Annotated in this window: 102 protein-coding genes, 1 tRNA gene and 3 pseudogenes (2 of these 106 running past the window's edge); 56 read left to right on the top strand and 50 right to left on the bottom strand. The window is 65.1% G+C overall.

Features of this window, described 5'->3' with window-relative positions; all coding sequences use genetic code 11:
- Window positions 1-705, bottom strand: the 5' portion of a protein-coding gene (locus tag AAFG50_RS07750; RefSeq protein WP_011089986.1) for an SDR family oxidoreductase. The gene continues 90 nt to the left of window position 1, outside the view; the window shows 705 of its 795 coding nt (coding positions 1-705); the start codon lies at window positions 703-705; its stop codon lies off the left edge, out of view.
- A gap of 85 nt (window positions 706-790) precedes the next feature.
- Window positions 791-1486 carry a hemolysin III family protein gene (locus AAFG50_RS07745; protein WP_011089987.1) on the bottom strand — a complete coding sequence of 232 codons (696 nt, stop codon included), beginning with the start codon at window positions 1484-1486 and terminating at the stop codon, window positions 791-793.
- A 179-nt stretch (window positions 1487-1665) separates the two neighbouring features.
- Here AAFG50_RS07745 and AAFG50_RS07740 point away from each other — a divergent pair, with 179 nt between their 5' ends.
- Both AAFG50_RS07740 and AAFG50_RS07735 read left to right on the top strand, forming a co-directional pair.
- The gene (locus AAFG50_RS07740) at window positions 1666-3135 is read left to right on the top strand and encodes a YcjX family protein (protein WP_028172939.1); all 1470 of its coding nucleotides are present in this window, start codon (window positions 1666-1668) and stop codon (window positions 3133-3135) included.
- Window positions 3132-4163, top strand: coding sequence for a TIGR01620 family protein (locus AAFG50_RS07735; protein WP_028172938.1), 1032 nt, complete (start codon window positions 3132-3134; stop codon window positions 4161-4163). Before AAFG50_RS07740 ends, AAFG50_RS07735 begins: the two co-directional genes overlap by 4 nt.
- Before the next feature lie 114 nt (window positions 4164-4277).
- Here the strand turns inward: AAFG50_RS07735 and AAFG50_RS07730 are convergent, their stop codons facing one another.
- The gene (locus tag AAFG50_RS07730) at window positions 4278-5843 is read right to left on the bottom strand and encodes a glycosyltransferase family 39 protein (RefSeq protein WP_231166711.1); all 1566 of its coding nucleotides are present in this window, start codon (window positions 5841-5843) and stop codon (window positions 4278-4280) included.
- Window positions 5844-6317: 474 nt separating this feature from the next.
- On the opposite strand from AAFG50_RS07730, the gene AAFG50_RS07725 reads away from it, so the two are divergent.
- The 4 genes from AAFG50_RS07725 to AAFG50_RS07710 all read left to right on the top strand — a co-directional run bounded on the left by AAFG50_RS07725 (window position 6318) and on the right by AAFG50_RS07710 (window position 10293).
- On the top strand, window positions 6318-8048 hold the full coding sequence (locus tag AAFG50_RS07725; protein ID WP_028172937.1) for an adenylate/guanylate cyclase domain-containing protein: 1731 nt from the start codon (window positions 6318-6320) through the stop codon (window positions 8046-8048).
- A gap of 326 nt (window positions 8049-8374) precedes the next feature.
- Window positions 8375-9574 carry a molybdopterin-dependent oxidoreductase gene (locus tag AAFG50_RS07720; RefSeq protein WP_028172936.1) on the top strand — a complete coding sequence of 400 codons (1200 nt, stop codon included), beginning with the start codon at window positions 8375-8377 and terminating at the stop codon, window positions 9572-9574.
- A 12-nt stretch (window positions 9575-9586) separates the two neighbouring features.
- Window positions 9587-9895, top strand: a complete 309-nt coding sequence (locus AAFG50_RS07715; RefSeq protein WP_028172935.1) for a sulfite:cytochrome C oxidoreductase subunit B — start codon at window positions 9587-9589, stop codon at window positions 9893-9895.
- A gap of 197 nt (window positions 9896-10092) precedes the next feature.
- Window positions 10093-10293, top strand: a complete 201-nt coding sequence (locus AAFG50_RS07710; RefSeq protein WP_008563500.1) for a cold-shock protein — start codon at window positions 10093-10095, stop codon at window positions 10291-10293.
- A 172-nt stretch (window positions 10294-10465) separates the two neighbouring features.
- Here AAFG50_RS07710 and AAFG50_RS07705 read toward each other — a convergent pair whose 3' ends face one another.
- Entirely contained in the window at window positions 10466-10927 is a 462-nt protein-coding gene (locus tag AAFG50_RS07705; RefSeq protein ID WP_011089995.1) for an Lrp/AsnC ligand binding domain-containing protein, read from the bottom strand.
- 114 nt (window positions 10928-11041) lie between these two features.
- On the opposite strand from AAFG50_RS07705, the gene putA reads away from it, so the two are divergent.
- Complete coding sequence (putA, locus tag AAFG50_RS07700) at window positions 11042-14041, top strand: bifunctional proline dehydrogenase/L-glutamate gamma-semialdehyde dehydrogenase PutA (RefSeq protein WP_028172934.1); 3000 nt, start codon at window positions 11042-11044, stop codon at window positions 14039-14041.
- 112 nt (window positions 14042-14153) lie between these two features.
- Window positions 14154-15359: a CoA transferase gene (locus AAFG50_RS07695; RefSeq protein WP_028172933.1), complete on the top strand. Its 1206-nt coding sequence runs from the start codon at window positions 14154-14156 to the stop codon at window positions 15357-15359.
- A gap of 6 nt (window positions 15360-15365) precedes the next feature.
- Here the strand turns inward: AAFG50_RS07695 and AAFG50_RS07690 are convergent, their stop codons facing one another.
- The 5 genes from AAFG50_RS07690 to AAFG50_RS07670 form a co-directional block, all read right to left on the bottom strand.
- Window positions 15366-16901, bottom strand: a complete 1536-nt coding sequence (locus AAFG50_RS07690) for a hypothetical protein (protein ID WP_028172932.1) — start codon at window positions 16899-16901, stop codon at window positions 15366-15368.
- Between the two features lie 93 nt (window positions 16902-16994).
- Complete coding sequence (locus tag AAFG50_RS07685; RefSeq protein ID WP_028172931.1) at window positions 16995-17999, bottom strand: hypothetical protein; 1005 nt, start codon at window positions 17997-17999, stop codon at window positions 16995-16997.
- A 360-nt stretch (window positions 18000-18359) separates the two neighbouring features.
- A complete protein-coding gene (locus AAFG50_RS07680) occupies window positions 18360-18857 on the bottom strand; it encodes a TPM domain-containing protein (RefSeq protein WP_028172930.1) in 498 nt (165 codons plus the stop codon).
- Window positions 18858-18862: 5 nt separating this feature from the next.
- On the bottom strand, window positions 18863-19750 hold the full coding sequence (locus tag AAFG50_RS07675) for a YgcG family protein (RefSeq protein ID WP_028172929.1): 888 nt from the start codon (window positions 19748-19750) through the stop codon (window positions 18863-18865).
- 132 nt (window positions 19751-19882) lie between these two features.
- The gene (locus tag AAFG50_RS07670; protein ID WP_028172928.1) at window positions 19883-20491 is read right to left on the bottom strand and encodes a LemA family protein; all 609 of its coding nucleotides are present in this window, start codon (window positions 20489-20491) and stop codon (window positions 19883-19885) included.
- 178 nt (window positions 20492-20669) lie between these two features.
- Between AAFG50_RS07670 and AAFG50_RS07665 the strand changes: the two genes are divergently transcribed.
- From AAFG50_RS07665 to AAFG50_RS07655, 3 genes are read left to right on the top strand one after another with little or no spacing between them, the layout of a single operon-like run.
- Window positions 20670-21524, top strand: coding sequence for an enoyl-CoA hydratase (locus AAFG50_RS07665; RefSeq protein ID WP_028172927.1), 855 nt, complete (start codon window positions 20670-20672; stop codon window positions 21522-21524).
- Window positions 21525-21529: 5 nt separating this feature from the next.
- Window positions 21530-22678 carry an acyl-CoA dehydrogenase gene (locus tag AAFG50_RS07660; protein ID WP_028172926.1) on the top strand — a complete coding sequence of 383 codons (1149 nt, stop codon included), beginning with the start codon at window positions 21530-21532 and terminating at the stop codon, window positions 22676-22678.
- Between the two features lie 17 nt (window positions 22679-22695).
- The gene (locus tag AAFG50_RS07655; protein ID WP_028172925.1) at window positions 22696-23892 is read left to right on the top strand and encodes an acyl-CoA dehydrogenase family protein; all 1197 of its coding nucleotides are present in this window, start codon (window positions 22696-22698) and stop codon (window positions 23890-23892) included.
- Between the two features lie 245 nt (window positions 23893-24137).
- Here AAFG50_RS07655 and AAFG50_RS07650 read toward each other — a convergent pair whose 3' ends face one another.
- The 3 genes from AAFG50_RS07650 to AAFG50_RS07640 form a co-directional block, all read right to left on the bottom strand.
- Window positions 24138-26459 carry a xanthine dehydrogenase family protein molybdopterin-binding subunit gene (locus AAFG50_RS07650; protein ID WP_028172924.1) on the bottom strand — a complete coding sequence of 774 codons (2322 nt, stop codon included), beginning with the start codon at window positions 26457-26459 and terminating at the stop codon, window positions 24138-24140.
- 249 nt (window positions 26460-26708) lie between these two features.
- On the bottom strand, window positions 26709-27584 hold the full coding sequence (locus tag AAFG50_RS07645; RefSeq protein WP_028172923.1) for a dihydrodipicolinate synthase family protein: 876 nt from the start codon (window positions 27582-27584) through the stop codon (window positions 26709-26711).
- A 56-nt stretch (window positions 27585-27640) separates the two neighbouring features.
- A complete protein-coding gene (locus AAFG50_RS07640) occupies window positions 27641-28606 on the bottom strand; it encodes a VOC family protein (protein WP_011090008.1) in 966 nt (321 codons plus the stop codon).
- A gap of 183 nt (window positions 28607-28789) precedes the next feature.
- Here AAFG50_RS07640 and AAFG50_RS07635 point away from each other — a divergent pair, with 183 nt between their 5' ends.
- Entirely contained in the window at window positions 28790-29656 is an 867-nt protein-coding gene (locus AAFG50_RS07635; protein ID WP_028172922.1) for a S1C family serine protease, read from the top strand.
- The gene (locus AAFG50_RS07630; RefSeq protein WP_028172921.1) at window positions 29653-30024 is read left to right on the top strand and encodes a helix-turn-helix transcriptional regulator; all 372 of its coding nucleotides are present in this window, start codon (window positions 29653-29655) and stop codon (window positions 30022-30024) included. Before AAFG50_RS07635 ends, AAFG50_RS07630 begins: the two co-directional genes overlap by 4 nt.
- Window positions 30025-30034: 10 nt before the next feature.
- Here AAFG50_RS07630 and AAFG50_RS07625 read toward each other — a convergent pair whose 3' ends face one another.
- From AAFG50_RS07625 to AAFG50_RS07605, 5 genes are all read right to left on the bottom strand, one after another.
- Window positions 30035-31276 (bottom strand): amidohydrolase family protein, encoded by a 1242-nt coding sequence (locus AAFG50_RS07625; RefSeq protein WP_039187018.1) that lies wholly within the window; start codon window positions 31274-31276, stop codon window positions 30035-30037.
- 29 nt (window positions 31277-31305) lie between these two features.
- A complete protein-coding gene (locus AAFG50_RS07620; protein WP_028172919.1) occupies window positions 31306-32397 on the bottom strand; it encodes a HAMP domain-containing sensor histidine kinase in 1092 nt (363 codons plus the stop codon).
- A complete protein-coding gene (locus AAFG50_RS07615) occupies window positions 32384-33076 on the bottom strand; it encodes a response regulator transcription factor (protein ID WP_011090013.1) in 693 nt (230 codons plus the stop codon). The genes AAFG50_RS07620 and AAFG50_RS07615 overlap by 14 nt, the downstream gene beginning before the upstream one ends.
- Before the next feature lie 100 nt (window positions 33077-33176).
- Entirely contained in the window at window positions 33177-33722 is a 546-nt protein-coding gene (locus tag AAFG50_RS07610) for a hypothetical protein (RefSeq protein ID WP_028172918.1), read from the bottom strand.
- A gap of 166 nt (window positions 33723-33888) precedes the next feature.
- A complete protein-coding gene (locus tag AAFG50_RS07605) occupies window positions 33889-36225 on the bottom strand; it encodes a Tex family protein (protein WP_028172917.1) in 2337 nt (778 codons plus the stop codon).
- A gap of 398 nt (window positions 36226-36623) precedes the next feature.
- Between AAFG50_RS07605 and AAFG50_RS07600 the strand changes: the two genes are divergently transcribed.
- Window positions 36624-37736, top strand: a complete 1113-nt coding sequence (locus tag AAFG50_RS07600) for a ring-opening amidohydrolase (protein WP_028172916.1) — start codon at window positions 36624-36626, stop codon at window positions 37734-37736.
- Between the two features lie 127 nt (window positions 37737-37863).
- The gene (locus AAFG50_RS07595) at window positions 37864-39333 is read left to right on the top strand and encodes an amidase (RefSeq protein WP_028172915.1); all 1470 of its coding nucleotides are present in this window, start codon (window positions 37864-37866) and stop codon (window positions 39331-39333) included.
- A gap of 39 nt (window positions 39334-39372) precedes the next feature.
- Here the strand turns inward: AAFG50_RS07595 and AAFG50_RS07590 are convergent, their stop codons facing one another.
- On the bottom strand, window positions 39373-39690 hold the full coding sequence (locus AAFG50_RS07590) for a hypothetical protein (RefSeq protein ID WP_028172914.1): 318 nt from the start codon (window positions 39688-39690) through the stop codon (window positions 39373-39375).
- A 147-nt stretch (window positions 39691-39837) separates the two neighbouring features.
- On the opposite strand from AAFG50_RS07590, the gene AAFG50_RS07585 reads away from it, so the two are divergent.
- Window positions 39838-40761 (top strand): PaaI family thioesterase, encoded by a 924-nt coding sequence (locus tag AAFG50_RS07585; RefSeq protein ID WP_028172913.1) that lies wholly within the window; start codon window positions 39838-39840, stop codon window positions 40759-40761.
- 68 nt (window positions 40762-40829) lie between these two features.
- Complete coding sequence (locus AAFG50_RS07580; RefSeq protein WP_028172912.1) at window positions 40830-41195, top strand: hypothetical protein; 366 nt, start codon at window positions 40830-40832, stop codon at window positions 41193-41195.
- On the opposite strand, the gene poxB is transcribed toward AAFG50_RS07580, so the two are convergent.
- The 3 genes from poxB to AAFG50_RS07565 all read right to left on the bottom strand — a co-directional run bounded on the left by poxB (window position 41192) and on the right by AAFG50_RS07565 (window position 44571).
- Entirely contained in the window at window positions 41192-42928 is a 1737-nt protein-coding gene (gene poxB / locus AAFG50_RS07575; protein WP_028172911.1) for a ubiquinone-dependent pyruvate dehydrogenase, read from the bottom strand. The genes AAFG50_RS07580 and poxB overlap by 4 nt on opposite strands.
- Before the next feature lie 80 nt (window positions 42929-43008).
- The gene (locus AAFG50_RS07570) at window positions 43009-43641 is read right to left on the bottom strand and encodes a 2-dehydro-3-deoxy-6-phosphogalactonate aldolase (protein WP_028172910.1); all 633 of its coding nucleotides are present in this window, start codon (window positions 43639-43641) and stop codon (window positions 43009-43011) included.
- A 15-nt stretch (window positions 43642-43656) separates the two neighbouring features.
- Window positions 43657-44571: a 2-dehydro-3-deoxygalactonokinase gene (locus AAFG50_RS07565; protein WP_028172909.1), complete on the bottom strand. Its 915-nt coding sequence runs from the start codon at window positions 44569-44571 to the stop codon at window positions 43657-43659.
- Window positions 44572-44787: 216 nt separating this feature from the next.
- On the opposite strand from AAFG50_RS07565, the gene AAFG50_RS07560 reads away from it, so the two are divergent.
- Both AAFG50_RS07560 and AAFG50_RS07555 read left to right on the top strand, forming a co-directional pair.
- Complete coding sequence (locus AAFG50_RS07560; RefSeq protein WP_028172908.1) at window positions 44788-45885, top strand: LLM class flavin-dependent oxidoreductase; 1098 nt, start codon at window positions 44788-44790, stop codon at window positions 45883-45885.
- Window positions 45886-45942: 57 nt separating this feature from the next.
- Window positions 45943-46497 carry a flavin reductase family protein gene (locus AAFG50_RS07555; RefSeq protein ID WP_028172907.1) on the top strand — a complete coding sequence of 185 codons (555 nt, stop codon included), beginning with the start codon at window positions 45943-45945 and terminating at the stop codon, window positions 46495-46497.
- 184 nt (window positions 46498-46681) lie between these two features.
- Here AAFG50_RS07555 and AAFG50_RS07550 read toward each other — a convergent pair whose 3' ends face one another.
- The 5 genes and pseudogenes from AAFG50_RS07550 to AAFG50_RS07530 form a co-directional block, all read right to left on the bottom strand.
- A complete protein-coding gene (locus tag AAFG50_RS07550) occupies window positions 46682-48550 on the bottom strand; it encodes a sigma-54-dependent Fis family transcriptional regulator (protein ID WP_028172906.1) in 1869 nt (622 codons plus the stop codon).
- A 252-nt stretch (window positions 48551-48802) separates the two neighbouring features.
- The gene (locus tag AAFG50_RS07545; protein WP_028172905.1) at window positions 48803-52108 is read right to left on the bottom strand and encodes a carboxyl transferase domain-containing protein; all 3306 of its coding nucleotides are present in this window, start codon (window positions 52106-52108) and stop codon (window positions 48803-48805) included.
- A gap of 12 nt (window positions 52109-52120) precedes the next feature.
- Window positions 52121-53842: an AMP-binding protein gene (locus AAFG50_RS07540; protein ID WP_028172904.1), complete on the bottom strand. Its 1722-nt coding sequence runs from the start codon at window positions 53840-53842 to the stop codon at window positions 52121-52123.
- 146 nt (window positions 53843-53988) lie between these two features.
- Window positions 53989-54660: an aspartate/glutamate racemase family protein gene (locus AAFG50_RS07535; RefSeq protein ID WP_028172903.1), complete on the bottom strand. Its 672-nt coding sequence runs from the start codon at window positions 54658-54660 to the stop codon at window positions 53989-53991.
- A 12-nt stretch (window positions 54661-54672) separates the two neighbouring features.
- A pseudogene (locus tag AAFG50_RS07530) lies at window positions 54673-56354 on the bottom strand (cache domain-containing protein).
- A gap of 295 nt (window positions 56355-56649) precedes the next feature.
- On the opposite strand from AAFG50_RS07530, the gene AAFG50_RS07525 reads away from it, so the two are divergent.
- Window positions 56650-57150 (top strand): hypothetical protein, encoded by a 501-nt coding sequence (locus tag AAFG50_RS07525; RefSeq protein ID WP_028172902.1) that lies wholly within the window; start codon window positions 56650-56652, stop codon window positions 57148-57150.
- 11 nt (window positions 57151-57161) lie between these two features.
- The gene (locus tag AAFG50_RS07520) at window positions 57162-57635 is read left to right on the top strand and encodes a hypothetical protein (RefSeq protein ID WP_028172901.1); all 474 of its coding nucleotides are present in this window, start codon (window positions 57162-57164) and stop codon (window positions 57633-57635) included.
- 3 nt (window positions 57636-57638) lie between these two features.
- Here the strand turns inward: AAFG50_RS07520 and AAFG50_RS07515 are convergent, their stop codons facing one another.
- The gene (locus tag AAFG50_RS07515) at window positions 57639-58238 is read right to left on the bottom strand and encodes a TetR/AcrR family transcriptional regulator (RefSeq protein ID WP_028172900.1); all 600 of its coding nucleotides are present in this window, start codon (window positions 58236-58238) and stop codon (window positions 57639-57641) included.
- A 166-nt stretch (window positions 58239-58404) separates the two neighbouring features.
- Between AAFG50_RS07515 and AAFG50_RS07510 the strand changes: the two genes are divergently transcribed.
- The 3 genes from AAFG50_RS07510 (at window position 58405) to AAFG50_RS07500 (ending at window position 59659) form a co-directional block, all read left to right on the top strand.
- On the top strand, window positions 58405-58782 hold the full coding sequence (locus AAFG50_RS07510; protein ID WP_011090034.1) for a tautomerase family protein: 378 nt from the start codon (window positions 58405-58407) through the stop codon (window positions 58780-58782).
- A 108-nt stretch (window positions 58783-58890) separates the two neighbouring features.
- A complete protein-coding gene (locus AAFG50_RS07505; protein ID WP_011090035.1) occupies window positions 58891-59262 on the top strand; it encodes a hypothetical protein in 372 nt (123 codons plus the stop codon).
- Between the two features lies 1 nt (window position 59263).
- A complete protein-coding gene (locus AAFG50_RS07500; RefSeq protein WP_028172899.1) occupies window positions 59264-59659 on the top strand; it encodes a GFA family protein in 396 nt (131 codons plus the stop codon).
- A 3-nt stretch (window positions 59660-59662) separates the two neighbouring features.
- On the opposite strand, the gene AAFG50_RS07495 is transcribed toward AAFG50_RS07500, so the two are convergent.
- From AAFG50_RS07495 to AAFG50_RS07485, 3 genes are read right to left on the bottom strand one after another with little or no spacing between them, the layout of a single operon-like run.
- The gene (locus AAFG50_RS07495) at window positions 59663-60526 is read right to left on the bottom strand and encodes a DUF1989 domain-containing protein (RefSeq protein WP_039187026.1); all 864 of its coding nucleotides are present in this window, start codon (window positions 60524-60526) and stop codon (window positions 59663-59665) included.
- A gap of 44 nt (window positions 60527-60570) precedes the next feature.
- Entirely contained in the window at window positions 60571-61500 is a 930-nt protein-coding gene (locus AAFG50_RS07490; protein ID WP_028172897.1) for a GTP-binding protein, read from the bottom strand.
- A gap of 3 nt (window positions 61501-61503) precedes the next feature.
- Window positions 61504-63009 (bottom strand): amidohydrolase family protein, encoded by a 1506-nt coding sequence (locus tag AAFG50_RS07485; protein ID WP_231166634.1) that lies wholly within the window; start codon window positions 63007-63009, stop codon window positions 61504-61506.
- Window positions 63010-63172: 163 nt separating this feature from the next.
- Between AAFG50_RS07485 and AAFG50_RS07480 the strand changes: the two genes are divergently transcribed.
- Window positions 63173-64504 carry a PcfJ domain-containing protein gene (locus AAFG50_RS07480; RefSeq protein WP_231166633.1) on the top strand — a complete coding sequence of 444 codons (1332 nt, stop codon included), beginning with the start codon at window positions 63173-63175 and terminating at the stop codon, window positions 64502-64504.
- Window positions 64505-65273: 769 nt separating this feature from the next.
- Here the strand turns inward: AAFG50_RS07480 and AAFG50_RS07475 are convergent.
- Window positions 65274-65438: pseudogene (locus AAFG50_RS07475) on the bottom strand (IS5/IS1182 family transposase); the annotation flags it as partial.
- Between AAFG50_RS07475 and AAFG50_RS07470 the strand changes: the two are divergent.
- Together AAFG50_RS07470 and AAFG50_RS07465 are read left to right on the top strand one after the other, a co-directional pair.
- The gene (locus AAFG50_RS07470) at window positions 65382-66335 is read left to right on the top strand and encodes a hypothetical protein (protein WP_049832447.1); all 954 of its coding nucleotides are present in this window, start codon (window positions 65382-65384) and stop codon (window positions 66333-66335) included. The pseudogene AAFG50_RS07475 and the gene AAFG50_RS07470 sit on opposite strands and share 57 nt — an antisense overlap.
- Before the next feature lie 115 nt (window positions 66336-66450).
- Window positions 66451-66537, top strand: a pseudogene (locus tag AAFG50_RS07465) (SEC-C metal-binding domain-containing protein); the annotation flags it as partial.
- A gap of 559 nt (window positions 66538-67096) precedes the next feature.
- Here AAFG50_RS07465 and AAFG50_RS07460 read toward each other — a convergent pair.
- From AAFG50_RS07460 to AAFG50_RS07425, 8 genes are all read right to left on the bottom strand, one after another.
- A complete protein-coding gene (locus AAFG50_RS07460; protein ID WP_011090041.1) occupies window positions 67097-67732 on the bottom strand; it encodes a response regulator transcription factor in 636 nt (211 codons plus the stop codon).
- 168 nt (window positions 67733-67900) lie between these two features.
- Window positions 67901-68530, bottom strand: coding sequence for a response regulator transcription factor (locus AAFG50_RS07455; protein ID WP_028172893.1), 630 nt, complete (start codon window positions 68528-68530; stop codon window positions 67901-67903).
- A gap of 70 nt (window positions 68531-68600) precedes the next feature.
- Complete coding sequence (locus tag AAFG50_RS07450) at window positions 68601-69794, bottom strand: ATP-binding protein (protein ID WP_011090043.1); 1194 nt, start codon at window positions 69792-69794, stop codon at window positions 68601-68603.
- A gap of 656 nt (window positions 69795-70450) precedes the next feature.
- Entirely contained in the window at window positions 70451-71269 is an 819-nt protein-coding gene (locus tag AAFG50_RS07445) for an outer membrane beta-barrel protein (RefSeq protein ID WP_028172892.1), read from the bottom strand.
- A gap of 262 nt (window positions 71270-71531) precedes the next feature.
- Entirely contained in the window at window positions 71532-72794 is a 1263-nt protein-coding gene (gene arcA / locus AAFG50_RS07440) for an arginine deiminase (RefSeq protein WP_028172891.1), read from the bottom strand.
- A 26-nt stretch (window positions 72795-72820) separates the two neighbouring features.
- Window positions 72821-74254 carry a basic amino acid/polyamine antiporter gene (locus tag AAFG50_RS07435; RefSeq protein WP_028172890.1) on the bottom strand — a complete coding sequence of 478 codons (1434 nt, stop codon included), beginning with the start codon at window positions 74252-74254 and terminating at the stop codon, window positions 72821-72823.
- A gap of 143 nt (window positions 74255-74397) precedes the next feature.
- Window positions 74398-77460 (bottom strand): efflux RND transporter permease subunit, encoded by a 3063-nt coding sequence (locus tag AAFG50_RS07430; RefSeq protein WP_028172889.1) that lies wholly within the window; start codon window positions 77458-77460, stop codon window positions 74398-74400.
- Window positions 77457-78560 (bottom strand): efflux RND transporter periplasmic adaptor subunit, encoded by a 1104-nt coding sequence (locus tag AAFG50_RS07425; RefSeq protein ID WP_028172888.1) that lies wholly within the window; start codon window positions 78558-78560, stop codon window positions 77457-77459. Before AAFG50_RS07425 ends, AAFG50_RS07430 begins: the two co-directional genes overlap by 4 nt.
- Before the next feature lie 328 nt (window positions 78561-78888).
- Between AAFG50_RS07425 and AAFG50_RS07420 the strand changes: the two genes are divergently transcribed.
- The 9 genes from AAFG50_RS07420 (at window position 78889) to AAFG50_RS07380 (ending at window position 84209) form a co-directional block, all read left to right on the top strand.
- Window positions 78889-79092, top strand: coding sequence for a DUF3551 domain-containing protein (locus AAFG50_RS07420; RefSeq protein ID WP_028172887.1), 204 nt, complete (start codon window positions 78889-78891; stop codon window positions 79090-79092).
- Window positions 79093-79127: 35 nt separating this feature from the next.
- Window positions 79128-79316, top strand: coding sequence for a hypothetical protein (locus tag AAFG50_RS07415; RefSeq protein WP_131234198.1), 189 nt, complete (start codon window positions 79128-79130; stop codon window positions 79314-79316).
- 124 nt (window positions 79317-79440) lie between these two features.
- The gene (locus AAFG50_RS07410; RefSeq protein ID WP_039187035.1) at window positions 79441-79857 is read left to right on the top strand and encodes a Na+/H+ antiporter subunit E; all 417 of its coding nucleotides are present in this window, start codon (window positions 79441-79443) and stop codon (window positions 79855-79857) included.
- Window positions 79850-80140 (top strand): monovalent cation/H+ antiporter complex subunit F, encoded by a 291-nt coding sequence (locus tag AAFG50_RS07405; RefSeq protein ID WP_028172886.1) that lies wholly within the window; start codon window positions 79850-79852, stop codon window positions 80138-80140. Before AAFG50_RS07410 ends, AAFG50_RS07405 begins: the two co-directional genes overlap by 8 nt.
- On the top strand, window positions 80137-80430 hold the full coding sequence (locus AAFG50_RS07400) for a monovalent cation/H(+) antiporter subunit G (protein WP_011090052.1): 294 nt from the start codon (window positions 80137-80139) through the stop codon (window positions 80428-80430). Before AAFG50_RS07405 ends, AAFG50_RS07400 begins: the two co-directional genes overlap by 4 nt.
- Window positions 80427-81371, top strand: coding sequence for an MnhB domain-containing protein (locus AAFG50_RS07395; RefSeq protein ID WP_011090053.1), 945 nt, complete (start codon window positions 80427-80429; stop codon window positions 81369-81371). Before AAFG50_RS07400 ends, AAFG50_RS07395 begins: the two co-directional genes overlap by 4 nt.
- The gene (locus tag AAFG50_RS07390) at window positions 81368-81709 is read left to right on the top strand and encodes an NADH-quinone oxidoreductase subunit K (protein WP_011090054.1); all 342 of its coding nucleotides are present in this window, start codon (window positions 81368-81370) and stop codon (window positions 81707-81709) included. Before AAFG50_RS07395 ends, AAFG50_RS07390 begins: the two co-directional genes overlap by 4 nt.
- Window positions 81709-83487 (top strand): proton-conducting transporter membrane subunit, encoded by a 1779-nt coding sequence (locus tag AAFG50_RS07385; protein ID WP_028172885.1) that lies wholly within the window; start codon window positions 81709-81711, stop codon window positions 83485-83487. Before AAFG50_RS07390 ends, AAFG50_RS07385 begins: the two co-directional genes overlap by 1 nt.
- Before the next feature lie 218 nt (window positions 83488-83705).
- Window positions 83706-84209, top strand: coding sequence for a DUF1269 domain-containing protein (locus AAFG50_RS07380; protein WP_011090056.1), 504 nt, complete (start codon window positions 83706-83708; stop codon window positions 84207-84209).
- Window positions 84210-84224: 15 nt separating this feature from the next.
- On the opposite strand, the gene AAFG50_RS07375 is transcribed toward AAFG50_RS07380, so the two are convergent.
- Window positions 84225-84923 carry a Bax inhibitor-1/YccA family protein gene (locus tag AAFG50_RS07375; RefSeq protein WP_028172884.1) on the bottom strand — a complete coding sequence of 233 codons (699 nt, stop codon included), beginning with the start codon at window positions 84921-84923 and terminating at the stop codon, window positions 84225-84227.
- A gap of 260 nt (window positions 84924-85183) precedes the next feature.
- On the opposite strand from AAFG50_RS07375, the gene AAFG50_RS07370 reads away from it, so the two are divergent.
- From AAFG50_RS07370 to AAFG50_RS07315, 12 genes are all read left to right on the top strand, one after another.
- Window positions 85184-85381: a hypothetical protein gene (locus AAFG50_RS07370; RefSeq protein WP_039187040.1), complete on the top strand. Its 198-nt coding sequence runs from the start codon at window positions 85184-85186 to the stop codon at window positions 85379-85381.
- Between the two features lie 186 nt (window positions 85382-85567).
- The gene (locus AAFG50_RS07365; RefSeq protein WP_028172883.1) at window positions 85568-87007 is read left to right on the top strand and encodes a basic amino acid/polyamine antiporter; all 1440 of its coding nucleotides are present in this window, start codon (window positions 85568-85570) and stop codon (window positions 87005-87007) included.
- A gap of 30 nt (window positions 87008-87037) precedes the next feature.
- Window positions 87038-87277 (top strand): hypothetical protein, encoded by a 240-nt coding sequence (locus AAFG50_RS07360; protein ID WP_028172882.1) that lies wholly within the window; start codon window positions 87038-87040, stop codon window positions 87275-87277.
- A gap of 41 nt (window positions 87278-87318) precedes the next feature.
- Window positions 87319-88437: an AI-2E family transporter gene (locus AAFG50_RS07355; RefSeq protein ID WP_028172881.1), complete on the top strand. Its 1119-nt coding sequence runs from the start codon at window positions 87319-87321 to the stop codon at window positions 88435-88437.
- A gap of 11 nt (window positions 88438-88448) precedes the next feature.
- Window positions 88449-89048, top strand: coding sequence for a hypothetical protein (locus tag AAFG50_RS07350; protein WP_028172880.1), 600 nt, complete (start codon window positions 88449-88451; stop codon window positions 89046-89048).
- Complete coding sequence (locus AAFG50_RS07345) at window positions 89049-89534, top strand: DUF992 domain-containing protein (RefSeq protein ID WP_011090061.1); 486 nt, start codon at window positions 89049-89051, stop codon at window positions 89532-89534. It abuts the gene before it with no gap.
- 154 nt (window positions 89535-89688) lie between these two features.
- Window positions 89689-90246 carry an HdeD family acid-resistance protein gene (locus AAFG50_RS07340; protein WP_028172879.1) on the top strand — a complete coding sequence of 186 codons (558 nt, stop codon included), beginning with the start codon at window positions 89689-89691 and terminating at the stop codon, window positions 90244-90246.
- A gap of 379 nt (window positions 90247-90625) precedes the next feature.
- Window positions 90626-90868, top strand: a complete 243-nt coding sequence (locus tag AAFG50_RS07335; RefSeq protein ID WP_231166631.1) for a hypothetical protein — start codon at window positions 90626-90628, stop codon at window positions 90866-90868.
- Window positions 90869-90928: 60 nt separating this feature from the next.
- Window positions 90929-92173, top strand: a complete 1245-nt coding sequence (locus AAFG50_RS07330; protein ID WP_039187045.1) for an efflux RND transporter periplasmic adaptor subunit — start codon at window positions 90929-90931, stop codon at window positions 92171-92173.
- Window positions 92170-95292 (top strand): multidrug efflux RND transporter permease subunit, encoded by a 3123-nt coding sequence (locus AAFG50_RS07325; RefSeq protein WP_028172876.1) that lies wholly within the window; start codon window positions 92170-92172, stop codon window positions 95290-95292. Before AAFG50_RS07330 ends, AAFG50_RS07325 begins: the two co-directional genes overlap by 4 nt.
- Before the next feature lie 335 nt (window positions 95293-95627).
- A complete protein-coding gene (locus AAFG50_RS07320; RefSeq protein ID WP_028172875.1) occupies window positions 95628-96098 on the top strand; it encodes a YbaK/EbsC family protein in 471 nt (156 codons plus the stop codon).
- Between the two features lie 199 nt (window positions 96099-96297).
- The gene (locus AAFG50_RS07315) at window positions 96298-96717 is read left to right on the top strand and encodes a CBS domain-containing protein (protein ID WP_028172874.1); all 420 of its coding nucleotides are present in this window, start codon (window positions 96298-96300) and stop codon (window positions 96715-96717) included.
- Window positions 96718-96868: 151 nt separating this feature from the next.
- On the opposite strand, the gene AAFG50_RS07310 is transcribed toward AAFG50_RS07315, so the two are convergent.
- The 4 genes from AAFG50_RS07310 to AAFG50_RS07295 form a co-directional block, all read right to left on the bottom strand.
- Entirely contained in the window at window positions 96869-99652 is a 2784-nt protein-coding gene (locus AAFG50_RS07310; RefSeq protein WP_011090068.1) for a UPF0182 family protein, read from the bottom strand.
- 242 nt (window positions 99653-99894) lie between these two features.
- Window positions 99895-99969, bottom strand: a tRNA-Glu gene (locus AAFG50_RS07305).
- A gap of 149 nt (window positions 99970-100118) precedes the next feature.
- Window positions 100119-100298, bottom strand: a complete 180-nt coding sequence (locus AAFG50_RS07300; protein ID WP_028172872.1) for a hypothetical protein — start codon at window positions 100296-100298, stop codon at window positions 100119-100121.
- Window positions 100282-100626 carry a hypothetical protein gene (locus AAFG50_RS07295; protein WP_011090070.1) on the bottom strand — a complete coding sequence of 115 codons (345 nt, stop codon included), beginning with the start codon at window positions 100624-100626 and terminating at the stop codon, window positions 100282-100284. The genes AAFG50_RS07300 and AAFG50_RS07295 overlap by 17 nt, the downstream gene beginning before the upstream one ends.
- On the opposite strand from AAFG50_RS07295, the gene AAFG50_RS07290 reads away from it, so the two are divergent.
- From AAFG50_RS07290 to AAFG50_RS07280, 3 genes are all read left to right on the top strand, one after another.
- Window positions 100625-101632, top strand: a complete 1008-nt coding sequence (locus AAFG50_RS07290; protein ID WP_028172871.1) for an RluA family pseudouridine synthase — start codon at window positions 100625-100627, stop codon at window positions 101630-101632. The two genes, AAFG50_RS07295 and AAFG50_RS07290, sit on opposite strands and share 2 nt — an antisense overlap.
- A 219-nt stretch (window positions 101633-101851) precedes the next feature.
- Window positions 101852-102751, top strand: coding sequence for an RNA polymerase sigma factor RpoH (gene rpoH, locus AAFG50_RS07285; protein WP_011090072.1), 900 nt, complete (start codon window positions 101852-101854; stop codon window positions 102749-102751).
- Window positions 102752-102939: 188 nt separating this feature from the next.
- The gene (locus tag AAFG50_RS07280) at window positions 102940-103281 is read left to right on the top strand and encodes a hypothetical protein (RefSeq protein ID WP_028172870.1); all 342 of its coding nucleotides are present in this window, start codon (window positions 102940-102942) and stop codon (window positions 103279-103281) included.
- A gap of 53 nt (window positions 103282-103334) precedes the next feature.
- Here AAFG50_RS07280 and AAFG50_RS07275 read toward each other — a convergent pair whose 3' ends face one another.
- The 4 genes from AAFG50_RS07275 to AAFG50_RS07260 form a co-directional block, all read right to left on the bottom strand.
- Entirely contained in the window at window positions 103335-103958 is a 624-nt protein-coding gene (locus AAFG50_RS07275) for a peptidoglycan recognition family protein (protein WP_028172869.1), read from the bottom strand.
- A gap of 35 nt (window positions 103959-103993) precedes the next feature.
- Entirely contained in the window at window positions 103994-105205 is a 1212-nt protein-coding gene (locus tag AAFG50_RS07270; RefSeq protein WP_028172868.1) for a GGDEF domain-containing protein, read from the bottom strand.
- 596 nt (window positions 105206-105801) lie between these two features.
- The gene (locus AAFG50_RS07265) at window positions 105802-106413 is read right to left on the bottom strand and encodes a LysE family translocator (protein WP_011090076.1); all 612 of its coding nucleotides are present in this window, start codon (window positions 106411-106413) and stop codon (window positions 105802-105804) included.
- A 283-nt stretch (window positions 106414-106696) separates the two neighbouring features.
- Complete coding sequence (locus tag AAFG50_RS07260; RefSeq protein WP_011090077.1) at window positions 106697-107071, bottom strand: response regulator; 375 nt, start codon at window positions 107069-107071, stop codon at window positions 106697-106699.
- A 127-nt stretch (window positions 107072-107198) separates the two neighbouring features.
- Between AAFG50_RS07260 and AAFG50_RS07255 the strand changes: the two genes are divergently transcribed.
- The gene (locus AAFG50_RS07255; RefSeq protein ID WP_028172867.1) at window positions 107199-108044 is read left to right on the top strand and encodes an SDR family NAD(P)-dependent oxidoreductase; all 846 of its coding nucleotides are present in this window, start codon (window positions 107199-107201) and stop codon (window positions 108042-108044) included.
- A 209-nt stretch (window positions 108045-108253) separates the two neighbouring features.
- On the opposite strand, the gene AAFG50_RS07250 is transcribed toward AAFG50_RS07255, so the two are convergent.
- On the bottom strand, window positions 108254-109060 hold the full coding sequence (locus tag AAFG50_RS07250; RefSeq protein ID WP_028172866.1) for a lytic murein transglycosylase: 807 nt from the start codon (window positions 109058-109060) through the stop codon (window positions 108254-108256).
- Window positions 109061-109216: 156 nt separating this feature from the next.
- Between AAFG50_RS07250 and AAFG50_RS07245 the strand changes: the two genes are divergently transcribed.
- From AAFG50_RS07245 to AAFG50_RS07230, 4 genes are all read left to right on the top strand, one after another.
- On the top strand, window positions 109217-109744 hold the full coding sequence (locus AAFG50_RS07245; protein WP_028172865.1) for a hypothetical protein: 528 nt from the start codon (window positions 109217-109219) through the stop codon (window positions 109742-109744).
- Between the two features lie 114 nt (window positions 109745-109858).
- The gene (locus AAFG50_RS07240; RefSeq protein WP_028172864.1) at window positions 109859-110803 is read left to right on the top strand and encodes an OmpA family protein; all 945 of its coding nucleotides are present in this window, start codon (window positions 109859-109861) and stop codon (window positions 110801-110803) included.
- A 258-nt stretch (window positions 110804-111061) separates the two neighbouring features.
- Window positions 111062-111409 carry a hypothetical protein gene (locus tag AAFG50_RS07235; protein WP_028172863.1) on the top strand — a complete coding sequence of 116 codons (348 nt, stop codon included), beginning with the start codon at window positions 111062-111064 and terminating at the stop codon, window positions 111407-111409.
- Between the two features lie 517 nt (window positions 111410-111926).
- Window positions 111927-112163 (top strand): hypothetical protein, encoded by a 237-nt coding sequence (locus AAFG50_RS07230; RefSeq protein WP_011090083.1) that lies wholly within the window; start codon window positions 111927-111929, stop codon window positions 112161-112163.
- A 108-nt stretch (window positions 112164-112271) separates the two neighbouring features.
- Here AAFG50_RS07230 and rpoD read toward each other — a convergent pair whose 3' ends face one another.
- Window positions 112272-114247, bottom strand: partial view of an RNA polymerase sigma factor RpoD gene (rpoD, locus tag AAFG50_RS07225; RefSeq protein WP_011090084.1) — the 3' portion only. It continues 184 nt past the right edge of the window; the window shows 1976 of its 2160 coding nt (coding positions 185-2160); the start codon falls outside the window, past its right edge; it ends in the stop codon at window positions 112272-112274.

Genomic DNA, 114247 nt, shown 5'->3' with positions numbered 1-114247 from the left:
GCCGAGCACCTGGGGGTGTGGCAGGATCAGGAAGGTCTCCTGCGCCAGGCCCGCGAGCACGTCACTTGCGACCTGCTCGGGCGTAAGATCGCCGTCGCCGGATTGCGGGCCCTTCGGGATCGAGCGCAGCATGTTGGTGTCGACGCCCTGCGGGCAGAGGATCGAGACCTTGATGTTGTCGGCCTTGTGCGAGATCGCGAGGTTCTCGGCAAAGCCGACCGCGGCGTGCTTGGTGGTGGAATAGGCGGGGCTGCCGACCTGCGACAGCAGGCCCGCGGCCGAGATGGTGTTGAGGAAATAGCCGCCGCCCCGCGCCTTCATCCGCGGGACCAGATGCCGGGCCGCGTAGACATGCGCCATGACGTGGATCGCCCAGCTCCGCTGCCAAGGCTCGTCGGAGGCGCCGCCGGCATTGACCGACATCGGATCGAAGCCGCCGCCGATGCCGGCATTGGAGCAGAACAATTCGATCGGTCCGAACTGCCGCTCGGTCTCCTCGATGACGTGGGCGATCTCTTTTTCCTGCGCGACGTCGCATCTGAAGGCTGCGCCATCGACCATGGCAGCGACTGCCCTGGCGTTGGCGGCGTCCATGTCCGCGACGACGACCTTGGCTGCGCCCGCCTTGTGAAACGCCTCGCACAGCGCCTTGCCGATGCCATTTGCGCCGCCCGTGACGACCACGACCTTGCCGGTCACCTGCATGCGACGTCTCCTCTTTTCTTATAGCGCTTCGCTTGTCTTATACCGCTCTTATACCGCTTGGCTTATTCCGCGTCGCGGGTCCTGCTCAGCTCAACACGAGGTCGAGCACCGCGGTATAATGGCACGCCGCACCGGCCAAGACAAAGCCGTGCCAGATCGCATTCTGGAAGCGCAGCCGCCGCCAGGCATGGAAGATCACGCCGAAGCTGTAGAGCAGCCCGCCCGCAAGTATGAAGCCCAGCACCAGCGCAGGCAGCGCCTTGACCACGGCGTCGTAGAGCATCACGCCGCTCCAGCCCATCGCGAGGTAGATGCCGACCGCGACGCGGTCGAACCGGCCGGGATAGCGCAGCTTCAGCACGATACCGACGATCGCCACGCACCAGACGCAGACGAGCAGCGCCAGCGCGAAGACGCTGGCTTTCAGCTCCAGGATGAACGGCGTGTAGGTCGCGGCGATCAGGAGATAGATCGCCGAATGGTCGAAGCGCCGCAGCAGCCATTTGACCGGCGAGACCGGCCAGAGATTATAGGTCGCCGACAGCACCAGCATCGAGAGCAGGCCGGCGACATAGATCGAGACCCCGACGATGTCGGTGGCGTCGGCATAAAGCACCGCAAGCACCACCAGAACGGTCGCGGCGACGGTACCGGAGAACACACCAACCGCATGGATGATCCCGTCGGCGATCAGCTCGGCCCGGTCGTAGTTCCAGCCGATCGCGTCGGCTGCAGCATGGACGGAGGTGGATGCAAACTGTTTCAATTGGAAGACGGTCATGGCAATCCGCAAGGCAAGACAATGCCCTTGTTGTATGGGTCTTTCGGGATCGGCGCGTCGTTCAAACGGCTGATTTACCGACAAAGGCGGTGGAAGTATGAAGCTTGATTTTCCTCATGCAATTGCCACCTTTGTGAACAGCTTCACTTTTCCGCCCGCCGAGATCCCCTAACGTTCACATGGCATTCAGTTTCCAGGATATGGTCGAAGAGGCGCGCCTGTCGGCCCGGGCGCTGATCGACTATGGCGAGCACTTCTTCAATCCGACGGTGCGGCTCGGGGTCACCGGCCTGTCGCGGGCCGGCAAGACGGTGTTCATCACCGCGCTGATCCATGGGCTGACGCGCGGCGGCCGGTTTCCGGTATTCGAAGCCTATGCCTCGGGCCGGATCGCGCGGGCGCATCTCGCGCCGCAGCCGGACGATGCCGTGCCGCGCTTTGCCTATGAGACCCATCTGCGCGCGCTGGTCGAGGAACGGCACTGGCCGAATTCGACCGTCGACATCAGCGAGCTTCGCCTCGTCGTCGACTACCAGCGCCACAACGGCGCCGATCGCACCCTGACGCTCGATATCGTCGACTATCCCGGCGAGTGGCTGCTCGACCTGCCGCTGCTGCAAAAGAGCTACGAGCAATGGTCGACGGAGAGTCTTGCGCTCTCGCGCGAGGCGCCACGCGCTCATCTTGCCGCCGGCTGGCACGCGCATCTTGCCACGCTCAAGCCTGACGCGCGCGAGGACGAGCAGGCGACACTGACAGCCGCAAAGCTCTTCACCGATTATTTGCGCGCGTGCCGCGAAGAACGCTTTGCCATGAGCCTGCTGCCGCCCGGCCGCTTCCTGATGCCCGGCAATCTCGCAGGCTCCCCGGCGCTGACCTTCGCGCCGCTCGACGTGCCCGTCGGCGGCCAGGCGCCGGACGGCTCGCTGTGGGCGATGATGGTGCGCCGCTTCGAAGCCTACAAAGACGTCGTGGTGCGTCCTTTCTTCCGCGATCACTTTGCGCGCCTCGATCGCCAGATCGTGCTGGCCGATGCGCTCGCCGCGTTCAACTCCGGACCCGAGGCGCTGCACGATCTCGAAGCCGCGCTCGCCGGCATTCTCGACTGCTTCAACATTGGCCGCAGCACCTTCCTCACCAGCCTGTTTCGGCCGCGCATCGACCGCATCCTGTTCGCGGCGACCAAGGCGGACCACCTGCATCATTCCAGCCACGACCGTCTCGAGGCCGTGCTCCGCCGCGCCGTGACGCAGGCGGTGGCGCGCGCGGAAAATACCGGCGCGCAGATCGACGTGGTGGCGCTCGCCGCGGTGCGCGCCACGCGCGAGGCGCAGGTCGCCCACGGCCGCGACAAATTGCCGTCGATCCTGGGAACACCGGCGGCGGGCGAAAGCGCCGGCGGCGAGTTCTTCGACGGCAACACGGAGGTTGCGACCTTTCCCGGCGACCTGCCCCTGGATCCCGAGCCGCTGTTCAACGGCACGGATGCCTTCCGCGGCCTCTCGACCGAGGCCGCCGAGAAGAGCGACTTCCGCTTTCTGCGCTTCCGCCCGCCAAAGCTCGCGCGAGAGAGTGACGGCGAGCCGGCGCTGCCACACATCCGCCTCGACCGTGCCTTGCAGTTCCTGATCGGAGACAAGCTCTCATGAACGAGCGATCCCCGCCGCGGCGGCCGGCGACGTTCCGGCTCGACGATCCCGGCGTCGTCGTCACCGAAGCCGACGAGACGGCGCGGCTCGGCCGCGGCACCATCCAGATCACGCCGGAGCACGATCCGGCGACATTGCCGGTGCCGATTGAAGCCGTGCTGCCCGCACGACGCGGCCTCCCCTGGGGCGCGCTGTTCTGGTCCGGCCTTGCCGGGCTGACGCTGCTCGGCGTCGGGCTCGGCGTGGTTCATCTGATCGAGGATTTGTTTGCGCGCAGCGAAAGCCTCGGCTTCGTCGGGCTCGCCTTCGCATTCGTCACCGCGCTTGCGCTCGCGGTGGTGATCGGGCGCGAGGCGTATGGACTGGCGCGCCTCGCGACGATCGAGAAACTGCATCAGCGCGCGGCCGCCGTCCTTGCCAGCGACGACCGCAAGGAGAGCCGCGTCATCGTGCAGGACCTCCTGAAGATCGCGCACCAGAATCCGCAGCTCGCACGCGCCCGCGCCACGCTGGAGAGCCACACCGGCGAGATCATCGACGGCGCCGACATGATCCGCCTCGCCGAGCGTGAATTGATGTCGCCGCTCGATGCGGAGGCGCGACGGCTGGTGTCGTCAGCGGCGCAAAAGGTCTCGATCGTCACGGCCGTTTCGCCCCGCGCGGCGATCGACGTGATGTTCGTGTTCGTCGCCGCGCTGCGTCTGATCCGCCAGCTTGCGTACCTGTATGGCGGACGGCCCGGCGCGCTCGGCATGATCCGCCTGCTCCGCCACGTCATCGCCCATCTCGCCATCACCGGCGGCATGGCCGCGAGCGACAGCCTGGTGCAGCAGATGCTGGGCCACGGGATTGCAGCGAAGCTGTCGCAACGGCTGGGCGAAGGCGTGCTCAACGGATTGCTGACGGCGCGGCTCGGATTGGCCGCGATCGAGGTGACACGCCCGCTGCCCTTCGCGGCGCTGCCGCCGCCGAAGCTGTCGGATCTCGCGACGGATCTGCTGCGGAAGAAGGAGGGCGAGGAGGAGTAGCTTCTTCGCCTCTCCCCGCTTGCGGGGAGAGGCCGGAGCGCATCGCCAGATGCGATCCGGGGGAGGGGGACTCTCCGCGAGTCCAACTGTCACCTCCCCCGCGGAGACTCCCCCTCACCCCAACCCTCTCAGCGCGAGCGAAGCTCGTCGCGCATCGGCCTTCGCCAAGGCTTCGGCGGACAAGAGCGGGGAGAGGGAGAGGAAAGCCAGCACGCGCCACTGGAACAGCGGCGAATCCTTCGGCGGGGACAGCTCCGGGGTCCAGCCGGTGAGCTTTTCAAGCACGTAGGTATCGGTCAGAACACCGCGCCAGCGGCGTTCGACCCGACCGAGCTGCTCGCGCTTCGCGGGAATGTCCTCCCACAGCGATAAACGATTGTCGGGCTCGCGCCCGACATAGATGCCGGCGCGGCCCTTGATCCGATCGATGCCGGGATCGCGGAAATCCTGGAAGCGGCCGCGCTCGTTGATCTCGATGACAGGCACGCGGCCCCTGAACAGCCAGCGCATCATGGCATAGGTGCGGTAGTCCGTGGTCGCGATCCAGGTCGCGCCGGTCTCGTCCAGCGCAGCCTGCGCGCGCGCTGCAACCTGCTCGTAGCCGGCTTCGGCGCCGATCGGATCGATCTTGCCGAGGAAATTCCAGGGCGCGGCGACGTAGTAGAGGAACACGATGACGACGAAGGCGATGCCCGAGACGATCGCCGTATTCGCCCAGAACAGGCTCGACCGGATCATCCGCGCCGACCATTTTTCACGCGGCAGCATGACGAGGTTCACCGCGGCCGCGGCGAAGCCGACCGGCCACATGAACATCGGCCAGGTGTCGCCGACCCGGAGCGTCAGCGATTTCGCGAGGAAATAGAGGAACGGCACCAGCACCGCGGTGGACAGCAGGATCGCGACCGGCTCGCGCGAGCGATAGCCGCGCCATGCCGTGATCACGAGGCCCGACAGTACCACCGGGAACATGACGAAGCCGACGAGACCGAATTGCAGGCCGATGTAGTCACCGACGGTGCGGAGCGAGATGCCGTAATTGGCGGTGGCGCGCACGCCCTGGAACCGGAACGAGGCCCAGTCATGCTGCGCATTCCAGATCAGCACCGGCGAGAACACGGCGATCGCAACCAGCACGGCCAGATAAGGGTAAGGACTGCGCAGCCAGCGCCAGCGCCAATCCGGCACGAGAAGAAAAGCGGCCACCGCCGGCGCGAACATGATCACGGTGAATTTCGACAGCATCGCCAGCCCGGCGAACAGGCCGGCCGCCAGCCACCAGCGTCCATCATGGCTCTGCGCCAGCCGCACCAGCGACCACATCATCGCCACCGCGAACGGGATCATCGCGACGTCGGGGGCGACCTTGGCCATCAAGAGGCCGTAGTAGAGCGCAGCCTCCGGCATCAGCACCGCCAACACGACCGCACGCGCATCATGGGTGAGGCGGCGGACGATGTCGGCGAGCAGGAGTTGCGTCACCAACATCGCGACGATGCCGCCGAAACGAACGCCGAGCGCAGTGTCACCGAAGATCGCGGTGCCGAAACGGATGAGCCAGGCGATGCCCGGGGGATGATCGAGGAAGCTGAGCGCCGCCTCCTTCGACCAGGTCCAGTAGTAGGCCTCGTCGGTGCGCAGCTCGATCGCGGAGGCGTAGACGATGCGCAGCAGCGTCATCGCGGCGATGACGAGCACGGCAGCAAGGATGAGACGGCGTTCGGCGCCGTCTGGCTTCGCGGAGATGTCGGGAGCGATCGTCACGGCCGCGCTTTTCCCCGACTTGGGAGGGGGAGTCAATGTGGGGGATATTGCCGCCATCTGCTGTCGTCCCGGACCAACGAGCGAAGCGAGTGCAGATCCGGGACCCATACCCACAGGGAGGGGTTTGGCGAAGACTCGGAGTTACCAGCCTGCCCGCAACTACTCCCTGTGGTATCGCGACGAGCGCAAGCGCTCGCGCGGGGGTCCCGGATCGGCGCGCGCCTGTGGGCGCGCTTGTCCGGGACGACAGCGGAGGCTGACCGCGGCAGCGCGCCTTTGCCCACCCTACGGTTTCGTAACCTTGCCGCGCATGTGATCCCGAAAACTGTCCACCGCTGGAATTAAACGCTAGGCTGGCTGTTCTCCTTCATGAACTGATACAACCGAATCATGGCCACCGCTCCTGTCCACATGCCCGAACTCGTCCGCGCGACCAGCGTGCGGCAGGTGCGGCTTGTCTGCGGCGTCATCCTGTTCTCCTATGTGATCAGCCATTTCCTCAACCATGCGCTCGGCAACGTCTCGGTCGATGCCATGGAGGTCGGGGTCTACTACCACACCGCATTCTGGCAGTTCCTGCCGGTCGCGATCGTGTTCTACGCCGCCGCGCTCACCCATATGGGGCTCGGCATCTATGCGCTGTATCAGCGGCGGCAGTTCCGCTGGCGAACGATCGAGCCGCTCCAGCTCGTGCTGGGCTTGAGCATCCCCGCCCTGGTCATGGCGCACGTGATCGGTGTGCGGCTCGGCCAGACGCTGTACGGACACCAAAAACTCTATCCGCAGGAACTCTACCTGTTCTTCGTCGCGTCGAACCGCATCTGGACCATGACGATCCTGCTGATCATCGCCTGGATCCACGGCTGCATCGGCATTTATTTCTGGCTCCGCCTCAAGCCATTCTTCACGCGCGCCGCGCCCTATCTGCTCGCGGCCGCAGTGCTGATCCCGACGCTGGCGCTGCTCGGCGTCTATCAGGGCGGCCGCAGCGTCGCGATCGAAGCCGACGACGGGGAATGGCGCACGCACAATCTCACCCGCCGCCAGGTCGGCACCGTCGCGGAAGCCGACACGCTCGACCGCATCACCGGCGGCCTCACCATCGGCTATGTCGGCCTGCTCGGACTGGCGCTGGCCGCACGCGGCGTGCGCGCCTTGCGCGAGCGGCGCGGCGGCATGATCGCGCTGTCCTACGGCAACGGCAAGACCGTGCGGGTCCCCAAGGGCCTCTCCGTGCTGGAAGCGAGCCTGCGCCACAATGTGCCGCATGCCAGCGTCTGCGGCGGCCGCGCCCGCTGCTCGACCTGCCGCATCCGCATCATCGGCGATCATGGCGCCCTGCCCGAGCCGTCACAGCGCGAGGCCTTCGTGCTCACCCGTGTCGGTGCCACCGACCCTTCGATCCGCCTCGCCTGCCAGCTGCGGCCGACGTCGGATCTCTCCTTCTTCCAGCTCTTCACGGCCCATACGCTCTCAGCGAGCGGGCAGGCCTCGACGCCCGCCAGGATCGGCCAGGAGCGCTATCTCGTCAGCCTGTTCGTGGACATGCGCGGCTCGACGCAGCTGGCCGAAAAGCGGCTGCCATTCGACACCGTCTTCATCGTCAACCGTTTCCTCGGCGCGGTCTCGCAGGCCGTGGTCGAGAACGGCGGCCAGCCGAACCAGTTCATCGGCGACGGCATGCTGGCGCTGTTCGGGCTGTCAGCCGATCCGCAAGAGGCCTGCCGGCAGGCGCTGAAAGCCGCCGCAGGCATCGCCACGCATATCGACGAACTCAACGAGCTCCTGAGCCACGATCTGCGCCAGCCGATCCGCTTCGGCATCGGCATTCACGGCGGCGAGGTCATCATCGGCGACATCGGCTATCGCGATCACATCGTTTTCACGGCGCTGGGCGATGCCGTCAACGTCGCCGCCCGCCTCCAGGACATGACCAAGACGCTGGCCTGCGAGGCCATCGTCTCGGAGGAGGTCCGCCGCACCGCGGGCCTCGCCGACGACGTGCTGCCGCAGCAGGAGGTCGCGATCCGCGGCCGCGACGAGCCGATGGCCGTGCGCGTGGTTGCGGACGCCAGGGAGCTGGCGATGCTGGTCGATCGCGGCGCGCGGGTGGCGGCGTAAGACAACAACGAGCGCGGTGCGCTCCCTCTCCCGCTTGCGGGAGAGGGTTGGGGAGAGGGTGTCTCCGCAACGGGACAGTCCCCTAGAGGAAAGAGCCCTCACCCGCGCCTTCGGCGCGACCTCTCCCGCAAGCGGGAGAGGTGGAGCGCACCACCGTCGCGGCGACAGCTCGACTCTCATTACGAACGCAACACCGGCTTGCTGCAACGCAGCGGCATGGGCCTGCTGCGAAAGCACGAATTGACTTCATCGGCATCGTTGCGACAGATGAATGCAGGATCGCGGTGATGACCGCGAGCCAACGAAAAGCTCCGGGAGGGGACCAGATGTTCGATCGACGCGACCTGCTCAAGGGAGCGGGGCTTGCCGCCATGGCGGCCACACTGAATTCAACCAAAGCGCTGGCGCTGGACACCGTCACCCTGCCCTTCGCCAACGGCGAACGGCCGCTGGTGAAATATCCGCAGAAGCGGCCGATGATCGGCCTGACCAGCCGGCCGCCGCAACTCGAGACCCCGTTCGCGGTGTTCAACGACGGCCCGATCACGCCGAACAACGCATTCTTCGTGCGCTATCATCTCTCCGACCTGCCCTACAATCTCGACCCCGACAAGTTCACGCTCGAGATCAAGGGCAAGGTCGACAAGCCGCTCAAGCTGTCGCTCAAGGACATCCGCAAAATGAAGGCGACCGAGATCGTCGCCGTCAACCAGTGCTCCGGCAACAGCCGCGGCTTCTTCGAGCCGCGTGTCGCCGGCGGCCAGCTCGCCAACGGCGCGATGGGGAATGCACGCTGGCGCGGCGTGCCGCTGAAGACCGTGCTCGATATGGCAGGCGTGCAGAGCGGCGCCAAGCAGGTCACGTTCAACGGCATGGACGGCCCGGCCAGCGACAAGACGCCTGACTTCGTCAAGGCGCTCGACATCGATCACGCCAGCGACGGCGAGGTGATGCTGGCCTACGGCATGAACGGCGAGGATCTGCCGTTCCTCAACGGCTTTCCGCTGCGCCTGATCGTGCCCGGCTATTACGGCACCTACTGGGTCAAGCACCTCAACGAGATCACCGTCATCGACAATGTCTATGACGGCTTCTGGATGAAGTCGGCCTATCGCATTCCCGATACGCCGAACAACGCCGTCGAGCCGGGCACCACGCCGAAGGCGACGATCCCGATCAACCGTTTCACCATCCGCTCCTTCATTACCAGCGTGCCTGACGGCGCCAAGCTGAAGGCGGGAGCTACGACGCTGCGCGGCATCGCCTTCGACGGCGGCAAGGGCATCAAGGACGTTGCGGTCTCCACCGACGGCGGCAAGACCTGGACGAGCGCGAAGCTCGGCAAGGATCTCGGCAAATACTCCTTCCGCGAATGGAAGCTGCCGGTGAAGCTCGCGGCCGGCACCGTTGAGCTCAAGGTCCGCGCCACCGGCAATGGCGGCGAGACCCAACCGGATCAGCCGCGCTGGAACCCGGCGGGTTATTTGCGCAACGTCGTCGAAACCGTCCGCGTCAGCGTGGCCTGAGGGAGCATGATCATGCAGCGCACCGTTCTCCTCGCCATCTCGCTCGCTCTCGCCGCCGGCATCACTGCCGCGACTGCGGCGCCCGTCAATTACCAGCTGCCGGACGAGGTCGCCGCCTTCAAGCCCGGCCCCAATCTCGAGGTCGTGCAAGGCAATTGCAGCGCCTGCCACTCGGCCGACTACATCAACACGCAGCCGCCGATGAAGGACAAGAAGGGCTTCTGGCAGGCCGAGGTGACCAAGATGATCAAGGTCTATGGCGCACCGATCGACGATGCCGATGTCGGCAAGATCGTCGATTACCTGGCCGCGACGTATTGACAGAGCGCGGGCCAATTGACCGCGAAACGGGCAAAACCGGCAAAAACGCCGCGAAGTTGAGCGGAATTCGGCAAAAGGCTGATGTGGTTTGAGCTACCAAGCCTGCCACAATCCGCGTATCCTGTTAGGACCGAACCGGCCGGTTGGCGGGGACTGGCGGTTCGAGATCTCGGAGGAAGACCCGCGGAGAAGTCGTGATGGCTAAAGGTACGGTCAAGTGGTTCAACCCGACGAAGGGTTATGGATTTATCCAGCCTGCGTCGGGTGGCAAGGATGTGTTCGTGCATATCTCGGCAGTGCAGAAAGCCGGTCTGTCGACCCTCAACGAGGGACAGACGGTTGAATACGAAGAGATCGCAAACCGGGGCAAGACCTCCGCAGAAAACCTCAAAGTATAAGCCCGCCAGCGTTTCGCTGCCTCCCGGATCAAATCCGGGAGCGAGGCCAAGAAAATTTAGAAGACGGCCAGTGCATTCGACGACGGGCGTTGCGACTGCACACGGATAGCTATTTTTCCCGCGAAGACCGCTCATTCAACGCCACGGCAATGACAATCGCGACGGCACTTCCCTAGCCCACCGGCAACGGTGCGTCGCGCTTGATCTCCTCCATCACCGCATAGGTCCGCGTCTCGCGCACGCCCGGCATCGACAGCAGGGTCTCGCCGAGGAAACGCCGATACGCTGTCATGTCCGCAAGCCGCGCCTTCACAAGATAGTCGAAGCCGCCGGCAACCATGTGACACTCCAGGACTTCCGGCGCGAGTTTCACCGCGCGCGCAAAGCGCTCGAAATTGTCGGGCGTCGTCTTGTCGAGCAGCACCTCGACGAACACCAGTAGCCCGAGGCCGAGCCGGTGCGGATTGAGTCGCGCGCCGTAGCCTTCGACAAAACCCTCGCGCTGCAAGCGCTTCAGCCGCTCGCCGATCGATGTCGGCGACAAGCCGATGCGTTCGGCGAGCTCGACATTGGCGATTCGCCCATCCTCCTGCAAAATCGAGAGGATTCTCCGGTCTAATCGATCAAGTTCCATATTTTATCTGGCTATAGTGGCATCTATCTTCATTTTCTAAGGCAAATCGGCTAACTTGTCTATCGAACTCCGGTAACGCGGGCCTTATCCTGGATTTGAGCCACAGGACACGCCATGCCGAACATCCCGCCCCCCTTCACCGCCCCCTACGCGCCCGATGATGCCGAGATCGCCGCGCGCCTGTTACCGGCGTCGCATCTCAGCCCGCCGCAGGAGGCGCGGATCGACCGCACCGCGACACGGCTGATCGAGGCGATCCGCAAGCGCGACGACCGGCTCGGCGGGGTCGAGGACATGCTGCGGGAGTTCGCGCTCTCGACCAAGGAAGGCCTCGCACTGATGGTGCTGGCGGAGGCGCTGTTGCGCGTGCCGGACGCGCGCACCGCCGACCAGTTCATCGAGGACAAGCTCGGCGAGGGCGACTTCATCCATCACGAGACCAAGTCCACCGCCTTCCTGGTCAACGCCTCGGCCTGGGCGCTCGGCCTGTCGGCGCGGGTGATCCAGCCCGGCGAGACGCCTGACGGCACCATCGGCCGGCTGGTGAAGCGGCTCGGCGCGCCGGCGGTGCGCACCGCCACGCGCCAGGCGATGCGGCTGATGGGCAATCATTTCGTGCTGGGTGAGACCATCGAGCAGGCGCTGGAGCGGGGTAAGCCGCGCTCTGGCCAGAAGACGCGCTACTCCTTCGACATGCTCGGCGAAGGCGCGCGCACCGCGGCGGACGCCAGGCGTTATTTCGACGCCTATGCCAGCGCGATCGAGACGATCGGCAAGGCGGCCGGCAACCATGCCCTGCCCGACCGGCCCGGCATCTCCGTCAAGCTCTCGGCGCTGCATCCGCGCTTCGAGGCGATCAGCCGCGCGCGCGTGATGGTCGAGCTGGTGCCGCAGCTGCTCGATCTGGCGCAGCGCGCCAAGGCGCATGATCTCAACTTCACCGTCGATGCCGAAGAAGCGGACCGGCTGGAATTGTCGCTCGACGTGATCGCAGCAACGCTGGCCGATCCCTCGCTCAAGGGCTGGGACGGTTTTGGGCTCGCGATCCAGGCCTATCAGAAGCGCGCCAGCGCAGTGATCGACTATGTCGACGCGCTCGCCCGCGCCCATGACCGCAAGCTGATGGTGCGGCTGGTCAAGGGCGCCTATTGGGACACCGAGATCAAGCGCGCGCAGGAGCGCGGGCTCGACGGCTATCCCGTGTTCACGCGCAAGGCGATGACGGATCTGAACTACGTCGCCTGCGCCTCGAAGCTGCTGGCCCTGCGGCCACGCATCTTCCCGCAATTCGCCACCCACAACGCGCTGACGGTCGCGACCGTGCTGGAGATGGCCGAGGGCAGCAGCGGCTTCGAATTCCAGCGCCTGCACGGCATGGGCGAGGCGCTCTACGAGCAGCTCGCCAAGGATCACGCAGACATCGCCTACCGCACCTACGCCCCGGTCGGCAGCCATCGCGACCTGCTCGCCTATCTGGTGCGGCGCCTGCTGGAGAATGGCGCCAACTCCTCCTTCGTGGCGCAGGCAGCCGATTATCGCGTCCCGGTCCCGGCGCTGTTGCAGCGTCCGGCGGATGCGATCGTCCGGCCGCAGGCGGCGGCGCATCCCAGGATTCCGCTCCCCTGCGATCTGTTTGCGCCGGAGCGGCGCAATTCGCGCGGCGTCGAGTTCGGCGCGCGCACCGCGCTCGACCAGCTGCTGACCGACGTCAAGGCCGAGACAGCCGACCTCAAGCCGATCGCCGACGCAACGCTGGACCATGCCAATGCAGCGGTGGCCGCAGGGCGCGCGGGTTTCGCCGGCTGGAGCCGGACGCCCGCGGGCACACGCGCGGCGGCGCTGGAGCAGGCCGCGCACCTGTTGGAGAGCCGTAGCGCCCATTTCATCGCGCTATTGCAGCGGGAGGGCGACAAGACGCTCGACGATGCGCTCTCGGAGCTGCGCGAGGCCACCGACTTCTGCCGCTACTATGCCGCGCAGGGCCGCAAGCTGTTCGGCAGCGAGACGGCGATGCCAGGCCCGACCGGCGAGAGCAACGCGCTCACCATGCGCGGCCGCGGCGTCTTCGTGGCGATCTCGCCGTGGAATTTCCCGCTGGCGATCTTCCTCGGCCAGGTCACGGCGGCGCTGATGGCCGGCAACAGCGTTGTCGCAAAACCCGCCGAGCAGACGCCGCGCATCGCGCGCGAGGCCGTAGCCCTGCTGCACGAGGCCGGCATCCCCAAGAGCGCGCTGCATCTCGTCACCGGCGACGGCCGCATCGGCGCGGCGCTGACCGCGCATCCCGACATCGCCGGCGTCGTCTTCACCGGCTCGACCGAGGTCGCCCGCAGCATCAACCGGGCGCTCGCGGCCAAGGATGGGCCGATCGTGCCGCTGATCGCGGAGACCGGCGGCATCAACGCCATGATCGCCGATGCCACCGCGCTGCCGGAGCAGGTCGCCGACGACGTTGTCACCTCCGCGTTCCGTTCCGCCGGCCAGCGCTGCTCGGCACTGCGGCTGCTGTTCGTGCAGGAGGACGTCGCCGACCGCATGATCGAGATGGTCGCGGGTGCCGCGCGGGAACTGAAGATCGGCGACCCCAGTGATGTCGCAACCCATGTCGGGCCGGTGATCGACGTTGAGGCCAAGCAGCGCCTCGATGCGCATATCGCGCGGATGAAGACGGAGGCGCGGCTGCACTTTGCCGGTCCCGCGCCGGAGGGCTGCTTCGTCGCGCCGCACATCTTCGAGCTCACGGAGGCCGGCCAGCTCACCGAGGAAGTGTTCGGCCCAATCCTGCATGTCGTGCGCTATCGGCCCGAGAACCTCGAACGCGTGTTGCGGGCGATCGAGCGCACCGGCTACGGGCTCACGCTCGGCGTCCACTCCCGCATCGACGACAGCATCGAGGCGATCATCGACCGCGTCCAGGTCGGCAACATCTACGTCAACCGCAACATGATCGGCGCCGTGGTCGGCGTGCAGCCGTTCGGCGGCAACGGCCTGTCCGGAACCGGCCCGAAGGCCGGCGGCCCGCACTACCTCGCGCGCTTTGCCACCGAGCAGACCGTGACGATCAACACGGCTGCGGCCGGCGGCAATGCTGCCCTGCTGGCTGGGGAGGAGTGAGTCCCGGAAGGAGCGTTGCATCCCGCCGAAACATCGGTCTAATGCAGCCTTGATCCGGCCCGCGCCAATTCCAGCGCGCGGGAAACAACAAGAGCGAGGGAGCAACGCCGCGATGGACAAGGGCATTTTTGCGGGGCTGAAGGTTCTGGACTGCGCGAGCTTCATCGCAGCGCCCGCGGCCGCGACCGTGCTGTCGGATTTCGGTGCCGACGTCATCAAGATCGAGCCGCCCGGCGCCGGCGACCCCTACCGCAACCTGCCCAACCTGCCGGGCTACCCGACCGGCGAGCACAATTTCGCCTGGCTGCTGGAGGCCCGCAACAAGAAGAGCCTCGCGCTCGATCTCTCCAAGCCGGAGGCGCAGGCGGTGCTCTACAAGCTGGTCGAAGAGACCGACGTCTTCATCACCAACATGCCGCCGCCGGTGCGCACCAAGCTCGGCATCACCTATGACCACCTCGCCCATCTCAACGACCGGCTGATCTACGCCTCGTTCACCGGCTATGGCGAGAAGGGCGAGGAAGCCAACAAGCCCGGCTTCGACAGCAACGCCTATTGGGCGCGCTCCGGCCTGATGGACCTCGTTCGCGCCGATACCGATACGACGCCGGCCCGCTCGGTCGCCGGCATGGGCGACCACCCCTGCGCGATGGCGTTGTACAGCGCGATCGTCACCGCGCTCTATCAGCGCGAGAAGACCGGCAGGGGCTCGCATGTCGCTTCCAACCTGATGGCGAACGGGGTGTGGGCGGCGAGCGTGCTGGCGCAGGCAAAACTCTGCGGCGCCAAGTTCGGCGAGCGGCGCCCGCGCGAGCGCGCGCTGAATGCGGTCGCCAACCACTACCAATGCAAGGACGGCCGCTGGCTGATCCTGTCGCTGCTGAGCGAGGAGAAGCAGTTTCCGACGCTGGCCAAGTGCCTTGGCCGCGAAGACCTGATCACCGATCCACGTTTTGCCACCAAACCCGACCGCCACGCCCGCTCGGTCGAGCTGATCAAGATTTTCGACGAGACTTTCGCCACCAAGGACCTTGCCGAATGGCGCAAGATCCTCGACGGCAACGGCCTCGTGTTCGGCATCGTCGGCATTCTGGACGACATCCCGAACGACAAGCAGATGCTGGACAACGAAGTGCTGGTGCCGTTCGAGAACGACACCATGCTCACCATCTCCAGCCCGATCTGGGTCGACGGCACCAAGAAGGTGCAGCCGCGCAAGCCGCCCGGCGTCGGCGAGCACAGTGACGAGATCTTGCGCGGAGCGGGATACGACGAGGCAGCGATCAAGCAGCTGCGGTCAAACGGGGCGGTGGGCTAGGACGCGCTAACGTGTCTTGATGAAGCACATGCCGATGCGGCGCGAGGCCGCGGCGGCCTGACAGGTCAGACCTTTGGCACAGCTCCATGACGTAAAACTCTTGTCGAGCGTTCCCGATCCCGCATCTTGCAAGGAACAATGCGCTCCCCAGCCGTCCTGATATTCGGTGCCGGCCAGTTCCTGGCTGCCGCGGGTCTGCGGCCGGCTGGCGAATCCGCGTGAGAAATCAGGCCGCTGTCCGGCCGCGAACGCGGTCAGGATGTCGCGACGGCGAAGCTGGTCGCCAAGGAAATGCGGCGAGGCCGGCACGATGGTGGCATTGGACGGCTTGTCCGCCAGCCAATCCACGCCCGGAAAATGGAAGCCGCCGATGCCGCGGGTCTGGTGACAGCCGGCGCAAGTGACGTCGTTGAGACGGCGCTGGAAGCCCGCGACCGAGCGGATGTTCTGCATGTCACCGCGCGCGGTCGCTTGCTTCAACGCGCTAACCACATCGCTGTCCGTGAAGACGGGATTGTCCTTGCCCTCGCCTTGCATCATGCCGAACTCCGGCTGCAACGCGGAGGCATCGAGGCCGGCCGGTGTCGGCACCACCGCGGCCTTGGCCAAAAACTTCTCGGGGATCAGCACCGTGCCGCGATCGAACTCGCGCAGATGGTCGGGCGCGAGCAGCCACTCTTTGAAGTCGCGCCGGAGATCATTGTCCGCAAAAATCCGGTCGCGATCGATCTGGTTCTCCAGCGTCGATTCCTCGAACGTCTTCGTCGCGGCGTCGTACTTGAACACCTTGAGCAAATAGTCCGAGCGGAAGTCGTGCAGCGCCGATTTCGGCGCGATCGAGACCTGGATGTTGGTCTCGATGCGATCGAGCATGGCATCGTAAGGATAGAAGCTGCCGCCGATCAGCCCCTGCCAGTCGCCATTGTCGAGCCAGCGCCGCGCGACATCGGCGCAGGTGACCGGCTTGCCGTTCGAGGCGATCTGGCGGGCATCGCGCGCCTTCAGCACCAGGTTGAACGTCATCGGCAGGCGCGTCGCAGTCTTGCTCCCGTCCGGTGCGGCGTCGAAACGGGTGAGCCGATAGATCAGGCGGATCTCGCCGCAGGAATCCTCCGCGACATAGGCGCGGTCCATGCGGTTGACGATGCCGGCCAGCACGAAACGCGTGTTGGGGGATTTCAGCGCGGCCCGATCGAACAGCTGCACGTCAAGGCCCTCGCCGACGCCGATGGTCTCGCTCGACCATGTCGCCTTATGCCCCGCGATGTAGCGATCGAACTCCGCGTCGATTGCCGGCGGAATTGGCGCAAGCTGCGGCAGCAACGAGAACAGGAGATCGTTCGTGAGCGGAAAGTTCGCGTTGCGCTCCGGCCATAGCAGGCGCGAGATCGTGAGCGCATCGTTCTGGTCGAGCTTGCGCAGGACATCCGGATCGGTGATCGCCGTGCCGCGCGCCAGCTGTGCATTCTCCGCTGCCGATAGCGACATGGCGCCACCAAGAAGCACGACGACAGCAAGGAGAATTCGCAACACGCGGCTCATGCCTTCAGTAACACCGCGCAAGGACCCCTATTCAAGCAAAAAGGCGCTTCACATGGTGGTGAAGCGCCTCTTCGAAAGTCGAATTCCGACAGCTTAGCGCGCGACGATCAGGCCCTTGCTGGTGACAACCACCCAGCGGCCGTCCTGGCGGCGGATCGCATCGACGCGGCCAACGCCGGGAATGGGATCGCCGGCATAAACCTCGTAAAGGCCGCCCCGGCCCTCGATCAGCGCGCCGCCATTGGCGACGTCGCGCAGGACCCAGCCCTCGATCGTCGGGAGCCGGCCGACCTCGGTCTTGGGCGCGGCGGGCACCGGAGCCGGTGCGGCGGCAGCGGTCGCAACCTGGGTCGGCGCGATCGAGCCGGTGGTCTCCCTGGCGGGTGCGGCGGCAGCCTGCGCGGGGGCTGCGGGCGGCGTGGCACGGAGCTTGTCCACGGTCTCGGACAGTTTTGCGATCCTGGCCATCGGCTCGGCCTGCGCCTTCTCGAGCTTGTCGAGACGGTCGTTGGCCCGGTTGAACTGGTTGAGACCGGTCTTGGAGGTGTGCTCGACATTCGCCTTGAGCGCGACGAGGTCGGCATCGATCCGCGCTACGGAGGCATCGAGCGCGCTGGTGCCGGCGACGTGCGCTGGCGCCGGAACCGGAGCTGCAAAGTGCATCATGCCGGCGGTCGCGAGCGCGCCGCTGATCGCGCCGACGCTGGCGGCAATCGCCACCACCGCGGCCATCGCTGAAAGGCGGCGCTTGCCGCCGGCCTCGCGCGGCTCGTCGGCCTTCATGTGCGGGGCGAAATCCTCGCGGTCCCAGGCGCGATCCGAGGGGGGCATGACGATGAGCTTGCCGGGCTTCGGCTCGGGCCTGGATTCAGCCTGCGGCGTGGCGCTGAACTTCGGCACCTCGATCCGCGAGGCTTCGATCCTGGGCGGTTCGACCCTGGGGGCGTCCGGCGTGACTGGATCAGGCTTGGGCGGCGCCTCGTGGTCGGGCGCGATCGAGGGGGCGTCGATGCCGGCAGCCTCGACGGCCTGCGGCGCGGTCGCGGCGGCTTCGACGCTCGTCTGTTCGCCGGTCTCTTGGGCAGCCTGCTCAACCATTGGTTCGCTCACGGCTCAAATACTCCACGCTGGATTGACCTTTTGGTAACTTTCATTGCTTGCGAAATCCTTACCTTCGGACCCGCTTACCGAAATTTTAGGAAGTCATCAGGGGCCGAATTTGGCCGGGAAAGTGGAACCGGTGTGGCGGGCGTGAAACAATTTGTAACCAGGGGAAGATGAACGGCAGGGCAACGGTCGGGCCGCCGCCCTTCGAGGACAGCCGAAGAAGCGGCCGCCTCGAGCGACAACCGCTTCGCGGTTGCGCGGGGGTGACGGTGAGAGAGTTGGGCGCGCAATCTCGACCTCGTCATTGCGAGCGTAGCTCGCAATGACGGCGTGCGGATTACTGGCAGGCGCTCACATCGTCACGGGCGCATCCGGCAGCTCGTTGCGATGCGGGCCCTGCGGAGGAAAATGCTCTGCCAGCTCGCGCGACACGGCTGCGATGCCTTCGATCACGCCGCGCTCGAACTGGCCGGACCTGAACTCCGCCTCCATCGCGCGGCAGATGGTCTCCCAGCCCGTCGCCCCCACCTTCGCGTCGATGCCGCGGTCGGCGATGATCTCGACGTCGCGATCGGCGAGCAGGAGATAGATGAGGACGCCGTTGTTGTGCGCGGTGTCCCAGATGCGCAAATGCGAGAACACGTCGAGCGCGCGCTCGCGCGCCGGCTGGTTGCGGAACAGGGGGCCGCCGTCGAGCGCGCCTTCGACGACGAAGCGGACCTGGCCGGAATGGGTGGTCTCACCCTGCTTGATCGCCTGCTCGATGCGGGTGAGCACCTTTGGCGGAAAAATCCGCTTTGCCCGCCAATGATGCTGCACCAGATGTCTGGCAATGCGCTTGATGCTCATGACCGCTACCAGCTCCCCGAGGCGCCGCCGCCGCCAAAACTGCCACCACCGCCGCTGAAGCTGCCGCTGTCGCTGGACGACGAGCCGCTGCTCCAGCCGCCTCCCGAGGATCCGCTCGACCACGAGCCCCGACGCGACGACCCCGTACTTGGTCCCATCGCGGAAACCACATCGGCGATGAATCCGATGATGAAGCCGGCGACGCCGAGCACCATGGCAAGCCCGAAAGAACCGAGAATGAGCCAGGTCAATGCTGCGATGATGCCCCCGGTCGCCAATGATCCGAGCAGCCGCCCCAGCATGGCCCGGAAGAACCCGCCGACCCCGATCGAGGCGAACACCGTCACGAAGAAGAGCGGCCCGATATCGTCCAGATTGCCGAAATTCACGCTGGGCGAGGGAACCGGCAGCGGCTCGCCGTCGATGACGCGGATCATGCGATCAACGCCATCCGAGATGCCGCCGCTGAAATCGCCCGTTCTGAATTTCGGTGTGATGATCTCGTCGATGATCCGCCGCGAGGTGACGTCGGTGAGCGCGCCTTCGAGGCCGTAACCGACCTCGATGCGCAAATGCCGGTCGTTCTTGGCAACGACGAGGATCGCGCCATCGTCGACCTTCTTGCGGCCGACCTTCCAGGCCTCCGCAACCCGGATCGAGAACTGCTCGATCGTTTCCGGCTGCGTGGACGGCACGATCAGGACGGCGACCTGGCTGCCTTTGCGCGTCTCGAAGTTGCGCAGTTTTTGCGTGAGCGCAGCAATGTCGCCGCTGGAGAGCGTGCCGGTCTGGTCGACCACGCGGCCGGTCAGCTGCGGCACCGCGACGTCGGCGAAGGCGGGAAACGCTGAGGTGAGGAGGAGTGCGAAGACGAACCACACACTCAGTGTCATCGCCCGGCTTGACCGGGCGATCCAGTATTCCAGAGACGGCAGCGAGATACGGAAAGGCCGCGGCGTACTGGATTCCCCGCTTCCGCGGGGAATGACAGTGATGGGCGTGGCGCGCATGAGAGGCGAACGCACTTACTTCGATGGCGCGGGCGCAGGATTGAAATCGACCTTCGGCGCGGTCGAGATTTCCTTCTCGTTCTCGACCGAGAAGTTCGGCTTCTCCTTGTAGCCGAACGTCATCGCGGTGAGGTTGGTCGGGAACGAGCGGATGGTGACGTTGTAATCCTGCACCGCCTTGATGTAGCGGTTGCGCGCCACCGTGATGCGGTTCTCGGTGCCCTCGAGCTGGGACATCAGATCTTTAAACAGCGCGTCCGACTTGAGCTGCGGGTAGTTCTCGGTGACGACCAGGAGGCGCGACAGCGCGCTGGAGAGTTCGCCCTGGGCGGCCTGGAACTTCTGGAAGGCCGCGGGGTCGTTCAGCACCTCCGGCGTTGCCTGGATGCTGCCGACCTTGGCGCGGGCATTGGTCACGCCGAGCAGCACGTCCTTCTCCTGCTGGGCAAAGCCCTTCACCGAGTTGACGAGGTTGGGCACGAGATCGGCGCGGCGCTGATACTGGTTCACGACCTCGGACCAGTTGGCCTTGATCTGCTCGTCCTCGCTCTGGATCGCGTTGTAGCCACAATTGGTGAGGCTGAGCGAGGCCAGCGCCGCCAGCACGGTCAGGATCTTGCGCATCAAAATTTCTCCCGGTGGAATCCGGCGCAAACTATCAGATTGAACGCGCGCGGTGCCAGACATCTTGTGCTGGCGGCGCGAAAAGCAGCCGATTGACGCAAGCCCCTTGCCTATCACCGGCCAACATAGTCAACTCAACGAAACAATAAGACCAAACGGAAACGCCAGGGGGAACGCGATGTCCTCGTTCGAGACCATCCTCGTGGAGCGGCCGGAGCCGGCGATTGCCCGGGTCGTCATGAACCGGCCCGATGCGCGCAACGCGCAGAACCTGCAAATGACCTACGACCTCAACGCTGCCTTCGATGCCGCGGTGCAGGACGACACGGTCAAGGTGATCATCCTTGCCGGCAACGGGCCGCATTTCTCCTCGGGCCACGATTTGCGCCCGGGCGGCAAGAATGAAGCGGGCGTCGATTTTCCGCCGATCGGAAATTGGGGCGGCTTCGCCGAAGCCAACGCGCACGGCCGCTTCGCGCGCGAGCAGGAAATATATCTCCAGATCACGCGCCGTTGGCGCAATCTGGCAAAGCCTGTTATCGCCGAGGTGCACGGCAAGTGCATCGCCGGCGGCTTGATGCTGGCCTGGGCCTGCGACCTCATCGTCGCCAGCGACGATGCGCAGTTCTGCGATCCCGTGGTCGCCATGGGCGTCTGCGGCGTCGAATGGTTCGTGCATCCTTGGGAGCTCGGGCCGCGCAAGGCCAAGGAATTCCTGTTCACGGCCGACAGCTGGAGCGCGCAGGAGGCGCATCAGCTCGGCATGGTCAATCAGGTCGTGCCACGCGCGGAGTTGTCATCGCGCGTGCTGGAGCTGGCGCGCCGGATCGCATCAAAGCCGTCCTTCGCGCTGAAGCTGACCAAGGAGGCGGTCAATCGTTCGGTCGATGTGATGGGCCAGCCGGCTGCAATCGACCAGGCCTTTGCCCTGCATCAGCTCTGTCACGCCCATAACCTTCAGGAGTTCGGCATGATCGTCGATCCATCGGGCCTGCATCCCTCCGTGCGCAAGCCGCCGGCGGCCGCGGAGTAGACGCGATGGACCTCAATCTGAGCGACGAGCAACGGCTGCTGCGCGAAAGCGCGGAACGCTTCGTGGCCGAGAGCTACGATGCCGATCATCGCCGCAAGATGGTGAACGATCCGCTCGGCTTCAGCCCGGCGGTATGGACGCAGTTTGCTGAGCTCGGCTGGTTGGCGTTGCCGATCCCGGAGCAGTTTGATGGGCTCGGCGGTGGTGCGGTCGAGATCGGCATCTTGATGGAAGCCTTCGGCCGCGGGCTGGTGTCGGAGCCTTATGTCGCGACGGTCGTGCTCGGAGCCGCGCTGATCGACAGATGCGGCAGCACGGCGCAGAAGCAGGCGAGCCTGCCGAAGATCGCGGACGGGTCGTTGAAGCTGGCGCTTGCGCATTCCGAACGCGCAGCGCGGTTCGATCTCGCCAAAGTTGCGACCGCAGCCAACAAGACCGCGCAGGGCTGGCGTCTTGCCGGCAGCAAGATCGCCGTGCTCGACGGTCATGCCGCCGACGAGATCATCGTCTCCGCGCATATTCACGATCATCGGGGGCCATCGGGGCGGATCGGCCTGTTCCTGGTGCCGGCAACGGCGCCAAGCCTTTCAATCTCCGACTATCCGCGGCTTGGCGGCGGGCGCGCCTGCAATATCGAGCTGCCCGACGTGCATCTTCCTGAGGACGCCCTGCTCGGCGACGGCAAGGATGCGCTGCCCGCAATCGAATGGGCCGTCGATCGCGCCATGGCCGCGCTCGGCGCGGAAGCCGTCGGCATCATGCAGATGCTGCTGGAGACGACGCTGGAATACACCAAGATCCGGAAGCAGTTCGGCCGGCCGCTGTCCGCCAACCAGGTGATCCGCCACCGCCTCGCCGACATGGCGATGCAGGTGGACGAGGCGCGCTCGATGGCGCTGCGCGCCGCGCTGAAGGCAGACAGCACGCCGACCGAGCGCGCACGGGCCGCGTCGGGCGCAAAGGCGAAGATCGGCAAATGTGCGCGCTTCGTCGGCGAGCAGTCGATCCAGCTTCACGGCGGCATGGGCGTCACCGAGGAGCTCGAGGTCGGCGCCTATTTCAAGCGGCTGGTCGCCTTCGACACGCTGTTCGGCGGCAGCGCGCACCACTATGCCCGCCACGCCCGGCTTGGCCGCGCCGGCGTGCCGGCCTGAACCGAAAGGAGCGCATCATGGACCTGTCGTTCAATGCCGAGGAGCGCGCCTTCCAGGACGAGGTGCGCGGCTTCATCGCCAAAAATCTCACCGAGGAGATGAAGCGCGCGACCGCGCTGACGCCCTCGGTATTCTCCGATCCTGATATCGGCATGGCCTGGCAGCGCGCGCTGCACAGGCAGGGCTGGGGCGCACCGGGCTGGCCGGTCGAATTTGGCGGGCCGGACTGGACGCCGGCACAGCGCTGGATTTTCGAGACCGAATCCGCGCGCGCCGGCGTGCCCAATGTGAATGTCATGGGCGTAAAGATGGTCGGGCCCGTCATCATCGGCTTCGGCAGCCCTGAGCAGAAGAACTTCTATTTGCCGCGGATTCTCTCCGGCGAGGATTATTGGTGCCAGGGCTACTCCGAGCCGGGCTCCGGCTCCGACCTGTCTTCGCTGAAGACGCGCGCGGTGCGCGACGGCGACCACTACATCATCAACGGCACCAAGATCTGGACCACGCATGCCCACCACGCCAACCGCATGTTCGCGCTGGTGCGCACCAGCGACGGGCCGCGGCAGCAGGACGGCATCAGCTTCATCCTGATCGACATGAAGACGCCGGGCATCACGACGCGCCCGATCCTCACCATCGGCGGCGACCACGAGGTCAACCAGGTGTTCTTTGACGACGTGCGCGTGCCCATGGCCAATCGGGTCGGCGAGGAAGGCAAGGGCTGGACCTACGGCAAGTACCTGCTCGAATTCGAGCGCGGCTCGGGCATCGCCTCCGCCAAGCTGCGCGAAGGGCTGAAGGCGATCGCGGACCTTGCCGAGTCGGACCTGACCGGCCGCGCGATCGACAGTCCTGACATCGCGACGCGCATTTCGGAGGTCGAGGTCGACATCGACGCGCTGGAGATGACCGAGCTGCGCGTGCTCTCGGCGCTCCAGACCGGACAGAATCCCGGCGCGGTGTCGTCGATCCTGAAGCTGCGCAACAGCGAGATCCGCCAGGCCGTGACACGGCTGGGCGCCGACGTGATCGGCCACGACGCCCTCGCCGTCGAGCCGATGCGCCCGCTCTACAAGCTCAACCACGAGCCGGCGATACCCGAGGACATGCTGACGGTGGTGCCGGAATATCTCAACGGCCGGGCCTACACGATCTTCGGCGGCACGTCCGAGATTCAGCGCGACATCATCGCGAAGATGATGCTGGGGATTTGAGGATTCGAGGCACGCCGGGCGCCACACTCTCCGCTGTCGTCCCGGACAAGCGCAGCGAAGCGGAGCGCTGATTCGGGACCCATAACCACAGGTGAATGTGGTTACGGGGACTCGGAGTTACCTGCTTCGCGCCACAACCATTCCCTGTGGTTATAGGTCCCGGATCGGCGCGCGCTTATGGCGCGCTTGTCCGGGACGACAGTTGAGTGTGCGGCGACAGCCAGCGCAACGATTCGGCGTTGCGCTTACCCGCCCGCCTTCGCGTCCCTGATCGCCTGCCAGATCTTCTGCGGCGTCAGGGGCGTGTTGAGCTGGGTGATGCCGAGCTCGGCGAGTGCGTCCATCACGCCGTTGGTGACGCAGGGCGGGCCGCCGATGGCGCCGGATTCGCCGCAGCCCTTGGCGCCGAGCGGGTTGGTGCGGCAGGGCGCGGAATCGTCCAGTGTCACCTCGATCGGCGGCACGTCGCCGGCGCGCGGGATGCAGTAGTCCTGATAGCTCGCGGTCAGGAGCTGGCCGTCGGCATCGTAGGAGACGCCCTCATAGAGCGCCTGGCCGATGCCTTGCGCGACGCCGCCATGGATCTGGCCCGTCACCAGCATCGGGTTCACGGCGACACCGACGTCGTCAACGGTGGTGTAGCGCACGACGCGGGAGACGCCGGTTTCGGGGTCGATCTCGACCTCGCAGATATGCGTGCCGTTCGGCCAGCTCGGACCGTCAACCTCCCCTTCCGAATCGACGCTGAGTTTTGCGCCGCTCTCCTTCTCGGCAAGGTCAAACAGGCTGATGCGGCGGTCGGTGCCGACCACGGTGAGCATGCCGCCCTGATATTCGATGTCCTCGACCGAGGTCTCCAGCACGTTCGCCGCCTTCTCGCGCGCCTTCTGGATCAGGTCATTCGACGAGACGGCCACGGCCGTGCCGCCGACGAACAGCGAGCGCGAGCCGACGCTGCCAAAGCCCATCGCCAGATCGGTGTCGCCCTGGACGACATCGATCTTGTCCATGGCAATGCCGAGCGTGTCGGCGATCATCTGGGTGTAGGTGGTCTGAAGCCCCTGCCCCATCGCCATGGTGCCGGAATGCAGGACGACGCGGCCCTGCGAGGTCGCGTGCAGGCTGACCTTCTCGGTATGGGCGCGGCCGCCGGTCCATTCGATGTACGAAGTGAGCCCGCGGCCGTAGAGCAGGCCCTTCTTCTTCGCCGCCTTCTTGCGCGCGGCAAAGCCGTCCCAGTCGGCGAGCTTCACGGCACGGTCGAGCATGTGGGCGAAGGCACCGGAATCGTAAACCTGGCCCGCAGCATTGGTGTAGGGCAGCTGCGCCGGCTTGATGTAGTTGGCCTTGCGGATCGCGCGCGGATCCATGCCGATTTTTCGCGCGGCGGCGTCGAAGAGGCGCTCGACGATGAAGACGGCCTCGGGCCGGCCCGCACCGCGATAGGCACCGACCGGCGCGGTGTGGGTCATCACCGACTTCACCTCGAAATGCACCAGCGGAAGATCGTAGACGCCGGTCTGCACGAACGGCCCGAGCACCAGCGGAATGATGTTGGCGGCCCCCGAAGAATAGGCGCCGGTGCAGCCGATCGACTTGACCCGATAGGCCAACACCTTGCCCTTCTCGTCCAGCGCGAAGGACGCGGTCGAGGTGAGGTCGCGGCCGTGGGTGCCGCCGACGAACTCGTCGGTGCGGTCGCCGCGCCAGCGGATCTTCTTGTTCAGCTTGGTCGCGGCGTAGGCGACGATGCCGTCCTCGGGATAGAGATTGGTCTTCTGGCCGAAGCCGCCGCCGATGTCGCCGACCAGCACGCGGACGCTGTCCTTGGGACGCTTGAGCACGGCTTCCGCCACGTCGCGGGTCGAGGCCGGGGTCTGCGACTGCACGTGCAGGAGGAGACGTCCGGTCTTCTTGTCGATCTCGGCGATGGTCGAGCGCGGCTCCATCGCGGAGGGCACGAGGCGCTGGCTGATGATGTCTAGCTCGACCGTGTGCGCGGCCTTGGCAAAGGCCTCGTCCACCTTGGCGGCATCGCCGTAAGCCATCGCGCCGACGATGTTGTCGGGCGCCTCCGACCACACCACAGGCGCGCCGGGCTTCACCGCCTCGACCGGGTCGACCACCGCGGGCTGCACGTCATATTCGACCACGATCGCTTCGGCAGCGCTCTGCGCCTCCGCGCGGGAGGCCGCCACCACCGCCGCCACCGCCTCGCCGGTGTAACGCACGATCTCATGGGCGAGCAGCCGGCGCGGCGGCACCGTCATCGGCTTGCCGTCGGGGCGCTTGAAGATGCTCAGCGTCGGGATGCTGCCGATATCGTCCTTGACGAGATCCGCACCGGTGTAGACCGCGGTGACGCCGGGCATTCCGGCCGCGGCGCTGGTGTCGATCGAGACGATCTTCGCGTGCGCATGCGGCGAGCGCAGCACGTGCAACCACAGCGCGCCGTCCTGCGGCTTGTCGTCGATGAATTGCCCCTTCCCGGTCAGCAGCCGCTGGTCTTCCAAACGCTTGACGGGCTGGCCCGCTCCGAAACGCAAATTGCCGGGAAGAATGTTCATTCCGTGGGGTCCTCGAGGTCTTTTCGAAACTGCGGGCAGCCTTTTAGCGGATCGACCGGGGGCATACCAGCCGCGGTTTTGGGCGGGATATCCACGATTTCGGCATGCGGTCCCGCAAATCTGCGATTCCGTAGGGTGGGCAAAGGCGCACTTGCGCCGTGCCCACGGTCGCTCAACGAACGCGATCAAGATGGTGGGCACGCTTCGCTTTGCCCACCCTACGCACTGCGCATCGCCCCGGAATGACGGCTACGCCAGCTCCCGGAGCGCTGTCTCCACCACCTTGCGCGCATCGGCCGTCAGCGCGGCCTGCGGCGGGATGGGATCGCCGACGTCGTAGCCCTGGATCGAAAGGCCGGCCTTGATGCAGGCGGCGAGGTTGAAGCGGGCGAAGGCTTCGTTGATCCGCCACAGCCTGCGCTGGAGCGCCATGGCCTCGTCCCAGCGGCCCGCCCGGCAGAGGTCGTAGAGCGCGACGCTCTGGCGCGGGATGATGCAGGCAGGTCCCGCCATCCAGCCGAGCCCGCCGATCAGCATCACCGCGGCCGGAATGTGGGCGGAGGCCGAGAACACGCGCAGGCGATCGCCGCAGCGGTTCATGATCGAGAGCAGCCGGCCGGTGTTGGTCGAGGCGTCCTTGATGTAGCCAATGCGCGGATGCTCGGCGAGGCGCGCGATGATTTCGAGGGTGAGGTCGGAGCGCTGGAATTGCGGATTGGTGTAGATGACGACGGGAATGTCCACGGCGTCCGCGATGGCGCGGAAATAGGATTCGACCTGGGTATCGGCGAGCGGGAAATACGCCTCCAGGATCGCCAAAATGCCGTCGGCACCGAGCTTCTGATAGGCCCGCGCCTGCGCCACCGCATCCGCGGTCGAGGTGGAGGCGACGCCGGCCACCACGGGCACGCGGCCCTTCGCGGCTTCGATCGTGGTCTGCACGACCGCCGTGCGCTGGGCGGCATTGAGATAGGCGAACTCGCCGGTCGAGCCGAGCGGCGTCAGACCATGCACGCCGGCACCGATCAGGTCGTCGCAGAGCTTTGCGAGCACGCTCGTCCGCACCGTGCCGTCGGCATCGACGGGGGAGACGAGGTAGGGGAAGACGCCGTGGAATTCGGACATGTCGGGGGCTCCGGAAGCTGGCACCCGACGGGTATTACCAATGCCCGCCCCGGCGATCAAACCTTGAGCAAGCGCACCCGCGTGCCCCAGGGATCGACCGCCTCCAAACCGTCGGCAAGCGCCGTGACCTTCACACCGCTCTTGCGCAGGCGCTCTTCCTGAGCGGCGAGCAGCTCCTGCTTCGCCATCACCAGCGAAAACCAGGCGAGACCGGTTGTGGAATCGTCGCGCAGGCCCGCGCCCTGGCTCTGCCAGACGTTCATGCCGAGGTGATGGTGATAGCGGCCCGACGACAGGAACGCCGCGCCGTTGCGCTTGCGGGTCGGGTCGAGGCCGACGGTGCCGTGGTAGAAGTTCTCGGCCTGCGCGAGATCGCCGACGCGCAGATGCATGTGGCCGACGCGCATTCCGTCCGGCGCCTTGGCATAGTCGGGAACGCGCGTATTGGTCAGCGACAGCAGGTCGGGGATGTTGAGCTCGTCGGTCGCCATCTTCACGCTGCCCTCGCTCCACTGCCATTGCGAGGGCTCACGGTCGGCATAGACCTCGATGCCGTTACCTTCGGGGTCGTCGAGATAGACGGATTCGCTGACCAGATGGTCGGCAAAGCCCGACAGCGGCACGCGATGCGAGGCGGCGTGCACCAGCCAGCGCGCGAGATCCTTGCGGGTCGGCATCAGGAAGGCGGTGTGGTAGAGGCCTGCGGCATTGCGCGGCTCGATCGCCGCATCGGGACGCGCCTCGAGCACGAGCAGCGTGATGCCGGCCGTACCGAGCTTCGCAGCGCTGGCGGAGCGCTCCATGACGGTCAGCCCGATCACGTCGCGGTAGTAGTCGGCAACCGTGTCGAGATTCTTGACCCGGAGCGTCACCATGCCGACCCGCATCGGCGTGCGGCTGGCATAGGTCGGCCCGCCGCCTTGCGCAGTCCCCTCGGCGCGTGCGGCAGCCGCGGCCGCCATCGCGAGCGAGGTGGCGCCGGCAAGTTGGAGCAGGGTGCGGCGGGTGAGATCGATGGTCATCGGTCGGGGCTCGCTGGAAACGTCTAAGGCCGTACGGCGCAATGTCGACCGATTGCTACACGTTCCCGTGAACGGCTCCCAATCACATGTTCGTCGGCCGGCGCCGGCACTTTCCTGGCCACCCGGCCAGTTTCGCTACCGCGCGCGACATCCCAGATTGGGGACAACTTACAGGAGACCGCCATGACCGCCCCAACTCCACTGTCCTCACTGTCGTCCGCGCTCGCGGATGTCGTGGCGCGCACCGCGCCCTCCGTCGTCTCCGTGCACTCGCATCGCTCCCGCGCAACCGGCTTCGTCTGGAAGCCCGGCCTGATCGTCACCGCCGACGAGGCGTTGGCCGACGAGGGCGAGGTCGAGATCGGCCTCCCCGACGGCAGCCGGGTGGCCGCCACGATCGCCGGCCGCGACCACACCACCGACATCGCGCTGCTGCGCACCGAGGCCGGCGTCGCGCCGGTCAAGCTCGCCGCGACGGTCCCGCCCCTCGGCGCGTTGTCGGTTGTCGTGGCCACCAACCGTGATACGCCGAGCGCCGCGCTCGGGATGGTATCGGCGTCCGGCAAGAGCTGGCGCTCCCTACGCGGCGGCGACATCGATGCCCGGATCGAGCTCGACGTTCGCCTGCGTCCGGGCCAGGAAGGCGGCCTTGCGCTCGATGCGACCGGTGAAGCCTTCGGCATGGCCGTGCTCGGACCAAGGCGCGTGCTGGTGATCCCGACGGCGACGATCGAGCGCATCGCGCCGCAACTCGAAGCCCGCGGCCGCATCGCGCGCGGATATCTCGGGTTAGGACTCCAGCCGGTGCGGCTCGAGGACGGCATCGGCGCCATGGTGATGAATGTCGACAAGGCCGGACCTTCTGCGGCGGCCGGCATCCGCCAGGGCGATGTGATCGTCGCGGTCAACGACCAGAAACTGTCCGGCGTGCGCGCGCTGTCGCGAACGCTGGGACCTGCGAGCGTCGGCGCTGTGGTCGATGTCGCGGTGCGCCGCGGCGGCGAGCCGGTCAGCTTCAAGGTCACGGTCGGCGAGAGGCCGGAGGCGTGAGCGAGGACAAGCTGCCGGTGATCGTGCTGTCCCTGGAGATCGACGATCCCGCCCTCGCCGATCGCCTGGCGGCGCTGCTCGGCAATGTCGCCGGGCTGCGCCTTGCCGCGCCCGGCGAGCAGGCCGCCGCGACGATCGTCGCCCGCGATCCGCGCAGCATGCCCGAGGACATCGCACTGACGCAGCGCGAGCTCGACGTGCTGGCGCTGATGGCCGAGGGCGCCTCCAACAAGATGATCGCGCGTCAGCTCGGCATCTCCGTGCACACCGTGAAATTCCATGTCGGCTCGCTGCTCGACAAGCTGGATGCCACCGGCCGCACCGATGCGGTGGCGCATGCCGCGCGCCGCGGCGTGATCGAGCTCTGAGCGGCGCGGATCAATCGCCGATTGCGATCTGCGCCAGCTCGCGCATGCGGTCGGTATCGACGACGCGGCCATGGCTGATCACGATGCTGGGCGGGCTGTGGAAGCGCAGCGCCTCGGTGACGTCGGCCTGCTCGAGCACGACCAGATTGGCTGCGCAGCCGAGCCCGAGGCCATAGCGCTCGAGGTTGATCGCCGTCGCCGCGCGCGTGGTGATCATGTCGTAGAGCGTCTCGAACTCGCTTTTCTTCGTCATCCACAACAGATGCGAGGCGAGGAACGCCACCTCCAGCATGTTGTTGCGCCCGAGCGGATAATAGGCGTCCGAAATGTCGTCCTGGCCGAGGCAGACATTGATGCCGGCACCGAGCAATTCCTTCACCCGCGCGTGCAGCGGGCCGTTGTGCGGATTGCTGACGACGCTGACACGGGCCTTTCCGAGCAGCACCTTCAGCTCGCGGAGATAGTTCTCGGGATAGAGCGCCATCGCCCGGCAATGATGGGCGAGCGCCCGGCCCTCGACGCCGCGCGCGATCACCGCGCGCGCCATCATGTCGAGCGTGCGCATGTTGGCGTCGCCGACGTCGTCCAGCAGCATCGAGATTTCGGCGCCGTGCTCGGCCGCGAGGTCGAAGCAGAACGCGACATGGCGGCGCATGTCCTCTTCGTCGGCTTCGATCCAGGGAATCCCGCCGACGACGTCGGCCCCGAGCGCCATCGCCTTGCGCATCAGGCCGTCGGCGCCGGGCTCGCGAAACAGGCCGTCCTGCGGGAAAGCCACGACCTGGATATCGACGATGCCGCGAAACTCCTCGCGGATCGCGAGCAGCGCCTTGACGCCTTCGAGCCGAGCCTTGGTGTCGACGTCGGCGAAGGCGCGGATGTGGAGGTTGCCGTGGAGCGCGGCGAGCGCCACCGCGCGCCGTGCGTTCGGGACGATCCAGGACGCGTCGTAATTGCTCTTCACCGCTGCGGCGAGATCGACCGCCTTCGCCGCCTCGCTCATGCCGCCGCCCTGATAGGCCTCGAGCGCCGCCTCCGACATCATCGGCAGGGTCCAGACCTTGCAGAGGTGCAGGTGCGGATTGACAAAGGCCGGCGTCACCAGGCCGCCCTTGGCATCGATGAAGGCCTGTGCGCCGGGATCGAGCCGGTTGCCGATCGCGGTGATCACGCCATCGGTGATTGCAATGTCGACGATCTCGCGGCTGCGCGTGCGGGCATTGGTGATGACGAGGTCTGGCAGGCGGGGCATTGCAGGACTTCCACTCGGTACGCGTGCAATCATGCAAGTTGGGTGCCGGGCTGCGCGGGCGGCGGAAACCGGAGCTGGACCGTCAGGCCCGGCGCATTGTCATGCAGCGCAATCTCGGCGCCATGAAGGCGCGCCACTGCCGCAACGAGGCTGAGGCCGAGGCCGTTGCCCGGCGTGTAGCGGCTCTGTTCGAGCCGGTAGAACCGCTTGAAGACGTGATCGCGCGCCTCGGTGGGAATGCCCGGACCGTCGTCGGCGATCGCGATCACGGCGCCGCCATCGGCGCTGCGGCAGGTCACCGTCACCTGCCCGCCTTTGCGGCCGTGCTTGATCGCGTTGTCGACGAGATTGGCGACGGCGTCGAACAAGAGGTCGCGGTCGCCCGTGATCGCGACCTCGCGGTCGCCGCCGAGGCTGAGACGCGTCGCAACCTGCTCGGCGGCGGCGTCGTAGAGCTCGACGACCTCGCCGGCGATCTCGGCGAGATCAAGCGCGCGAAAGGCGCTCCTGCGGGCGCGGGTCTCGATCTCCGAGATCCGGGTGATGGAGGCGAACATGCCGAGCACGGCATCGAGATCGGCGATGGTGTCGCCGATCAGCGCGGCATCCGCCTCGCTGTTGCGCGGGGTGTGATAGGCCTTCTCCAGCCGGCCGCGCATGCGCGTCAGCGGCGTGCGCAGATCGTGGGCGACGTTGTCGCTGACCTGCTTGACCTCGCCCATCAGCGTCTCGATGCGGTCGAGCATCTGGTTGAGGTTTTCGGCGACGCGGTCCCACTCGTCGTGGCTGCCGCGCAGGGGAATGCGGCGGTCGAGACCGGACAGCATGATGGCACGGCTGGTGGCGTTGATCTCCTCGATCCGTCCCACCGTGCGCCGGGTCACTAGCACGGCTGCGAGCCCGGCGAGCACCAGGAGCAGCACCGCGACCGCGACCATGGCGAGTTCGATCGTGCCGGTGAAGCCGTCGCGATCGCCGGCGGAGCCGAGCCGGCTCTCCACATAGGCGAGCGTACCGAAATAGACGTAGGCCATGATCGCCGCGACGATCAGCCCGAATGCCGCGATCGCGATCAGCGCCAGACGGAAGGTCGAGGAGCGGAGGGTCTTAGCCAGGAGCACGGAGACAATATCCGATGCCGCGGATGGTGTGGATCAGCGGATAGGCCTGGGCGTCGTCGACCTTGCGGCGGACGCGCCCGACATAGACGTCGATGATGTTGGTCGAGGGATCGAAATGCAGGTCCCAGACGTGCTGGAGCAGCATCGCACGCGAGACGACGCGGCCCTCGTTGCGGACGAGATATTCGAGCAGCTGAAACTCGCGCGGCAGCAGCGGAATCTTGCGGCCGCGGCGGCTGGCGTTGCGCGCGATCAGGTCGATGGCGAGGTCGCCGACGCGCAACAGCGTCTCCTTGGCGATGGTCTCGCTGCGGCGGCCGAGGGCCTCGAGCCGCGCAAGCAGCTCGACGAAGGAGAACGGCTTGACGAGATAGTCGTCCCCGCCAGCGCGCAGGCCACGCACGCGGTCGTCGACCTCGCCGAGCGCGGAGATGATCAGGAAGGGCGCCGCGATGCCGTCGTCGCGCAATTGGCGCATCACGGTGATGCCGTCGATGTCGGGCAGCATGCGGTCGATGGTGATCACGGCATAGTCGCGGGCGGCGCCGTGGCTCAGGGCTTCGCGCCCCGTGGCGGCGAGATCGACCTCATAGCCAGAGGTCGTCAACTCTTCGACGAGCTGGCCTGCGGTTTCCGGATCGTCCTCGACGACCAGGATGCGGCGGTGACCTCCGGTCATGCAAAACTCCGCGCGACGATCGCCACCAGACTATCCCGTTCCGGGGCTGAGCGGAACCGCCCGATGGCGATCGCGACAATGGTGCGGTACGGCGATGCGACTACCAATAGTCTCCGCACACATTGACCCATTGCCACCCATAGGGCGTCCAGCTCCTGCGCCAGCAACCGTCGTCGTAGTAATTGGCGTAGTAGAAGGGCGCGCCAACGAAGGCGAACCGGTGGAAGCGATGATGGCGGAAGAAGAATGCATGGCGGCCGATGAAGGGCCTGCCGTGCCAGCCCGTGCCGGCGAAACGCGGCCCGAAGGCGGCGCGGGTCGCGAGCGGCGCACCGGCAAAGCGCGGCCCGATCGCAGCGTGGGCGGTCATCGGCGAGCCGGCGAAGTGGGCGCCACCGAAACGAGCACCGCCCATGCCGCCGACATGCATCCCGCCGAAGCCACCGGCGTGCATGCCGCCGCCGAAATGTCCACCGCCGCCAAAGCCACCATGTCCTCCGCCGCCGAAGCCGCCGTGTCCTCCGCCGCCGAAACCACCACCATGGCCGCCGCCCCCACCTCCACCTCGGGCGAGAACGGGCGAAGCGACCGCCAACGTCGCAGCCATGGCCGCCGCGACGATGCCGGTGAGAAGCCTGCTGTGCATCTGAATATCCTCCTTGTCGCGGCGACGGTCGCGCCGCTCCGGGGGAACAGATGAGGAAAATGCGCCCTCACCTTCAACTTACAAATGCGCCAGATTCTGACGCCGGTGTTAGGGAGGCCCAACTCTCTCGCTCCCTCGCCCCGTTCTTACGGGGAGAGGTTGGAGATCACACGCGCTTGCCGCCGCTCTTCTCGGCGGCGCGGCGCAGGGCTTCGGCGAGGGCGCCGCCGCCGGAGGATTCCTGCTTGCGCGGCGCCGACGAGGTCATGCGGGCTGCATTGCGCGAGCCATTGTCGCGCTGCATGCCGGGGGCGTCCTTCTTGGCGCCGACCTCGTCGTCGAGCCGCAGCGTCAGCGAGATGCGCTTGCGGGCGACCTCGAAGTCCAGCACCTTCACCTTGACGATGTCGCCGGGCTTCACCACCTCGCGCGGGTCCTTGATGAAGGTCTTCGACATCGCCGAGATGTGCACGAGGCCGTCCTGGTGGACGCCGATGTCGACGAAAGCGCCGAAGGCGGCGACGTTGGTCACGGTACCCTCGAGGATCATGCCCTTCTGGAGGTGCTTGATCTCCTCGACACCCTCCTTGAACACAGCGGCCTTGAACGCCGGACGGGGGTCGCGGCCGGGCTTTTCGAGCTCGCGCAGGATGTCGGTGACGGTCGGCAGACCGAAGGTCTCGTCGACGAAATCCTTCGGCTTCAGCGTGCGCACGATCTCGCTGCTGCCGATCAGCGCCTTGATGTCGCTCTTGGTGGCCGCGAGAATCCGGCGCACCACCGGATAGGCTTCCGGATGCACGCCGGACGCATCGAGCGGATCCTCACCGCCGAGAATGCGCAAAAAGCCCGCGCACTGCTCGAACGCCTTCGGCCCGAGGCGCGGCACGTCCTTGAGCGACTTGCGCGACTTGAACGGGCCGTTGGCGTCACGATGTGCCACGATGCTCTGCGCAAGGCCCGAGCCCACGCCCGACACGCGGGCGAGCAGCGGCGCCGAGGCGGTGTTGACGTCGACGCCGACGGCGTTCACGCAATCTTCGACCACGGCGTCGAGCGACTTGGCGAGCTTGGCCTGGCCGAGGTCGTGCTGATACTGGCCGACGCCGATCGCCTTCGGCTCGATCTTGACGAGTTCGGCAAGCGGATCCTGGAGGCGCCGCGCGATCGAGACCGCGCCGCGCAGGGTGACGTCGAGACCGGGCAGTTCCTCCGAGGCGAAGGCCGAGGCCGAATAGACCGACGCGCCGGCTTCCGACACCACGATCTTGTTCATCTTCAGCTCGGCCAGGCCCTTGACGAGATCGCCTGCGAGCTTGTCGGTCTCGCGCGAGGCCGTGCCGTTGCCGATCGCGATCAGCTCGACACGGTGCTTCAGGGCAAGCTTGCCGAGGATTGCGAGCGACTCGTTCCATTGCCGCTGCGGCTCGTGCGGATAGATCACGGCGGTATCGACGACCTTGCCGGTCGCGTCGGTGACGGCGACCTTGACGCCGGTCCGGTAGCCGGGATCGAGCCCCATGGTGACGCGGGTGCCGGCGGGCGCGGCTAGCAGCAGGTCGCGCAAATTGGACGCGAACACGCGCACGGCCTCGGTCTCGGCCGCGTTCCACAGCCGCATGCGCAGGTCGATGTTGAGATGCACCTGGATCTTGGTGCGCCAGGCCCAGCGCACCGTGTCGATCAGCCAGCGGTCGCCGGCGCGCTTGAGGTCGGCGATGCCGAACCGCTTCATGATCTTCAATTCGTAGGCGCTGGGCACGCCCGGCGGCGGCGCCTCGGCTTCGGCCTGAATCTGCAGGTCGAGGATTTCTTCCTTCTCGCCGCGGAACATCGCCAGGATGCGGTGCGACGGCAGCCTGGTCAGCGGCTCGGAGAATTCAAAATAGTCGGCGAACTTTTCGCCCTCGGTCTTCTTGCCATCGCGCACCTTGGAGGCCATGCGCGCATTGGTCCACATCTCCTCGCGCAGCGCGCCGATCAGATCGGCGTCTTCGTCAAATCGCTCGACCAGGATGGCGCGGGCGCCGTCGAGTGCGGCGGCGGCGTCAGCCACGCCCTTCTCGGCGTTGATGAAGCTTTCCGCCACGACCTTGGGATCGTTGCCGGGCTCCGCCATCAGCTGATTGGCGAGCGGCTCGAGGCCGGCTTCCTTGGCGATCTCAGCCTTGGTGCGGCGCTTCGGCTTGAACGGCAGATAGATGTCTTCCAGGCGCGCCTTGCTGTCGGCGGCCATGATCGTGGCTTCGAGGGCGGCATCGAGTTTGCCCTGCTCGCGGATCGATTCGAGGATCGCCTTGCGGCGGTCTTCGAGCTCGCGCAGGTAGCCCAGGCGCTCCTCCAGGGTGCGCAATTGCGCGTCGTCGAGCGCACCGGTCGCTTCCTTGCGGTAGCGGGCGATGAAGGGAACCGTGGCGCCGCCGTCGAGCAGCGTCACCGCTGCCTCGACCTGCTCGGCCCGAACTCCAAGCTCCTGCGCAATTTTCTGGTTGATATTTGCCACGCGAGAATCCCTCTCTCCAAGCACGCGACGCAAACCGAAATCCGGTCGCGGGACGCCGCTTATGGACCAACCCAGGTTGATTCATCAAGGTGCCGCGCGCAACCGTCGACAGACGATTTTTTTGTTGAACCGATGCGATCTCGCCACAATCGTGGGGATGCGGCGGGCGCGGTTGGTATGAAGACTCTATCCTCTTGTCGTCCTGGCGAAAGCCAGGACCCATACCGCGGAATCTTTCAATTGTGGTCGGTATCCGTCCAGAACGATGAGCCGTCGCAAAACGACGCCCTGGGGTAATGGGTCCTGGCTTTCGCCAGGACGACGACGGGGATTGACAGGCGCCTCCGTTCCACGGCTGTTTGCACCGCCGGACCACCGAACTCCACACGAGGACTGCAATGCGGACGACATCGGTCGGCGTCTTCAAGATCGTCACCAAGGGCCCCGGCGACGTCTCCGGCCTCATGGCCATGATCGGCTCCGGCGCGATCGATCCCAAATCGATCCTCGCCGTTCTCGGCAAGACCGAGGGCAATGGCGGTGTCAACGACTTTACCCGGGAATATGCCGTCGCCGCGCTGTGCACGGCTCTGGCGCCACAGCTCGGCTTGTCCCCCGAGGAGGTCGAGCAGCGCATTGCCTTCGTGATGTCCGGCGGCACCGAAGGCGTGCTCAGCCCGCATATCACGGTGTTCACGCGCCGCGAGGTCGAGCGGCGGCCGGCGGGCTTGTCGGGCAAGCGCCTGAGCATCGGCATGGCGCACACGCGGGACTTCCTGCCGGAGGAGATCGGACGCGCCGCGCAGATCGCGGAGACGGCCACGGCCGTGAAGGCCGCGATGGCGGACGCCGGGATCACCGACCCCGCCGACGTCCATTTCGTGCAGATCAAGTGCCCGCTGCTCACCAGCGATCGCGTCGCGGCCGCAAGCGCACGCGGCAACAAGACGGCGACGACCAGCGCCTACGGTTCGATGGCCTATTCGCGCGGCGCCTCCGCGCTCGGCGTTGCGGTCGCGCTCGGCGAGACCGGCTCGGACATCAGCGACGGGGACGTGCTGCGCCGCTACGATCTGTTCTCGAAGGTGGCATCCACCTCGGCCGGAATCGAGCTGATGCACAACGTCGTCATCGTGCTCGGAAATTCGGCGGCATCGGCCAGCGAATTCGAGATCGGCCACGCCGTGATGAACGATGCGATCGACGCCGCCGCTGTGACGTCGGCGCTGAAGAGTGTCGGGCTTGGCGTCGCGCCGCAAGCGGAAGCCGGGCGCGAGCTCGTCAACATCTTCGCCAAGGCGGAGGCCTCGCCCGATGGCAGCGTGCGCGGCTTTCGTCACACCATGCTGGAGGACACCGACATCAGCTCGACGCGCCACGCCCGCGCCGCGGTCGGCGGCCTGATCGCGGGCCTTGCCGGCACCGGCGCAGTCTACGTGTCCGGCGGCGCCGAGCATCAGGGCCCGGCGGGCGGCGGGCCGGTTGCGGTGATCGCGCGACTATCGGATTGAGACGGCCGGCCTCCCCGGTCGTGCGACCTCTCCGCCCCATGCAACCCTGCCCTTCGCGCCGGCTCAGTTGATTCACGCAGGGTCCATGCGAAAGGAAGGACCGCCGCATCTAGAGGATTTGAATTTCATGACTTTGCCGATGAGCTGGAACGAGTGGGCGCAGCACGATGGCGTGGGGCTGGCGGCGCGCGTCCGCAAGGGCGAGCTGACGCCGAAGGAATTGGCCCGCCAGGCCGCTGCTGCCGTCGCTAAGGTCAATCCGGCGCTGTCGGGCGTGGTCGAGCTGTTCGAGGACGTGATCGCCGATCCGGCCAAGGACGGCGCCAACCTCGCCGGCCCGTTCGCCGGCCTGCCCTTCCTGATGAAGGATCTCGGGCCGACCATGAAGGGCCGGCTCCAGGAGATGGGTTCGCTGCTGATGCGCGGCAATCGCGCGAGCGCCGACACCTTCCTGACCGGCAAATTCCGCCAGGCCGGACTGAACCTGATCGGGCGCACCACGACGCCGGAATTCGGCGTCTGCAGCTCGGCCGACAATCCGGCCGTCTACGTCACGCGCAATCCCTGGAACACCGACTACACCACCTGCGGCTCGTCCGCGGGCAGCGCGGCGATGGTTGCCGCCGGCGTGGTGCCGATCGCGCATGCGACCGACGGCGGCGGCTCGATCCGCATTCCCGCCGGCGTCAACGGTAATATCGGGCTGAAGGTCTCGCGCGGCGTGTTCTCGCTGGCCCCGCACATGTCCGACCTCACCGGGCTCGTCTCGATCCAGGGCTGCCAGTCGCGCTCGGTGCGCGACACCGCCGCCTTCGTCGATCACGCGCGCGGGCCTGCGCCCGGCGAGTTCATGCCGTTCTGGACCACGGCGCAGCCCTATTCCGAGATGATCAAGCGCGATCCCGGCAAGCTTCGCATCGCGCTGTCGCACACATGGGGCGATTACACCGCGACGCCGGAGATCGCCGCCGAGCTGGAGAAGACCGGCCGCTTCCTCGAAGGCCTCGGTCATCACGTCGACTATGCGCTGCCCGAGCTCGACTTCCGTGCGGCGTTCGAGGCGCAGACGATGTGCTACATCTCGAATTTTGCGGTGGTGATCTCGAACATGCTGGCCGCGCGCGGGCTGGACAAGCCGCCGGAAGACCTCATCGAGCCGATGAACATCAGGATCTGGGAAGCCGGCCGGCACACCAGCTTCGCCGAGCGGGCGAAGATGCAAGGCGTGTTCAACACGACGTCACGCGGTTTCGGCGCGTTCTTCGAGCAGTGGGACGTCATCCTGACGCCGATCACGGCGCTGCCGACGCCGAAAGTCGGCACCAGGGAATATCTGACCATCTCCGACAATCCTGACGTGCTCGACTGGTTCGGCAACCTCTGGCGCTTTTTCGCCTTCACGCCGCTCGCCAATCTCTGCGGCATGCCGGCGATCTCGATGCCGATGGCAACCCAGGACCACGACCTGCCGCTCGGCATCCAGGCGATCGCCAAGCAGGCCAATGACGGCCTGCTCCTGCAATTCGCCGCCCAGATCGAGCGCGCGCTCGACGGCAAGTGGAACGGCGGCAGAAAGCCGAAGGTGCATGTGAGCTGAGGAGCTGCGGTCGCAATGACATGCGATCGCGCTGCCGCCTCAATTCTTCATCGCCGGGATCTCCTCCGTCGGCTGCTGCTGCCCCTGCTTGTACATCGCGAGCGCCTTGTCGAGCGCTTCGCGCAGGGCAAGCGCGGCGGCCACGCTGCAACGCAGGTGCGCGGTCTGGACCACTTCGACCCTGACCGCGGCTCCGACCGGCATCAAGAGGTTCGCGGCGAGCTCGACCTGGATCGCGCCGTTGTGATGGCCGAAGCAAGACGCGCCGTCGAAATAGATGATCGGCGCCCGCTCGGAGCTCGAGCTCGAAATGGTGACGGGCCCCTGATTGGTGCCGGGTGTTTCGGGGTCGGCCATAAGCGCTCCTTGCGGCTAGTCGAACGAACGAAGCGCTCACCATCGGCGCTTCGGACCGCCCTGTCGAGGCCCAACCGCCCGCAGGCCTGCCGTGCGACCGGTATTCGGGGTTTTGCGCGGCGCCCGGCACTGGTCTAGAACATCGCCATGTCCAGCTCATCGACGTCCAGCCTACCTGCCACGCTCCCGTTCGAGGAGCTGGCCGAGGCCATCAAGGGCCGCCGCTCCGACTACGGCCATATCAGCGGGCTCCAGCTCGACCGCTTCGCACCCGCCGAGGCCTGGTCCAGCCTGCCCTACCGTCCCGTCTTCGTCGGCGACACCGAGACCGGGGTGCTGCATGGCGGCGTCGTCACCGCGATGCTGGACGAGAGCTGCGGCATGGCCGTGCAGCTCGCGCTCGACGGCACGCGCGCGATCGCAACCCTCGACCTGCGTATCGACTATCAGAAGCCGGCGACGCCGGGCCTCGACATCAAGGCGCATTCGGTCTGCTACCGCACCACGCGCTCGATCGCCTTCGTACGCTCCACCGCGTATCAGGAGTCCGAGGACGATCCGGTCGCAACCGCAACGGCCTGCTTCATGATCGGCGCCAACCGCACCAACATGCTCGCCGACCGCAGGATGGATTCGCGCAGCATCCCGACCCTGGAGGCGCCGGAGGATCCGGATGGCCCGTTCGCCCGCAGCCCGTTCGCGCGCTGCCTCGGCATCCGCGTCAACGACGACGGCACGCTGACCATGCCGTTCTCGCCGAAGATCATCGGCAATCCGATCCTGCCCGCGATCCATGGCGGCATGACCGGCGCCTTCCTCGAGACCACCGCCATCATCGGCGTGGCGCGCGAGCTCGGCGCCGCCGCGCCGCCCAAGCCGATCGGGCTGACCATCAACTACTTGCGCTCCGGCCGCGCGCTCGACAGCTTTGCCAATGTCTCGATCGTCAAGCAGGGCCGGCGCATCGTCGCCTTCGAGGCGCGCGCCTGGCAGGACGATGCGGACAAGCCGATCGCCACCGCCTTCGGCCATTTCATGCTGCGGCCGACGCCTGGAAACGACGAGGAATAGGCCTATTTTACTTGACGGCGGGGGCCTGGAACCACAACGATAGCGCGTTCCCCGTGAGAGGTATTGGGTTGCGGCATCCGATCGACATCATCGCCATGTTCGCCGCCATGTGGCTGCTGGCGTCGATGGTGCTCGACGCGGTGACGCCGAAGGAGCTGACCGCGGTGCTGATCGCCATCGCGATCGGGCCTGCCGTGGTCATCACCGCCGTGTTCTACTATCTGCGCTGCCCGCGCACGGATTTCGCGGTGATGTTCGCAGCGCTGTGGCTGATCTCGGACATCGCCATCGCCTTCATCTCGCCGAAGGAGCTGCCGCATTTCCTGATCGTGCTCGGCTTCGTGCCGGCCCTGCTGATCGGCAGCGTACTGCACTGGCAGCGCTTCCAGCGCCGCCACGAGCGGTTGCATGTGCCGTCGGCGAAGCGCAGCTAACGCGGCAGCAGGTTCGTCTTCGCAAGATCGAGCACCTCGTCGCCGCGGCCGTTCATCACCGCGCGCAAGACCCAGAGGCTGAAACCCTTGATCTGCTCGCTCGTGATGGTCGGCGGCATCGACAGCTCCTGCTTGGCGGTGACGACGTCGAGCAGCGCGGGCCCGTTGTAGGCCAGCATCTCCTTCACCGCGCCCGGAAGCTCGCCGGGGTCCTCGACGCGTTTGGCAAAAATGCCCATCGCGCGCGCCATCGCCGCGAAATCAGGGTTTTGCAGGTCGACATTGGTGTCGACGAAGCCGGCGGCCTTCATCTCCAGCGCAACGAAGCCGAGCACGCCGTTGTTGAAGACGACGACCTTCACCGGCAGCTTCATCTGCGTCAGCGTGATCAGATCGCCCATCAGCATGGTGAAGCCGCCGTCGCCCGACAGCGAGATCACCTGGCGGCCGGGCTGCGAGGCCTGCGCCCCGATCGCCTGCGGCATCGCATTGGCCATCGAGCCGTGCACGAAGGAGCCGATCAGCCGGCGGCGACCGTTCATCTCGAGATAGCGCGCCGCCCACACCGTGGGTGTGCCGACATCGGCGGTGAACACGGCATCCTCGGACGCATGGTCGCTGACGACCTTGGCGAGATATTGCGGATGGATCGGCTTGCTGCCGGGGGTGCCCCTGGCGAGCGAGTCCAGCCCCTCGCGCGCCTTCTTGTAATGCGCGACGGCATCGTCGAGATGCTTGCGCTGGGTCTTGGTCTTCAGCAGCGGCAGCAGCGCCTCGATGGTCAGCTTGACGTCGCCGATGAGGCCGAGGTCGATCTTGCAGCGTCGGCCGAGATTTTCCGGGCGGATGTCGATCTGCGCGATCTGGCAACCGGTCGGGAAGAACTGCTTGTAGGGGAAATCGGTGCCGAGCATCACCAGCGCGTCGCAGGCGTGCATGGCGGCATAGCCCGAGGAGAAGCCGATGAACCCGGTCATGCCGACATCGTAGGGATTTTCGTATTCGACGTGCTCCTTGCCGCCGAGCGCATGCACGATCGGGCTCTTCAAGGCCTCCGCAAGCTGCATCAACGGCGTATGCGCGCCGGCGCAGCCACGGCCGCAGAACAGGGTGATGCGCTCGGCGCCGTTCAGGAGGTCCGCGAGTGCCTTCAGCTCATCGGCCTCAGGCACGACTTTCGGCGCCGACAGCGCGAGCCCCCGCGCCGTCGACAGCGCGCGCCTCGGCGGATCGCGGAACGCGACGTCGCCGGGCATGGCGATGACGGCGACGCCGCGCAGGCCCACGGCCGCGCGAATGGCGTTCTCGATCACGAAAGGCAGCTGGCTCGCATCCGAGACCAGCTCGCAATAATGGCTGCATTCCCGGAACAGGTTTTGGGGATGGGTTTCCTGAAAGTAGCCGCCGCCGATTTCGGCCGACGGAATCTGCGCCGCGATCGCCAGCACGGGGACGCGGCTGCGATGCGCGTCGAACAGGCCGTTGATCAGATGCAGATTGCCCGGACCGCAGGAACCTGCGCAGACCGCAAGGCTTCCGGTCATCTCGGCTTCGCCGGCGGCTGCGAACGCCGCAACCTCCTCATGCCGGACGTGGATCCATTCGATGGTGCCGCGACGCCGCAGCGCCTCGATAAAGGCATTCAGGCTGTCGCCGACGATGCCGTAGATCCGCTTGACGCCGGCCTGTTCGAGCGTTGCCACGAACAGATCGGCCACGTTGTTGATCGCCATGTCGGTCTCCTGATCTCGCTGATTCAGCAAGATAGGATAAAGCGCGGCCGTGACGGGATCACGGCTGGTTTATTGCAGCTTCAGTCTTTCACAATCGCCCGATCGTAGGCCGCGATCGTCTGCTTTGCGCGCGCTGCGACATCGGCCGCCGACATGCCGGGCTTGTAGAGGCTGGAGCCAAGCCCGAATGCGGTGACGCCGCCCTTGATATACTCCGCAAAATTCTGGTCGGAGACACCGCCGACGGCAGCGATCATCACGCCGGCCGGCAGCACCGCGCGAATCGCGGCGATACCGGATGCGCCGAGCACGCTCGCCGGAAAGAATTTCAGGCCCGATGCGCCAGAGCGCGCGGCAAGCAGCGCCTCGGTCGGCGAGAACACGCCCGGCAACGTCACCATGGCGTATTGATGCGCACGCGCGAGCACCTGCGTATCCACGTTCGGCGAGACCATCAGCTTGCCGCCGACGTCATTGAGACGATCGACATCTGCGGTGGTCAGCACCGTGCCGGCGCCGATCAGCACGCCGGCCGGCGCCAGCTTCGCAGCGGTGGCGATCGAGCGGAACGGATCGGGCGAATTCAGCGGGATCTCGATCGCGGTCATGCCGGCCTCGATCAGCACGCTGACGATCGCCTCGGCCTCCTCTGGCTTGACGCCGCGCAGGATCGCGACCAGCGGACGCTTCATCGACGGAAAGGGAACACTCATCTCAGGAAATCCTTCTTAACTCGTCCAGATCGCCGCGGCCGCCATCGACAGGCCGTGGCGAACGGCTTCATCCGCATCGATCGGCCGCGGGGTCACCGAGAGCGCATCGAAAGCCAGCTGATACAGCGTCGCAAGCCGCCCTGACGCAACCAACGTGATGCCGGTTTTGGGAACATTGCCAGAGAGACCCGCCGCCAGCTCGGTGCCGATCAACGTGCCCGACAGCGTCTCGCGCGCGGCGGCCGGCGTGCCGCCGAACAGCAACTGCCGCGACCGCGCACCGAAGAGCAGGTTGGCGGCGAACGCCGGCGCCTCGAACGCGGCTTTCACCGCCGCCTTGAAGCTTGCAACATCCTCGGCGTCATCGGCGCCTGCGACCGCGAGTGACAGAATCGTCTCGCGCGAGATCACACTGAACAGCTCGCCGGTCATGAAGGTGGAGAAATGCTCGACCGTGCCGTCCTTCACCCGCACCCATTTCGAATGCGTGCCGGGCATGCAGACCAGCGCTTCGCCGGCGGCCTTAAGGCCGAGCGCGCCGAGCAACTGCGTCTCCTCGCCGCGCATCACGTCCGGCGCGCCTGCGTCGCGCTGCGCGATGCCGGGCAGGATGCGGATGTCGCGCGCCTCACCCGGCACCCGCACGGCCTGCTTCAGGATGGAGGTGAGCGGTGCCGGCGTGTCGACATAGCCGGCCTCGACCCAGCCGGTTTTGGCGCCGGCCATACCGCAGACGAGAACGGGCAGATGATCCGGTGCTTCGACGGCGGAAAGATGCGATTGCAGCACACCGGCAAATCCGGTCTTGGCCGCGGCCAGCATGCCCTCGCCACTGCGGCGTTCGGCCAGGACCTGGCCGGCCCGATCGACCAGCCACAGGCGGAAGCTGCTGGTGCCCCAGTCCACCGCGACATAGGCGGGTTCGCTCATCTCGGTTCTCGTCCTCGTCTCACCGGCAAGACGCCGTCTCGCGACAATGAGACGACGGCTGGCAAATTCGCCCCGGGATATCGGCTATTGCCGCCGCAAACCAGCGTTTTATCGCAGGTCTGAGACGCTGCCGCGCTGGCACACCGCTTGCTCATGCATCCCCACTCACATCCGTGAACCGCGCACCAAGACGCGTCAATTGTGGAGAGGAAACCCATGGAGATCGGCTATTTCACGATGCCTTCGCACCCGCCGGAGTGCGGCCTGAAGGAAGGAAACGACTGGGACCTGCAAGTCATGCGCTGGCTCGACGAGCTCGGCTATCAAGAGGCCTGGGTCGGCGAGCACCACACCGCGCCCTGGGAACCCAATCCCACCCCGGATCTCCTGATCGCCCAGGCCTTGATGCAGACCAAGCGCTTGCGCATCGGGCCGGGCGGCTTCCTGCTGCCCTATCACCATCCGGCCGAGCTCGCCAACCGCGTCGCGATGCTCGACCACATGTCCGAAGGCCGGCTCAATTTCGGTGTCGCGGCTAGCGGCCTGCCGAGCGACTGGGCGATGTTCAACGTCGACGGCATGAGCGGGCAGAACCGCGACATGACCCGCGAAGCGCTGGAGATCATCCTGAAGATGTGGACCGATCCCGCGCCCTGGACCTACAAGGGCAAATTCTGGACGGTGACCAAGCCGGACACGATGTTCGACTTCCTCAAGCCTCACATCAAGCCGTTGCAGGCGCCGCATCCGCCAATCGGCGTTGCCGGTCTGTCGAAGAACTCGGACACGCTGAAGCTCGCCGGCGAACGCGGCTTCATCCCGATGAGCCTCAACCTCAACCCGGCCTATGTCGGCAGCCATTGGGATTCGGTCGAGATCGGCGCCGCCAAGACCGGACGCAAGCCGAACCGGCAGGACTGGCGGCTGGTGCGCGAGGTCTTCGTTGCCGACACCGACGAAGAGGCCTGGAAGCTCTCCACCGGCGACATGATGGGCCGGATGATGCACGAGTACTTCTTGCCCCTGCTCGGCCATTTCGGCTTCAAGGACTATTTGAAGCACGCGCCCGACGTGCCCGACAGCGACGTCACCGTCGAATATTGCGCCAAGCGGAACTGGATCGTCGGCTCGCCCGCGACCGTCGCCGAGAAGATCGAGAAGATCTACGACGAGGTCGGCGGCTTCGGCGTGCTGCTGGTGTTCGGCTTCGACTACAAGCACAAGGCAGAGGCCTGGCACCACTCGCTCTCGCTGCTCAGCAGCGAGGTGATGCCGCGCCTGAAGCATCTCGGCTCCACGAAGAAGGCGGCTTGACCCGACGCGGATGCGGCGCGATCGTGCCGCATCCGCACCCGTTTCGGAGATTTCCGCGTGAGCGTGGACGCAAAGGATTTCAAGCAGGCGATGCGCCAATGCGCCGGTGCCGTCGCGCTGGTCACGGTCGGTGCCGAGCACGGCAAGCGCACCGGGCTCACGGTCACCTCGGCCTGCTCACTGTCGGACAACCCGCCGTCGCTGATCGTCTGCGTCAACCGCAACGCCAGCGCACATACGCGGATCCGGGAGGAAGGCGCCTTCGCAATCAACTTCCTGCACGAGGACCACGCGCTGCTGGCACTCACCTTCAGCGGCCAGAAGGGCGTCAACGGTGACGACCGCTTTGCGTTCGGGCAGTGGACGCGCGGAGCCACCGGCGCACCCGTGCTGACCGACGCGGTGGCCGCGTTCGATTGCGAGCTGGCGCAGGAATTCGAAACGAAGACGCATTCGATCTTCGTCGGCGAAGTCCGCGGGGTGTCGCATTCCGACGGGGCCGCCCCGCTGGTCTATCTGCGCAGCAGCTTCCACGTACCTCACGAAATCCGCGGCACCGTTACAGTCGGCGATCTCGATTCAAGGCATCTGAGCTGGACGGATTTTTCGTAAGGGCGGCGGCGGTGCGCTCACTCGCCCCGCTTGTGGGGAGAGGGGGAGTCTCTCCGAGGATGGTGACAGTTGGACTCGCGGAGAGTCCCCCTCACCCGCCGCGCTTCGCGCGTCGGCCTCTCCCCGCACGCGGGGAGAGGCGAAAGCCCGCGGCTCGCTCCTCGTTCATCTCCAACCGAACGCGCTACTGCGCGGTCTCGATCTTCAGGTGCTTGATCTTGCGATACAGCGTCGCGCGGCTGAGCTTCAGCGCACGCGCCGCCTCGGTCACACGGCCGCCATGCTTGCGCAGCGCCTCGACGATCGTCGCGCGCTCGGCCGCCGCGAGATCCGGCTCCGCCGCACGGCCGCCGAACAGCGGCAGATCGAGATCGGCATCGGTGACGACGCCGTTCTCCGCCGTGCAGCCGGCAAGCCGCAGCACATGGCGGAGCTGGCGCATGTTGCCGGGATACGGATAGGCCGACAGCAGCGCCCAGGCCTCGTCCGAGAGGCGGCAATTCGGCGCTTCCTCGCGCGCGATCTGGCGAATGATGTCGTCGCGGTCGGCGCGCTCGCGCAAGCTCGGCAGCTTCACCTCCATGCCGCGGAGACGAAAATAGAGATCGGCGCGGAAGGCGCCCTCCTCCGCCATGCGGCCGAGATCGCGATGGGTGGCGCTGATCAGGCGGATGTCGACCGGCACCGGCTTGAGCGCGCCGAGCGGCCAGACCTCGCGGTTTTCCAGCACGCGCAAGAGACGCGTCTGCAGCGCGATCGGCATGTCGCCGATCTCGTCGAGGAACAGCGTGCCGCCGTCGGCCTGCACGATCAGGCCCTTCGAGCCCTCGCGCCGCGCGCCGGTGAAGGCGCCGGCCTCGTAACCGAACAGCTCGGCGTCGATCAGGCTCTCCGGCATCGCCGCGCAGTTCAGCGCGACATAATGGTTGCGGGCACGGTTGCTCGCCGCGTGAATGGCGCGGGCGAACACGTCCTTGCCGACGCCGGTCTCGCCATGCAGCAGCACCGGCAGATTGCGATCACCGATGCTTCGGAGCCGCTTCACGCTTCGGATCAGGCCGGGATCGCGGCCGGCGAGCCGATGCAGGTCATCAAAACGGTCGATCGTCGCATCGCGGCGCGGAGCGTGTGGACCCGTGAAGGATTTGGCGCGCAGCGGCGGGGCGACATGGCCCTCGCCCAACGGACTGCCGTCGGCGCGGCGCAGCTCGACAACATCGTCCGCACTGCGCGCGGCGTGATGATCGAACTTGATGTAACGCGACAGATCGATGCCCGATGCGATCATGCCGTCGGTGAGGCCGAGCAGCGCACGCGCGGAACGGCAGGCGCCGACGATACGGCGGTCGTCGTCATAGGCGAGCAGGCCGCTGCCGCCGTCACCCGGCACGGTCGCGATCCAGGCGTTGCGGAAATGGCCGCGGAAGATCGCACCCTCCATCCGCCGCGTCGCCTCCATCGTCACCGCGAGCGCGAGCTGATGCGCGGCGCGCTCGAGATCCTCACGGCAGGAGGTGATGTTGATGGCACCGGCGAGCCGGCCGGCCTGGTCGAACAGCGGCGCCACGGCGCAGGAGAACATGTGCCACTGTGCGCGAAAATGCTCGTCGCGATGCACCAGGATCGGCTTCTGCTCGGCCAGCGCGGTGCCGAGCCCGTTGGTGCCCTCAAAAGTCTCGGCGAAGTTCGAGCCGGTGTAGATCTTCCAGTCCAGAAACATCTTCGCATCGGCTTCGCCCGGAAGCCGACTGAACAGCATGGTCGCGTTCACATCGGCCAGATTCACACAGTAGCCGGCGTCGCGCAGCACGCGGGCGAGGTCGTCGAGCTCGGGCGTCGCGAGCCGGATCGTCTCCTCCATCGGCTCGGCGACATGCCGGATCTCGGCCTCGGTGAGCGTTTGCGGCGGGCCCTGACGGGCGGGATCGAGCTTGTGGCTGATCAGGCAGCGCCGCCACGAATTGGCGATCCGCGAAGAGGCATCGACGTCGGCCACATGATTGGCGACGGACAAGACGCGGGCGACATGGTTCGAGGCCGAAAGGCTGGCCATCGCGGACGTCTCCACCCTGTATTATTGTGCAAAGTCTGGCAGCACGGGCGGGGATGTCAATCGGGAACCGGGAACGGGGGAGATGGCACACGGTCTCTAGACGTCATTCCGGGGCGATGCGATGGGACCGCGCAAGCGCGGCCCGGAGCATCGAACCCGGAATCTCGAGATTCTCAGGTGTGCAATTGCACACCATAGTTCGCGCTGCGCGCGCCCCGGAATGACGGCATCATCAAGATTGCTGCACTGCGCTCACCAGGTATCGATGCAGGGCCTCTTCTTCTCCGTCCGCGCGGGCGGCTTCGGCACCGACCTAAGCCCCGCCATGATCCAGCGCCGCGTCTCGGCGGGGTCGATGACGTTGTCGATCTCGAACACGGACGCGATCGAGACCGCCTTACCGTTGGCATAGAGCTCGGCGACCTTGTTGCGGTAATAGGTCTCGCGCTCTTCGGGGTCGGCGATCGCCTCCATCTCCTTGCGGAAGCCGAGGCGGACATAGCCCTCGAGGCCCATGCCGCCGAACTCGCCGGTGGGCCACGCCGCAGTGAAGAACGAGGCGTGGAAGCCGCCGCCGATCATCGACTGTGCGCCGAGGCCGTAGCCCTTGCGCAGCACGATGCCGAACAGCGGCACGGTGAGGCTCGCGCCGGTCACGAACATGCGCGAGACGTGCCGCACGATCGCGGTCTTCTCGGCTTCCGGGCCGACCATGAAGCCGGGCGTGTCGCAGAGCGAGACGATCGGCAGATCGAACGCGTCGCAGAGCTGGAGAAAGCGCGCGGCCTTGTCGCCGGCATCGGCATCGATCGCGCCGCCGAGATGGCGCGGGTTGTTGGCGATCAGGCCGAACGGCTTGCCCTCGATGCGGATCAGCGCGGTGATCATGCCGACGCCGTAGTCGCGGCGCAGCTCCAGCACGCTGTCCTTGTCCGCGACGAGATCGATCACGCTGCGGATGTCGTAAACGCGCAGGCGGTTCTCCGGGATGGCGCGGCGGAGCAGACGCTGGTCGGCGGCCTGCCAGTCGGTCACCGCACCCTGGAAATAGGACAGGTATTTCTGCGCGACGCGCGTCGCCTCCTCCTCGTCCTCGACGAGGATGTCGATGACGCCGTTCGGCGACTGGAACGAGACCGGGCCGACCTCGGCCGGATGGTAGACGCCGAGGCCGCCGCCCTCGATCATCGCGGGGCCGCCCATGCCGATCGAGGCGTTCTTGGTGGCGATGATGACGTCGCAGCAACCGAGCATCGCGGCATTTCCGGCAAAGCAATAGCCGGAGACGACGCCGATGACAGGCACGAGGCCGGAGAGCCTTGCGAACTGCACGAAGGACGGGCCGTCGAGCCCGGTCATGCCGAGCCGGTCGGTATCGCCGGGCCGGCCGCCGCCGCCCTCGGCGTAGAACACCAGCGGCACGCGCCAGTCTTCTGCCAGCGTCAGCATGCGGTCGATCTTCTTGTGGTTCATGTGGCCCTGCGTGCCCGCGAGCACGGTGTAGTCATAGGCCACGACGATGCAGCGCGCGCCCTCCGGGCCGAACTTCTCGCCATTGACGGTCGCAACGCCCATGACGAGGCCGTCGGCCGGCGTGTTCTTGATGAGGTCGTCGAGCTTGCGCCGGCGGCGCTGGGCCGCGATCGCGAGGCAGCCGTACTCCATGAAGGAGCCGTCGTCGACGAGCTGCGCGACGTTCTCGCGGGCGGTGCGCTGGTTGGTGTTGCGGCGGCGCTCGACCGAGGCCGGCCGGTTCGCATCGAGCGTGTTGGCCTGGCGCGCGATCAGCTCGGCGAGATCAGGGCGGATGTGGTCGAGGTCGACATCGGCTTCCGCCGCCGACGCGTCGGCCGCGACGTCGAGCGGCTCCAGATACAGGATCGGTTCGCCATGCATCAAAGTGGCGCCGTCTCCGGCGACGAGCTTCATCACCCGGCCGCCCTGCTCGGCCATGACGAGATGCTCCATCTTCATGGACTCGATCACGGCAAGCTGCTGGCCGGGGCGCACGACCTCGCCCTCCTTCACCTGGATGGTGACGATGGTTCCTTGCAGGGGTGCCGCGACCATCACCGCGCCTTCGGGCACGGCCTGCGTAATGTGCGTCTCCATGCCGTGACCGCCGCCTCGCTCAGTCGGGGCGAAGTAGAGCGGCTTGGCTGCGCCATCGGCCGCCTCGACCAGTTTCGCGATGTTGCGATCGATGAAATCGGTCGCGATCCGGTTGGTCCTGAAATCGGGATGCGCGAGCACCGCCTGGAGGAAGGCGATGTTGGTGACGACGCCGTCGATCCGGAATTCGCGCAGGGCGCGCGAAGCCTTGGCGACCACGTCATGCCAGGCCTCGCCCGGCGTATGCACGATGACTTTCGCGAGCAGCGAATCGAAGGCCGCGCTGGTCTTGTAGCCCGCATAGCCAAAACTATCGACACGGACGCCGGGCCCCGACGGCGGCTCGAACAAGGCGAGCACGCCGCCGGTCGGATGCGTCGCGCCAGTCTCGTCCAGCGTCTCCATGTTGACGCGGAGCTGCATGGCGTAGCCGCGCGGCTTCGGGATCGATCCCTGCGCAAGGTCGAGCGAGGCCAGCGTGCTGCCTGCTGCGACCGCGAGCTGGGCGCGGACGAGGTCGAGGCCCAGCACCGCTTCCGTCACGGTGTGCTCGACCTGGAGCCGCGGATTGGCCTCGATGAAGGCAAAGCTATCCTCCGCCGTGCCGTCGACCAGGAACTCGAAAGTACCGAGATTGTCGTAAGCCGCGGCGGTCGCGAGTTGCCTCGCCGCCTCGATGATGCGGCCGCGCAAGGGCTCGCTCAGCGACGGGCTCGGCGCCACCTCGACCAGCTTCTGGTGCCGGCGCTGGATGGTGCATTCGCGCTCCCAGAGATGAGAGACCGCACCATGACGGTCGCCGATGATCTGCACCTCGATATGACGCGCCTGGCGGATCAGCCGCTCGGCATAGACGCCGTCGAAGCCGAATGCCGCCTTGGCCTCGGACTGGCAGCGCGCATAGGCTTCCGCCAGATCGGCCGCATTCTCGACCACGCGCATGCCGCGGCCACCGCCGCCGGCCATCGCCTTGATCACGATCGCCGCGTTGCCGCCAAGCGACGTGAAGAACGCCGTGATCTCCTCGAGCGACGAAGGCCCGCTGGTGCCGGCGATGATCGGCACGCCGCAGCGTTTGGCCAGTTGCCGTGCCGCGACCTTGTCGCCAAACAGTTCGAGCGCTGTCACCTTTGGCCCGACAAAGGTGATCCCCTGCTCGCCACAGGCCTTGGCGAACGCGGCATTCTCGCTCAGAAAACCGTAGCCGGGATGCACGGCATCGCAGCCGGCGCCCTTAGCCGCCGTCACCACGGCCTCGATGTCGAGATAGGCCCGCGCGCCGCGGCCAGGGATCTCGAGCGCCTCGTCGGCGACACGCACATGCAGCGACAGCGCGTCGTCTGCAGGGTGGATCGCTACCGTCGCGATGCCGGCATCGGCCGCCGCGCGCGCGATGCGGATGGCGATCTCGCCGCGATTGGCTATCAGGAGTTTCTTGAACGACATGATGTCTCTCACTCAGACTGCGGCGGGCAGATTTGGATCGAGGTCCTGCTTCTTCACCTTGCCCGTCGCCGTCAGGGGCAGAGCTTCGATGATGCGAATCTCCGGGACCTTGTAGACGGCCATGCGCTCGGCGCACCAGGCACGCAGGCTCTCTGCCGAGATGGTACCGACCGCCTCCGGCTTGAGCTGGATATAGGCCACCGGCACCTGCCCCTTGTCGGGATCGTCGCGTCCGACCACGCCCGAGCCCAGCACCTTCGGATGCTGACCCAGCAGCGCCTCGATCTCCGGCGGGAAGACGCTCATGCCCTTGACCTTCAGCATCTCCTTGCGGCGGCCGAGGAAGTGCAGGAAGCCGTCCTTGTCGATGCTGCCGATGTCGCCGGTGCGCAGCCAGCCATCGACGAGCGACTCCGCGGTCGCCTCCGGCTTGTTCCAGTAGCTCTTGAGCAGCGACGGCGTCCGCACCCGGATCTCGCCTTCCGCACCGAGCGGCAGCAGCGCGCCGGTCTCGAAATCGGTGATCTTGAACTCGGCGCCGGGGACCGGCAGGCCGACGAAGATCGGCTGGTTGTTCAGATCGAAATCGTCGTCCTGGAAGCCTGATGTGAAGGTGTTGGAGGTGTGGGTCTCGGTCATGCCCCAGGCCGCCTCCATCAGGATCGTGCCGGTGAGGTCCTTCCAGCGCCTGCGATAGTCGGCGTTGAGCTTCTTGACGAAGGAGACGACGCGCACCTGCTTCAAGGACGACAGGTCGAACTCGCTCCAGCGCGGATGGTCCATCAGCTCCACCGCGCCGTCGACCGGCATCGCGGTGATCGTAACCTTGTACTTGTCGATCGCGGCCATCGCGCCGACGGCATCCCAGCGCGCCAGCAGAACCAGCGTCGCGCCGGAAAACAGCGGAAAAATCAAGCCAAAGTTCTCACCGGCAATCCAGAACTCCGGAAAGAACGACAGGAACACGCTGCTCTCGTCCGACAGGACCGAGATGCCGTAATTGGCGGCGGCGGTATAGACCATGTCGCGATGGGTGTGAACGCAGCCCTTGGGCATGCCGGTGGTGCCGCCGGTGTAGTTGAGCGCAGCGACCTCATCGAGGCCGGGCGGCGGCAGCGGCGACGGCGCGGGCATCGCGGCAAGCGCCGGCAACAGATCGGTCGCGCCTGCGGCCGCGATGCGCGGCGCGCGGATCGATTCCGGCGTGGGAAACGCAGGCGCCGCCGGCAGGACATCGGCAAAGCTGGTGACGATGATCTCGCGCAGCCGCACCTCGCCCCTCACCTGCTCGACGACGGGGATGAGCTGGTCCAGTGCCACGATTACGTCGGCCTGGGTATCGTTGAGCTCGTAGGACAGCTCGAACGCGCGCGACAGCGGGCTGACGGGGACATGGACCGCGCCGAGCTTCAGGATGCCGAAGAACACGATGTGAAATTGCGGGCAGTTCGGCAGGAAGACGGCGACGCGATCGCCCTTGCGCACGCCCTTGGCCTGCAACAGTGCCGCGAAGCGGTCGCTCTGCCGGTCGAGATCGGCGTAGGTGGTGACGTGCCCGTAGAAGATCACCGCCGGACGCTCCGGGCTCCGCCTCGCCCAGGCGCGCAGATATTCCGTCAAAGGAGCTTCGCCGTGCAGATAGTTCGGCGAACGCGGCATGCCCTTCGGCCACGCCTTGTCCCACAACCCGCGCAAGGTGGCGAGGTAGTCCTTCTCGTTGAGGGCCGCGCTCATGACGTCTTCCCCGTGTTGCTTTTCTTTTCATAAGGCACGCACGTGCCGTCAATCGACATCGTTACACGTCGAGCACGGCAGACTTCATGTCAAGGAAAACAGTTTTCCGCATCACGGCCGATGCCGCGGCGCGGAAAAAGCAGACATTACGCCGTGACGAGGCGAATGATCCGCCTCACGGCCGATGGGATCGGCGCGATGACAGGGACAGTGAATATCGGCTGAAGCTCGCGCGCGGCTTCCCCCAGCGGCCCGCCGCCGATGATGACAGCTTCCGCCCCGTCCTGCGCGATGCAGGCCTCGACCGCGCCGGCGAGGGCTGCGCGCAGCTGCGCCGGATCGCGCATCAGCTCTTGCGGATCGCCTTCGGCAAAGCGCGTGCCGGTGTAGCGCGATCGCAGCCCCAGCGCGTCCGGCAACGCCTCGATCTTCGACTTGAGCAGCGGTGTCGTGGTCGCCACACCGAAGCGGCGGCCTCCTGCGGCGGCCTCCAGCATCGACGACTCGCCGATGCCGACCGCAGGCAGCTTCATCGCAGCCCTGATTCCGGCGAGACCGGGATCGCCGAACGCAGCAACGATGATGCCGTCCGGGGAAGCTCGATGCGTCCGCGCGATCTCCTCGACCTCGGCGGCGGCCGCCTCCAGCGCCTCCGCTGACACGATCATCTGCGGCGCGCGCGTCGCCGTGGCGCCGACGATGTCGAACCCGGCCACGGCGGCCGACCTCGCGATGGCGACCATCAGCGCGGTGGTCGCCCCAAGACTGTTCGGATTGATCAGGAGGATGCGCGCACGCCGATCAGGGTTTTGGTCCATCCCACCGCTATACTAGGCCGCCCGCACGCCGGCAACGAAGGCGCTGACCTCGTTCTCGAGCGATTGCAGTTTCTGCGTCAGCCGGCCGCTGGATTGCAGCACGAGGCCGGCGGCCTGGCCGGTCTCGGCGGTCGCATCGGTCACACCGGAGATGTTTTGCGAGACCTGATCCGTGCCGGACGCCGCCTCCTGCACGCTGTGCGCGATGGCCTGCGTCGCCGCGCCCTGCTCCTCGACGGCGGCTGCGATCGACGAGGAGATCTCGTTGACCTCCATGATGGTGGCGCGAATGCTCTCGATATTGCCGACGACCTGATTGGTCTCGGCCTGGATCGCGGTGATCTGCGCGCCGATCTCGTCGGTCGCCTTCGCGGTCTGGCTCGCCAGCGACTTTACCTCACTCGCGACCACCGCAAACCCCCTGCCGGATTCGCCCGCACGCGCCGCCTCGATGGTGGCGTTGAGCGCGAGCAGATTGGTCTGCGAGGCGATCTGGTTGATGAGGTCGATGACCTCGCCGATCTTGTGCGCGGCGGCGGCAAGCCCCTGCACCGTATCGTTGGTGCGCTGGCCGTCGGCGGCCGCCTTGTCGGCCACCGTCGCGGCCTGCGCGACGCGCTGGCTGATCTCGGTGATCGAGGACGACAGCTGGCCGGCGGCGGAGGCCACCGTCTGCACGTTGCTCGACGCCTGCTGGCAGGCCGTTGCCACGAAGCTGGCGCGATCGGTCGCCTTGTTCGCGGTCTCCGACATGCCTTGCGCGGCCTGCTGCATCGCGCGCGCCTCATCGAACACGTCGCGGACCACGGCCTGGACACTCGCCTCGAACTTGCCGGCGAGATCGGCCATCGTCCTGCGCTTCTCGTCGTCGGCTCGCTGCTTCGCCTCCTGCTGCTCGGCATGCATCCGGCCCACGGCCGACGCATTGTCCTTGAACACGGCGAGCGCGTTGGCGAGCCCGCCGACCTCATCGCGCCGATCGGTGTAGGGCACGTCGAACGCACTGTCGCCGGCGGCGAGGCGTTCGGTCAGCGCCGTAATTCCTGCCAGCGGCTTCGTGACGCTGCGGCCGATCACGAAGGAGGCACCGAGTACCCGCACGAGCACGACAAGACACACCAGCGCGAACGTCGTCGCGTTCTGGCGGAACACGGCATCGACGTCGTCGAGATAGATGCCGGTGCCGATGATCCAGCCCCAGGGCGCAAAGCCCTTCACATAGGAGATCTTCCCGACCGGCTGGTCGAAGCCGGGCTTCGGCCAGAGATAGCTGTAGAAGCCGGCGCCCTGCTTGCTGACGACGTCAACGAAGCCCATGAAGAGCGCGTTGCCGGCGGGGTCCTTCATCCCCGAAAGGCCTTGCCGTCGAGCTCGGGCTTGATCGGATGCATGACCATCCTGGGGGTCATGTCGTTGATCCAGAAATACTCGACCTTGTCGTAGCGCAGGCTCTTGATCTCCGCCATGGCGGCGGCCTGCGCCTGCTCGCGCGGGAGTTTTCCGTCGCTCTCGAGCTTCTGATAGTGCGCCAGGATGCCGTAGCCGACGTCCACCATGTGCTGCGTCTTGGCCTGGCGATCGGCGACCATCTGGGTGCGCAGGGTCGAAAGCGCGATCGGCGCCAGCGCGATCATGCCGAGGAGGCTGATGCCGACAATCAGGACCAGCTTGAAACTGATGCGGGAGAAAATCATCGGGGCTCGCAAAATTGGAAGGGCTGATATGCCAGTTTATCCCGCTCCCCTTAGCAAAGCTTTAAGCATTCGGGTTCCCCAAATCCCCGCAAAATCGAGTGGGCGCTCGGCGGCATGCCGTATGCGGCCCGGCAGGTTTGCGGGGCCGGCCGCATTCGAGATCCGAACGCTTCAAATCTAGAAGACCTCGATATCGGCCCTCGACGCGTTGACTTGCGACAGGCTCTGACGGAACGATCAACGCAGATCGTCAGCGCCAGAAGCGGCGTGCGCCCAGCCCAAGGCCACAGGCTCAATGCATCAATCGACATACGCCAAGCCCATCGACCTTCCCGCACTGACCGCAGCCGAGCGACTCTTCATCTGGGGATTTCGCGCCAAGGCGCGCAGCGGAAGCGCCGTTCCGACCGCGGCCGACATCCAGCAGGTGTACGACCATTTCCGCGTCGGCGATGCCGTGCCGTCGCTGGAATCGATCATCGAGATCTTTGCCTGCACGGCGCATACGGCGATCGAAGTGCATTGCCCCACCTGTCCGCGCATGTCGGAGAGCGAGCACGGAATCCTGCGGGCGATCGCCGCCGCGCAGAAGGAGCGCGACGATGTCGCGCGCGAGCAGTTCGAGTGCTGGCTGCCGCCGGTGGGCGCGGATTGGGCGCTGGCGCCGGTCCGGGGACTAGCGACCATCTTCCGCATGGCCGGCCTCATTCTGCCTGACCGGCATGTCGAGCCTTTTGACCTGGACCGGACAATGGTGATGAAGAGCTGGCTTGTGGGCAGTCCCACGTTGCATTGATGAGATCGTTCATGATGGAGGCTGCGAGCAATTCCGTGCCTGACCCGGAAGCCGGCCAGTCGCGGCTCTGCCCGCTTCAAGCCGCGCTTGCGACCCGTCCCGGCGTCGAAGGCTACGATCAATTCTGCCGCGTCGCGCTTTCGCTGTTCCGCTTCATTGGCGCTGCCTATGCGACCGGCGCGTCCGATTGCTGGGAGGCGGCCTATCGCTTCGCCGACGAGGCGCCCGGCATTGCCGACAGCCCGCTGCTGGTCGCGCGAGCGGCTGCGCTCGTCAGGATCCTGCGCAGCGGCCGGCCATGCGAGCTGTGCTTCTTGCCGCCGTCGTGCCGGCGCCTCTCGAAGGACGAGACGGAGTTGATGCGACTGCTGTCGGTCGCGCGCAGCAAGCAGCCTGGTGAACTCGAGACAATCGTCTGCGGGTTCGTCGGCTCCGGGAAAGAGGATGCGACAACGCGGGCGGTCAACGCGCTTGCCTGCTGCTGACGCCTAACCGCCCGCCTTGCCGAGCACGAGATCGATCGTGTGGGACGCGATCTTGCGCAGCTGCGCCTCGTCGCCGAAGGCCCGTTCGAGCACGGCGAGGCCGCGCGTCACCGTGATGATGAGGAGCGCTGCGACCGCGGGATTGCCGTTGAACTCGCCGCGTTTCGCGCCTGCCGACAATGTGTCCTGAACCAAAGCGGTGATGCGCGAGATGAGGTTCGCAAAGGCCTGGCGCGCGTCCTCGTCGAGCCCCTCGCCTTCGACCGCACCGAGCTCCATCAGGCCGCGCGTGGTCGGACATCCGCGCGGTGGCGAGCCCGAGCGGAAATTCACGATGGTCAGGTCGAAGAACGCGGTGAGGCGTTTTCGCAAACTGCCGGCACCGAGCGCCTTTTGCAGGGCGAGGAGATAATCGCCCGCGTAGCGCTCATAGGCCTGCAGGAACAGCGCCTCCTTGCTGCCGAAGGCATTGTAGAGGCTGCCGCGCTGGACGCCGGCGTCGCGCGCGATGTCGGACAGCGAGGTGCCGCGCACGCCCTTGCGCCAGAACTGGTCGAACGCAATGCGCAGGACGTCGTCGTGGTCGAACTCGCGCGGTCTCAAATGTCGATCCTCGGCCTGAAAGTATTTGACACGATGTCAAGAACGTGTTTTCTCGACATGGTGTCAAAAACCAGTTGGGATTGATAGCCCGTTTCGTCAATGAGCCGGACCGCCGGCGCGCACCATGCGCCCTGGCCGGTCGGCCCGCATGCAAAGGGACCAGCTCATGCCTCTCCTCCACATCTCGATGCGCGCCGGAAAGCCCGACGCCTACCGGCAGGCGATCCTCGACGGTCTCTACCGCGCCATGCGCGAGGCGCTGAACGTGCCCGAGGGCGACGAGTTCATGACCATCAGCGAGCATGACCCCGCGAACTTCCGCTGCGGCAACGCCTACGGCGTCGAGCGAAGCGAGGACGCCGTGCTGATCCAGATCACCGTGTTCGCCTCGCGCACCCCTGAGCAGAAGAAAGCGCTGTACCGGCGGATCGCGGAGCTGCTCGGCGAGAACCCGGGCATCCGGCCCGAGGACGTGTTCGTGAACGTGCTCGATGCCCCCGGGGAAAACTGGTCGGTCGGCCACGGCCTCGCGCAGTTCGCGTGAATTTGCCGGGCGCGGAGTTGCCCGCGCCCCCTTGAGAATTGCCGGCCGGAAGGGTCTGATAGGCGGCGGAGGAAACCTCCGCCGAGCCGAACCCGGGACCTGAGCCGCATGACCATGTCGGTCGAGCAATTGTGGAGTCTGCCTGAAACCGCGCTGGTCGGCGCCTACGCAGAGGCGCGGCGCCGTTACGCGGAGAAGAAGTTCGAGCGCGACACCCAGCGGGCGCGGCTGGAATGGATGCGCGCAAAGCTGTTCGTCAACACGCAGGGCAATGTGACCGAGCGCAAGATGGCGGTCGACGTTTCCGAGGAGCTGGCGCGCAAGGGCCAGGAGGTGCGCGAGATGACGCGCGATCTCGACATGCTGAAGATCGACGTGGACGTGATCGACACCATGATCCGGCTGCGCGGCGCGCACGGCGCCCCGCCGGTTCATGCCGAAGAGGCGGCCGAGAAACCGGCCGAGCCGGAGGGGGAGTGAGATGGCTGCCTTCCGCGGAAGCTGCCTGTGCGGCGAGGTCGCGTTCGAGGTCGAGGGTCCGTTCGATCGCTTCCTCAACTGCCATTGCTCGCGCTGCCGCAAAGCGACCGGGACCGCGCATGCCTGCGAGGTGATCGTGAAGGCGGGGGCGCTGCGCTGGCTGCGCGGGGAAACATCGGTCGCGCGCTTCGATCTGCCCAATGCACGAAGCTTTGCGACCGCGTTCTGCAAGAGCTGCGGCAGCCCGATGCCGCATCTCACGCGCAGCGGACACGAGGCGATCATCCATGCCGGCGCGTTCGACGAGCCGCTGGGCGCGGCACCTGACCGGCACGTGCATTGGACGTCCCGCGTGGATTGGTACGCGCACGGGGACGGATTACCGGTGGAGGATTGAAGCTCAGCTTTGCGCATGCCCACCGTGGCGGCGGTGATACGCGCTTGGCGACGGCCAGCTCCAGTCCTTCAGTGTCGTTCGATCCGGCTCGAAGATCTCGATCTTGAGCGGATGACATGCCGCGGCATCGCTGGAATGGGTTGCGCTACAGTCGCCACCGGGACAGGCCGACAACGCGCCGAGCAGGTCGATCTCCGCGAGAAATTCGATGAAGTCGCCGGGACGGACCGGACTTGCCTTCATGAAATATTGGTGCGTGTCCTTCGTGAAGCCGGTGCACATGAAGACGTTGAGTACGTCGTGGATATGATGCTCGATCGCGCGTGGCTCCATCTCGAGCTCGGCGGCAAGCGCGCGGGACAGGTTGGAATGGCAGCAGAAATCGTAAGCCGTGCCGTTCAACAGGAGATTTGTATAGGGGTCGCAGCGCGTGCCGATCACATCATGAATGCCGGCGCCGTCCTCGTCGAAGCCGTACCAGCCGAGCGTGTCGTGACTGATGGTCGCCATCGGCCGAAGGTAGGGCATATTGCTCCAGAGCCGGTCCCCGATGCCGACATGCGTACCATGGAGCGCCCGCGTCTTGCCGCTGAAGAAGCGCTCGGAGAGATCCTCTGCATTCCAGAGATTGAGGTCGCCGACCTGAGGGCCTTCGATGCTGACGATGCGGAAAAACTGGCCGCGCGCCACGCGAAATGTTCTGGCATCGCGTGGCGGCACGGTGAGCTCGTGCGTCTTGACCATCGTGCGGCGAGCCTGCTCAAGCGCGGCGAGGTCAGGCCCGGGCATCGTGCCGGCCGGATAGACGATCGTCGGCTTGGCGGCGCGGCGCGAAGCGGCGTCTGCGGGTGCGATTTTGGGCGACATGCCAAGCTGATCCCTGTGACTGCAATCCATCCTACCGCCTCATCTCACCCACTCGCAACGCACTCCGCCATGATCCCATCGAGCTCCGCCTTCGAGAGAACGCCGAGCTCGGCGATGAAAACGATGCGTGACCGCGGCACGCCTGGTGTCGGCGCCTCACCCGGCGCCAGTGTTGCGCGGCCGCCGGCGAACTGAAACACCGTCAGACGGCCGGGCTGCTCGACGGTCTCGAACAGGCCCTTGGCGCGGGCGAGTTTCGGCGCCAGCCGGCCGATCGCCTGCTGCAAGCGCGGCAACGAGATTGGGTGGTCCGAGGTCCAGCTCAACGTCTCGAAGCGTTCCTCTGCCGGCCGCCGCGGCCCCGGCTCGCGTGTCGCTGGCGCGCGATCGATGGCTGCGGGAAACAGCAGCGCGGCGGGAATCTCGCCGTGCTGCGCATCGACCACCACGGCGGGGACGCGCAGCGCGCGGATGGCTTCGCGCATGCCGGCACCCGCGCCCTCGTCCGCCAGATCCAGCTTGCTGAGCGCCACGATATCGGCGACCCGCAGCTGCGCGCGCACCAGCGCGTCATCCAGGGCTGACGGCAGTGTGCCTGCGTCCATCACGCAGAGCACGGTTTCCAGCGGCGCCTCGCGCAGGATCACCGGATCCATCAGGTTGCGCACGATGTCGGAGGGATCGGCGACGCCGCTGGTCTCGATGACGATATACTCCGGCTTCGGATCACGCCGCAGCAGTGTCGACAGCGTGCGGAGCAGATCGCCTTCGAGCGAGCAGCAGATGCAGCCGTTGGCAAGGCTCACCACGCCGTCGCTCGCGCCCGCGATCAGCTCCGCATCGATGTTGATCGCGCCGAAATCGTTGACCACGGCGGCGATGCGCCGTCCCTCCGCATGCGCCAGCAGATGGTTGACGACCGTGGTCTTGCCCGCCCCCAGAAAGCCCGTGACCAGGAGAATGGGGACCGGCATGGGTCAGCCCTCGACGACCGGGCGGCGCACCGGCCGGCCGGGCCGCGCAGTCACATCCAGAATGCCGTCGCTGATCAGCGGCTGGCCGCTGACGACGAGATGCCGCACGCCCTCGGACGGCCGGTTCATCGCCGTGAACGTCGCGCGGTCGCTCAGCTTCTCGTAATCGAACACGACGATGTCGGCATCGGCGTCCTTTGCGAGCCTGCCCTTGGCGCGCATCGCGGGCGTGCTCTGCGACAGGATCTCCGCAGGGATCAGCGCACATTTGCGCACGCCTTCCAGCAGCGACACCGTCTTGCGCTCGCGCACCCATTCGCGGATGAATTTCGTGAAGCAGCCGGCCGAGCGGGGATGCGAGGTGGCGTCATCCGGCAGCGGCCAGGCATCGCCGGTGTAAGTCTTGCCGTCCGACGTCGTCCACGGCATCGCGTCGGACGCGATGGCGCCGCCGGGATACAGCACCGACATGTCGAGCAGGTCGCGGTGATGCGAATTGTTCTCGGTGTCGAGGATGTGCCAGAGCACCAGCGAGGACGGCTCTTCGGCCTGCGCCTTGAGCAGCTCCGCGCGATCATGGAAGCGATAGCCGTCGGTCACGCGCTGCACGGAATCGTAACCGGTGCCGTTGCGCTCGACGAATTGGGGATCACTGAAGAAGGCCGCGGCCAGCACGGTCGAACCGGTGCCGTAAGGATAGGCCTCGACCGTAATGGGCAGGCCCTGCGCCTGCGCCTTCTCGACCAGCACGCGGCAGCGCTCGATGTCGGTCTTGCTCGACGAGTTGAAGTGGCAGATGTGCATATGCGCGCCGGTGGCGCCGGCATAGCCGATCAGGCGGATATAGGCCTCCGCCGCGCTCTCGGGGTCGATGCGCGACATGTAGGCGACGTGGGTGAAGGTCGGCACGTCCTGCTTCGCGGCGAGCTGGCAGACCGCGGTCAGCTCCTGCACGCCGGCGCCCGGCGCGTAGGCGTTCAGGATGCCGATGCCGATGCCGCCCTCGTTGAGGCCGCGCGCGAGGCGATCGAGGATGCCGGCGACCTCCGCATCGCTCGCCACATTGTCCATCCAGCGGCGGTCGCGCATGGCGTTGCCGAACGCCTCGAGCGAGCTCTCCGCGTTGGAGCCCGTCATCGCGCCGATGCGCGCAAAAGCCCAGTTGGTGGCGGCGCCGTAGTTCAGCACGCGCCCCTTCCTGGCCTGGCGCTCATACCAGGATGCGACCGGCAGCACGCCGGCCTCGAGATCGAGCGTCGTCGTCACGCCGTCGAACGCCTGCATGCGATCCGCCGGGATCGACTGGCCATGCGCGTGCAGGTCGATGAAGCCCGGCGCCACCACGAGCCCGGTGGCGTCGATCACCCGCTCGGCGCCGCCGAGCGAGGAGCCGACGGCGGCGATCTTGCCGTCCACCACCGCCACATCGCCGATGGCATCCATCCCGCTCGCGGGATCCACCACCCGGCCGCCAGAGATCACCAAACCGCTCATATCGTCACTCCGCATGCCATTGCCAAAACCTCCAAAGACCCGGCAGCAGCTTCGGAGGTGCGTCTGGGCCGCATAGAGGCAGATTTTTGTGACAACGACCACCGCCGCGGATGCCGATGCAGCATGCATATTGCCGCGCGGCTGTCGCGGGGACGCGCATACGAGATGCAGTCTCGGGTTGCATCCCGGCAAATGCCAAGCTATGGGATGCGCGCAATTTCATTTTTGGAGGCGACCATGTCTACGACTGCACGCTTCCCGGGTTCGACGCGCGATATTTGACGCGCTTCCCGGGATCGGTTCCCGGGTGGGACCACCAAGCCCTGCATCAAATCGAATCTGCCGCGACCTATTGGCGCGCGTTTGCGAACCTATTGTCATGACATCCAATCTCAAGCTGGCCCCTGATCGAGGCGACCGGCGTTGCGACCTGCTGGAAAGCCGGCTGCGGCGATATCACCCGCGCTTCCAGGGCGCGGTGCGCGCCTTGGCCGTGCGGCATCCGCGCATTGCGGACCTTGCCGCGAGCTTTCCCGCGCTGCTCTTCGCGCTTGCTGTTCCGCGGCGGGGGCTCGATCCTGCACGCGCGATTGCGTGCGTGATCGACGGCCATGCCCTCGCGGAGGCGGCGGCTGCCGCCGACGCCCCGCTGTGGCTGCGCAAGCTGCCTCCGGAAACGTTTGCGCGTCCGATCCCGCGATTGCCCGACGGCGAACTCTTTCGGCGACAGATCGCGAACCACCTTCCGCGCTCTCCCAAGCTCGCGCCGACATGGCTTCAGCTCGTGGCCGATGCCGCCGAGCTCGCGCACGAACCGATGGCGGCGTGGATCGCGCGTGAATTTGCGCGCGAGCCGCGACGGGTGAAGCCTGCACGGCTGCGGCTGATTTGTCTCTGGGCCTGGTATTCGACCGAGCCCGCGACGTTGGGACATGATCTGATCGAGAGGCCATGGACACCGGACATGCGCATCGATGCCGCACGTTCGGCCGCAGAGGATTGGCGGACGATCGTGGCCCTGCATGCGAACCTCGGCCGCCAGCCGATCGCCGATATGTGGCTGCGCCCCGGCCGGGTGGCGGGCTACGAATTTTTGCCGCTGGATTCGATTGCCGCCATCACCGAGGAGGCGAAGGCAATGAGGAATTGCCTCAACACCTATGGCCAGAACCTCGCGCACAACCGGTCGCGGGTCTGGAGCATACGGGAGGATGGCCAACGGGTCGCGACGCTGCGGATCGCCTGCCGCTATCGCGATCCGCTGCCGAACATCGTCGAGCTCAAAGGGCCCGGCAACATCGAGGTATCGCGCGAGCTGTGGTGGGCGGCGCGCCAATGGCTGCACAGGCACGATCTGTCGCAGATCGACATGAGGCAGCGAGATTGGGGAACGACGCCGCTCGACCGCGGAAGCTGGGTGCCCCTGTGGCGGCCATACTGGCTCGCCAAGCGCCGCATTCCGGACTGGCTGCCGATGGCCCCGTCGCGCAAGGCGTTCGACACGCTGTGAGTGGACGCGGTGTTTTCCCATCCCAGTCAGGCCGACACGCGGCCGCAGTCTCGCGGCATGATTTGCCCGAGCTATGCTTCGCTTCACACCCTCTCTCCAAAAGAAAGGGCGCAGGGAAGACCGGGCGCCGGCTGGCACCCATTAAGACCCCTGCGCTGAACAGATGCACACGCAATGCACAGGGGAGACACAGGGCAGCCGAAACCCGGCCTTCCCTGCGCGATGGTTTGACGGCCTATGCCGCGCTCTCCCGGGAGCCGAGTTCGTTCTGGCCTCCCTCGCCTTCGCGAAATGCACGGCATCGCGCCGGTTGACGCGAATAACGCCTTCGCCAGGGCTTGACCGTAGCAACGACGGCCAGGACCACACGGTTTCGCCGTACGCAGGCACCCCTGCTTCGCCTGAGGGCTTCGCAGGACATGCCTGCCTCACCCGAGGCCTCGCAGGGCTTGAGCGCCGTCCGTCGATCGCGGTCCGTAGTGCGCTCACGAGGTTCATCTCGCCCTGCACGCTACTGACCGCCTTTAACGCCGCCCGCGTCCACCGCAACCCAGCCCGCGTTCGTGACGACGTACGACCGCCCCTTTTGCCGGGCTGGGATGGCCGACAAATACGATAAATCAGAATTTCGGTAAAGTGGAATATTTTGAAGGTGAAGGCTTGACAACTGAATCACGCTGTTTCGTGATCACTATCATGAGGCGCATCTTCTCCGCCGCCGGCCCTATCCAAAGGTCGCCTCCAAGCGATCAAAGCCGACCCACCCGTACTAGGACGTAGATTCATAAACGCGAAGCCAGAGTCGCATCGACGCCAGTTCGGCGAAGGCAAGGAAGTTGCTGGCGAGCTTGTCGTAGCGCGTGGCGACGCGGCGAAAGTGATTCAGTTTGCAGAAAAGGCGTTCAGTAAGGCTGCGTTCGCGGTAGAGCCGCTTGCTGAAGTAGGGCTTCAGCTTTCGGTTGGACCTGGCGGGGGATGTTGGGATGAGAGACGAAGGCTGGCGGAGGATATTTTCCAAGAAGACGTCAGCGGCGAGGCGATCGCCAATCTCTCTCCGACCGAGATGGCGCGCGCAAACAGTTCGCTGTTCGCGACCTTTTGCCTGGTCGACCTGATCGACCGGGTTCGAGAACCGCGAATTCCCGATTTGCGCAACACCGAAGGGGACGAGGTGGTCCTCTGTGCTGCGCGCTTCCCTCTTGCAGCCGGCACGACGAGCAAAAGCATCCGGAGCGCGCTCCAGGCGCATGATGAATTTTGCATGACGGACACGACAAGCTGGAACTGGATCACCCGAGAAAGACGGGCCACCGCGGCGGCCGGCGAACGGCCAGGGCAGGCGTTGAACCTCGAGACCTGGCGCGACGACGGCTCACTCGTGCTCGGCGATGTGAGGCTGGAGGACAAGGCGGTCGTGCTCAGCGTGAACTCCCGGCAGCGATGCGAGCGCGGCAATGCGCTGCTGTCCGCGGTACTCGGCTCGCTCGTCGGGAAACCCTCGATCGAAACCGAGACTGTCGAACAGATGATGGCATCGCACAACGCCGCTGAGCCTCAGGAAGTCGACATCTCCGAGGCGGAGAAATGTGCGATAATCCACGATCAAATGGATCGGCACTACCGCAGCGTCCTCGATGAGCCGGTTCCCGCACTCGGAGGACTGACGCCACGTGCCGCAGTCAAGACAGACGATGGCCGAATTAAAGTCGTCGAATGGCTCAAGATGATGGAGAACGAGACCGCCAAGTCCGGCGCTCGCAACAGCGCAATGGCCAGTTACAACTTCGGTTGGCTATGGACGGAATTGGGTCTGGCTGGACTGAGGCGATGAACGAAATCACCAACTGACCGCTACGTCGTGGCCAGGAGATTGCTCAGCTCACCACGCTCATAATGGCTCTTTCCACGGAAGAGGATCCGTCAACGCGGTTGTATCGCAGGTGCTCCCAATGGGGAATTCATACAAAGTGGGACGAAACGACCCTTGCCCCTGCGGTAGCGGCAAGAAGTTCAAGAAGTGCTGCCTCGGCTCACAAAGCCCGAGCGAGCCATCATCCGGATTGCGCAGATTTGATCCGCGGGAAGTCGCCCGATCAGCGCTTGAGGACGAGAAAATCTCGACCTGGCGATATGATCCACTTGTGGAGCCGCATCCGGACCAGTGGCTTGCGCTGGATGAGCAAGAACGGATTGATCTCGTGCTGGCATATCATCGGCATGCCGGGATCCGCCTCCCGCGGGAGCAATTGCACGCCGTCATTCACGCCATCGTCGAGAACCAGATTGCCGATGCCGAGCTGCCGGTGCGACGCACGGCGCAGCGACTGATGTCCGAAGGGCTGGATCGTCATGATGCGGTTCATGCGATCGGCTCGGTGCTCGCCGGACACATCAATGACCAGATGCGGGAGATCAAATCGGACGCCGACCACGCCGACATGCCGCCCGACCGAGACCCGAATGCGGATTATTTCGCTGAGCTGGAAGCTTTGACTGCGGAAGGGTGGCTTCGGTCCACGTGATCGTCGTGTCGACGCTTGTGCATCCTGCATGATCTGCACAGCACCCATTCCACGGCAACGGCGGCGTCTCTCAAGGCACAACCAGTTTCTTGCGAATGGCATAGCGGACCAGTTCGGCCGTCGACGACATTCCGAGCTTGCGCATGGCGGACGCACGATGGGTCTCGACCGTCTTCACGCTCAGCTTCAAAATGACGCTCATGGATCTGTTGGTATGCCCTTCCGCAATCAATTGGACCACGCTCTGCTCGCGCGACGTCAGCAGCATGTCCGACCTGCCATGCTTGTTGAGCTGGTAGTCGTGGAGCAGCTTCTCCACCAGGGCGCTGGTGAAGTAGGGCCTGCCGTCGAGCAGCGCCTCGATTGCGGAAATCAGGTGCTTCTTGGCATCCGACTTGAACAAGAAGCCGCGGACTCCCGCCAGAACGGCTTCGGACAGCAGTTCCTCGTCTTCATGCATCGTCAGGATCAGCACCTCCGTGCGCAGATCGAGTGCCTTGAGCCGGCGGCTGACCTCCAACCCGTTCATGAGTGGCATCGAATAGTCGACGATGACGATGTCCGACATCGTCTCCACGGCCAAACCGACGGCCTGCTCGCCATTGGTCGCTTCGCCGGCGACGATCCAGTTGGACTGCGTTTCGACAATCGCGCGAAGCCCTGAACGTACGACTGCATGATCATCCGCAATCAAGATGCGTTTCATGGCGTCGTTCTCGTTTTCCGGCCGCAATCGATGGAGACGGCCGGCAGCAGCAAGGTCGAACGATCATGCCGATCATGGCTCGAAGCGCCATCCTGCAAAACCCTGAACTGCCTCGGCGAATGTACCGACGTGGCCGGCTTCAAGGAGACCCCACGGACCGACGCGCCGTCATGCCTCAACCAGCTGCGCACGAACGGCGTACCGGACCAGACCTGCGGTTGAGTTCACGTCCAGCTTGCGCATCGCAGCCGCTCGATGTGCCTCTGTCGTCTTGACGCTGAGGTTCAGGATCGCGCTGATGCCCTTGTTGCTGTAGCCTTCGGCTACCAGCTTGACGACAAGCTGCTCGCGTGGCGTAAGCCCGCGGCCCCGGTCTACTTCGCCGCCCGCGCCGTGATCCAGCTCGTTCCGACAGCTTTCGCTGCAAAATCGCTTATGCACCAAAAGCGCGTCGACGGCCGCCAATAGCGATCTGTTCGCATCCGATTTCGTCAGAAATGCGCGTGCACCGGCCTCGAAGGCCTGCTGAGCGAGCAGACCGGACTTGTGCACCGTGAAGATCAGAACCTCCGTCTGCAGCGGATAGTCCCTGATCCGCCGCGCAACCTCCACACCCGTCATTCGCGGCATGGAGAAGTCGACGATAGCCACGTGCGGCCGGCTTTCGATTGCCGCAGTCAACGCCTTGCTGCCGTCGTTCGCCTCGGCAACCACCTCCCAATCCGCCCGCTGTTCGAGCACCGCTCGCAAGCCCAATCGCACCGCCTCGTGATCATCTGCGATAAGAAAGCGTTTCATGGCAGAGCACTCCAATGTCGCTATACGGCAGCCATGTCCACCCGCCACCGATAACCTTCTTCTTCTTGCCTCAGTGGGTGCCAGCTTGGGCCCTCCCGAAGCCCGTGGCCTTTCGCCGGCCAGGCTTGTTCGTCGTCAGCCCATGCGGAAACACCGCGCGCAGGATGGTGCCGGAGAGCTGTGTTGCCGGATCGGAGTGGATATCCAATGACCCTCCGATCTGTTCGAGCCGTGCCCTCATCGCGGGAATACCGACGCCGACGGATATGGTTTTCGCACCTTGCTTCGCGTAGTCGGCGCGCATCCCTCGCCCATTGTCGGTGACCGTCAATCGAAAATGACGGCCGATCGGGTCGATAACGATGCTCACCTCCGTCGCTTGCGCATGGCGGAATATGTTGGTGAGGGCTTCCTGGACGATCCGCAGCAAGGCGCGTTGCTTCTCGTAAGACAGCCTATCGACGTCGGGCACGATCCTGGTCGTGACCCGCAACGAGGTGCGGGCCGCAAATCCATCGGCGTAGTGCTCGATCGCGGCTTTGAGCCTGTCGACCGTCAGATTCTGGGGGTGTAGCAGATAGGAAAAGGCACGGATTTCCCTGAGTGCCTCATCGATAGACGCGTCGATCTCACCGCAAAGCCGTTCGGCGCCGACCGCGTCGCTCATTTCACGCCGGAGCCGCATGAGACCGAGACTCGCGGCAATCAAATGCTGACATGTCGAATCATGGAGATCGGAAGCAATCCGCTGCTGGATATCCTCCTGGATGGACGCCAGATTGGCAATGACTTGAACATCATCGACACCTTCGGTCGCGGTTTCGAATGCACCATGGCGCACGATACGATGGCTGCCGATCAGCCGGATCGCGCTACCCGCCACGGGATCCACAACCGGAGCGATGGTCGTCTCCATATTTTGCCGCCGGTCGCCAAATGCGAGACGATGGCGAATCCTCACTTCCGTTCCTTCCGCGAGACAGGCGCGAAGGGCTTCATAGATGGATCTGGCGTCATCCCTGCTCATGCAGCTGGAGACGTCCATCTCCCTGATGTCTTCGGACGAGATGCCGAGATGCTGCTCGAATGCCGGATTGATCCCCTCATAGACGAAGCGTCGGCCAGGCGAAGGGCGCACGACGAAGAGAAAGTCAGCCGAGCACATCCAGTACAGCCGGTCGCTGGCCTCTTCGAAATCGAGCCGGAACGACCCTGTGCCGCTGGTTCGAATTGGCTCGGAAGCGGGAAAGCTATGAGGCTTCACGGTACGCGCTCACTCTGCTGCGGCAACGCCCGACATTGAAGCTCGATATCGAGAGTCGCCGTCCTGCCCCGCAGGCGGGGCATCACCCTGGATCAGAGTACGCCCGTGGGGTCCGCAGATTATACACCGTTAGGTTGATAGCGCCATAAGTAGAAGTAGCGCGAGATTAGAATCTCGAATTCGTGAGGGGAGAGCTGAAGGGATCAAATATGCGGTTCGTGCCGGACCATTCGGCACTGGACTCAAAAGAGATGCAACAAATGCTAAAGTGCCGCCAATAGCCTTCACGAAACGGCGCGAGAGGATAACAGCTTCCCTGATACGCAAGCAGCGCCCTCCGAGAATCATGCATATCGTTCTCGGATCAACATCGGACGACACTCTACCAGGCGCTAGCGGGTTCCGGCTCCGCTCGCGCTGGATTTCCTTTTCTTTCCGGCCTTCGCGCTCGGAGAAGGCTGCTGAGGCGGCGCGATCACCAGCGGATGAGACGGCACTTGGAGGCGGTGAGTGGCGGCGTCGTCCCTGAGTGCATCAGTATCCAGGCGCTGGCTTCGGTCGACAGAATCGCGCGGGTCTGCGGCGGCAGACGGCGCCGCTAGCCCAACGGCGACTCCCATCAGCACCCACGCGCATTTCATCATCTTGCAGGCCCCTCAAAAAGCGAAGTCAAGTCGAGGACCGATCCTGAGGTCCCGGTAGCGCCGCACAGCAACGTTCGATGCACGCGCTTCGTACAACACACTGGTCGTCAGCGACACGTTGCTGGTAAAATTGTACTTCACACCCAGGTCCGCCGAGTAGATCTGGTCTTGCCGCCCCCGGTTCAGCCCGTCTGTGAACCAGAAGGCTTCGAACAGCGGCGTGCTCACGATTGACCATTTCGGATCGAGCTTGACTTCGATGCCAAGCAACGCATCGAAGCGCCAGCGGCGAGCTTCCGCAAGGTCGGAAAACCGGTAGGTCACAAGCAACAGCGGCGAGAGTGTCACATTATTCATGCGGAAGTCGCGCGCCACTGAGCCCATCACGTCATGCGAGGTGAAGGCAAGGTCCCGGTAGACTCCATCGAAATCGTATCGGTTCTCGTAGATGGCGGAGAAGCGCCAGCCGTCCCAATTCTCGGTCAGGCGCGCTCCCACGCGTGCGACTGCAGCGTTGCCATCCTTCTCCGTCGCAAACGCCTCGTATTGGGCGCGGGCGTAGAGCCGGTATGAAAGGTCATTGGTCAGATTCCCGTCCAGCCGGACGCTCACGTCGGGCTCATAGTAGAGATCCGATTTGCGGTTGTCCCGGCTGAACAAAGCATTGTCGGTGAAAGTCGGCGCGACGGAACCGACGACGCTCCACGACGGAGCGGAGTAATACGGCACGGGACTGCTCGCCTTCAGCTCGGTGAGATCAACATCCGCGGCCCACGCGGTGCTTGTTCCAAACAATCCAACGACCGGCAACAGAACGATAGATCCACGCATGGCATGCCCCGATGGCTTCTGCGTACACCAGGAATCGCCTTAGATTGGGCAACGATTGTGGCGTGTTAGTGATAGGACTTTAAATCAAGGATTGAACCGACAGATTGCCATTTCGTAAAATGCCGGAAGCTCCCGACGCTGCGAAAGAGACGCCGGGGAACTCACGCTGCACGTGACCCGATCGGCTGCGTTGCCTCCAAGCAAAGGCGGAACCGCGCGCGCGCGTGGCACGCTGGCCTCGCGGCCGACCCACTCGATCCGCCTAATAGTCCACCGCGTCCCTGGTGATCGGACAGGTCATGCAATGACCGCCTCCCCGGCCCCGCCCCAGCTCTGCACCGACGATGGTGATCACCTCGATCCCTTCCTTGCGCAGCAAGGTGTTGGTGTAGGTATTGCGGTCATAGGCAAACACCACGCCCGGGGACGCGCAAACCAGGTTAGCGCCGCTGTCCCATTGCGTTCGCTCGCGCATATAGGCGTTGCCGCCGGTCTCGACCACGCGCAGCTTCTTCAGGCCGAGCGCTTCGGCCACGACATCCACGAACGGCTTTTCGTCCTTGCGCAGCTCGAGGCCGGCGGAATTGTCGGCCGGCCGGTAGGAAAAGGCCGCGATGTTGTTGACGATGTCGGGATAGAGCAGAACGCAATCCCGGTCCGCGAACGTGAAGACGGTATCCAGATGCATTGCGGCGCGGAGCTTCGGCATTGCAGCCACGATCACGCGCTCGGCCGCCTTTTTCTTGAACAAGGCCGCGGCGACCTGGCTGATCGCTTGCCGCGAGGTGCGCTCGCTCAACCCGATCAGGACGTTGCCTTTGCCGATCGGCATCACGTCGCCGCCTTCCAGCGTCGCCAGACCGTGATCCCGCGTCGGATCGCCCCACCAGACATTGACCTTGCCGGCGAAATCCGGATGGAACTTGTAGATGGCGGTGGCGAGAATCGGCTCTTCATGCCGCGCCGGCCAATAGAGCGAATTCAGCGTGACCCCGCCGTAGATCCAGCATGTCGTGTCCCGCGTATACAAGGTGTTGGGGAGCGGCGGCAGCAGATACTCGGTCATGCCGGCGGCCTCGCGGACGAGCTTGAGCATCTCGCCGCCATGGGCGTCCGGGAAGTCATGGGTCGAAACGCCCCCGATCAGCGTCTCGGCCAGATCGCGCGGCGTGAGGCTCTCCAGATAGCCCCGCAGTTCGTTGACGAGACCGAGACCGACCTGATCGGGAACAACCTGGTTGTCGAGGATCCACTTCCTGCCCTCAGGGATCGCGACCGTCTCGGTCAGCAGGTTGTGCATCTCGACCACTTCGATGCCGCGATCACGCATCTTCTGGACGAAATCGAAATGATCGCGCTTGGCGTTTTCGACCCACAGCACGTCGTCAAACAGCAGGGTGTCGCAATTGGAGGGCGTGAGGCGCTGATGGGCGCGGCCGGGTGAGCAGACCATGACCTTGCGGAGCTGACCGACCTCCGAATGAACGCCAAAGGCTCTGTTGGATTCCGATGCCTGCTTTGCCATGGGACTGCCCTTGAGGGTTGCCTTGCCTAGATCGTGATGTAGCCGGTGGCCAATCCGTGGATTCCGACAGCCGCGCCGACGGCGGCTGCGATGAAGATGCCCCACTCGACGGCCGTGAAGACCCTCGCCTTCTGTTCCAGGCGCGCCCAGAAATAGAGCGCCGTGCCAGGCGCGTAGAGGATCAAGGACAGCAGCAGGAACTTCATTCCGGCCGAATAGATCAGGAACAGCGTGTAGATGACGGCGATGCCGGCAAAGATCGTGTCGCGCGTTCGCTCGCTACCGCTCTTCTCATAGGTCTCGCCCCGCCTGACGAGCAGGAGCCCGTAGGCCGCAACGAGGAAGAACGGAATGAGTGACATCACGCTCGTCAGATTGAGCATCAACGCGAACGCATCCTGCGACCAATAGGTGCTGATGACGAAGAGCTGGACGATCACGTTGGTGAGCCAGAGCGCCGCGGCCGGCACCTTGTTCGCGTTCTCCGTGCCGAACAATGCCGGCATATCCCTGGTCCGGCCGGCGGCGGAGAGCACCTCGGCACAGATCAGCGACCAGGCGAGATAGGCCCCCAACACCGAAACCAGAAGTCCGATGCTGACGAAGATCGCGCCCCAATGCCCGACCACGGCCTCCAGGACCGTCGCCATGGACGGTTGCCGCATGCCGGCGATCTCGGCGCGGAGAAGCACGGCGTATGGCAGCATGGTGACGAGCACCATCAGGCTCGTGACGATCGCAAACCCCAGCAGGGTCGCAGCACCGACATGCGCGCGCTCCTTGGCGTAGCGTGAATAGACGCTGGCGCCCTCGATGCCGAGAAAGACAAACACCGTGACCAGCATGGTGGCGCGGATCTGCTCGAACAGGCCCTTGTCCGGCATGCCCTCGCCGCCCCAGAAATTGCCGCGGAACATGTCGGCGTTGAACGAGACAATCAGGATAACGATGAAGACCAGGATCGGCACGATCTTGGCGACAGTGACGATGGTGTTGATCGCGGCCGCCTGCTGCACGCCGCGCAGGATCATGAAGTGGAACAGCCAAATTCCGATCGAGGCGACGATGATTGCGGTGACCGTGTTGCCATCCCCAAAGACCGGAAAGAAGGCGCCCAAGGTCGACTTGATGAGGACCCAATAGGATACGTTGCCGATGCAGCTGCCGATCCAGTATCCGAATGCCGACAAGAAGCCGGGATAGTCGCCAAATCCTTCCTTCGCATAGGCATAGACGCCGGCATCGAGCTCGGGCTTTCGCTCGGCCAGCGCCTGGAACACCCGCGCGAGGGTGTACATGCCGCCGCCGGCAATGCACCAGGCGAAGATCGCGCCAAACGGACCGGTGGCGATGCCGAAAGTTCTCGGCAGCGAGAAGATCCCCGAGCCGACCATCGAGCCGACCACCATCGCGGTCAATGCGAACAGGGAGAGCTTTTGGATTGACGGCGTCCCAGTCATGTGAAGACCTCGCGACGCGCGGGTGCGCGGCATCCTGGCCGAGCGACTTTGCCGGCCGTCGCACGATGCGCCTTGGGCGACACCTGGAATATCGGGTGATTACCTAGTCGCGCGTCGGGATTTCCCTCGCCGGAAACAGCCGCTCAAGACGACGGTGGAGCGGAGGCCATGGCTGGTCCCTTCTCCCCGAACCAGGTCACGTACAATGTCGGCAGCAAGACAAGCGTCAACACGGTCGCGACCAGCAGGCCGCCCATGATTGCAACCGCCATCGGCCCCCAGAATACGGTTGGAGCAATCGGGATCATGCCGAGAACGGTCGACACCGCCGTCAGCATGATGGGGCGGAAACGGGAGCTGCTGGCATCCACCGCCGCGTCCCATGGGCTCTTGCCCTGCGCGCGCTCCGCATCAATCTGGCTGATCAGAATCACCGCGTTCTTGCTGATCATGCCGAGCAGGGCGAGAACGCCGAGAATGGTGACAAAGCCCATCGGCCTGCCGGACAGCAACAGCGCGGCCACAACACCGATCATCCCGAGCGGGGCCACGCTAACGACCATGACCAGCCGCGGGAAGCTCTGCAACTGGACCATCAGAACGGTGAACATCACGAACAGCATCATGGGCACCACAGCGAGCACGGAGGCCTGCGATTTCCGGCTCTCTTCCACGGTCCCGCCGACGGCCACGCCGTAGGATGCAGGAAGCGTCTTCCTCAGCTTTTCGATCGCGGGCGATAGGGCATCCACCACCGTATCTGGCAGCGTTCCACCGCCGATGTCGGCACGCACCGTCAGGGTCGGAATACGGTCGCGCCGCCAGATCAGGGGATGCTCCTGATGATATCCGAATGTCGCAAACTGGCTGAGCGACACCGTCTTTCCTCCAGGCAGCGGCACCTGGAGCGTGCGCAGGTTGGACAGCGAAATGCGCTGTTCGTCGATAGCCCGGGCCACCACGTTGACCAGATAGATGTCGTCGCGGACCTGGGTGACGACTGCGCCAGATATCACGGTGTTCAATACGCTCGATATCGCCTGCGAGCTCAGGCCGAGACGGCGCGCTTCATCCTGATCGACGTAAATCCGCAGCTGGCGCTCCGGCTCCATCCAGTCAAAGTTGATGCTCTTTGTCCTGGGATCGGAGGCAACGATCTGCCCGACCTTGAGCGCAATCTCACGTACCTGCTCCACATCGGGTCCGCCAACGCGATATTGCAGCGGCCATCCGACAGGGGGGCCGAGGCCGAGAGGCGAAACCGACGCGACGGCCGCCGGAAACTGCTCCGCGAGAAGACGCTCCAGCCTCGCCTGCAGGCGCTCGCGCGCTGCGACGTCCTTTGCCACCACAACCGCCTGCGTGAAGGAATCGTTCGGAAGCTCCACGCTCAGTGGAAGATAGAAGCGGATCGCGCCGCGCCCCACATTGGTGCTCCAATGACGGACGTCCGGATCGGCGGCCAATGCCGCATCCAGGCGCTTGGCTGCCGTCTCGCTCGCATGGATCGATGCATTCTGCGGCAGGGTAAGGTCCACGAGCAATTCGGGTCGATCGGACGACGGAAAGAACTGCTGCGGGATCAACGGAAGCGCGAGAACGGACGCGACAAAGAGCGCCAGCGAGATCGCAATCGTCGGCCACTTGGCGCGCATCGCCAGCGTCAGAAAATTCCGATAGAAACGGAACATCGCGCCAGGCTCGGCAGCCCCCTTCTGCACCGGCGGGACGAGAATGACGACACCCAGCAAGGGCGTGAAGACCACGGCAACGAGCCACGACACCAGGAGCGCGATCGCAACCACCGCAAACAGCGAGAACGTATATTCGCCGGCCGAGCTCGCGGCAAACCCGACCGGGATGAAGCCCGCGATCGTCACCAGCGTTCCGGCGAGCATGGCAAAGGCATGACTGCGGTAGGCAAACGTCGCAGCGTCGACCTTGCTGTCGCCTTGCGCCAGCCGATTGAGCGTTGCGTCGGTGGTCGTCATCGCGTCGTCGACCAGCAGTGCGAGCGCGATGATCAGCGCTCCCAGCGATATTCGCTGCATGTCGACGCGAGCGATCTCCATGATCGGAAACACGATGGCCAGCGTCAACGGAATGGCAAGCGCGATGATGAGGCCGGGACGGATTCCGAGGCTGATGAAGCTCACCACCAGGATGATGGCGATAGCCTGAAGGAGCGAGGTCATGAATTCGCCGATCGCGCCTCCCACCACGACGGCCTGGTCGGCAACGAGGATCGGCTCGATTCCAATCGGGAGATTGGCGGTGATCTCCGCCATCACCTTCTTGACGTTTCGGCCGAGCGCAAGAATGTCGCCGCCGTCGCGCATTGCGATGGCAAGCCCGATTGCGGGCTGGCCGTTGACCCGGAACATCGGTTGCGGCGGATCCACGTAGCCGCGCCGCACCTGCGCGATGTCGCTCAGCCGAATCGTGCGCCCTCCTGCGACGAAATTGACGCTGGCAATGTCCTGCTCCGACTGAAAACCGCCCGACACCCGCACGGAGATGCTTTCCTTGCCGGTCTGGATCACGCCCGCCGGGCGGACGATATTCTGCGATTGCAGCGCGGCGAGCAGAGCCGCCCGATCGACGCCCAAGGTCGCGAGCTCCTGCTTGGAGAATTCGACGAAGATCACTTCGTCCTGCGCACCCAGGAGCTCGATCTTTGACACATCCGGGACCTGAAGCAATCGAGAACGGATGCGCTCGACGTGATCCCGCAACTCCCGTTGCGTGAAGCCGTCGCTGGTGAAGCCGTAGACGATGCCGAACGTGTCACCGAAGTCGTCATTGAAGCCCGGACCGACAACTCCGGCAGGCAAGGTGTGCCGCATGTCGCCGATGCTCTTTCTCACCTCATACCAGGTGTCGGAAACCTGCCTCGCGTTAGCACTTCCTTCCAGGTTGACGAAAATGGTGACGAGACCCGCCCGGGTGAAGCTGCGCAGGAAGTCCAGATGGGGCGTCTCCTGCAATTGGCGCTCGAGCCGCTCAGTCACCTGCTTCATCGTCTCTTCGGCCGTTGCCCCCGGCCAGGCCGCCTGAACGACCATGGTCTTGATGGTGAAGGAGGGATCCTCGTTTCGACCAAGCCGGAAATACGCCAGGCCCCCGGCGATCACGGCAACGATCATGACATAGACGACAAGCGAGCGATGCCTGAGGGCCCAGTCGGAGAGATTGAGCCCGGTCATGGCTCTGCCCCGAGCACCCGAACCTTCTGGCCCGGATGAAGCGCCTGCACGCCCGCGGTGACGATGATTTCTCCGGCGTCCAACCCCTGCGAGACGATGACCTGTGCCTGGTCGAAACGCAGGATATCGACATTGCGCGCCGAAACGAGGTTCGTCGAGGGATCGACAATCCACACCGCCGGCTGTTGATTGATCCGCGTCAACGCGGTGGCCGGGATGTCGATCACCGGACCGGAACTGGTTTCGACGCGGCCATTGACGGTCGCGCCGAGCCGCATCGCCGCCGGTGGATCCGTCAAGCCGACCTTGACCTCGAAGGTGCGGGTGACCGGATCGGCTTGAGCCGCGATCTGACGAATGCGGCCTCGCGCCGTAATCTTCGGATCATCCGTCAGGCTGACGGTCACCTGCACATCGGCCGGGGCCGATCTGACCATCTGAGCGGGAACATCGAAGATCGCGTCGCGGCCGTCCTGCCTCGCGATCCGCGCGATCATTTGTCCGGCCTGAACGACCTCGCCGGCCGCCGGCCCGGTCGCGGTGATCTTGCCCGGTGCGTCGGCTCGCAGTTCGGTGAAACTGACGAGATCGTGCGCAGAACTCAATTGTGCCTCCGCAGCCTCGACCTGCGACTGGGCGGTCTGTCTTGCTTGCGTCGCCGCCTCGAAATTGGCACGCGTGGTCCACCCTTGTGCCAACAGCGTCTCCTGGCGCTCGTAATGGTTGCGTGCCTGCGTCAACTGGCCCTGTGCAGCGGAAAGAGCGGCCTTCGCCTGTCGCAATGTGCTCAGCTCGTTCTGAGGCTCGAGTTGCGCCAGCAACTGCCCGGCCTCGACCCTGTCACCGAGCCTGGTGTCGTTCGCAAGCAGACGTCCGGAGATCCGGAAAGCGACGCTGACTTCGTCCTCCGCCTCGATGCGCCCCGTGAAGGTCAGCGGCACCAGGCTCTCACGCTTCTCGATCGTCGTGGTCCGGACCGGACGCGGAGACGCTTCCTTGGTTTCCACTTGACGGTCACACGCAGCCAGGACCGACGCGGATGCAGCCGCCACCAGCGTCAATGCAATGGCTTGCCGAGATGTCGTTCGGCGACCGCGCATAGCCAAGCTCCTGAAACGTTGCCGGGCAGGTCCGCCTTTCCCGAGGTTGCGATTTCGCGATATCGCCGCTCGGTATTCTTGCCCAGGGGATCGACCGCACACATCGGCAAATCTACTCGGTGCGGCCGGATGCAATCGCGGTTACGGCGCAACGCAAACGCAGGCAGAAACCCGACGAGGCGTGACAGTCCGTCGGAGAGCGCTCTAGGGAATTCCTGACGCCTGATCAGGCAATCACCCAATATCGCCGGTCTTATCAAGAGCGCACGGTTGCGCACCCAGATGAAGCGATCGAGCGCGTCGGCTTGATGAATCAGGAGGGTTCAAGATGCGAAAGTTGATCCTAGTTGCGGCGGCGATCTCGGCAATGCTGACCATCGCGCCACAGACTGCATCGGCACAGACCCAGCAGAACCAATGGTGCTCCAAGTTCAAAGGGATGGTGAACTGCAAGTACTCCACCCAGGATCAGTGCCAGGCGTCCCGGAGCGGAAGAGGCGGCACCTGCTTCCCTCGGCAGGCGTCACGCTAGTTGCGTGGCAGGGCAGCGAGAGCCCATCCAGGGCGATGGCGTCGAACGATCCGCTCGTGGACGCCATTCGAACCGGTGTGGATGCTGTTGTATCGCTACGCCAACCCCCGTTTCGACACATCGACGGGTTCTCGGCTGCGGCCGCCGACAGCGCCGCCGCCGGAATCCCGTCCTTCAATGCACAAGGCCTGGTTTTCGAAACATCGCAGAACGGCGCGAGCTGACCCGCCGCCAGCCGAGGACTCCGACGTGAGCGGACCCTCAGGAAAACGAGACGCGCGTACGGGCGTCGGGGCGTCCTGGCGAAGCGCGGCGTCCCGAGCGGCATGGTTCCTCTGCCTTTGGCTCGTGCTTGCCGGCACCTCTGTCGATGACATTCCTGCCGCAACAATCGCCGTCGCGACGGCAACCTGGACGAGCTTGCGTTTGCTGGAGCCTGGCACGTCGCGGCGCTCACCTCGCGCCATCCTCCGACTGGCGCTTCTGTTCCTGTACCAGTCCATTGTGGCCGGAGTGGACGTCGCAAGGCGCGCACTCGATCCCGGCCTGCCGCTGCGCCCGGGATTTGTCGCGTATCCAACCCGTCTTCCGCGTGGCCTGCGTCGCAACGTGTTCGCAACGCTCACCAGCCTGTTGCCAGGCACCGTGCCGGCCGGAGAGGAGGAGGCGCAACTCCTCTATCACTGCCTCGACGTCGATCAGCCCGTGATCGCCGAACTTGATCAGGAGGAGGCGGCCTTGGTTCGAGCGCTTTACAATGACTGAGTTCCTGACGGTCGTGGTCGGTTTCATTCTGGCAATGCTGGCGCTTGGACTGATGTCGATCCTGCGTGGCCCCGGCGACGCTGACCGGGTCATGGCGACGCAACTGATCGGGACCGGAGGCATTGCGACGCTGCTGCTGCTCGGCACCGTAGCGAGCATACCCGCAGCGATCGACGTGGCTTTGACCCTGGCGCTGCTCGCCACCTTCGCCTCCATCGCGTTCGTCAAGAAGGGGCTTTCCCGCTTCGAGGCCGATGGGACCGCATCAACGGAGGACGAATGAGCCTCGCACGCGACATGATGACGATTGCAGCGGTGTCGGCCGGCGCGTTCTTCTTTCTGGCGGGCACGGTCGGCCTGCTTCGCTTTCCCGATACCCTGACGCGTCTGCACGCGCTCACCAAGGCGGACAACCTCGGCCTCGGCCTGGTCGTGCTCGGACTGCTCCCGCAAGCAGCGGGTCTTCGCGACGGGTCGAAGCTGGTTGGTATCTGGCTGCTCGGCCTGCTCGCGGGCGCCACCGTCTCGCAACTGATTGCGCGCGCGGCGCGCCAAGGCCAGTTGAACCGATGAGCATTGCGACGGTCTTTGAAATTGTCCTTGCCGCGGTCGTGCTGACCCTCGGCGTCTGGACGATCGTCGTGCCCGAGACGTTTTCGGCCACGGTCGGGTTCGTTGCCTATGGACTGCTGGTGGCACTGATCTGGGTACGCCTCGACGCTGCCGACGTTGCTCTGACCGAGGCCGCAATCGGCGGCGGCCTCGGTGGCGTCTTGCTGCTGAGCGCGGCGGCGCGATTGCGGGATGCCGACATGATGGCGGACGAAGCGCCAGGCAAACTGCTGCGAGCGGGCGCCGCAGCGCTGTCCGTGCTGACGGCTGCGGCGCTGGCCGGCGCGGTCCTGTGGCTGCCCGATTCCGCTCCGACGCTTGCTCCGGCTGCTGTTGCAAATGCCTGGGCAACGGGTCTGTCCAACCCCGTCACCAACGTGCTCATGGCGTTCCGCGCCATGGATACGATGCTCGAGAAGATCGTGCTGTTGCTGGCCATCGTCGGCGTTTGGTCGCTTGCGCCTGACAGTGCGTGGGGCGGCCGTCCCGGGCCGCGCCACCAAGCCGATCCACGTGGCGTTCTCGCCTTTCTTGCGCGGCTGCTGCCGCCGGTTGGCATCGTCATCGGGATCTATATCCTCTGGACCGGTTCCGACCATCCCGGCGGAGCTTTTCAGGGCGGCGCGATTCTCGCGTCGATGTGGCTGCTGGCCGTCATGGCCGGATTGGCGGACACACCGCTCGTGAGCGATCGATCGGTACGGTTCATCCTCGTTGCCGGGCCCGGCCTGTTCCTGCTCGTCGGCCTTGCCGGCCTTCTGTTTGGCGCCGCGTTCCTGTCCTATCCGCCAGCGCTGGCCAAGCCGCTGATACTTGGCATCGAGGTCGCAATGACCCTGACGATCGCAGCGACGCTCGGACTGCTGCTCGCCGGCGTACCGGAACGGGGCATGGAGCCGTGAGCGGCGTGACGGTGTTCGGATTGTGCGCTGCTGCCACGGTCGGACTTGGGCTCTACGGCCTGATCACGAAGCCCCAGCCCCTCCGCAAGATCATCGCCTTCAATCTGCTCGGCAGCGGCGTATTCCTCCTGTTCGGCGTCGTTGGACGGCGCGGTGCGGCGGCGGGGATCGGCAATGATCCGGTGCCGCAAGCCCTGGTGATCACCGGCATCGTCGTCGCGTTTTCCGCAACGGCTTTGGCGATTGCACTGCTGCTGCGGCTGTTCCAGACGAGTGCCTCCATGGCGCCGCGCAGTCGCGCCTCGCCGCGCGATGACCCAGATCAGGCCGGTGGCTGATGCTGCCCCCTGCCCCAGCGCTGGACGCGACAACAACCCCAAGCGGCTTCCTGCTGGTGCTGTCGATTGCCATACCCATCGCGGGTGTTCTGCTAGCCTTCGTTCTGGGCGAGCGACACATCAGGCTGGTCGCATTCGCGACGATCCCGCTGGGGCTGGTGATCGTCGTAGCGATTCTGGCAGCAGTTGCGCAGCGCATGGGCCCTCTCGTTTACCTGCTCGGCGCCTGGCCGCCGCCGCTGGGGGTGGCGCTGCGCGCGGACGAATTGTCGGCCGTGATGCTTGCGGCGACCGCAGTCGTGATCTCCGCAGTCGCCGTCTATGCCGGTACTGAATTCTCCGTGACAACGACGGAGGCGCGCGCGCCATTCGTGTTCTGGATCCTGCTGCTGGCGGTCTGGGCCGCGCTGAACACAATCTTTGTCGGTGGAGACCTCTTCACGCTTTATGTTGCCCTGGAATTGCTGACATTCGCCGCGGTGCCGCTGGTCTCGCTGGATGGCCGTCCGGAGACCCTGCGCGCGGCGATACGCTATCTGCTCTTCGCATTGCTCGGCTCCGTGCTCTATTTGCTGGGCACGGCGCTCCTCTATGGTCTTCATGCCACCCTGGATATCGTGCTGTTGTCGCACCGGATTGGAGCACAGCCTGCCTCGCTCGTCGCGGCGGCATTGATGACATCAGGTCTTCTGGCCAAGACCGCACTCTTTCCGTTGCATCTCTGGCTGCCGCCTGCCCACGCAGGCGCGCCGGCTGCCGCTAGTGCGATCCTGTCTGGCCTCGTCGTGAAGGGATCTTTCTTCATCATCGTGCGGCTCTGGTTCCAGGTGATGCCCGGGCTGCCTGGTTTCGCCGCCGCACAACTGCTCGCCGCGCTGGGAGCTGCGGCAATCGTGCTCGGAAGCGTCCTCGCCTTGCGCCAGGAGCGACTGAAGCTCCTGATCGCGTATTCGACGCTGGCCCAGATCGGGTATCTCTTCCTGATGTTTCCGCTCGCGTTCAATGCCTCGGGTCATCTGGAGAGTGGCGAGGCCCTGGCGGGCGGCCTGCTGCAGGCTGCCTCTCACGCCACCGCAAAGGCGGCGATGTTCATGGCCGCCGGATCGATCTACGCCGGGCTGGGCCACGATCGCATCGCGGGGCTCGGCGGTATCGCGCGCGTCCTGCCCTTGAGCGTCCTGGCGTTTGCCATCGCCGGCATCGCGCTGATGGGCGTGCAGCCGAGTGGCGCGTCCCTGGCGAAAGACCTGTTGCTTCAGGCCGCGACCGAGAGGGAGCAATGGTGGTGGGCGGTCGTGCTCCAGGCAAGCGGGGCGTTCACTGCCTCCTATGTCGTGCTGGTTCTGGCTCATGCGCTGGCCCCTCCGGACAAGTCTGTTGTATTGACCGACCCGGCACCGCGCCTTCCGGACGTGGCGGTGCTCGTGCTGGCGCTCTGCTCGTTATTGCTTGGCCTCGTGCCCTGGGAACCGTTTCTGCCTGTCCAGCGCATCTCGCCGTCAGGTCTCTTAGATCTCGAAACTCTCTCCAAATTCCTCTTGCCTCTCCTGGGAGGCGTCGTGCTGGCAATCCTGCTCCGCCCCTGGCCGCACCCGCTTGCGTCTTCGGTGCGTTGGAGGCTCGCCATCGGCGTGTTCGATTCATTCCGACGCGGCTGCTGCGCGTTCGGTGGCTATGTTGAAAGGGGCAACGGTGTCCTGTGCGAGTGGCCGGCGGCAAGCATCTGCCTTCTCATGCTGGCCCTGCTGTTCGGCGTGTTGATGCTTGTGGCCGCGTGAGGCGCCGGCTCATGCATCGGCCGGGAACAGGTGAGGCCCAAGAACAGGTCAGGCCCAAGTGTTCCCCATCGCCATGATCAGGAACATTCATCCCGACGCCTCAGGGTTTTCTCCGATCCCGCGCCGGTGAACCGACGGCTAATCTCTGACAACGCATCCCGCCAGCGGCGCTGGCGTACCAGGCTTGGCCGGGAGTTGCGATCCAGCAGGAGGTCTTCATGTCCGATTTAGTGGCGATCGTATATCCATCCGAAGCGAAGGCTGAGGAAGTTCGTCAACGGCTGCTCAACCTGCAGAAGGAATATCTGATCACGATCAGCGATGCCGTGATCGCCGTGAAGACCGATTCCGGGGGCATCAAGCTCAATCAACTCGTCAACACGACGTCGATGGGAGCGGTAACCGGTGGTTTCTGGGGGCTTCTGATTGGCATGATTTTCCTCAATCCGATCCTCGGTGTCGCCGTCGGCGCGGCCTCCGGCGCGCTCGGCGGCGCGTTATCCGATTTCGGCATCGACGACTCCTTCATGAAGGAATTGTCAGCGTCGCTCCACACCGGCAACGCCGCCCTGTTCGTCCTGATCAAGAGTATGACCGCCGACAAGGTACTGAAGGAGATCAAGGACGCCGGAGGGACCGTGCTGAAGACGTCTTTGGATGATACCAGGGAACAGGCCCTGCGCGACGCGCTAGCAAGCGCCGCGGAGCGACCGGCGGCCTGACAGCCCTTTGGCCGCTCAGCGCCGGCTGCCGGCCAGACGCAGCAGCATCATGAACAGGTTGATGAAGTTGAGATAGAGCGACAGCGCTGAAATCACCGACTCGCGGCCAGCCGACGTTTCATCGTCCCCGCTGTCGTACATCGCCTTGATCCGCTGGGTGTCGTAGGCCGTGAGCCCCGCAAAGACGCCGACACCCACGACCGAGATCAACCAGTCGAGCCCGCTTGATTGCAGGAAGAGGTTCACCAGGCTGGCAATGATGACCCCGATCAGGCCCATGAACAGGAAAGTGCCGAGACCGGACAGGTCACGCCTTGTGGTGTAGCCGAATACGCTGAGCGCTCCGAACATCGCGGCCGCGATGAAAAACACGCGCGTGATCGAGGCGCTGGTGTAGATATGCAGCAGTATCGAGAGCGAGACCCCGACCAGCGCGGCATAGATGAAGAACAGAAGCCGCGCCGTTGCCGCCGACAGCGTATTGATGCGCGCGCTGATGAAAAAGACCAGCGCGAGCGGCGCCAGTATGAAGACCCACATCAACGGACTCTGCAGCAATGCGGGACCTGTGAGCTGATAGGTCAGCCAGGCCACAACGGCGGTCACGCCGACGCCGGCCGCCATATAGTTGTAGATGCGCAGCATGTAGCCGCGCAATCCAGCGTCCACCGCGATTGCGTCAGAGGTCGCCAGGTTCTGATCGTAGTTTGACATCGCTTGCCTCCTCGCGGAGCCGTTGGGAGGCAGCGACCCTATTCCTCTGCCCTCGCACGGGATATCGGACAATCACCTGATATCCCGGGGGCACGATCACCCTACTCGGCCTGCAAATGCGGCACGCCGGCCCTTCAGTTGTGGCGATTTCCGCCTTACGGAATCGTAAGATGGTGCTGCCGCTTGCGTTCGTCTTTCCGAGCACGACCCTTACGCATTTGTCACTGGAAGCGGCACGCTTTCCGGCCTAATCGGCCGACATGCGGTACTTCTTTCACATCGTCGACAAATACGGCCTCTCGCCGGACGAGAGCGGATGCGAGCACGTTGACCAGCACGCGGCGATGCTGCATGCCCGTCGCATTGCAGAAGAGCTCGCCAAGGCCGGGGAATTCGTCCGGTCGGGCTTCGTGTTTGTGGCCGATACTGCTCCCGGACTTTCGTCCGGTCGCAACTGAGGAAAGACGAGGCTGGCCGGACCAGGTCCGGCCTACTGGTTTCCTGCCACTGCTCTCTACATAGAATCACGGATGTTCGAGCAGAAGGGCTGCTCCTAAGGTCTTCGCCAAGGGGTGGCCGGCGCTCCACCGTCGCAAAGGTTTGTCGCGCCTGCCCGATCTCCGATTGGAAGGCCAGCTTGCACCATGGCGCCTCCATCGAGCCAGGCCGATCAAAGGCTCTCCCGGAATGCGCTCATCGCGCTCGTGATCGGGTCGATGGTCGGTTCCGGTATCTTTGCATTGCCTGCAGCGTTCGGGCGGACCACGGGCGCGCTCGGAGCGATGATCGCCTGGGCCATCGCAGGCACGGGCATGCTGATGCTCGCCTTCGTGTTTCAGACCTTGTCACAGCGCAAGCCGGACCTCGATGCCGGCATCTATGCCTATGCCAGGGCCGGATTTGGCGACTATATCGGCTTTGCTTCGGCCGTCGGATACTGGATCGGTTGCTGCCTTGCCGACGTCGCCTGCCTCGTCCTGATCAAGGCGACGCTCGGACAGTTTTTCCCGGTCTTCGGCGACGGCACGACGCCGGTGGCGATCGCTTCGGCGTCCGTCCTGCTCTGGGGCGTGCACATTCTGCTGCTGCGCGGCATCACGGGGGCGGCCGCGCTCAATACGATCGCGACCTACGCTAAAATCATCCCGATACTATTGTTCATCGTCGTCGCCGTCATCGCCTTCGACGGCGCGCTCTTCTCCATTAATTTCTGGGGCACGGAGCAGCCGGCCGTTTCGAAGGTAGTCGCGCAGGTTCGCGGCACGATGCTGCTGACGGTGTTCGTGTTCGTCGGAATTGAAGGCGCGAGTGTCTACTCCCGTTACGCCCGGAGCCGCACCGATGTCGGATTCGCAACCCTTGCCGGCTTTCTGACGGTTCTGTGCCTCCTCGTCCTCGTGACGCTCCTGTCGTACGGCGTGCTGCCACGAGCGGAGCTGGCGGATCTCCCGACACCATCCATGGCCGGCGTGATGGAGGCGGTCGTCGGCCGCTGGGGCAGTGTGTTCATCAGCGTGGCACTCCTGATCTCGGTCCTCGGCAACTACCTGTCCTGGTCGCTGTTGGCGGCCGAGATCCTGCATTCCGCCGCGATCCACCGCACCATGCCCTCCTTTCTCGCCACGGTGAACGTGTACAAGGTCCCTGCCGGCGCGCTCTGGCTCACCAACTGCGTCATCCAGATTTTTCTGCTCGTCACCTGGTTTGCGGAATACGCATTCACGCTTGCCTTGAAGATGACGAGCGCGATGACGCTGATCCCATATTTCTTTGTTGCGGCGTACGGCCTGAAGCTCGCCTGGACCAGCGAGGCCTATCACGCCGGCGAGCACGCCCGGATTGTCGACTGGATCCGCTCGGCCATCGCGACAGTTTACGCGGCCGGCATGATCTACGCAGGCGGGCCCAAGTTTCTCCTGCTGTCGTCGATCCTCTATGCGCCCGGCACGTTGCTGTTCCTTCTCGCAAAACGCGAGCGCAAGGAAGCGATCTTCCGGCCGTTCGAAATCATCCTCTTTGCAGCGATCACGATCGCCGCATGCGCCGGCGTCTACGCGCTGGCCACCGGAGCCATCTCGATTTGAGTCCTTGTCCCTGGCTACATGGAGGCGGATATGTGCACCCGGGCCATCTGTAGCGCCTTGATCCTCGGCGGATTGGTGGCGGTCTCCGCATATCCAACCCTGTCGCTGGCCCAGTCGACCGAGACCGGCGTGTCTGCCCAAAAAGATGCCGGCGCGCCGGCACCGAAGAACGCGGCGCCCAACACCAATACGAACCCGACGAAGCACCGTTACTGGCGTCATCGCGGCGGAAAGCATCCGCACTATGGCAGCCGGCGCGTCCGGACCTAGGCGCAAACGACGTTAGCCCACTCCAGCGATTGGACCGATCCATGAGCGAGTCCAGGACAGGACCGGAGAAGCTCCACGAGGTCGTTCTGCGCGACACGTCCGCCGATCTGCCGGACGCGCGACGCAGCATTCTCGCGACCGGGCTCACCCTGCTCGCCGCATGCGTCTTCCTGTTTCTGGCGTGGCAGACGGTGTCCAGTCTCCTGCTCATCTTCGCAGGCGTGTTGTTCGCCGCATTTCTGGACGCGTGCGCAAGGGCTCTGGCGCCGGTCCTTCCGCTCAATCGCGCCTGGCGCCTGACGCTGGTCCTGTTGCTGTTCTCCGCTCTGTCGGGGTTTGGAATGGTCTGGGGTGCGGGCAAGCTGCCGGAGCAGACGCGCCTCCTGCTGAAGGTCATGGACAGCCAGATCGACGTCCTGCAGGAGCATCTCCTGTCATATGGCGTTGACCTCCTCGGCCCGGAATGGGGCCGCGACTTTGCACAATGGCTGTTCTCGGATCAGGGCCGCTTTCTCAGCCATGCACAATTTCTGCTCGGCGGAGCCTCAACTCTTCTGACCGGCGCGCTGGTGATCCTGTTCCTCGGGATCCTCTTTGCCTTCGATCCGAACAGCCATCGCGAAAGCCTGGTCATGCTGGTGAAGCAGTCCTATCGCGCGCGGACAAGAGCCGTCATGGACGAGATAGGCACCGTCATGCGGCTGTGGCTGGTCGGACAGCTCATCCGCATCATCCTGATGACGCTGTGGGTCTGGATCGCACTCTACCTCATCGGGCTGCCCGGTCCTTTCGTGCTCGGATTGCAGGCCGGCCTGTCGAATTTCATTCCGTATCTCGGACCCATCGTGGCCGCAATTCCGATTGCGCTCGTCGCAATGCCACTCGGCAGTTCGCTGCTGATCTGGGCCGTCCTGATCTACACGATCATCCAGTCAGTCGAAGGCTATGTGATCGGCCCGCTGATCCAGCGTCAGGCGGTCGAGATCCCGCCTGCCTGGACGCTGGTCGCCATCGTCATTCTGGGCGCGCTGTTCGGCGTCCTGGGCATCGCGCTGGCCATGCCACTGGTCGCGATCGGCCGCGTCGCAATCATCCGATTCTACGTCGAGGACTACCTTGGCGACAACCTCAAGCAGACATTCAACGACGGTAGATCGTGACTGGATAGCCCATGAGCAAGATCGATGTACAACGGAACGTGGGTACGGAGCCTCCCTCGCCTCGTCCCGGAATGGCTCATTTCCTGTGGCAGCAGCTTCCTTATGTCGTGGCGCTGGTGCTCGCTATCGCAGGCGTCGCCTATACCAACGTCTCCCACCAGCCTCTCGTCGGCTACTGGGAATTCCTGGCGCTTGCCATCTGCGTCGTCTGCGTCGTTACCAAATGGCCGGAGGCCCAGGGCAAAGAGGCCCAGCTCCGATTGATCTGGACCCAGGCGCTGCATTGGATTGCCGTCCTGGTCACGATGAACATCATACTGATCTCGGGCGTCCAGCAGTTGCTTCCGACACCGGCAACCGGCCTCGTCCTGCTGACGTTGCTCGCACTCGGCACGTTCCTTGCCGGCGTCAGCCTGTTGTCGCTGCAAATCTCGTTCCTCGGCCTGGCGATGGGCGTGGCCGTCCCGGCAATCTCCTGGCTGAAGCAGTCCGTCTTCTTCTTCCTGCTGGGCGCGGTGCTGCTGATCGGCCTCGGCATCACGTTCTGGCTCCGCCAGGACAGCCGACCGAGGATTGCGCCCTCCGACACCAACAGCCAAGTGGAGGCTTGAATGCGAATGACACGGCCTGTTGCAGTCTTCGCCACATCCGCGCTGCTATGCATCGCCAACCTGCCCGCGCGCGCCGAAACGTTCAGGGTCGGCCGGCTCCTCTGCTTGAGCAACCCGCGCGTCGGGCTTGTGCTCGGATCGGTGCAGTCACTGCGCTGCACATTCTTTGCGAGAAACCCGCCGAGGCAGTTCATCTATGAGGGACGGATCCGGCGCGTTGGCCTCGATCTCGGCGTGACCAGTGCAGGCAGCCTGTCGTGGGCCGTGCTCGCCAAGAACTCGCGGATCGGCTCCGCCACCCTGCGCGGCAACTATGTCGGCGCGAGCGGCAGCTTGGCATTCGGCCCCGGTCTCGGCGCCAACGTCCTGATCGGCGGCTCGCGCAGGAGCGTGATGTTGCAGCCGCTGTCGATCGAGCGATCGATCGGAATCAATCTCGCGGCTGGTGTCACCAATCTGACGCTGGGTCCGCGCGGCAGCCGCTAGCTCGCAACCGCGATCCCGCGCGCGATCGCCGGATTCCGGTGGGCTCACGAGAACATTCCCACCCCGTCGCTCAGGGTTTCGTCGGATGTCGACGGCGCGGGCTCGAAGCTACCATCCCAAGCGTGCCGATCATCGCGCGGATCAGGAGGATGGCATGACAGTCTATGACAGCCGGTCGGACATCGGGGTTCTGGGCTCGCCTCCGCTGTGGGTCTGCGCTCTCCTCGGCATCGTGATGATCGCCGCCGGCATCGCGGCTCTCAGCGACGTGGTTTTCGCGACGATCATCAGCGTCAAGCTGATCGGGCTGACGGCTATCGCGGCCGGCGCATTCGAGATCATGCATGCCTTCTGGACCAAGGGATGGGGCGGCTTCCTGTGGCAGATCCTTCTCGGCGCTCTCTATCTCGCCTTCGGGCTTGTGCTGCTCACCCAGCCGGCTTCCGGTGCCCTGATCCTCACCTATTTCCTCGGCGCGGTGCTGCTCGCCTCGGGCGTCATTCGATGCGTGCTGAGCTTCGCCCATTGGCGACAGAACGGATGGATGATGCTGATCTCCGGCATCTTCGGACTGCTCGCGGGCGTGCTGATCCTGTTCAGCTTTCCGACCATCAGCGTCTGGGCCCTCGGATTCCTGCTTGGCGTCGACCTGATCTCGCACGGCCTGGCGTGGCTGCTTTACGCGCTTCAGTCCGTGCGGCGAACTGCGTAACGATGGAGAAGATGATGATGGACGCTCCCACCCGTCGAGCTTTCCTTGGCTTTGCTCAGAATGCCGTTGCTGCCGCGGCGATCGGCGCTGTCGGAGTTCGTCTGATTGAGACTGCGGAAGCGATGCCGATTGCCCACGATCTTGGCCAGGCCGGCGAGCCGTCGGAGCTCCTGACGCAAGCTCAGTGGTGGGGACCCCCAGCCGGTCCCGGTTGGGGACCTGGTCCGGGCTGGGGCCGCCCACCGCCACGCAGGCGCCGATGGGTTTGCTGGTGGCATCGCGGCCGTCGTCGTTGTGGATGGCGGTGGCGCTAGGAGCCCCCTCTTAACTTGCGCAATCCGCCGGGAGCAGATTTGCCACGAAGGCGATGGAGGCGATCGTGCGCCACGTGAATCAATGGCTCCTGTGGGCCGCTCTGATAGCTCTTCTCGTGGTGGCAGCCGCCTTCTGCGTGTCGGTATGGCAGGCAACTCCATCGATGCCGCTTTACCGCAACATCATCCTCGGAGGGGCCGTCGTCCTGATGCTGGTGTTCGGCTGCGGCCTGATCGCGCTGATGTTCTATAGCCGTCGCAAGGGTTATGACGAGCCCGCGCGCAGCGATCGGATACGGCGGGAGTAACGAGGCGCTGGTGAAGCACCGACCCGGCCCGGCTCTTAGGTCTGGAGCAAGGAGCGGACAATGACCCTTGCTGGCGTCTCGATCAGGCTGCTGGCGGCAACTCTCCTGACGATCATCGCCGGTGGGACCGCCCGGACACAACCTGCCGCGGCCGGAGCCCCTGCGGTCGGCGTCGTGGAAGCGACCAGGCGGCCGATCACCGAGACCAGCGAATTTCTTGGACGGATCGAGGCGATCAATCGGGTCAGCGTCGTCGCGCGCGTGACGGCATTTCTGGACAAGCGCCTGTTCGACGAGGGCGCCGAGATCAAGGAAGGCGACGAGCTCTATCGGCTCGAGCGAGGTCCCTTCGAAGCGGATCTTGCATCGAAACAGGCGCAGGTCGCGCAGCTCCAGGCAACGCTCGAAAATGCCAAATTGACGACCGAGCGCGCGCGGACCCTGCTCGGAGGTCCCGCCGGGCAACAGTCCACCTACGATGCAGCGATCGCCAACCAGCTCAGCCTCGAAGCCCAGGTGCAAGCCGCGCAAGCCCAGGTCCAAGCCTCCCAGATCAATCTCGGTTACACGAAGATCAACGCGCCGATTGCCGGCAAGATCGGACGCACGGCGGTGACGGAAGGCAACGTCGTCGGTCCGAGCTCGGGCGTGCTGACCACCATCGTCAGCCAGGACCCGATGTATGTCACCTTCCCGGTGCCGCTCCGCCAGGGGCTCGAGCTGCGGGAACGATACGGACCACAAGGCGGCCTGGACGCGGTGGTGATCAGGCTGCGACTGCCCGATGGCCGGATGTACGGGCACTCCGGCAAGCTGAATTTCGTCGACAACACCATCGCCCAGAGCACCGATACTATCATCGTACGCGGGGAGATCGGCAATCCAATCCTGCGAGCTTCTTCGGCGGCTGGCGTCACCGTTCACGAGCTGACTGACGGCGAGTTCGTCACCGTCGTGCTGGAGGGCGTCCAGCCGGTCGAGGTGCTGGCGATCCCGCGCTCCGCCGTGCTCTCCGATCAGCAGGGCGACTATGTGCTGGCTGTCGGCGCCGACAACAAGGCCGAGCAGCGCCGCATCCAGCTCGGACAATCGACCACGACCATCGCCGCCGTGATCGCCGGACTTGAGGCCGGCGACAAGGTCATCGCCGAGGGCTTGCAGCGAGTTCGTCCCGGCCAGACCGTTTCGCCGGGACCGGCAAGTCCGCTGATCCTGTCGAGCATGAAGCCCGCCGCGGACGCCCCGGCTCCGCAAGCGGATCACGGCGCCTCCGGCAGCACCCGCCTGCTGGACCGCAAACCATGATATCCGCCGTTTTCATCGATCGCCCGCGGCTTTCGATGGTGATCGCCTTCATCATCACCATCGCCGGCGCGCTGGCGTTGATGCAGATTCCGGTGGCGCAATTTCCGGACATCGTGCCGCCGCAGGTCACGGTCTCCGGCACCTTCCCTGGTGCATCCGCCGAGGTGGTCGAGAGCAGCGTCGCCCAACCCCTGGAGGCGCAAATCATCGGCGTCGACCGCGCGCTCTACATGAAATCGACCAGCGCCAATGACGGCAGCTACACACTGACGGTCTCGTTCGCGCTCGGCACCAACCCCGACATCAATACCGTCAACGTCAACAACCGCGTGCAGAGCGCACTGTCGCAACTACCGACCGAAGTGCAGCAGCAGGGGGTGACGGTGCACAAGCGGTCCTCGTCGATCCTGCAATTCCTCGTGCTCTATAGTGCCAATGGCCAGCAGGATCCGCTGTTCATCACCAACTACGCGATCATCAACGTGCTCGATGCGATCGCCAGCACGCCCGGCGTCGGCCAGGCGAACCTGTTCGCCAAGATGAACTACTCGATGCGGATCTGGTTCGATACGCAGCGACTCACCAGCCTCGACCTCACGCCATCGGATGTCATTGCCGCGATCCGCACGCAAAGCGTCCAGGCGCCTGTGGGGCGCATCGGTGCACGTCCGATCAGCGACGACCAGCAGCTCCAGTTCAATGTGCAGACCCTGGGCAGGCTCGCCACCGTCGACCAATTCGCCAATATCGTGCTGCGCGCCAACCCGGACGGCTCGTCGCTGCTCGTGAAGGACGTTGCCCGTGTCGAGATGGGCGCGCAAAATCTCGACAGCGAAGCGCGGATCGACGGCCGCGCGGCCGTGCCGGTCGCGATCTATCTGGCGCCGGGTGCCAATGCGATGAGCACCGCACGGGCCGTGGCGGCGACGATGCAGCGGCTGTCGCTGCGTTTTCCCACCGGCCTGAGCTATCTCGTGCAATACGATTCCACGAGCTTCGTGCGCGACACGATCACGGAGGTCTTGCGGACGCTGGGCGAGGCCTTCGTCCTGGTCGTGATCGTGGTGTACCTCTTCCTCGGCAATCTGCGGGCCACGGTGATCCCGGCCGTTGCCGTTCCGGTGAGCCTGGTCGGCACGTTCGCCGTCCTGCTGGTGCTGGGCTATTCGGCCAACACGGTATCCCTGCTGGCCATGGTGCTCGCCATCGGCATCGTGGTGGACGACGCCATCGTCGTCGTCGAGAACGTCGAGCGGGTGATGGAGGAGGAGCCGGGCCTTTCCCCCGCCGAGGCCAGCAAGAAGGCCATGACCCAGATCACCGCACCGATCATCGCGATCACCCTGGTGCTGCTCTCGGTCTTCGTCCCGATCGCATTCATTCCCGGCATTTCCGGAACGCTGTTTCGCCAGTTTGCGGTGACGATCAGCGCCGCGATGATGATCTCGGCGTTGAATGCGCTGACGCTGTCGCCCGCCTTGTGCGCGCTGTTCCTGCGCCACACCGGACCCAGGCGCGGCATCATGGGGCGCGTCCTCGGCTTCATCGACTGGCTGCGCGACCGCTACAGCGGCGGCGTCCGCCGCCTGGTGCGCGTGGCGGGTCTCTCACTGCCGTTCGTCGCCGTCGTTGCCGCCGGCATCTTCGGCATGTCGCTGATCACGCCAACAGGTTTCCTCCCCGAGGAAGACCAGGGCGCCTTCTTCACCTCGGTGCAACTGCCAGACGGCGCATCGGTGGCGCGAACCAGCGAAGTCACCCAACAGATCGAGGATCTCCTGAAGCAGATCCCCGCCGTCGATCACGTCCTTGCCATCGTGGGCTTTTCCCTGCTCGACGGCGCGTCCGAACCGAACAGCGCATTGGTGGTCACGCGGCTGAAGCCGTTTTCCGATCGCAAGGCGGCAGCCGATTCCGCGCAGGCGCTGATCCGGCAAACCTTCGCAGCCGGCGCACAGATTCGACAGGCCAACGTGTTGCCGTTCAATCTGCCGCCGATCATTGGGCTCTCCACCGGAGGCGGGTTCGAATACCAGCTTCAGGCGCTGGAAGGACAGACTCCGGCCGCGATCTCCAGCGTCACCGGGGCGCTGATCGGTGCAGCCAATGCCGATCCACGGCTTGCGCGTGTCTTTTCGACCTTCACTGCGACCAATCCATCCATCCATCTCGACATCGACCGCCGCAAGGCGCAGGCGCTCGGCGTGACGGTCAGCGACATCTTCACGGCCTTGCAGGCGACGCTCGGCGGCATCTATGTCAACAACTTCAACCTGTTCGGCCGCACCTGGCAGGTCAACGTTCAGGGCGAAGCGTTCGATCGCGCCGATATTTCGGACATCTGGCGGATCTATATGCGCAACGGCGCCGGCCAGATGGTGCCGATCAGGTCGCTCGCCGGGATCAGGATCGTGACCGGGCCTCAGGTCATCACCCGCTACAACAATTATCGCTCGGTGACGGTGAACGGCAGCCCGGCGCCGGGCGTCTCCTCAGGAACCGCGATGGTCGCAATGGCAGAAATCTCCAACACCGTGCTGCCTGCGGGCTACAGTTTCGCGTGGACCGGCACCGCCTATCAGGAGCAGCAGGCCGCTGGCCAGACCGGCATCGTGCTCATGCTTGCGGTGCTGTTCGCCTACCTATTCCTGGTGGCGCTCTATGAGAGCACGGTGATCCCGATCCCGGTGCTGCTATCGGTCGTCGTCGGCGTGCTCGGGTCCTATGTCGGCATCAAGCTCGCCCGCCTCAATCTCGACCTCTACGGCCAGATCGGGCTCGTGGTCCTGATCGCGCTCGCCGCCAAGAACGGCATTCTGATCGTCGAATTTGCCAAGGAGCAACGCGAAGCGGGCGTGGCGCTCAACGACGCCGCGATCCAGGGCGCGCATATGCGCTTTCGCGCGGTCATGATGACTTCGGTCGCCTTCATCCTTGGCCTCCTGCCGCTCGTGATTGCAACCGGCGCTGCGGAGCTCAGCCGCAGGGCGGTCGGGACAGCCGTATTTGCGGGCATGCTCGCGGCAAGCTCAATCGGCATCTTTCTCGTCCCTACGCTCTACGTGACGTTCCAGCGTCTGCGGGAGCGGATGAAGGCCGCGCCAAAGTCCGGCAACTGAGTTGACTGGCGCAAGGTGCGCAAACTCGGCCGATGCCTGCGCGATCAATCAGTTGTCGAGCGAACAAACCCGCGAACTCTCATATAATTGAAATTGCTATGTAATTTATACGGTCTTGCCTCATGTGATCCCGAGCCCGTTCGGGAAAACAAGCGCAACGCGCGCGCTTCCGACTGCCGACCGTGCGTCAGATTGGTCAACGACAACGAATTGCAGCTTGCGGATTGAAGGCCTATGTTGAGTCTCCAACCAAGCAGCCGCCCATCGTACGGCGAGAGTCTGCAGGGGAGAGACCTCACGGTGGATGGCGTGCATTTTGCGCCGGAGGTCACATCATGGCCATTGCTCCCACACTCCAGAAGTACCTCGCCGCTGAGAACATCCAATACGAAGTGGTCCCGCACGAACTCAGCATGACGTCCACTCGCACGGCCGAGGCATGCCATATCCCGGGCGATCGCCTCGCCAAAGGCGTCGTGCTGCGGCGCGACGGCGAATATATGCTGGCCATCTTGCCCGCATCGCATCACCTCCGCCCGTCGGAACTGAAGACGATACTCGGCGGAAATGTCCACATGGCACAAGAAACCGAGATCGGTGAGCTGTTCCGCGATTGTGCGCACGGTGCAGTTCCCGCCGTCGGCAAGTGCTACGGGCTGGATACTATCGTCGACGACAGCATCGAGGCGCAGCCCGACATCTATATGGAAGCCGGCGACCACGAGACGCTGCTTCATATGGGTCACGCGCAGTTTGCACGCCTGACGGCCAACGCACTGCACGGGCGCTTCAGCGCGCACGACTGAGGATTTGCGCACTGCCCAATCTTGGGCGGGAACCTCGGCCGCGACGTCGCCGTCAAACTGTTCAGGAAAGCGACGGCGACAGCGTCGGCGCTTGTCTGGTCAGATCGCGAAGTAATGATGCTTTCTCCTGTGACCTCGCACCCGATCGGTTGTACAGTTCAAACGAATGGGGGCGCTGCTGCAACAACGGAGGCTCGCCATGAAAGTCAAAGACGTGATGCACAAGGGTGTCGACTGGGTCAGCCCCGACACCCCCATCGCCGAGATTGCCAAATTGATGCGGGCGCATGACATCGGCTGCATTCCGATTGGCGAGGACGACAAGCTGGTCGGGATGGTGACCGACCGCGATATCGTCTGCAAAGGGCTCGCGAGCCACACCTTTGATGCTCGCCGCGCAACGGCCCGCGATGTGATGACTGAGGGTATTCATTGCTGCCGGGAGGACGACGACCTCGCAAAGGCGATGCATCATATGGAGAAACTGCAGGTCCGCAGGCTGCCCGTGATCAACAAGAGCAAGCGGATGGTCGGCATCATCAGCCTGGGCGATCTCAGCCGCTCCGCCTCAAATGATCTGCTGACCGAGACCGTCAGGAGTGTTTCGGCGCATCATTGAATTGAGGCCCGAGTTGCTCTCGCGATCGCCAGACGTCGAGCTGGGCCGGAGTCAGGCGTTTGTCATGCAACCATCGCGCGGCGCGAGAGCAGCGGCCCGAAGCGCTTGACTTTGCGTCGGCGTGAACGGGCTAAACTGAAAAGTCGAGGCCCTAGCGGTCGGCGGAGTGTCGGTTCATGTCCTCCAGGAGCTCGCGCATGGCGTCGAACTGCGTGCCAAAGCCTTTCCAGTCGCCGGACCTCAATCGTTCAACGGCCTGATTGTAGCGGTCGAGCGCCTCCCGTGCCTGACTTGCCGATGGGCGTGTGACGGGCATTTCCTCCATCGTGCTCGAGACCGGCCGCACCGCGCCAGGCTCGGTGAACAGAGCCGACAAGGCCTCATCGAGCGTCTCCTTCATCACCACATGCTCGCCATAGGCTGCGATCACGCGTTTCAGCTCCGGCAGGTGCCCGTGCTCCGCTCGCAAATAGAGCGGCGTGACATAGAGGATCGAGTTCTCGATCGGGATCACAAGCAGGTTCGCGCCGCGTATCACCCGCGAGCCCATCTGATTCCACAGCGTGATCTGTTGCGATATCTCGGTACTCTGGTTGATCCGCGCTTCGATCTGGAACGGCCCGTAGACGAGCTTCTCCTTGGGAAATTCGTAGACAATCAGCTTGCCGTAGTCGGGCGCGTCGCAGCGTGCGGCGAGCCAGGCGATCATGTTGTCGCGGCGGCTCGGCACCATGGGAAGCATGAGGAAGAACTCAGCCTGCGACTCACCGGGCAGCCGCATGATGATGTAATATGGGGCCATCGTTGCAACGCCGCCGCCGCCCGGCTGGCGCGGGAACTGCCAGAGATCCTCGCGGTTGTAGAAAACGTCGGCGGCCTCCATGTGATAGCTCTGATAGAGCTGCGCCTGAATCAGGAACAGATCCTCCGGATAGCGGATGTGCCTCTGCAGATCCGCCGGCATGACCGAGAATGGCTTGAAGAGGTTCGGAAAGATGCGCCGCCAGGTCGCGGCAACCGGATCGCCGGTGTCCATCAGATAAAAGTCGACGGTGCCGTTATAGGCATCGACGATGACCTTCACTGAATTGCGAATGTAGTTGAGATCCTGGTCTTGCGCCGGCTGCGCGGAGGGGAAGTAGGAACTCACCGTGTAGGCGTCCTGCATCCAGAACATCCGCCCATTGCTGATGACCAGATAAGGATCGTGATCGAGCCTGAGGAACGGAGCGATCGTTCGCACCCTTTCCCCGATGTTGCGGCGGATCATGATCCGGCTGTCCGCCGTGATGTAGCTCGAGAGCAGCAGGTTCGGGTCGTTGAAGTAGTAAGCGAACAGGCCTCTCCATACCGCCGCTCCTATCGGAACGCCGCCCGTCCCGTCATAGGCTGCGTAGACATTGTCTTTGCCCTTCGGGTAGTCGAACTCAGGCGTGCTCCCTTTGACGATGACGTAGCTGTCGTGCTCTTCGCCGTAGTAGATGCGCGGTTCGCGGATCTGCGGGCCTCCGTCCGCGACAGGAGGTATGTCGCGCAAATAGAGGAATGGCAGCCCTTCGCTGCTCTTGCGAGTGACCGGGCTCATCACTGCGCCGGTGCCGTGAGTAAACAGCACGTGGTGGTTGACCCATGTCTGGGCATTCGGCGGCAGCAAGGAAGGTCGCAGTTCGCGGGCCGAGATCATGACGCTTTGGTAGGAGCCATTGAGCCAGTAGCGATCGACGTCAAGGTGATGGAATTTGTAGTAGGTGCGGATCTCCTGCAGCTGCGCGTAGGTGTCCGCAAGGGGCTGCCAATCCCACAGCCTGATATTGTCGATGGTCGCCTTGTTGGCGTCGAGCGTCTTGAAGCTGAGCTTCTGTTCGGCGGCGAACGGCTTGGCCGCGATCTGATCGAGATTGTAGGCCTGCCGGGTGAGCGCGATGTTGCGTTCGATATAGGGCCTTTCCAGCTCCAGTTCGCTTGGCCTGACGAAGAACTGCCGGAACAGCACGGGAACCAAGCCGGACAGCACGAAAGACCCGATCGCGACAAGCAGGAACGCGGCGGCAGGAAGCCGGTAGGTGCGCACGCGCACGTTTGCCCACGCGGCGAGCGCCGCGATGCCCGAAAGTCCGATCATCAGCCACAAGGCCGGCAGCCCCACATGGACATCGGTGTAACTTGCACCGACAACCACGCCGTTATCGCCATAGAGCAGCAGGTAGCGATCGAGACCAAAGGACCAGGCCTTCACCGCAAACAGAAGACCGAGCAGCGCCGAGCCGTGGGCAATCACCGTCGACGACATTGATCGGCGATGAATGTCGTATTCGATCTCGCCGTGCACCAAGTAGATCGCCGCGGCAAACAGCGCGCTCAGCGCGAGCGCGAGCATCATCCAATTCTTGATCAGGATATAGGCGGGCAGCGAGAAGAGATAGAAGCCGATGTCGTTGTTGTAGAGCGGATCGTCCGCCCCATACGGCGCCTGATAGACAAACTGCAGGAAGACGCCCCAGTTGCCGGCTTCGGCCGCCGCGACAAGCAGAGCGAGCGAAGCCGCACCAGCTGCGATCAACCGCGGCCACCGCAGTCGGTCGCGCACAAGCGCAAGCAGATCTGGCGGCGCGTTGCCCGCGGCGCTCCACACGGAAGCGGCGGCAAGCTGTGTCGACCGCCGTCGGGCGAAGTGCAGTGCGAGCCATCCGTTCAACAACAGGATGACGGCAGTTGCCGTCCAGACCGCAAGAAAGACGACGGCCTTGGCGCCGATTGTTGTCCAGAAAACCTCGCGATAACCGATCACGGAAAACCAAAGCCAGTCGACCAGGAAGTCGCTGGCGAGCGCGAGCAGGGTCAGGACAATCGCAATGACGAGGGCCGCAATAATCAGCCCGACCACGGCACTTTGCCTTGGTGCCTTCCGCTCGGGTCCTGTAATCCCGATCGTCATCGCCTGATCATAGTCGAAATCAGGGACGCCCGCCGCTTGATTCGTGGTCGGGATGACGCCTCGAGGCGGGCGACGCAAGTGCTCGAAGCTGCGTCGCTAGGACCGCGGCGCAATATGGCATTTCGAAACGGCGCAAGGCGCCAAGCACGGCTGATGCAGCCGGCGCGATCAATCAGCTATCGCGCAACATGGCGCTCCCGAACCGGAGTGCCATCGTACAATGTCGGGAAATATCTTGGATTTGGCGCTCCCTAGGGGAATCGAACCCCTGTTTCAGCCTTGAGAGGGCCGCGTCCTAACCGCTAGACGAAGGGAGCGTGAGGGACAGGACATAGCCGCGAATTTTGCCGGCGGCAAGCCTCGATCGGGGGCGAAATCGGCGGATATGCATGGCGAGTGCGGCTCAGGCTTAACGGCGCGAAGGACCGCCCGGCCGCACGCGCTCCCGTCACATGGCCGGGAACACTCAGGGCTTCTTCAATTTCTCGATCGCGGCGGCGCCGGCGGCCGGCTCCAGGCGGAACAGGCCGGAGCCCGAAAATGCGGATTTGGACGGCGACGTCGAGCGGATCTGCTCGCCGCTGTTGCCGGCTATGGCCTGGTTGAGCAGGTCCCGAACCGGGGCGGCGCTACGGCTCGTTGGCAAATTTGAGCTTTCCCGCCGGCTTCAGGGTGTGGGCGTCGAAGGTGCGGATCTCGGTGACCCCGCCGACATCCAGCGTGATCACGAGGCGATCGCCGGCGACCCCGGTCGAGACGATCCTGGCGCCCTTCGGCAGGGTGGCAGTGACGTCGCCCGCGATCTCGGGCGCCCTTCCCTCCGACTTGAAAAGGCGGTAGCCCACCGCGATCAGAACGGCGCAGATCGCCAGCGCCGTGGTCAGCCCCGCGATCAGCATCATCCGCCGCACCCGCGCGAACAGCGCGGCCTGCTCGGGGGTCGGTTCGGGAACAGCGGTATCAGACGTCGTCATGGAAAACTCAGGCTCTGCGCAAAGGTTGGAGGTTGTCGTCGCCGGCGACGAGGGCTCGGCCCGGCTCGACCGCGTGCTGGCGGCGCGCCTGCCGGACCTGTCGCGATCGAGGCTGAAAGCCCTGATCCTGGCGGGGGCGGTGAGCCTGAAGGCCTCCGCCGTCCGCGACCCCGCTTATCACGTCAGTCACGGCGATACGATCATAATCGACGTGCCGGAGGCCGCGCCCGCCGAGCCGAAGGGCGAAGAGATCGCCCTCGATATCGTGTTCGAGGACGACGACATCATCGTCATCAACAAGCCCAAGGGCCTGGTCGTGCACCCCGCGGCCGGCCACGAGACCGGGACCCTGGTGAACGCGCTGATCGCCCATTGCGGCTCGACGCTGTCGGGGATCGGCGGGGTACGCCGGCCCGGCATCGTGCACCGGCTGGACAAGGACACGACGGGACTGATGGTGGTCGCCAAGAACGACCTCGCCCACGCCTCGCTGTCGGCACAGTTCGCCGACCACGGCCGCACCGGGGCGATGCGGCGCGGCTATATGGCGTTCGCCTGGGGGGTGCCGGGCCGGCATCGCGGCACCGTCGATGCGCCGATCGACCGCCATCCGTATGCGCGGGAGAAGATGGCGGTGCGCCAGGGCGGCCGCGAGGCAGTGACGCATTGGGAGATCCTGGAGAGTTTTCCGGGGCGCGACGGCAAGCCGATCGCGGCGCTGCTCGCCTGCGAGCTCGAGACCGGGCGCACGCACCAGATCCGGGTCCACCTCGCCCATATCGGCCATCCGCTGATGGGCGATGCGGTCTATGGCCCACACTTCAAGACAAAGGCGAACCAGCTGGCGCCAGAGTCGCAGGCCGCTTTAGCGGCGCTCAGGCGGCAGGCCCTGCATGCCTATCTGCTGGTATTGGAGCACCCGAGGACGGGAGAATTACTCCACTGGGAGGCGCCACTGCCGGAGGATTTGCTTCTCCTCAGGAGCGCCCTGAAAGCGGCGCTATGACGCAGGCCCGTTAGGAAAAGCGTTACATTACAAAAAGTTATAGCTGCCACACGGGGACGTGACGTCAGCAATCCTTCCCTTTTTGACCCCCCATGGGGTATATTGCGCCTGCGTTGGAAATGACCAACGCGGAACATCGCAGCTACGGCCGGCTTTAACACAGCGGTCGTCTGCCTGGCCCGCCGCTATCGGGGGCCTGAACCTTTGGAGGGCTCAACTATGGCCCGTACCGCTGCTCTGCCGGTCCTCAATGGAGAATCCGGCCTTTCTCGCTACCTCGCCGAGATCCGCAAGTTCCCGATGCTGGAACCCCAGCAGGAATACATGCTCGCCAAGCGCTGGCGGGAGCATGACGATCGCGACGCGGCGCACCAACTCGTCACCAGCCATCTCCGCCTCGTGGCCAAGATCGCCATGGGCTATCGCGGCTACGGCCTGCCGATCTCCGAGGTCGTCTCGGAAGGCAATGTCGGCCTGATGCAGGCGGTGAAGCGTTTCGAACCCGAGAAGGGGTTCCGTCTCGCCACCTACGCGATGTGGTGGATCAAGGCGTCAATTCAAGAGTACATCCTGCGTTCCTGGTCGCTCGTGAAGATGGGCACCACCGCGAACCAGAAGAAGCTGTTCTTCAACCTGCGCAAGGCGAAGAGCAAGATCAACGCGCTGGACGAGGGCGATCTCCGCCCCGACCAGGTTGCGACCATTGCCAAGCGGCTGGGCGTGACGGACCAGGACGTGATCGACATGAACCGCCGCCTCGGTGGCGACGCGTCGCTCAACGCGCCGATCCGCGACGACGGCGAAGCCGGCGAATGGCAGGACTGGCTGGTCGACAATACGCCCAACCAGGAAGCCATGATGGCGGAGCACGAGGAGTACGATCACCGCCGTGACGCGCTGAACGGCGCCATGGGCGTGCTCAACCCGCGCGAACGCCGCATCTTCGAGGCCCGCCGCCTCGCCGATGAGCCGATGACGCTGGAAGACCTTGCTGCCGAGTTCGGCGTGTCGCGCGAGCGCGTCCGCCAGATCGAGGTCCGCGCCTTCGAGAAGGTGCAGTCCGCGGTCAAGGGCACGATCGCAAGGGCAGAACAGGCCGCGCTGGAAGCCGCGCATTAAGCGGAGCTTCGCTGGCGCAAGAGATTGGCGGATCGAAAGAGACGGAAAAGCCGGCGGCAACGCCGGCTTTTTTGTTGGGTGTGAGCTGCGGCATATTTCGCAGCGATGCCGGCGAGGCACCTTGAACGCCCGTGACGGGTCGCCCGACACACTCTTGACGGGCCACATCCAGAGAACGGACACGCGCCGTGTCGATCATTTTGCAATCCACCGTCGGCGGCTTCTCCGCCCAGTTCATGCGCAAGCTGCCGCTGGTCGAGCAGGCGATGCGGGACCACGGGCTCGATCCCGCGGAGTTCGTGATCTCCAAGGACTACGCCTCGACCGCGACGATCCCGATCATGGGTCCGTTCTTCTTTAACTACAGCGTGTACTTCGGCGACGAGACATTCACCGTCACCGAGCCGAACGACATGGTGTTCCTGGACTACTTCTTCAAACGCGTGCTCGCAGCGGACGAGCCGCCGGAAGTGCCGCGGCGGCCAGGCTTGATCCGGCGGCTGTTCGGCTGGATGGCGCAGCCGGTGTAGCCCCTCCCGTCATTCCGGGGCGCGCGTAGCGCGAACCCGGAATGACACGCGCGCTACTCCCCCCATGTCCTCGCCAGCGTCGCGAGCCAGCAGCCTTCGCAATAGCGCGCGTCCTTGTAGTCGATCCAGTTGTGCGCATAGACGCGGTCGAGCGGGATGTCGTAGCGCGCACGCAGCACCTGGACGAGGATCTTCCACGCCGCGACCTGGGCCTCGGTGGGACCGGCCGCAACATCGGGATAATTGCCGGCGAACTCGACGCCGATCGAATTGTCGCGCACCACCTGGCGATAGGTCGGTCTGTTGTCGATGTACTTGTTGTCGTTGCGGTTGGCGCCGTCGCCATGGGTCGGCACCAGGTTTTCCGCGACCGCCCAATAGACCGTGCCGTCGGTCTCGACCCAGACCGTGACGCCGCGCCGCGTCGGGTTCTTCGACTGCTCCGCCGCGCCGCCGCGGGCCGAGCCCGCCGGCCCCTCGGTCTGGTGCACGATGATGTTGCGCCAGGAATGGGCGCTGCGGACGTCGCCCCACGGCGCGAGCCAGACGATCTTCAGGCCGGGAATGTCGGGCGTGCCGGAGGCGCGCGCGAGCTTTGCGAGTTCAGCGTCGGTTGCGGCGGCGGGTGCGATCAGGAGGGCGGCGAGAATGGCCGCGAGCAGGCGAGACATCATCACAAAGGGTCCAATGCGGACCCGAGCCTAGCACGCCGTCAGGCGAAATTGTGCGCGGCTTCGCCCATGCCGTTCGGCTCGGGCGAGAGCGGCGGTGCCGGATCGTAGACGGCAAAATCGTTCTTGCCGTTCTTCTTGGCGGCATAGAGGGCGTGATCGGCATGCGCGATCAGGCGGTCCGGGAATTGGCCGATGCCGGGATCCCATTGCGCCGCGCCGATCGAGATCGCGATCGGGATGTCGTTGCCGTTGCAGGCCGCAGCGTCCCGACGGCAGACCTCGAGCACACGGCGCGCGATTGCGGCCGCCTCGCGCAAGGAAGAGGACGGCAGCACGACGCAGAACTCGTCACCGCCGGTGCGGGCGAGCATGTCGCCGGGCCGCAGCCGCGTCTGCGCCATCAGGGTGAAGTGCTGGAGGCAGGCATCGCCTGCGGCATGGCCATGGGTGTCGTTGATGGTCTTGAAGCCGTCGAGATCGATCACCAGCAGCGAGAACGGCTCGCCGCTGCGCTCCGAACGGGCGCATTCCTCGGACAGTCGCTGCAACAGATGGCGCCGGTTGGCGACGCCGGTGAGATCGTCGAGCAGCGCGAGGTCGGCGACCTCGCCACGCAGCCGGTCCATCGCCATCAGGAGGAAGCCGAAATTGAGCGTCATCGACAGGAACAGGAGCCCCAGCACCATGACGGCGTGGGTCTGACCGCCGGCGACCGCCGAGAAATCGTGGCCGAGCAGATTGCCCACCGCACGGGCAAGGAAGATCGCAATGATGGTGATGATGACGATGCCGGCCAGACGGGCGCCAGGATTGACGTGCCCTTCAGGCGGCAACAGCAACAGACGCAGCGACAGCACCAGCGGCAGGGCCTGGCCGATCGTGTAGCTGAGCATGCGCAGCTGCATGTGCTCGAAGCCGACCATGAAGAAGACGACACTGCCGATGCTGATGATCCCCGTCGCAGCCATGACGCGCCAGGAGACCGGCCGGTCGTAGAAGCGCTGAATGCCCATGGCGGCAAAGCAGCTCGCCGCAATGATACCGGTGGCCCCGATGAGAAGCGGCACGGGAGAGGCGACGAACAGACGGATCAGCGCCGCCATCGCGCCGGCCGCGCCGACGAAGGCCGATGCCATCCAGAACCGTGCGGCCGCGAATTTCGGATAGGAACGCGTCACGTAGGCCCAGATCAGGCCGAGCGCCAGGAAGTTGACGACGAAGACCGTCCAGAGTGTCGGTACGTTCAGCATGGCGCGTGCGGCAAGTGCAGCGCCCCGCCCCCCATTACTGGTAGCCGTCCGTCCATAACCCATCCCCGTTTTCTTGCGGGGAACAATGCGCGGGTTGCACTTAACGGAGTCTCACTGCGATCCTTCAAAGCGCGCCTTTGGTTTTGGATTCGTGAACGGCGCGCGGATTGTCGGATCGTTAGGCATGTCGCCATCGGCCTCGTGCGGTCGTATCGCGATCCGCCGCGGAGCGGATTCGCGGGCAAAAATCACCCGAAAACGCATCTGAGCTGTGGATAACGTGATGACACAGATATGACGGCGCGGGGCAGAGACCTGCGAATCTGCTGAGTTTGTCGTCGAGGATGTTGCGAGGCTGGCCCTCCGCCGAGCATCCCTCGTGTCGCGTTCCACCATTAACCCTTGAGAGGATACTATGGCTAAGAAAGCGAAGAAGGCGAAGAAGGCGACAAAGAAGAAGGCCAAGAAGGCCGCGAAGAAGAAGTAGCCAGCATGTTCTTTGCCCGGGTGGAGCTCGCTCCGCCCGGGCGTCGGGTAAGGCTAAGAGAGTTTGAAGATGGCGGGCGCGTGGCCCGCTTTTTTATTGGCTGGAGAAGCTACCGCTCGGCAAACGCGAGCTTGGCGCCGAGTGCGGCAAATCCCGCCGCAAAGCTGCGGCGCAGCCAGGTCATCACCGCGGGGCGGGAGATGACGCGCTCGCGCACGGATGCGGCGCAGAGGCCGTAGACGACGAACACCGCAAACGTCATCGCCATGAAGGCGCCGCTCAATTCCAGCATTCGCGCCAGCACATGGGCCTCGTCCGCCGCGATGAACTGCGGCAGGAAGGCGAGGAAGAAGATCGACAGTTTTGGATTGAGGATGTTGATCAGGAAGCCGGTGACGATGACCCGGCCGCTCGACCGCTCCTTGATCTCGCCCTCCACCGCCAGCGCACCCCGCTCACGCAGCGCCTGCCAGGACATGTAAAGCAGATAGAGAACGCCGCACCATTTCAGCGCGGCGAAGGCGAGCGCGCTGGTGTGGAGCACGGCGGCAAGTCCCAGCATGGCGGCAACCATGTGCGGCACGATCCCGAGCGTGCAGCCGAAGGCGGCAGCCAAGCTGGCGCGGGAGCCGCGCGTCAATGCCGCGGCCAGCGTGTAAAGCACGCCGGTGCCGGGCGAGGCGACGACGATCAGCGAGGTGAGCAGGAAGGACCAGGTCATGAGCAGACCCTACCACCCCGCCTCATGGCAAGAAAGCGGCGCCCGGGATCAGCCGTCAGGATGACGGGGTGCGAACAGACCTGCCCCACAGACAAGGCAATTCCAACACCGTCACCCTGAAGTGCTCGCCTCTTCGGCGAGCCTCGAAGGGTGATGGCCCGGCTGCATCTCGGCCGTTCATCCTTCGAGGCTCGCCACACGACGCTTTGCGCCGCGCGGCTTGCACCTCAGGATGACGAGGTGAGAACTGGCCAGCCCTACAAACAAAGCGGTTCTGACCCGGTCAGACCACCTGCGCGATCTCGGCCTCGCGCAGCACGTCGAGCGGCGCCCAGGGCTTGGCCCAGAATTTGGCGCCGTCGGGCAAGGGCTGGTTCAACGGGCGGCCGGAGGTGACGACGACGTCGAGCTTGGGATTGCGTCCCTTGGCGACATGGGCGAGCTCGACGCCGTTCATGCGGCCGGCAAGCTGCACGTCGGTCACCATCAGGCAGAGCGCGCCTGCGCTCTTCTCGAGCACGCGCTCGGCCGCTTCGGCGCTCTCGCACTGGATGACCTGATAGCCGCTCTCTTCCAGCAGGAGACTGAGCATTTCCCTCTGCATGGGGTCGTCTTCAACGACGAGTGCCGTTGCAGGAAATGGTCTCGATTGTCCCATCGGCGACTCCCAATGCTGCCTGTCTTCGTCCAAGTAACTTACGTTAAGGAGCCAACTCGAATACGGTTCGGTTCCATTCTGAAAAAATGTAAATCATAGTTCCAAAATCGGAGCTTGAGGGGGATCCATGACTGCGATTCGCGGCGCCGCCGCCATCACGGGAGCTGCAAGCGGCATTGGCCGCGCACTCGCCATCGAACTCGCCCAGCGCGGCTGCGACCTTGCGCTCGCCGATCGCGACGAGGCCGGGCTGAAGGCGCTCGCCGCCGAGATCGGCGAAGGAAGCGAGAAGGCACGCAAGGTCACCGTGCATCGCGTCGACGTCAGCGAGCCCGGCGACATCGCGCAGTTCGCAAGCGAAGCGACAGCGGCGCATCCGTCGCTCGGCATCCTCGTCAACAATGCCGGCGTGGCGCTGCTGGGCACCTTCGAGGAGATCGACCAGGCGCAGATGGAGTGGCTGTTCGACATCAATTTCTGGGGCGTGGTGCACGGCACGCGCGCCTTTCTGCCGCACCTGAAGACGATGGAAGCGGCGCATATCGTCAACGTCTCGTCGGTTTTCGGCATCATCGCCCCGCCGGGACAATCGGCCTATGCCGCGGCCAAATTCGCCGTGCGCGGTTTTTCCGAGAGCGTCCGGCACGAGCTCGCGGTCGCCGGAAGCCCGGTGAAGCTGTCGGTCGTGCATCCCGGCGGCGTCGCCACCGCAATCGCGCGGAGCTCGCGCACCGGGGTCGGCGTCACCGACAATGCCCGCCGCTCGCAAATGATCGAGCGGTTCGAGAACGCGGCAAAGACGACACCAAAGGACGCCGCTCTGCGCATCATCAAGGGCATCGAGAGGAACGAGCCCCGCATCCTGATCGGCAACGACGCCCGCTTCATGGACCTGCTGCAGCGCTTCCGCCCGGGGACGTACTGGGCGCCGTTGCAGCGGAGGCTGGAGAAGATGGCGAAGGGGACGAAGTGAGTGTGATGCGACGCCGCCCTCCGCACCCACCGTTGTCGTCCTGGCGAAAGCCAGGACCCATAGCCACCGAACTCAGTTTGGCGAAGGCGGGCAGTTACTCAGCCAATGCAAGTGGCTGAGAGCCGTCGTAACAATTACTCCCTGAGGTAATGGGTCCTGGCTTTCGCCAGGACGACGATGGGGGGTGCCCTCGCAGCCGTCTCCCACCCTCACTGCCCCGCCAGCCGATCGGCAAAATAGCCGATCGTCTTGCGATAGATCACCGCCCTGTTCCACTCCCGCATCGCCTCGAAATTGGCGGTGCCTTCGCCGTAGGGCTGGCCCATCTTGAAGCCGCTGGTGTGGAGCAGGTTCGCGGTCGAGGCGAGCACGTCGGGCACGCTGTGGCGCAGGTCGACGTGACCGTCGCCGTCGAAATCGACGCCGTACTTGATGTAGGACGACGGCAGGAACTGGGTTTGGCCGATCTCGCCGGCATAGGCGCCGATCAGGTCGCGCAGCGGCAGGTCGCCGCGCTGCACGATCTTGAGGGCGGCGAGCAGCTCGCCCTGGAACAGATCGGTGCGGCGGCAGTCATGCGCGAGCGTCGCCAACGTGCGGATCACCGGCAGCTTGCCGATGTCGCCCTTGCCAAAATCGCTCTCGAGCCCCCAGATCGCAACCAGGATATAGCGGGGTACGCCGAACTGCTGTTCGATGCGCGAGAGCAGCGCGGCGTGACGCTGCAACAGCGCCTTGCCGCCATTGATGCGGCCCGGCCCGACGCGGGTCGAAACATACTGCTCAAAGCTCTTGTTGAAGGTGTAGCGCTGGCGCCGGTCGAAGGCGAGCACGGCGCCGTCCTGGGTGATGCCGCTGAACGCCGCACTGGTCACGCTCGCCGAGACGCCGGCTCCTTGCGCTTCCGAGGCCATGCTGGCGACGAAGCCGTTGAAGTCGCCGCCGCAGCGCGCGGCCTCGGCCGGGCCGCCGGCCAGACCAACGAAGCAAGCGGCGGCCAGAGCGTATCTCAGCATGTCGAGCGATCCCCCAAAATCCCAGTGCGAAGCAGCGCGCGATCATGCCCGGGAAAGCGGCAACCGTCAAAGCGGCGCGCTTGATCCGCATCAACGTGTCTCACGCCCCGCTTTCTAGATTGAGCGAAACACGAGAGCCTCCCAGGAGACTAGCCTATGACCGGAATTACCTTGACCGCCGAGCAGATCCGCAATGCGCCCGCCTTGGTGCGGCAATGGATCGAGCAGGAGGTGATCACCTCGCTCGGCCTTGCACCGCGGACGCCTGCGGCCGCGCCGCCGCAGGCCGCCCATCTCGTCGCCTGCAGCGTGGAGGACATGGCCGGCGTGCTTGAGCATGTCCGCGGCGTGTTTCCCGCCGTGAACGTGCTGTTCGAGCTCGGCCGTCCCGGCATCAGCATCGGCCAGCCCGCAGTGATGACGTTCCGCCTGATGGACATCCTGCATCACACCCGCCTGCAGGACGTCGGCCAGGTCATGACCTGCCTGGAGATGCTCAACGAGGCGCTGACCGAGGTGAGGAAAGACCCGTCGGTGCGGTTCTGCGGCTTCGACAATGAGGGCCATTGCCTGATCGCGCCGCAGACCCAGACCAGCATCGCAACGCTGTGGCAGACCATGATGGAACGCCAGCAGGCGGCGCAGGCGCCCGAGGCCGGCAGCCGGATTGCACCGGCGGCTTGAAACGGGCGGCGGCTTTCCGGACAATCGGCAAGGGAATGGGCCGCCGGTGAGAACCGGCGGTATGGTGCAGGCGACTAACGTCTGCGCCCCCTCCTCAACCGATAGAGAGTGCCGATGCCCGCGCCGCGAAACATCCCCGGATCGCTCGTCCTTGCCGCCCTGCTCTGCCTTCTCGCCGACACCACCGCGACCGCGCAGACGCGCGACGTCGCCGGCAGCCGCGACTATCCCGGCATCGGCCGGTTCGCCGGCAGCGTCATCACCGGCTATGTGGTGAAGGATTTTGACGCCGCTCGGATGCAGGCGGCCGCCTTCAAGGACGGCCAGCCGACCGATGCGCGGCGGCTCGAGGGCCGCGTTGTCCGCATCGCCTATCGCACCAATCCCGGTCCCTCGATCCTGGAAGTGTCGCGCAATTTCGAGACGCAGCTCGCGAAAGCCGGCTTCGAGACCCTGCTCTCCTGCGACACCGACGCCTGCGGCGCCATTCCCTTCACGGAAAACATCGACACGCTGCCGATCCCGCAGATGTGGGTCGACGGCTTCAACTACCGCTACTTTGCCGGCCGCAAGAGCGAAGGCGGGCGCGAGACCTATGCCAGCGTCATCGTCAGCCAGAACAACCAGGAGATCTATGCGCAGGTCACCGTCGCCGAGCTCGGCGCCATCGCGAACAAGATGGTCGATGCCGCCGCGATGGCGAAGGGCCTGGGCGAGACCGGCCACATCGCGCTCTACGGCATCTATTTCGACACCGACAAGGCCGTGCTGAAGCCGGAGAGCCGCCCGACGCTGGAGCAGATCGCAAAGCTCCTGACCAGCCAGCCGCAGCTCAACGTCTTCATCGTCGGCCACACCGACAGCCAGGGCGCCTACGAGTACAATCTCGACCTGTCGAAACGCCGCGCCGAAGCGGTCGCCGCCGAACTCGCGAAGAGCTTCCGCATCGCGCAGGCGAGACTGCGCACCGCCGGCGTCGGCCTGCTCGCGCCAGTCGGCTCGAACGCGACGGACGCCGGCCGCGCGCTGAACCGGCGGGTGGAGCTGGTGGCGCCGTGAGGACGTGCGCCGGAGTTTGATGCGCCTCAACATAGTGCTGCAAGCGACATGGGATGAACGATCGCGCCCACGCTCCCCTCTCGTCATTCCGGGGCGCGCGCCAGCGCGAACCCGGAATCCATCGAGCGGCAGCGTTGGTGGATGAATGGATTCTCAGATGCGCAATTGCGCGTCATAGTTCGCGCTTTGCGCGCCCCGGCATGACGGATGGCGGACTTGTCGCTATAATTTCTGCGCTTCTGTAGGAGGCGAACCGCCATGCCCAACAATCAGCAACCTAAACCAACCCGCCCCGCCCTGCTGCGCATCCCGCTGTTCCGCCTGCTCGCCATCAACCTCGCGATCGGCGCCTGCGCCGCGGCGCTTCTCGTCGGCGGCCTGCTCTGGCTCAACCCCGGGCATCTGCGCGAGCTGATCCTCGCCGACCGCGCAGGCGGCGTTGCGCTTGTTCTGCTGCTCGCTTCGTTCCTCATCACCTTCGGTTCCGCCGCGATGGGCAGCGCGATCATGGCGCAGGGACGTAAGGAGGATGATAGCGGGCGCGGCGGCGGACACCAATCGCCGCTCGCCGTCCAGGAACTGGCGCAGCGCAGGCGCACGCATTGAGATGTGCACCGCGAAGATGGAACTCGTCCGCACCGGATCACATTGTCGGCACGCAAACGGGAACACGTGCAGCCCGACGCGCCTCGCTACAAGCGCGTAACTCTCGCTGCATCGCGAGAGCGGACAAGATGAACAAAGTGATTTTATAGTCCAAGCAATTGTTTCGGCGCGCATCGAAACCAGAGATCGCGATCGACGCATATCTGATGCGCTCACTGCGACACCAACGCTGCGGCGATTTATCTTGCCACGGCATGGCGCGAGTTATATTATTCTATCCTAGGTTGTCGCCCCGCCAGCCCCGGGCGACACTGAAGACCCAAAATAAACGGCGGGCTTTTCGGCCCGCCGTTTATTGAGGAAGGGCCGCAACGGACCTTACGAAGCGCCGGGCGCATCCATTTCTTGAAATCAGATTTCGCCGATCGATGGCACGGAGACCTCCGCAGGCCGCGGCTCCATGCTGACAACCCCCAAAGCCATTTGACTATGACGCCCTTATCGACGACAAGCCGCCATGGCCAAGAAACCCGGGACCAATCCCAAAGGCGAGTTTGCCTTCTTCAACGTCGTCTATGAGGACGGCTCCCAACGCTCCAACCGCCGCGTCCCCGCGGAATTGCTCGGGGGCCTCGAGGGCGACGAGCCCGCCCGCGGCTTCATCATGGAGCAGGACCGCGAGATCGCCGAAAAATCCGGCCGCCCGCCGCTGGCGATCAAGGAGATCGAGCGGGTGGGGGTGAAGAAGAAGTAGGACTTCGAGCGCGACACGCGACGCGTCAGCACAAACGAAAAACGGCGGGCTTTCGGCCCGCCGTTTTCGTCTGGATGCCCGGGTCAGGCCCGGGCATGAGAATCCGAATTAGTTATCCAGGAAGCTCCGCAGCTTCCGGCTCCTCGACGGATGCTTCAGCTTGCGCAGCGCCTTGGCCTCGATCTGGCGAATACGCTCGCGGGTCACCGAGAACTGCTGGCCGACTTCTTCCAGCGTGTGGTCGGTGTTCATGCCGATGCCGAAGCGCATGCGCAGCACGCGCTCTTCGCGCGGAGTGAGCGAGGCGAGCACGCGCGTGGTGGTCTCGCGCAGGTTCGACTGGATCGCGGCGTCGATCGGCAAGATCGCGTTCTTGTCCTCGATGAAATCGCCGAGATGCGAATCCTCCTCGTCACCGACGGGGGTTTCGAGCGACAACGGCTCCTTGGCGATCTTGAGGACCTTGCGGACCTTCTCCAAGGGCATGCCGAGCTTCTCGGCGAGCTCTTCAGGGGTCGGCTCGCGGCCGATCTCGTTGAGCATCTGGCGGCTCGTGCGCACGATCTTGTTGATCGTCTCGATCATGTGCACGGGGATGCGGATGGTGCGCGCCTGGTCGGCGATCGAGCGGGTGATCGCCTGCCGGATCCACCACGTGGCGTAGGTCGAGAACTTGTAGCCGCGGCGATACTCGAACTTGTCGACGGCCTTCATCAGGCCGATGTTGCCTTCCTGGATCAGGTCGAGGAACTGCAGGCCGCGGTTGGTGTACTTCTTCGCGATCGAGATCACGAGACGGAGGTTGGCTTCCACCATCTCCTTCTTGGCCTGGCGGGCTTCGCGCTCGCCCTTCTGCACGGAGTGCACGATCTTGCGGAACTCGACGATCTCCAGGCCGGTGAGCGCAGCGAGCTGATGCACCTCGTGGCGGAGGTCCTTGATGCGGTCCTTCTCATGGTGGACGAAGTTCTTCCAGCCCTTGGCCGACAGCTTCGAGACGCGGTTGAGCCAGCGCGGATCGAGCTCCGAGCCGGTGTAGTTGCGCAGGAAATCCTCGCGCGCGACGCCGTGGCTGTCGGCGAGACGCATCAGGCGGCCCTCATGCGAGACGAGGCGCTTGTTGATGTCGTAGAGCTGCTCGACGAGACTGTCGATACGCGCCTGGTTGAGGCGCAGCGACTTCACCTCGACGATGATCTCGTCCTTGAGCTTGCGGTACTTGCGCTCCTGGTGCGGCGAGAGCGAGGGCCCATGCGAGGTGCTCTCGAGCTGGTTCTGGATGTCCTGCTCCTGAAGCTTGCGCAGCTTCTTGTAGCTCTCGGCGATCTTGTCGAAGATCTCGACGACCTTGGGCTTGAGCTCGGCCTCGATCGCCGCAAGCGACATCTGGTTCTCGAACTCGTCGTCCTCGTCCATGTCGGCTTCGGCGGCGGCCTCGCCCGGATCCTTCTCGGCCTCGGCGCCGTTGCCGGCGGCAGGCGCGGCGCGGAACGGGGTCGGCGCCGGCGGCGCGGCGGGCGGGGCGACATGCGCGGGCGCAGCCCCGGTCACTGCAACCGCTTCGCCGCCCTCGGCCGTGGCTTCGCCGTTCTCACCGGTGGGGCCGCCGATCATCGCGGTGTTCATGCCGCCCTTGGCTTCGGGGCCGGCATAGGTCGCTTCGAGATCGATGATGTCGCGAAGGAAGATCTTGCCTTCGTTGAGCTCGTCGCGCCAGATGATGATGGCCTGGAAGCTCAGCGGGCTTTCGCACAGCCCTGCGATCATCGCCTCGCGGCCGGCCTCGATGCGCTTGGCGATCGCGATTTCGCCTTCGCGGGAGAGCAGCTCGACGGTGCCCATCTCGCGCAGATACATGCGCACGGGATCGTCGGTGCGCTCGCCCGGCTCGCTCTTCTTGACCTCGGTGACGGCCTTCTGGGTGACCTCGACGAGTTCGTTGTCGGTCTCGTCCTCGCCGCCCTCGTCCTTGTCTTCCTCGCCTTCGCTATCGTCGGCTTCGGTGACGTTGATGCCCATGTCCGAGAGCATGGACATGATGTCCTCGATCTGCTCGGGCGAGGTCTGGTCGGACGGCAACACTT

Source organism: Bradyrhizobium sp. B039, from assembly GCF_038965675.1.
GTDB lineage: Bacteria > Pseudomonadota > Alphaproteobacteria > Rhizobiales > Xanthobacteraceae > Bradyrhizobium > Bradyrhizobium diazoefficiens.
Note: the sequence above shows the minus strand (reverse complement) of the source record. Positions and strands in the feature narration are given on the sequence as shown.

Coding starts and splice junctions, on each gene's coding strand:
- AAFG50_RS07745 (WP_011089987.1), bottom strand. CDS start 1,486: ATGACCGTCTTCCAATTGAAACAGTTTGCATCCACCTCCGTCCATGCT.
- AAFG50_RS07740 (WP_028172939.1), top strand. CDS start 1,666: ATGGCATTCAGTTTCCAGGATATGGTCGAAGAGGCGCGCCTGTCGGCC.
- AAFG50_RS07735 (WP_028172938.1), top strand. CDS start 3,132: ATGAACGAGCGATCCCCGCCGCGGCGGCCGGCGACGTTCCGGCTCGAC.
- AAFG50_RS07730 (WP_231166711.1), bottom strand. CDS start 5,843: ATGACGCTGCTGCGCATCGTCTACGCCTCCGCGATCGAGCTGCGCACC.
- AAFG50_RS07725 (WP_028172937.1), top strand. CDS start 6,318: ATGGCCACCGCTCCTGTCCACATGCCCGAACTCGTCCGCGCGACCAGC.
- AAFG50_RS07720 (WP_028172936.1), top strand. CDS start 8,375: ATGTTCGATCGACGCGACCTGCTCAAGGGAGCGGGGCTTGCCGCCATG.
- AAFG50_RS07715 (WP_028172935.1), top strand. CDS start 9,587: ATGCAGCGCACCGTTCTCCTCGCCATCTCGCTCGCTCTCGCCGCCGGC.
- AAFG50_RS07710 (WP_008563500.1), top strand. CDS start 10,093: ATGGCTAAAGGTACGGTCAAGTGGTTCAACCCGACGAAGGGTTATGGA.
- AAFG50_RS07705 (WP_011089995.1), bottom strand. CDS start 10,927: ATGGAACTTGATCGATTAGACCGGAGAATCCTCTCGATTTTGCAGGAG.
- putA (WP_028172934.1), top strand. CDS start 11,042: ATGCCGAACATCCCGCCCCCCTTCACCGCCCCCTACGCGCCCGATGAT.
- AAFG50_RS07695 (WP_028172933.1), top strand. CDS start 14,154: ATGGACAAGGGCATTTTTGCGGGGCTGAAGGTTCTGGACTGCGCGAGC.
- AAFG50_RS07690 (WP_028172932.1), bottom strand. CDS start 16,901: ATGAGCCGCGTGTTGCGAATTCTCCTTGCTGTCGTCGTGCTTCTTGGT.
- AAFG50_RS07685 (WP_028172931.1), bottom strand. CDS start 17,999: ATGGTTGAGCAGGCTGCCCAAGAGACCGGCGAACAGACGAGCGTCGAA.
- AAFG50_RS07680 (WP_028172930.1), bottom strand. CDS start 18,857: ATGAGCATCAAGCGCATTGCCAGACATCTGGTGCAGCATCATTGGCGG.
- AAFG50_RS07675 (WP_028172929.1), bottom strand. CDS start 19,750: ATGACACTGAGTGTGTGGTTCGTCTTCGCACTCCTCCTCACCTCAGCG.
- AAFG50_RS07670 (WP_028172928.1), bottom strand. CDS start 20,491: ATGCGCAAGATCCTGACCGTGCTGGCGGCGCTGGCCTCGCTCAGCCTC.
- AAFG50_RS07665 (WP_028172927.1), top strand. CDS start 20,670: ATGTCCTCGTTCGAGACCATCCTCGTGGAGCGGCCGGAGCCGGCGATT.
- AAFG50_RS07660 (WP_028172926.1), top strand. CDS start 21,530: ATGGACCTCAATCTGAGCGACGAGCAACGGCTGCTGCGCGAAAGCGCG.
- AAFG50_RS07655 (WP_028172925.1), top strand. CDS start 22,696: ATGGACCTGTCGTTCAATGCCGAGGAGCGCGCCTTCCAGGACGAGGTG.
- AAFG50_RS07650 (WP_028172924.1), bottom strand. CDS start 26,459: ATGAACATTCTTCCCGGCAATTTGCGTTTCGGAGCGGGCCAGCCCGTC.
- AAFG50_RS07645 (WP_028172923.1), bottom strand. CDS start 27,584: ATGTCCGAATTCCACGGCGTCTTCCCCTACCTCGTCTCCCCCGTCGAT.
- AAFG50_RS07640 (WP_011090008.1), bottom strand. CDS start 28,606: ATGACCATCGATCTCACCCGCCGCACCCTGCTCCAACTTGCCGGCGCC.
- AAFG50_RS07635 (WP_028172922.1), top strand. CDS start 28,790: ATGACCGCCCCAACTCCACTGTCCTCACTGTCGTCCGCGCTCGCGGAT.
- AAFG50_RS07625 (WP_039187018.1), bottom strand. CDS start 31,276: ATGCCCCGCCTGCCAGACCTCGTCATCACCAATGCCCGCACGCGCAGC.
- AAFG50_RS07615 (WP_011090013.1), bottom strand. CDS start 33,076: ATGACCGGAGGTCACCGCCGCATCCTGGTCGTCGAGGACGATCCGGAA.
- AAFG50_RS07610 (WP_028172918.1), bottom strand. CDS start 33,722: ATGCACAGCAGGCTTCTCACCGGCATCGTCGCGGCGGCCATGGCTGCG.
- AAFG50_RS07600 (WP_028172916.1), top strand. CDS start 36,624: ATGCGGACGACATCGGTCGGCGTCTTCAAGATCGTCACCAAGGGCCCC.
- AAFG50_RS07595 (WP_028172915.1), top strand. CDS start 37,864: ATGACTTTGCCGATGAGCTGGAACGAGTGGGCGCAGCACGATGGCGTG.
- AAFG50_RS07590 (WP_028172914.1), bottom strand. CDS start 39,690: ATGGCCGACCCCGAAACACCCGGCACCAATCAGGGGCCCGTCACCATT.
- AAFG50_RS07585 (WP_028172913.1), top strand. CDS start 39,838: ATGTCCAGCTCATCGACGTCCAGCCTACCTGCCACGCTCCCGTTCGAG.
- poxB (WP_028172911.1), bottom strand. CDS start 42,928: ATGGCGATCAACAACGTGGCCGATCTGTTCGTGGCAACGCTCGAACAG.
- AAFG50_RS07570 (WP_028172910.1), bottom strand. CDS start 43,641: ATGAGTGTTCCCTTTCCGTCGATGAAGCGTCCGCTGGTCGCGATCCTG.
- AAFG50_RS07565 (WP_028172909.1), bottom strand. CDS start 44,571: ATGAGCGAACCCGCCTATGTCGCGGTGGACTGGGGCACCAGCAGCTTC.
- AAFG50_RS07560 (WP_028172908.1), top strand. CDS start 44,788: ATGGAGATCGGCTATTTCACGATGCCTTCGCACCCGCCGGAGTGCGGC.
- AAFG50_RS07550 (WP_028172906.1), bottom strand. CDS start 48,550: ATGGCCAGCCTTTCGGCCTCGAACCATGTCGCCCGCGTCTTGTCCGTC.
- AAFG50_RS07545 (WP_028172905.1), bottom strand. CDS start 52,108: ATGTCGTTCAAGAAACTCCTGATAGCCAATCGCGGCGAGATCGCCATC.
- AAFG50_RS07540 (WP_028172904.1), bottom strand. CDS start 53,842: ATGAGCGCGGCCCTCAACGAGAAGGACTACCTCGCCACCTTGCGCGGG.
- AAFG50_RS07535 (WP_028172903.1), bottom strand. CDS start 54,660: ATGGACCAAAACCCTGATCGGCGTGCGCGCATCCTCCTGATCAATCCG.
- AAFG50_RS07525 (WP_028172902.1), top strand. CDS start 56,650: ATGCATCAATCGACATACGCCAAGCCCATCGACCTTCCCGCACTGACC.
- AAFG50_RS07520 (WP_028172901.1), top strand. CDS start 57,162: ATGATGGAGGCTGCGAGCAATTCCGTGCCTGACCCGGAAGCCGGCCAG.
- AAFG50_RS07510 (WP_011090034.1), top strand. CDS start 58,405: ATGCCTCTCCTCCACATCTCGATGCGCGCCGGAAAGCCCGACGCCTAC.
- AAFG50_RS07505 (WP_011090035.1), top strand. CDS start 58,891: ATGACCATGTCGGTCGAGCAATTGTGGAGTCTGCCTGAAACCGCGCTG.
- AAFG50_RS07500 (WP_028172899.1), top strand. CDS start 59,264: ATGGCTGCCTTCCGCGGAAGCTGCCTGTGCGGCGAGGTCGCGTTCGAG.
- AAFG50_RS07495 (WP_039187026.1), bottom strand. CDS start 60,526: ATGTCGCCCAAAATCGCACCCGCAGACGCCGCTTCGCGCCGCGCCGCC.
- AAFG50_RS07490 (WP_028172897.1), bottom strand. CDS start 61,500: ATGCCGGTCCCCATTCTCCTGGTCACGGGCTTTCTGGGGGCGGGCAAG.
- AAFG50_RS07485 (WP_231166634.1), bottom strand. CDS start 63,009: ATGCGGAGTGACGATATGAGCGGTTTGGTGATCTCTGGCGGCCGGGTG.
- AAFG50_RS07460 (WP_011090041.1), bottom strand. CDS start 67,732: ATGAAACGCATCTTGATTGCGGATGATCATGCAGTCGTACGTTCAGGG.
- AAFG50_RS07455 (WP_028172893.1), bottom strand. CDS start 68,530: ATGAAACGCTTTCTTATCGCAGATGATCACGAGGCGGTGCGATTGGGC.
- AAFG50_RS07445 (WP_028172892.1), bottom strand. CDS start 71,269: ATGCGTGGATCTATCGTTCTGTTGCCGGTCGTTGGATTGTTTGGAACA.
- arcA (WP_028172891.1), bottom strand. CDS start 72,794: ATGGCAAAGCAGGCATCGGAATCCAACAGAGCCTTTGGCGTTCATTCG.
- AAFG50_RS07435 (WP_028172890.1), bottom strand. CDS start 74,254: ATGACTGGGACGCCGTCAATCCAAAAGCTCTCCCTGTTCGCATTGACC.
- AAFG50_RS07430 (WP_028172889.1), bottom strand. CDS start 77,460: ATGACCGGGCTCAATCTCTCCGACTGGGCCCTCAGGCATCGCTCGCTT.
- AAFG50_RS07425 (WP_028172888.1), bottom strand. CDS start 78,560: ATGCGCGGTCGCCGAACGACATCTCGGCAAGCCATTGCATTGACGCTG.
- AAFG50_RS07420 (WP_028172887.1), top strand. CDS start 78,889: ATGCGAAAGTTGATCCTAGTTGCGGCGGCGATCTCGGCAATGCTGACC.
- AAFG50_RS07415 (WP_131234198.1), top strand. CDS start 79,128: ATGGCGTCGAACGATCCGCTCGTGGACGCCATTCGAACCGGTGTGGAT.
- AAFG50_RS07405 (WP_028172886.1), top strand. CDS start 79,850: ATGACTGAGTTCCTGACGGTCGTGGTCGGTTTCATTCTGGCAATGCTG.
- AAFG50_RS07400 (WP_011090052.1), top strand. CDS start 80,137: ATGAGCCTCGCACGCGACATGATGACGATTGCAGCGGTGTCGGCCGGC.
- AAFG50_RS07395 (WP_011090053.1), top strand. CDS start 80,427: ATGAGCATTGCGACGGTCTTTGAAATTGTCCTTGCCGCGGTCGTGCTG.
- AAFG50_RS07385 (WP_028172885.1), top strand. CDS start 81,709: ATGCTGCCCCCTGCCCCAGCGCTGGACGCGACAACAACCCCAAGCGGC.
- AAFG50_RS07380 (WP_011090056.1), top strand. CDS start 83,706: ATGTCCGATTTAGTGGCGATCGTATATCCATCCGAAGCGAAGGCTGAG.
- AAFG50_RS07375 (WP_028172884.1), bottom strand. CDS start 84,923: ATGTCAAACTACGATCAGAACCTGGCGACCTCTGACGCAATCGCGGTG.
- AAFG50_RS07370 (WP_039187040.1), top strand. CDS start 85,184: ATGCGGTACTTCTTTCACATCGTCGACAAATACGGCCTCTCGCCGGAC.
- AAFG50_RS07365 (WP_028172883.1), top strand. CDS start 85,568: ATGGCGCCTCCATCGAGCCAGGCCGATCAAAGGCTCTCCCGGAATGCG.
- AAFG50_RS07360 (WP_028172882.1), top strand. CDS start 87,038: ATGTGCACCCGGGCCATCTGTAGCGCCTTGATCCTCGGCGGATTGGTG.
- AAFG50_RS07355 (WP_028172881.1), top strand. CDS start 87,319: ATGAGCGAGTCCAGGACAGGACCGGAGAAGCTCCACGAGGTCGTTCTG.
- AAFG50_RS07350 (WP_028172880.1), top strand. CDS start 88,449: ATGAGCAAGATCGATGTACAACGGAACGTGGGTACGGAGCCTCCCTCG.
- AAFG50_RS07345 (WP_011090061.1), top strand. CDS start 89,049: ATGCGAATGACACGGCCTGTTGCAGTCTTCGCCACATCCGCGCTGCTA.
- AAFG50_RS07340 (WP_028172879.1), top strand. CDS start 89,689: ATGACAGTCTATGACAGCCGGTCGGACATCGGGGTTCTGGGCTCGCCT.
- AAFG50_RS07330 (WP_039187045.1), top strand. CDS start 90,929: ATGACCCTTGCTGGCGTCTCGATCAGGCTGCTGGCGGCAACTCTCCTG.
- AAFG50_RS07325 (WP_028172876.1), top strand. CDS start 92,170: ATGATATCCGCCGTTTTCATCGATCGCCCGCGGCTTTCGATGGTGATC.
- AAFG50_RS07320 (WP_028172875.1), top strand. CDS start 95,628: ATGGCCATTGCTCCCACACTCCAGAAGTACCTCGCCGCTGAGAACATC.
- AAFG50_RS07315 (WP_028172874.1), top strand. CDS start 96,298: ATGAAAGTCAAAGACGTGATGCACAAGGGTGTCGACTGGGTCAGCCCC.
- AAFG50_RS07310 (WP_011090068.1), bottom strand. CDS start 99,652: ATGACGATCGGGATTACAGGACCCGAGCGGAAGGCACCAAGGCAAAGT.
- AAFG50_RS07290 (WP_028172871.1), top strand. CDS start 100,625: ATGGAAAACTCAGGCTCTGCGCAAAGGTTGGAGGTTGTCGTCGCCGGC.
- AAFG50_RS07295 (WP_011090070.1), bottom strand. CDS start 100,626: ATGACGACGTCTGATACCGCTGTTCCCGAACCGACCCCCGAGCAGGCC.
- rpoH (WP_011090072.1), top strand. CDS start 101,852: ATGGCCCGTACCGCTGCTCTGCCGGTCCTCAATGGAGAATCCGGCCTT.
- AAFG50_RS07270 (WP_028172868.1), bottom strand. CDS start 105,205: ATGCTGAACGTACCGACACTCTGGACGGTCTTCGTCGTCAACTTCCTG.
- AAFG50_RS07265 (WP_011090076.1), bottom strand. CDS start 106,413: ATGACCTGGTCCTTCCTGCTCACCTCGCTGATCGTCGTCGCCTCGCCC.
- AAFG50_RS07260 (WP_011090077.1), bottom strand. CDS start 107,071: ATGGGACAATCGAGACCATTTCCTGCAACGGCACTCGTCGTTGAAGAC.
- AAFG50_RS07255 (WP_028172867.1), top strand. CDS start 107,199: ATGACTGCGATTCGCGGCGCCGCCGCCATCACGGGAGCTGCAAGCGGC.
- AAFG50_RS07250 (WP_028172866.1), bottom strand. CDS start 109,060: ATGCTGAGATACGCTCTGGCCGCCGCTTGCTTCGTTGGTCTGGCCGGC.
- AAFG50_RS07245 (WP_028172865.1), top strand. CDS start 109,217: ATGACCGGAATTACCTTGACCGCCGAGCAGATCCGCAATGCGCCCGCC.
- AAFG50_RS07240 (WP_028172864.1), top strand. CDS start 109,859: ATGCCCGCGCCGCGAAACATCCCCGGATCGCTCGTCCTTGCCGCCCTG.
- AAFG50_RS07235 (WP_028172863.1), top strand. CDS start 111,062: ATGCCCAACAATCAGCAACCTAAACCAACCCGCCCCGCCCTGCTGCGC.
- AAFG50_RS07230 (WP_011090083.1), top strand. CDS start 111,927: ATGGCCAAGAAACCCGGGACCAATCCCAAAGGCGAGTTTGCCTTCTTC.